The organism is Breznakibacter xylanolyticus (assembly GCF_003254275.1).
Lineage (GTDB): Bacteria > Bacteroidota > Bacteroidia > Bacteroidales > Marinilabiliaceae > Breznakibacter > Breznakibacter xylanolyticus.
In genome coordinates this window covers 115,344-214,371 of the sequence record NZ_QKZK01000004.1, presented here as the reverse complement: position 1 = coordinate 214,371, position 99,028 = coordinate 115,344, and the positions used below count along the sequence as shown (strand labels likewise).

71 protein-coding genes, 1 tRNA gene, 1 pseudogene and 1 riboswitch (1 of these 74 running past the window's edge) are annotated in these 99,028 nt (G+C 47.0%); of the genes and pseudogenes, 37 read left to right on the top strand and 36 right to left on the bottom strand.

Translation table 11 applies throughout. The annotated features are described in order from the left end of the window. The 6 genes from LX69_RS03930 to LX69_RS03905 form a co-directional block, all read right to left on the bottom strand. Positions 1-510 (bottom strand): transposase (locus LX69_RS03930; RefSeq protein ID WP_185741695.1); only part of this gene is annotated, 510 nt, incomplete at its 3' end. A gap of 315 nt (positions 511-825) precedes the next feature. Continuing rightward, complete coding sequence (locus LX69_RS03925) at positions 826-1,599, bottom strand: sulfite exporter TauE/SafE family protein (RefSeq protein ID WP_111444524.1); 774 nt, start codon at positions 1,597-1,599, stop codon at positions 826-828. 131 nt (positions 1,600-1,730) lie between these two features. Further along, positions 1,731-1,973: a membrane protein insertion efficiency factor YidD gene (yidD, locus tag LX69_RS03920; RefSeq protein ID WP_221621266.1), complete on the bottom strand. Its 243-nt coding sequence runs from the start codon at positions 1,971-1,973 to the stop codon at positions 1,731-1,733. Between the two features lie 402 nt (positions 1,974-2,375). After that, positions 2,376-2,780 carry a ribonuclease P protein component gene (locus tag LX69_RS03915; RefSeq protein WP_111444511.1) on the bottom strand — a complete coding sequence of 135 codons (405 nt, stop codon included), beginning with the start codon at positions 2,778-2,780 and terminating at the stop codon, positions 2,376-2,378. A gap of 291 nt (positions 2,781-3,071) precedes the next feature. Further along, a complete protein-coding gene (locus LX69_RS03910) occupies positions 3,072-3,824 on the bottom strand; it encodes a uroporphyrinogen-III synthase (RefSeq protein WP_111444510.1) in 753 nt (250 codons plus the stop codon). Between the two features lie 39 nt (positions 3,825-3,863). Further along, positions 3,864-4,943: a DUF4271 domain-containing protein gene (locus LX69_RS03905; protein ID WP_111444509.1), complete on the bottom strand. Its 1,080-nt coding sequence runs from the start codon at positions 4,941-4,943 to the stop codon at positions 3,864-3,866. 1,090 nt (positions 4,944-6,033) lie between these two features. Here LX69_RS03905 and LX69_RS03900 point away from each other — a divergent pair. Then, a complete protein-coding gene (locus tag LX69_RS03900) occupies positions 6,034-6,924 on the top strand; it encodes a hypothetical protein (protein ID WP_146260633.1) in 891 nt (296 codons plus the stop codon). A 204-nt stretch (positions 6,925-7,128) separates the two neighbouring features. After that, the gene (rbr, locus tag LX69_RS03895; protein ID WP_111444507.1) at positions 7,129-7,707 is read left to right on the top strand and encodes a rubrerythrin; all 579 of its coding nucleotides are present in this window, start codon (positions 7,129-7,131) and stop codon (positions 7,705-7,707) included. Between the two features lie 337 nt (positions 7,708-8,044). Here rbr and LX69_RS03890 read toward each other — a convergent pair whose 3' ends face one another. After that, entirely contained in the window at positions 8,045-10,357 is a 2,313-nt protein-coding gene (locus LX69_RS03890; RefSeq protein WP_111444506.1) for a glycoside hydrolase family 3 N-terminal domain-containing protein, read from the bottom strand. Positions 10,358-10,689: 332 nt separating this feature from the next. Between LX69_RS03890 and nadE the strand changes: the two genes are divergently transcribed. From nadE to LX69_RS03875, 3 genes are all read left to right on the top strand, one after another. After that, positions 10,690-12,552: an NAD(+) synthase gene (nadE, locus tag LX69_RS03885; protein WP_111444505.1), complete on the top strand. Its 1,863-nt coding sequence runs from the start codon at positions 10,690-10,692 to the stop codon at positions 12,550-12,552. Positions 12,553-13,131: 579 nt separating this feature from the next. Next, the gene (locus LX69_RS03880; RefSeq protein WP_146260632.1) at positions 13,132-14,037 is read left to right on the top strand and encodes a DUF6588 family protein; all 906 of its coding nucleotides are present in this window, start codon (positions 13,132-13,134) and stop codon (positions 14,035-14,037) included. A gap of 89 nt (positions 14,038-14,126) precedes the next feature. Further along, entirely contained in the window at positions 14,127-14,702 is a 576-nt protein-coding gene (locus LX69_RS03875; protein ID WP_111444503.1) for a hypothetical protein, read from the top strand. 178 nt (positions 14,703-14,880) lie between these two features. On the opposite strand, the pseudogene LX69_RS03870 reads toward LX69_RS03875, so the two are convergent. Next, positions 14,881-15,207, bottom strand: a pseudogene (locus tag LX69_RS03870) (type II toxin-antitoxin system PemK/MazF family toxin). Positions 15,208-15,843: 636 nt separating this feature from the next. Further along, a riboswitch (TPP riboswitch) is annotated at positions 15,844-15,938 on the top strand. A gap of 150 nt (positions 15,939-16,088) precedes the next feature. On the opposite strand from LX69_RS03870, the gene thiS reads away from it, so the two are divergent. The 8 genes from thiS (at position 16,089) to LX69_RS03825 (ending at position 23,269) form a co-directional block, all read left to right on the top strand. Further along, a complete protein-coding gene (gene thiS / locus LX69_RS03860) occupies positions 16,089-16,286 on the top strand; it encodes a sulfur carrier protein ThiS (protein ID WP_111444501.1) in 198 nt (65 codons plus the stop codon). Between the two features lie 46 nt (positions 16,287-16,332). Continuing rightward, entirely contained in the window at positions 16,333-18,033 is a 1,701-nt protein-coding gene (thiC, locus tag LX69_RS03855) for a phosphomethylpyrimidine synthase ThiC (RefSeq protein ID WP_111444500.1), read from the top strand. 103 nt (positions 18,034-18,136) lie between these two features. Continuing rightward, a complete protein-coding gene (locus LX69_RS03850) occupies positions 18,137-18,751 on the top strand; it encodes a thiamine phosphate synthase (protein ID WP_111444499.1) in 615 nt (204 codons plus the stop codon). Then, complete coding sequence (locus LX69_RS03845; protein ID WP_111444498.1) at positions 18,739-19,512, top strand: hydroxymethylpyrimidine/phosphomethylpyrimidine kinase; 774 nt, start codon at positions 18,739-18,741, stop codon at positions 19,510-19,512. The genes LX69_RS03850 and LX69_RS03845 overlap by 13 nt, the downstream gene beginning before the upstream one ends. Positions 19,513-19,895: 383 nt before the next feature. Beyond that, complete coding sequence (locus LX69_RS03840; protein ID WP_221621265.1) at positions 19,896-20,555, top strand: thiamine phosphate synthase; 660 nt, start codon at positions 19,896-19,898, stop codon at positions 20,553-20,555. 11 nt (positions 20,556-20,566) lie between these two features. Beyond that, entirely contained in the window at positions 20,567-21,334 is a 768-nt protein-coding gene (locus LX69_RS03835; RefSeq protein ID WP_111444497.1) for a thiazole synthase, read from the top strand. A gap of 63 nt (positions 21,335-21,397) precedes the next feature. Then, complete coding sequence (gene thiH / locus LX69_RS03830; protein ID WP_111444496.1) at positions 21,398-22,525, top strand: 2-iminoacetate synthase ThiH; 1,128 nt, start codon at positions 21,398-21,400, stop codon at positions 22,523-22,525. Between the two features lie 63 nt (positions 22,526-22,588). Next, complete coding sequence (locus tag LX69_RS03825; RefSeq protein WP_111444495.1) at positions 22,589-23,269, top strand: HesA/MoeB/ThiF family protein; 681 nt, start codon at positions 22,589-22,591, stop codon at positions 23,267-23,269. Positions 23,270-23,309: 40 nt separating this feature from the next. On the opposite strand, the gene ypfJ is transcribed toward LX69_RS03825, so the two are convergent. From ypfJ to recO, 4 genes are all read right to left on the bottom strand, one after another. After that, positions 23,310-24,167 (bottom strand): KPN_02809 family neutral zinc metallopeptidase, encoded by an 858-nt coding sequence (gene ypfJ / locus LX69_RS03820; RefSeq protein WP_111444494.1) that lies wholly within the window; start codon positions 24,165-24,167, stop codon positions 23,310-23,312. Between the two features lie 468 nt (positions 24,168-24,635). After that, positions 24,636-25,418, bottom strand: a complete 783-nt coding sequence (locus LX69_RS03815; RefSeq protein ID WP_111444521.1) for a tRNA pseudouridine synthase A — start codon at positions 25,416-25,418, stop codon at positions 24,636-24,638. Positions 25,419-25,533: 115 nt separating this feature from the next. Beyond that, entirely contained in the window at positions 25,534-26,673 is a 1,140-nt protein-coding gene (locus LX69_RS03810; RefSeq protein WP_111444493.1) for an aminotransferase class I/II-fold pyridoxal phosphate-dependent enzyme, read from the bottom strand. Between the two features lie 134 nt (positions 26,674-26,807). Further along, positions 26,808-27,524, bottom strand: coding sequence for a DNA repair protein RecO (gene recO, locus LX69_RS03805; protein ID WP_146260631.1), 717 nt, complete (start codon positions 27,522-27,524; stop codon positions 26,808-26,810). A gap of 192 nt (positions 27,525-27,716) precedes the next feature. Here recO and LX69_RS03800 point away from each other — a divergent pair, with 192 nt between their 5' ends. After that, on the top strand, positions 27,717-30,572 hold the full coding sequence (locus LX69_RS03800) for an insulinase family protein (protein ID WP_111444491.1): 2,856 nt from the start codon (positions 27,717-27,719) through the stop codon (positions 30,570-30,572). A gap of 645 nt (positions 30,573-31,217) precedes the next feature. On the opposite strand, the gene LX69_RS03795 is transcribed toward LX69_RS03800, so the two are convergent. Both LX69_RS03795 and LX69_RS03790 read right to left on the bottom strand, forming a co-directional pair. Continuing rightward, positions 31,218-32,156 (bottom strand): CPBP family intramembrane glutamic endopeptidase, encoded by a 939-nt coding sequence (locus LX69_RS03795; protein WP_170124225.1) that lies wholly within the window; start codon positions 32,154-32,156, stop codon positions 31,218-31,220. 69 nt (positions 32,157-32,225) lie between these two features. Beyond that, positions 32,226-35,054, bottom strand: a complete 2,829-nt coding sequence (locus LX69_RS03790) for a T9SS type B sorting domain-containing protein (protein ID WP_170124224.1) — start codon at positions 35,052-35,054, stop codon at positions 32,226-32,228. Positions 35,055-35,169: 115 nt separating this feature from the next. On the opposite strand from LX69_RS03790, the gene LX69_RS03785 reads away from it, so the two are divergent. Beyond that, positions 35,170-36,183, top strand: coding sequence for an aspartate-semialdehyde dehydrogenase (locus LX69_RS03785; RefSeq protein ID WP_111444488.1), 1,014 nt, complete (start codon positions 35,170-35,172; stop codon positions 36,181-36,183). A gap of 111 nt (positions 36,184-36,294) precedes the next feature. On the opposite strand, the gene LX69_RS03780 is transcribed toward LX69_RS03785, so the two are convergent. Continuing rightward, on the bottom strand, positions 36,295-37,104 hold the full coding sequence (locus LX69_RS03780) for a glycogen/starch synthase (RefSeq protein WP_111444487.1): 810 nt from the start codon (positions 37,102-37,104) through the stop codon (positions 36,295-36,297). Between the two features lie 204 nt (positions 37,105-37,308). Between LX69_RS03780 and panC the strand changes: the two genes are divergently transcribed. From panC to LX69_RS03765, 3 genes are all read left to right on the top strand, one after another. Then, on the top strand, positions 37,309-38,157 hold the full coding sequence (panC, locus tag LX69_RS03775) for a pantoate--beta-alanine ligase (protein ID WP_111444486.1): 849 nt from the start codon (positions 37,309-37,311) through the stop codon (positions 38,155-38,157). Between the two features lie 3 nt (positions 38,158-38,160). After that, positions 38,161-38,511 (top strand): aspartate 1-decarboxylase, encoded by a 351-nt coding sequence (gene panD / locus LX69_RS03770; protein ID WP_111444485.1) that lies wholly within the window; start codon positions 38,161-38,163, stop codon positions 38,509-38,511. 263 nt (positions 38,512-38,774) lie between these two features. After that, entirely contained in the window at positions 38,775-39,797 is a 1,023-nt protein-coding gene (locus tag LX69_RS03765) for a branched-chain amino acid aminotransferase (protein ID WP_111444484.1), read from the top strand. Between the two features lie 129 nt (positions 39,798-39,926). Here the strand turns inward: LX69_RS03765 and queA are convergent, their stop codons facing one another. From queA to LX69_RS03720, 9 genes are all read right to left on the bottom strand, one after another. Beyond that, on the bottom strand, positions 39,927-40,976 hold the full coding sequence (gene queA, locus LX69_RS03760; protein WP_111444483.1) for a tRNA preQ1(34) S-adenosylmethionine ribosyltransferase-isomerase QueA: 1,050 nt from the start codon (positions 40,974-40,976) through the stop codon (positions 39,927-39,929). Positions 40,977-41,049: 73 nt separating this feature from the next. Continuing rightward, positions 41,050-41,748 (bottom strand): tRNA pseudouridine(55) synthase TruB, encoded by a 699-nt coding sequence (truB, locus tag LX69_RS03755; RefSeq protein WP_221621264.1) that lies wholly within the window; start codon positions 41,746-41,748, stop codon positions 41,050-41,052. Between the two features lie 107 nt (positions 41,749-41,855). Next, complete coding sequence (locus LX69_RS03750) at positions 41,856-42,698, bottom strand: undecaprenyl-diphosphate phosphatase (RefSeq protein WP_111444482.1); 843 nt, start codon at positions 42,696-42,698, stop codon at positions 41,856-41,858. Between the two features lie 95 nt (positions 42,699-42,793). Then, positions 42,794-43,042, bottom strand: a complete 249-nt coding sequence (locus LX69_RS03745; RefSeq protein ID WP_111444481.1) for a DUF3098 domain-containing protein — start codon at positions 43,040-43,042, stop codon at positions 42,794-42,796. Between the two features lie 175 nt (positions 43,043-43,217). Continuing rightward, entirely contained in the window at positions 43,218-44,264 is a 1,047-nt protein-coding gene (locus LX69_RS03740) for a DUF4097 family beta strand repeat-containing protein (protein ID WP_111444480.1), read from the bottom strand. Positions 44,265-44,344: 80 nt separating this feature from the next. Continuing rightward, complete coding sequence (locus LX69_RS03735) at positions 44,345-45,502, bottom strand: sensor histidine kinase (RefSeq protein ID WP_111444479.1); 1,158 nt, start codon at positions 45,500-45,502, stop codon at positions 44,345-44,347. A gap of 47 nt (positions 45,503-45,549) precedes the next feature. Further along, a complete protein-coding gene (locus LX69_RS03730; protein ID WP_111444478.1) occupies positions 45,550-48,345 on the bottom strand; it encodes a response regulator in 2,796 nt (931 codons plus the stop codon). A gap of 35 nt (positions 48,346-48,380) precedes the next feature. Beyond that, on the bottom strand, positions 48,381-49,310 hold the full coding sequence (gene rsgA, locus LX69_RS03725; protein ID WP_111444477.1) for a ribosome small subunit-dependent GTPase A: 930 nt from the start codon (positions 49,308-49,310) through the stop codon (positions 48,381-48,383). A 311-nt stretch (positions 49,311-49,621) separates the two neighbouring features. Then, entirely contained in the window at positions 49,622-51,070 is a 1,449-nt protein-coding gene (locus LX69_RS03720; RefSeq protein ID WP_111444476.1) for a M20/M25/M40 family metallo-hydrolase, read from the bottom strand. 507 nt (positions 51,071-51,577) lie between these two features. Here LX69_RS03720 and LX69_RS03715 point away from each other — a divergent pair. The 4 genes from LX69_RS03715 (at position 51,578) to pbpC (ending at position 58,416) form a co-directional block, all read left to right on the top strand. Beyond that, positions 51,578-51,654 (top strand) — tRNA-Ala (locus LX69_RS03715). An 88-nt stretch (positions 51,655-51,742) separates the two neighbouring features. Then, positions 51,743-52,807, top strand: a complete 1,065-nt coding sequence (locus LX69_RS03710) for a lysylphosphatidylglycerol synthase transmembrane domain-containing protein (RefSeq protein ID WP_111444475.1) — start codon at positions 51,743-51,745, stop codon at positions 52,805-52,807. 90 nt (positions 52,808-52,897) lie between these two features. Next, positions 52,898-55,990: a PAS domain-containing hybrid sensor histidine kinase/response regulator gene (locus LX69_RS03705; RefSeq protein WP_111444474.1), complete on the top strand. Its 3,093-nt coding sequence runs from the start codon at positions 52,898-52,900 to the stop codon at positions 55,988-55,990. 110 nt (positions 55,991-56,100) lie between these two features. Then, positions 56,101-58,416: a penicillin-binding protein 1C gene (pbpC, locus tag LX69_RS03700; protein WP_170124223.1), complete on the top strand. Its 2,316-nt coding sequence runs from the start codon at positions 56,101-56,103 to the stop codon at positions 58,414-58,416. A gap of 8 nt (positions 58,417-58,424) precedes the next feature. On the opposite strand, the gene hflX is transcribed toward pbpC, so the two are convergent. From hflX to LX69_RS03685, 3 genes are all read right to left on the bottom strand, one after another. Then, the gene (gene hflX / locus LX69_RS03695) at positions 58,425-59,648 is read right to left on the bottom strand and encodes a GTPase HflX (RefSeq protein WP_111444519.1); all 1,224 of its coding nucleotides are present in this window, start codon (positions 59,646-59,648) and stop codon (positions 58,425-58,427) included. 67 nt (positions 59,649-59,715) lie between these two features. Next, entirely contained in the window at positions 59,716-60,396 is a 681-nt protein-coding gene (locus LX69_RS03690) for an energy transducer TonB (protein WP_111444472.1), read from the bottom strand. 309 nt (positions 60,397-60,705) lie between these two features. After that, the gene (locus LX69_RS03685; protein ID WP_111444471.1) at positions 60,706-61,386 is read right to left on the bottom strand and encodes an energy transducer TonB; all 681 of its coding nucleotides are present in this window, start codon (positions 61,384-61,386) and stop codon (positions 60,706-60,708) included. A gap of 1,006 nt (positions 61,387-62,392) precedes the next feature. Here LX69_RS03685 and LX69_RS03680 point away from each other — a divergent pair. The 7 genes from LX69_RS03680 to LX69_RS03650 all read left to right on the top strand — a co-directional run bounded on the left by LX69_RS03680 (position 62,393) and on the right by LX69_RS03650 (position 76,677). Continuing rightward, positions 62,393-65,302, top strand: coding sequence for an insulinase family protein (locus LX69_RS03680; RefSeq protein WP_170124222.1), 2,910 nt, complete (start codon positions 62,393-62,395; stop codon positions 65,300-65,302). Positions 65,303-66,129: 827 nt separating this feature from the next. Next, a complete protein-coding gene (locus tag LX69_RS03675; protein ID WP_111444469.1) occupies positions 66,130-67,020 on the top strand; it encodes a LytR/AlgR family response regulator transcription factor in 891 nt (296 codons plus the stop codon). A gap of 156 nt (positions 67,021-67,176) precedes the next feature. After that, entirely contained in the window at positions 67,177-72,717 is a 5,541-nt protein-coding gene (locus LX69_RS03670) for an alpha-2-macroglobulin family protein (RefSeq protein ID WP_111444468.1), read from the top strand. Positions 72,718-72,967: 250 nt separating this feature from the next. Beyond that, positions 72,968-73,666, top strand: coding sequence for a tRNA (adenosine(37)-N6)-threonylcarbamoyltransferase complex dimerization subunit type 1 TsaB (gene tsaB, locus LX69_RS03665; RefSeq protein ID WP_111444467.1), 699 nt, complete (start codon positions 72,968-72,970; stop codon positions 73,664-73,666). A gap of 155 nt (positions 73,667-73,821) precedes the next feature. Then, entirely contained in the window at positions 73,822-74,598 is a 777-nt protein-coding gene (locus LX69_RS03660) for a DUF3108 domain-containing protein (protein ID WP_111444466.1), read from the top strand. A gap of 141 nt (positions 74,599-74,739) precedes the next feature. After that, complete coding sequence (efp, locus tag LX69_RS03655; RefSeq protein WP_111444465.1) at positions 74,740-75,309, top strand: elongation factor P; 570 nt, start codon at positions 74,740-74,742, stop codon at positions 75,307-75,309. A 135-nt stretch (positions 75,310-75,444) separates the two neighbouring features. Then, the gene (locus LX69_RS03650; protein ID WP_111444464.1) at positions 75,445-76,677 is read left to right on the top strand and encodes a PP2C family protein-serine/threonine phosphatase; all 1,233 of its coding nucleotides are present in this window, start codon (positions 75,445-75,447) and stop codon (positions 76,675-76,677) included. A gap of 3 nt (positions 76,678-76,680) precedes the next feature. On the opposite strand, the gene LX69_RS03645 is transcribed toward LX69_RS03650, so the two are convergent. The 5 genes from LX69_RS03645 to LX69_RS03625 all read right to left on the bottom strand — a co-directional run bounded on the left by LX69_RS03645 (position 76,681) and on the right by LX69_RS03625 (position 81,767). Beyond that, positions 76,681-77,406, bottom strand: a complete 726-nt coding sequence (locus LX69_RS03645; RefSeq protein ID WP_111444463.1) for a M48 family metallopeptidase — start codon at positions 77,404-77,406, stop codon at positions 76,681-76,683. Positions 77,407-77,411: 5 nt separating this feature from the next. Beyond that, positions 77,412-78,701, bottom strand: coding sequence for a nucleotide sugar dehydrogenase (locus LX69_RS03640; protein WP_111444462.1), 1,290 nt, complete (start codon positions 78,699-78,701; stop codon positions 77,412-77,414). Positions 78,702-78,731: 30 nt separating this feature from the next. Next, positions 78,732-79,757 (bottom strand): Gfo/Idh/MocA family protein, encoded by a 1,026-nt coding sequence (locus LX69_RS03635; protein WP_111444461.1) that lies wholly within the window; start codon positions 79,755-79,757, stop codon positions 78,732-78,734. Between the two features lie 286 nt (positions 79,758-80,043). Further along, positions 80,044-80,625, bottom strand: coding sequence for an acyltransferase (locus LX69_RS03630; RefSeq protein ID WP_111444460.1), 582 nt, complete (start codon positions 80,623-80,625; stop codon positions 80,044-80,046). Then, on the bottom strand, positions 80,622-81,767 hold the full coding sequence (locus LX69_RS03625; RefSeq protein WP_245934934.1) for a DegT/DnrJ/EryC1/StrS family aminotransferase: 1,146 nt from the start codon (positions 81,765-81,767) through the stop codon (positions 80,622-80,624). Before LX69_RS03625 ends, LX69_RS03630 begins: the two co-directional genes overlap by 4 nt. A 259-nt stretch (positions 81,768-82,026) precedes the next feature. Between LX69_RS03625 and LX69_RS03620 the strand changes: the two genes are divergently transcribed. The 4 genes from LX69_RS03620 to LX69_RS03605 all read left to right on the top strand — a co-directional run bounded on the left by LX69_RS03620 (position 82,027) and on the right by LX69_RS03605 (position 87,698). Beyond that, positions 82,027-82,299: a SemiSWEET family sugar transporter gene (locus LX69_RS03620; protein WP_111444458.1), complete on the top strand. Its 273-nt coding sequence runs from the start codon at positions 82,027-82,029 to the stop codon at positions 82,297-82,299. A 246-nt stretch (positions 82,300-82,545) separates the two neighbouring features. Further along, entirely contained in the window at positions 82,546-85,008 is a 2,463-nt protein-coding gene (locus LX69_RS03615) for a DUF5686 and carboxypeptidase-like regulatory domain-containing protein (RefSeq protein WP_170124221.1), read from the top strand. 131 nt (positions 85,009-85,139) lie between these two features. After that, positions 85,140-86,693: a glycine--tRNA ligase gene (locus LX69_RS03610; protein WP_111444456.1), complete on the top strand. Its 1,554-nt coding sequence runs from the start codon at positions 85,140-85,142 to the stop codon at positions 86,691-86,693. Between the two features lie 69 nt (positions 86,694-86,762). After that, positions 86,763-87,698 carry an AraC family transcriptional regulator gene (locus LX69_RS03605; RefSeq protein WP_111444455.1) on the top strand — a complete coding sequence of 312 codons (936 nt, stop codon included), beginning with the start codon at positions 86,763-86,765 and terminating at the stop codon, positions 87,696-87,698. A 204-nt stretch (positions 87,699-87,902) separates the two neighbouring features. Here LX69_RS03605 and tyrS read toward each other — a convergent pair whose 3' ends face one another. After that, entirely contained in the window at positions 87,903-89,195 is a 1,293-nt protein-coding gene (tyrS, locus tag LX69_RS03600) for a tyrosine--tRNA ligase (RefSeq protein WP_111444454.1), read from the bottom strand. A gap of 291 nt (positions 89,196-89,486) precedes the next feature. Beyond that, positions 89,487-90,395, bottom strand: coding sequence for a glycosyltransferase (locus LX69_RS03595; protein ID WP_111444453.1), 909 nt, complete (start codon positions 90,393-90,395; stop codon positions 89,487-89,489). A 161-nt stretch (positions 90,396-90,556) separates the two neighbouring features. On the opposite strand from LX69_RS03595, the gene LX69_RS03590 reads away from it, so the two are divergent. After that, positions 90,557-91,438, top strand: a complete 882-nt coding sequence (locus LX69_RS03590; RefSeq protein WP_245934933.1) for a cell division protein FtsX — start codon at positions 90,557-90,559, stop codon at positions 91,436-91,438. A gap of 27 nt (positions 91,439-91,465) precedes the next feature. On the opposite strand, the gene LX69_RS03585 is transcribed toward LX69_RS03590, so the two are convergent. After that, the gene (locus LX69_RS03585; RefSeq protein ID WP_111444452.1) at positions 91,466-93,064 is read right to left on the bottom strand and encodes a L,D-transpeptidase family protein; all 1,599 of its coding nucleotides are present in this window, start codon (positions 93,062-93,064) and stop codon (positions 91,466-91,468) included. A 144-nt stretch (positions 93,065-93,208) separates the two neighbouring features. Between LX69_RS03585 and LX69_RS03580 the strand changes: the two genes are divergently transcribed. Then, on the top strand, positions 93,209-94,762 hold the full coding sequence (locus tag LX69_RS03580; RefSeq protein ID WP_111444451.1) for a bifunctional GNAT family N-acetyltransferase/carbon-nitrogen hydrolase family protein: 1,554 nt from the start codon (positions 93,209-93,211) through the stop codon (positions 94,760-94,762). Here LX69_RS03580 and dxs read toward each other — a convergent pair. Next, complete coding sequence (gene dxs / locus LX69_RS03575) at positions 94,741-96,678, bottom strand: 1-deoxy-D-xylulose-5-phosphate synthase (protein WP_111444450.1); 1,938 nt, start codon at positions 96,676-96,678, stop codon at positions 94,741-94,743. The genes LX69_RS03580 and dxs overlap by 22 nt on opposite strands. 331 nt (positions 96,679-97,009) lie before the next feature. Here dxs and LX69_RS03570 point away from each other — a divergent pair, with 331 nt between their 5' ends. Then, the gene (locus LX69_RS03570) at positions 97,010-98,014 is read left to right on the top strand and encodes an OmpA family protein (protein ID WP_111444449.1); all 1,005 of its coding nucleotides are present in this window, start codon (positions 97,010-97,012) and stop codon (positions 98,012-98,014) included. Further along, a protein-coding gene (locus tag LX69_RS03565; RefSeq protein WP_111444448.1) for a radical SAM protein crosses the window boundary here: on the top strand, positions 98,011-99,028 show its 5' portion. The gene runs 14 nt beyond the window's last position; the window shows 1,018 of its 1,032 coding nt (coding positions 1-1,018); the start codon lies at positions 98,011-98,013; the stop codon falls past the right edge of the window. Before LX69_RS03570 ends, LX69_RS03565 begins: the two co-directional genes overlap by 4 nt.

Genomic DNA, 99,028 nt, shown 5'->3' with positions numbered 1-99,028 from the left:
ATGGATTGCATCAAACCAAACAATCGAATAAACCGGTTCTAATGGACGTGCCTGCCACTGTTCCAGTTCCGGGATAATTTTATCGGTAATCTCGCTCATCTGGGCCGGAGATAAAGTCAATGCGTAAATCTCATACAGAAACGCTTTGATGTCGTTATAACTCATCCCCTTCCCATACATCGAGAGTACTTTTTCGCACAGGTCATCGTCAAGCACAACCTGACGCTTAGCCACAATTTCGGGCACAAACGTATTGTTTCTGTCTCGAGGGGTTGTTAATTCAAACTCTCCGGTAGAGCTTTTTACTGTTTTGGTCGTAAGCCCATTTCGTTTGTTTCCGCCCTCCTGTTTAAGGTGTTGTTCAAGCTCTAGGGCCAATGCCTTTTCTAAAAAATGCTTGATCAGAGGGGTGAAAACACCGTTCTCACCCATGAAATTCTTTTTCTCATAAAGTCCCTTGATCGCTTCCCGTTCAAAGTCTTCGTAACTGAAATCTGGTTTGTCTTTCATTGTCTGCAAAATTAATATTTATATATTGCAGACACAGTTCCATGAATAGTCTCGAAGACGAAGAAGACAGATCTAAATATCTTTCCTTATCTCATCATCTGTCTCACAATCTTGCGTCTTCTTCTCTTAACTTAACGACATTGACTCCAAATTCGTGTAATTCGTGGACAAAAAACTCAAAATAGAGCCCACACCTAAATTAATTACACATCAAACATTCATGACGGTCACATCCGAACCACGGGAGAAACAAAGACTGTCGTTTCCAATGATGAATCAAATTCGTTGTCTTGCATCTTGATACGCTCATCTGAACTAAATCAACCCGGCACCCAACGCCAGTGAAATGGCAATGAGCATCACAGCCACCATCAACTGAATCACACGCAGCGTCACCTTTTTAAGCAACTTACTGCCCACGTATGCCCCAACGATGGCCGACAACGTGGCCGATACCAGCAACGGAACATTTTCGAGCAGGTTGGCCTGCGAAAATCGCGATGCATAAACCGATAATCGCGTGAAATCGACCAGACACGCAATCACCACGCCCGTGGCAATATAAGCCTCCTTTGAGAGACCACTCTTTAGCAAAAAAGCACTGCGAATGGCGCCCTGCAAACCGGTGAGGCCCCCAAAAAATCCACTCAAAGCCCCTCCAATCATCAGCTTATCGCGCCCAAACTGAACCTTTTGCACAGCCGGAAGTATTTCGAGCACCGAAAAAACAATTAAAATTAACGCCACAATCAACTTCACGGGCGTGACCTCAAACAGTCGACTGCCCATTGAATAACTAAAAAGCGTGGGCATCTCGGTGATTTGCATCAACACCCAGGCACCCACAAAGGCAGCCAAAATGGCCGGTGCACCAAATCGCAGCAACACCCCTTTATTCATGTGCTTGCCAACCAGGGCTATTTTAAACAAATTGTTGGTAAAATGTACCACCCCGGTCAGGGCAATGGCCACATCGATGGGGAAAAAAATGGCAAACACAGGTGCCAGGATGGTTCCAAGGCCAAAGCCGGAGAAAAAAGTCAGGATAGCTGTCAAAAAAGCAGCCAGCGAAATGATGATGATATCCATGTCAATCATTTATAGTATGATACTACTTTTTAACAAACCTCACTTACAGATGTTCAACATCGCCTCATTTTTCTGAAAAACCCGGGCTGACGCAAAATTAAACGCTTCAACGCATCCACTGATACACCCCTTCAGGGAACCGGGTCATAACCATGCCCGCCCCAGGGATGACAGCTCAGGATGCGCTTCACCGAGAGCCAAAGCCCTTTAAGGGGACCATGTTTCTTGAGTGCCTCAACGGCATAGGCCGAACACGTGGGGGTATAACGACACGATGGTCCGCTCATTGGCGAAATCACCATCTGGTAAAACCGCACCGGAAGAATCAGAAGCCAAACCAATGCCTTACGCAAAATCGTTAGAAATAAATGCATAAATCAATCATAATGGTGAATTGAAAGCTCATTAACACATTTAAGTTGCCTTTCACACAAGGTTATATCGAAAACAGAATCACGCAGCAATGTGGCTTATCAGTTCTTAAAACAATACTTGTGTTTAGAAATTTCACTGAGTTACACAGAGTAAAAACAGAGTTACACGGAGGTTACTTCCCCTCACCGGTTCTCATCTTATCTCACTGCAACTCATCGTCAGTTCTTCGTTCGTTACACTGAGGAAGAAGAGGTAACACTGAGTCAGAATAAACGCAAAGGCGCGAAGGCGCGAGTAATTTTGTTACGCCATGCGTTTAATAACAACACACATAACTCAAAAGAGTTATATAGTAGGGACACAGAGATTATTTCCCTCACAGGTTCTTACCATATCTCACTTCAAACCCCGGTTGGGCTTAAAGCAGCCTTAATTTCGTCCATCAGCCGTTCCATATTTTTCTTCATTCCCTTCTCAATGTCGCTATAAGTCAACTCCTCCGAAGGAAGATAAATAATGGCACAGGCCACTCGCAAATGGTTCTCTTCTAAAAACAACTTCAACGGGGAGTTGTTCAATCGCCAGGCTTCCTTCATACGGCGACGCAGGAGATTCCGCTTGTTGGCGCGTTTGAACTTCTTTTTCGAAACGCTCATCATCACCTCCACCGGTGCCCCTTTGAGTTCGGTCAACAGCATCCACACCACACGAAACGGATACTTACCCCATCCACTGCCCTGCTCAAACAGTTGGGTGATGGTGGTGCGGCTGTGTAGTCGCTCGGCTTTACGGAAGGTATGGGGCATGGATTATGAGAATTAGAGAGAATACAGGTTAAAGATTACATAAAATAAACGCAAATCGTTACAAACGCACAACACAACTTCAAATACGCTGTGACACTGCGTTCATTAAAAAATACGATATAACTCTTTTGAGTTATCTGCTTTGTTATTTAAACGCAATGCGTTAAAAATTAACTAAGCCCCTTTGCGCCTCAGCGTTTATTTTGACTCCGTGTTCATTAAAAACTCTATTTAAAACAAAAAACCCTTCCGCCCGAAAGCACGAAGGGTTTTTCGTTATGTTTTAGGCCATTATTTAGAAGCCTTGTTGTGTGTTTTGATGAACTGCTCCAATGCCATGGTCATAGATGGTGCCTGGGGCATGGGTGCCTGAATGTCCAGACGCAAACCCGCATCAATCACCGCCTGTGCGGTGGCCGGACCAAACGAAGCAATTTTAATGTCTTTCTGTTGAAAGTCTGGGAAGTTCTGAAACAGCGATGTGATGCCCGATGGACTGAAAAACACCAAAATGTCATAATCAATCTCGTTGATGTCGCTCAAGTCGCTGCTCACCGTGCGATAGAAAATCGCATTGGTATGAACCAATTTATGCTTCACCATCAAATCAGGAATCTCCTGCTTGTGAATGTCCGACAGCGGCACCAGGAACTTCTCTTCCTTGTGCTTTTTGAGCACATCAACCAAGTCGGGGAAACGACCGGTAGAGTGGAAAATCTTACGCTTGCGGTACACGATATACTTTTGCAGATAGTGAGCCGTGGCTTCTGAAATGCAGAAATATTTCATCTCGTCGGGCACTGTCAGGCGCAACTCCTCGGTAATGCGAAAGAAATGATCGATGGCCGTGCGGCTGGTAAAAATAACCGCGGTGTGGTCAATGATGTTGACTTTTTGAGCACGGAAATCCTTTGCGCTCACCCCTTCGACCTGAATAAAGGGACGAAAATCGATCTTGATGTTGTTTTTCTCGGCCAGCTCAAAGTAAGGGTCTTTGGCTGCGGTGGGTTTTGGTTGTGAAACCAAAATTTTCTTAATCTTCAAAACGCAAATATTTTAATTCAACGGAACCAATACCACTCGTCATCGTGCCGATTGAAGCGTCACCACTTTCAGCAGGACAACAATGGGCAGGATTTCAAGGGCACAAAGATACAAAATCATATAAAAAAGCGAAAGGGGTTGACGCAAAATTATTTTCGCCCCCTGACCCAGTTGAACCAAATACATTGTCGCAAACAACACAAATCCAGCCCCTATCAATATCAATTCAAACTGAGGATGTACATACGGAATCACCACCAAAAAAGGCAACAACATGATGCCAAAAGCCTTGTTGAGCAGATTCACCTGAAACAAAAATTCGCCGGTCTCCTCGCGGGTATTGAATACCCAACCCAACAAACGATAAATGCCATTTTTGATCCAAAACAGCATCAACAAACTACCCGCAAGAATGCCCCATATCACTGCACCGTGCAATCCGCCGGGGCGTGCCTGAAAATGCACCATCACCTCGAAGACAAAAAGTGCAAGGTTGAGCACAAAAAGAAAATTGAGCCCTGCCGACCAAAAACTCTTGCGGAAATGGGTGATTTTATAAAGATTCTCGGCTGCCGTATGGTAAAAAACGGCCTGAAACATCTCGCGAAAAAACTTCCCCGAAGCAATGCGCAGCCATCCCGTCACGGCCACCAGTCCGATGAGCACGGGCAGCATCCACCCCAACTCGGCATTGAAATGCGATGGCAACAGCACCTTCGACTTCATGGACAAATGCGGTTCGCCCTTTTCGGAGCTCAACTTCACCGTATCGGCCACTTTGCCCTGCGCCTGAAGGCTGTCGACAGGCAATTGTACAAAGACAGAATCGGAAGCATTCGACACACCATCACTCGGGTGCAGCGACTGCGTGAGCACATTGGCACGGAAAATATCGTCGTGCGACGGAAAAACCGGCTTCAGGTTGAGACGAACCGAATCGTCGTGCGTGATGACAGCCTCAACAACCTTTTTGGGCACTCTCACACGACGAGGAACTGCAACAACCTGGGTATCCATCACCACATGGCGATCCACTTCAACCCCGGCGCCCTGAACACTCACCGACGGAGCCGGCGACTGGATGACAGCAGGTTGAATATTCGTTTGCGGGAATGCCATGACATTGATTTTTTTCAGCGTTTGCAAAAATAATAAAAAAGAAATTGGGACATGGCAATTCGCCCTCTGCCGTTCATCTTTATATGTGCCCACATCAAACGAGGTGTGAAAGAGAGTCTGAAGCTAACAGTCTCTTAAACCTGTAATAGATATATTTAACAGAATATTATAAAGATGCCTAGCGATGCCTTAGCAGTGATTTCATTGTGAAGTCACCCACTCGATACAAATAAAAACACGAAGTTAAACATCTGTCTAATGGCGTTTTAACGTCATTTGCATCAAACCAAACTTGACATTGATAGAACAATTATTAAAAAATGGTGTTTTGTGGTCTGATATTTGATTGTCGCACCTTGCTTGCCATTAAAAAAACAGACTCTATGTCGTATCCTGTGGGTAAACAAAATATGAAAGCACGAAATCAATCAAGGTAACTAAGCCGCCTTCGGAAAATGGCGTTAAAAAAATCATAGGCCTGAGCGTTAAAAAATATGCGCTGTTTGAGCTTGCGAGTTCGCAGATTTTAGCGAAGGCCTATGATTTTTAGCCATTTTACGTCAGCGGCGGCCTTTTTTGCTTACTTTTTGGGGCTGTAGCCAAAAAGTAAGAGCCCGCCCGGCTTGAGGGCACGAAATATTGGCCTAAGTGAATTGATACTTATGATTACCCATACAAATCAAAATAGAGCCAAAAAACATCTTCTCATCAAATGAAACAAACCATTCAAAACACATGACCAAATATTTTGAGGACAGAAAAACAGTACACAATAAAAAAGTGCAAAAAATCCACCTGCATAAATGACGAAACCACACCAAATTCTCCCTTTGGGGGATTGGGGGCTTAAACCACCCAAACGGGGGGGGCAATTTTGAAAAAAACGCCCTATGTTTGCATCGTGTGACGCAACCTTGGGGGACACAATGGCGTCATCAACGGGTGAAACGCTCAAATTGCTAAAGTTTATTAAAAACTCGAATTCATTTGCCGAAGAAATGTTTTGTCATACTTTTGCATCGTTCTTTTTGATAGGGATATTTTTTAATGTTATATCTTAATTACTAATTATTTATTAAATTTTCTGAACATGAAAAAACTGAATTACTTACTTATGGGCCTTTTCGTGGCCTCGGCGTTTACGTTTACGAGCTGCTCAAGCGATGATGAAAATGCAACTGGTCCATCTATGGTAATTAGCTTAAGTGAAGATGGAGGACGAAATTACAATCCGGTTACCACTTCAGAAGTCGCAGTAGAAAAGGGTTCTGAAATGAAATTTAAAGTAGATTTCATTATGGGCTCTGAAAAACTTGAAAAAGCAACAATCACATTCAAAGAAGGCACCGGTGCTGAAAAAACTGAAGCCATAGAAATCAAAGACAAAGAAGGATTTGCTTACATTCACGATACCAAAACAATGGGGTCTGCAATCATTGTTCTTACATTATCAATCGAAGACAAAGATGGCAACAAAGAAGCATTTACTATCACAATCAACCCCTTAAAAGGGATCAAAACTTCTGTTGCTCACTTAGTTGGTGCAGATAAAAACGCTACTTATGGTAGCTTTTATTCTCTTTCAGAAGATAAAGTTTATAAAGTAACTGAAGCAGGAACGGATTCACCCAAAATAGACTTAGTTTATTTTTATGGTACAACTAATAAAGCTACATTGGGGGCTCCTTCTGATTCAGATACTCAAACAATGTTTGATGGAGCAATCAAAAATTGGAAGACTAAAAATGCTACTAATCTTAAGAAACTTTCAGGGGTTATGTTCAGCACTATTACTAATGAAACAAAATTTAATGAGGCTTTCTTAATCGGAACTAGCGTTAAAGAAAACAATTTGGTAAAAGGAGATATTGTTGCAATGCAGACTTCTACTGGTGAAAAAGCTATTATCGAAATAAATGATATTTCTGCAGAAACAAATGAAGGTTATATTACTATCTTAATCAAAACCGTTGAAAAGTAATTAACTCAAAATTAACTCAAAAAAGGCATCCCCCGGGATGCTTTTTTTTTTGCCCCTGCCCCAGCATCCTTACTCAGACCAATTCCAAATACGCCTCCAAGTCACCATCTAATCGGTAATAAACACCTAAAATCCCTATTTTAGTGAGCCGAAAACGAGAAAAGAAAAAACCAATATAAATCACTCACAAAAACGAAACGTAACATGGAAAAAAGTATCAAAGGAACGCAGACCGAGCAGAACCTGCTGAAGGCCTTTGCCGGTGAATCACAGGCCCGCAACCGCTACGAGTTTTTTGCCAAAGTGGCCAAAGAAGAGGGCTACGAGCAAATTGCGGCCATCTTTCAAGAAACAGCCGACCAGGAGCGCCAGCACGCCAAACGTTTCTTCGAATTTTTGGAAGGGGGCATGACCGAAATCACCGCCTCGTACCCCGCCGGTAAAATCGGCACCACCCTCGAGAACCTGCAGGCAGCTGCCGATGGCGAACACGAAGAGTGGGCCGACCTGTACCCCCACTTTGCCGAAGTGGCCAAACAGGAAGGATTCACCAAGGTGGCCGTGGCCTTTACCCTCATTGCCAAAGTAGAAGCCGAGCACGAAAATCGCTACCGCAAGCTGCGCCAAAACATCGAAAACGACAGCGTGTTCCGCAAATCGGAAAAAGTACGTTGGAAGTGCCGCAAGTGCGGTTACATTCACGAAGGCGAAAAAGCCCTGGAAAACTGTCCCGCCTGTTTGCACCCCAAAGCGTATTTCGAGGTGGCTGAGGAAAATTATTGATGATGCAAGGTTGAGCACCAACGGCTTAAATCCAATTAAAAAACCCCGAGACTTCCGTCTCGGGGTTTTTATTTATCACAAATCAATGTCGTTAAGTTAAGCCCTAAAAGGGCGATAAGCAGTAGCGTTGGGCATCGCCCAACGATGAATGCAACCTCAATCTTAGAGCCCTGAAGGGGCATAAGCTTACGCCCCTTCAGGCCTTGAGCTCGTTTGCTACAAATCCCTGCGCTAATGCTGGTGCCCCATTGGGGCTTAACTAAACAACATTGTATCACAAATACTCAACAGAAAAAACTCTGCGCCTCTGCGTATTTGCGTTTAAAAACAAATGGAATTATTGAAACTCAAATTTCTCAACAAATCCACCCACCTGCACTTCAAACTCGCCGGGCTCGGTGTCGCGTTGCAATTTGGCGTTGATAAACGACAAGTCAGAAGCCTTGAGGGTGAACTGCACCTCTTTGGCCTCGTCGGGTTGCAGCGATACTTTTTGGAACCCTCGCAGGCGACGCACGTCGGGCGTGATGGAGGCATACATATCGGAGGTGTAAAGCTGCACCACTTCCATTCCCTCGCGATTGCCGGTGTTTTTTACCGTTACCGACACCACGATGGAGTCGTTGGCAGTCAACTGTTTTGACGACAACCGGAGGTCGCTGTAAGTGAAGGTAGTGTAGCTCAAGCCATGACCAAAAGGCCACTGCACGGCAAAATCCGACTCATAGTCGTACATACCCTGCATTTTTGCCTGATTTTCGGAAGGCTTGTGGTCGTAGGTCACTAACGTGTTCACAAACATGGGATATGTGTAAGGCAGCTTACCGCTGGGGTTGGCATCCCCATAAAGAATGTCGGCCAAAGCCAAACCACCATAGTTTCCGGGCAGATAAGTCTGCAACACCCCTTTACAACCGGGAACCAGCGTGCGCACAATGCGGGGACGCCCTTCGTTAAGAATCATGATCACAGGCTTGCCGGTGGCAATCAAGGCACGTGCCAGGGCTGTTTGGTTTTCGGACAATGAGAGATCGTGCAAGTCACCCGGTTTCTCGCAATAGCTGTTCTCGCCAATACACATCAGCACGTAATCAGCTTTGGCGGCAGCACGCACCACCGCCGGGATGTCCACCACCACATCTTCCCAATATTTTCCTGAATGGTTGTATTCAACACCGGGAACGTGCATCACGTGATCTTTACCCACTTTGCTCTCAAGCGCTTCGAGGATGGTTGAATAATCGGCCGCGAACTCTTCCACGCGGTCGCCCTGCCATGAGTAGCTCCAACCGCCGTTGAGCGTGCGCATGGAGTTGGCGTTGGGACCTGTCACCAATACTTTGGCATTCTTAGGAAGAGGCAATACGTTTTCCTCATTTTTCAACAATGTGATGGATTCCGTGGCCGCTTTGCGGGCAACTGCCGCGAATTTCTCGGAGCCAAAATCAGGATACTGATCGTAGTGTGTCACGGGACGCTCAAACAAGCCCAATTTGTGTTTCACATTAAGAATGCGGCGCACAGCATCGTCGATGCGTGCCATGGACACTTCTCCCTCGTTCACCAACTCGATCAGGTAATCACAAAAATCGAAATTGTAAGGAATCATCGACATGTCGATACCGGCATTGATACAGAGTTTCACAGCCTCTTTTTGCGAAGCGGCCACCCGGTCGCGGGTATGAATGTTCTCGATGTCTTTCCAGTCGGTCACCACCAACCCGGTGAAACCCAAATCGACCTTCAGCAATTTGGTGAGAATATCGTAGTTACAATGCACGGGTACACCATTGATTAAGCCCGAGTTGACCATCAGGGTTTGAGCACCCGAACGTATGGCCTGAGCAAAGGGAGGCACATGACGCTCGAGCAATTCAATTTCGGGAATCAAAGCCGGCGTGCGGTCTTTACCCGACTCGGGAACTGAGTATCCCAGGAAGTGCTTGATACACGATGCGATACGATTGGGATCATCGAGCTGATTGGCATCACCTTCGTAGCCTTTTACAATTTCATGAGCCATTTGTGACGAGAGATACACGTCCTCGCCAAACGACTCCCACATGCGAGGAAAACGGGCATCACGTCCCATGTCGAGCACCGGCGAAAAAGTCCAGGGGGTGCAGGAAGCACGGGTTTCGTATGCAGTGATGGCACCACCTTCGCGCACAATTTCACGGTTCCACGTGGCTGCCTGACCAATTTGTTGGGGAAAGAGTGTCGAACCCGCCGTATAGGTCACGCCGTGAATGGCATCTACCCCATAAAGCACCGGAATGCCCAGTCGGGTTTCCTTCATGGCCATCTCCTGAATTTGGTTGATGACGGTGAACCACTCCTCACGGGTGCGTGCCTTGGCGCCGGCAGTGTTAAGGATGGAGCCCAGTTTGTAATCGACCAATGCCTTACGCAACAATGCCGTGTCGAGACGCATGGGTTCTTCGGTATGAAAGGGGCCATTGCCAACCGTAACCACATCGAGGGTCACCTGAGCCATTTGACCTACTTTTTCTTCGAGGGTCATCTGCTTGAGCAGAGCCTCCACACGTGGGATGCGTTCCACCTTGTCGGAACCGTCGCTCTGACCCGACGTGCCGCATGCTGCCAACACCAAAGCCAGGCCGGCCGCTAAAATTGTTTGCTTTCTCATCTTGATATATAATTGTGGTTTAAAATTTTACACCGCCACTGCGCTTAGTGTCGCCTTACTCCTTTTTCGATTTTACGAAGATAGAAAATGTTCGTGTATGATGGACAATTATAAGTGAAAAAACCCCTATGGCATGAGAGAAAAAAGTGCAAGAGTTCATGAGTGGAAGAGTAAAAGAGTGGAAAAGTGGAGGAGTGGAGGAGTGGAGGAGTGGAGGAGTGGAGAAGTGGAGAAGTGGAGGAGTGGGCTCAACCTTCGAGGTTTTTGAAACATCGAAGGTTTGAACTAACGATTGGCATGACTACTTTTGCCATCACAATAAATCGTTGCTTATGAAAATTGCCGTTGCCCAGATAGATGTCGTTGCGGGTCGTCCCGACCTGAACGTGAAAAAAATCATTCACGAAATAGAGAAAGCCCGCCAGGCAGGCGACCAGGTAATTGTCTTTCCCGAAATGGCTGTGCCCGGCTACCTGCTGGGCGACGAATGGGAGAATGGTGCCTTTGTGGCCGACTGCCAGGCTTATAACCTCGACATCTGCGCTGCCACCACCGGCATCGTGGCCATTTGGGGCAACATTGCCCTGGATGATACCCGACGCAGCGAAGACGGGCGCATTCGCAAATATAATGCTGCCTTTGTGGCTCAAAATGGTCGCATGGTGTCGACTCCCGTCATCAAAACATTGATGCCAAAATACCGTGAGTTCGACGATGAACGTCATTTTTACGCCTCACGCAAATTGGCGCAAGATGCCGAAAAACCGGCCAATGACTTTATCAACCCCGTTGAGGTCACCATCAACGAAAAAGTGTTGCGCCTGGGCATCATCCTGTGTGAAGACATGTGGAGCGATGATTATACCATCAATCCCATTGAAATTCTTTTAGCGAAGGATGCCGATATTATCATCAACCTATCCTGTTCGCCATGGACGTGGCGCAAAAACCTCAAACGTCACTCGGTGGTGAAAGACCGCATCCGCCATCACCCCGTACACTTGATATACGCCAACAACGTGGGCATCCAAAACAACGGAAAAAACATCTTCCTCTTCGACGGGAACTCAACGGTGTACCACCCCGACGGCACCATCATGAAGGTAGCCGACGATTATACCGAGCAGACCATCCGCGTAGACATCATGAACGACAAACATGCAACCGTCAACGCGCCAACCGTGAGTGACCAAAAGGACATCGAAGAGTTATACAACGGCTTAGTGTATGGCATCCGCAAGTTCATGGCGCCCTTCCCATCGCGTAAAGTGGCCATCGGACTGAGCGGGGGCATCGACTCGGCGCTGAGCGTATCGCTGCTGACAGCCGCCCTGGGAGCTGAAAACATCTACGCCATCAACATGCCCTCGCGGTTCAACTCGCAAACCACCCGAAACGCGGCCCTACAACTGGCGCAAAACCTGGGCATCCACTACACCTCCATCCCTATTCAGCATGCTGTGGATCACACCATCGAGCAGATTGATGGTGCCGTATTTACCCGCATGAACGGTTCCGATGCCCGTGAACACGTGTCGCTCTCGCCCCTCAACAAAGAAAACATACAGGCCCGCGATCGCGGAAGCCGCATCCTGGCCGGCGTGGCATCGGCACTGGGCGCCGTATTTGTAAACAACGGCAACAAAACCGAAACAGCCCTGGGTTATGCCACCCTTTACGGCGACGTAAACGGAGCTCTGGCTCCCATTGCCGATCTTTACAAAACGGAGGTGTACGCTCTGGGGCGCTACATCAACCGCGAGCGAGAAATCATCCCGCAAACCATCTTCGACATCCCGGCATCGGCCGAACTGAGCGCCGACCAAAATGTGGACGAGGGCAAAGGTGACCCCATCCTCTACCCCTATCACGACAAACTGGTGCGGGCATTTGTAGAGTTCCGCCTCGACCCCGAGGACATCCTTCGCTACTACCACAATGGCACCCTTGCGCAAGTGATTCGCTGCGACCAGGCCATCATCGACCTTTATTTTAAAAACGCCACCGCATTCATCAACGACCTGGAACACAAATGGCGTCTCTACAAAATCAACATCTTCAAGCGCATACAGGCGCCACCCATCATCGCCGTGAGCAAAAGAGCCTTTGGATTCGATTTACGTGAATCGCAAAACGGCTTTCATTTCACCCGCAAATATTTGAAGCTCAAAGATGAATTGCTAAAACCGGTGTAACGTTATTAACTTCCAACAGACATTGACGTTAACGTTAATCCACCATATACCAAAGCATTTACTTTCGAGGCTAACGAGAAGTAAATTTAGTCAGTGATTTGCTATCATTTCAACCAATTCTCATGTCTCAAAACCATGTTGAAATTGACCTCTCGAGCTTTTTCTATGAAGCCTTTGGGCACCAAAGCCCGGTAGAAGAAGGTCAGCAAACCATCTTTCGCCCCGATAGGGGCGAGAGGTAAACGATCCCCTTATTGCTACCGATATTTGGCCCTATGGGGCCTATAATAGCATTGCTTGCGTAAAAATGAAATCACAGGGTATGAATTATTTTTTACATAGCATTTTTAGCTCTAACATATCGCACAAACAGTGATCGGTAAATTCCTTGACTGACCTAAAAGTCATCACAGATCCGTTCATCTGTTTAACTAAACGTCATTAAAACAACATCCTCTAAACGAGATCAGATCCAGCATCTTGATACTTCAACGATAATCAATCTCATCAAAAAAACTTGACCGGACCCCCATTCACGTCATACCTTAGGAACTGTGCATGACCTAATAATGTATGACCATGAAAATGAAAATACTCTTACTACCCATCATGATGATCGGGCTGATGGCAATGTCTCTCCGGTCATCTGCGCAGGATGTTGAAGAGCTGCTTTCGAAATATACCTCCGAAAACGGTTCAAACTACTTGCAACCTTTTGCAGATGCCTTCTCGGCCAACCTCAACAGCGGCCTCTTTCACAATGCCCGATTGAAAAAAATGGGCTTCCAAATCTACTTGGGTCTCGAAACACAAATGGCGCCCATCGGGTCGGACAAAAAAACCATGACTGCCTCTACCCAGGGTGATTTCTTCCCCTCAACCACAGTCAATGATGTGCCCACGGTGTTTGGCTCCACCGAAGGAAAAAAGGTCACAGACTCTCAATCGGGATTGACCTATGTGTTCCCCGGCGGTCTCGACCTGGACTGGGTTCCCCTGGCCACTCCTCAGCTCACCATCGGCTCGGTTTTTGGCACCGACCTGACGCTACGTTACTTCACTACCAGTCAGTTTGATGACGTGGGCGATATCGACCTGTTTGGCTGGGGTATTCGCCACAGCATTGACCAATATCTGCCTCTGCCAATCAACCTGACAGTGGGTTACTACCATCAAACCTTCAAAATTGGCGACTACATGGATGCCGCATCCAACCTCATCAGCCTGCAAACAAGCTATTCCATCCCATTCTTAACCTTCTACGGGGGGGTAGGTTACGAAAGCGGCAGCATGGACATTGCCTATGAATTTGAAGATGCAGCGGGCAAAACACAGGATATCCGGTTTGACCTCACACCATCGAACAGCGTGCGCATGACACTCGGTTTGGGTTTGAACCTGGGACCTGTAAAACTGCACGGCGATTACAACCTGGCCAGCCAAAGCACCTTTTCGGTGGGTATGGGGATAGGCATTGGGGAGTAAAGTAAGCGTGCGAGAGAGAAAAAGTGCCAAGATAAAAAAGTAAACCCTAAGTCCCCCATGGGGGATTTAGGGGGCTAAAACACAAACAAATGAAAAAAATATTAATCCCTTTGGTCGTCGCATGGATGATGATGCCATCGTGCGATTTGAAAGATGTGAAATTGTACCCATCAATGTCGGAATCGACAACCGAGTACATTCACCACCAGGGCAGTTATTCTGAAACAGGCATCTACAATGTGACCGAAATCAAAAATTCAATCAACGACCTGGATGCAGAGGGTCGCGTCACCGATGTAATGATTGAAGGTCTCTATTTAAATATTTTGCTCAACACGCAGATTGATTACCCGGTAACCACAGCTACCTCCACATCGGCCGACCTTATTTTGACCGATTGGGACGGCATTGACTTTAACCTTGCCGATGATGTAACCATTGAGCTAAATAAAACATCGCAAACAGTCAATTTGCACGAATATCTCGACAGCGAGGGGGTCAATCAGTTACGCGACATGCTTTTTGACGTAGCCACCAATGCGGTTCCGGCAGGTGCAACCGAAGTGCGCGTGGCACTCAACGGCGTGATGACGCCGGTCAACGGATTCGTCAATGCCCAGGTCGATATTGTGATTGATTTGTCCATTGAATTTACGCCGGAATAATTAAGACGTAAAGTGAGAACAAGCCTCTTTGCTTATACGGCAAAGGGGCTTTGATGTATGTGGTTCATAATGCCAATAAGGGTTGAATACCATATCAAGCCCTTCAGAAATTGATGTCAGCGACAACCCGTAACTACCGGCAAATATTAATAAAACGTGTCAAGCCGTTATGATTGATTTATTCTAAATCAAGGGTTATCAAAACATTTTCTTTCACTTTATCAATCAAAGCCGAAGGCAATTCACCAATCTTTTTAATCAGTCGTGTATTATCTATCGCCCGTAATTGGTCAATCATAACATCACAATCTTCATTTTAATTAGCCATCCCCTTTTTTAAATGAACTCTCAGAATATCAGCATCTTTTTCGACATTTGTGGTAATGGGACAAATAATCGTTGATGGGTGCGGTATTTTATTTAATAAATCAGTTTGCAAAACCAATACAGGTCGTGTTTTACCAGGTTCAGTCCCAATCTGAGGATTTAAATCTGCAATACATATTTCGTATTGCTTAATCGATATAATCTATCTTTTCAAAATCATGCAATACGTTGACAGATTCATTTTTAACCAAATCAGAATCGCATTTAAGTCGTTTTTCTAACAATTGTCTGCGCTGAAGCTTATTATAAGATTCAATAGCTTCGTTAATATATCGGTTTCTTGAAATCTTAATCCGGGATAGAATGTTCTCTGTCTCGACAAAAATTGAATCGTCAATTTTTAATGATACCGTTTTCATTACACTATCATTTTATACCTCAAAAGTATATCATTATATCATATCAGTCAAGAATATTTCTCACGATATAAAGTTTCTTCAATCGGCATGGCATTCTATTCTTGTTTACAGCATCCTCCACTCCTGCTTCGTACCATTCACACAACTTATTCGGGACTTCTTAAATTCAGAGTCGCCAAAAAAACGATATGGGTACGATTAAAAGTCAGATATGAGTCGGAGTTAACTCAGAGATGACTCAGAGCAGAGTCGAAGCAAACGCGAAGAAATAGCGAAGGAGAGTGCTTAAATAAAAGAGTGATGAGCCTGAATCACTTCAGATTGCCCATCCATGACAACAAAAACAATGTCATAAAAGACATTGTTTTTCATTTTTTTCTACTTTTGTCATCACAACATTTTGACAGGGGTGCCTTAAAACACGGGCTGAGATCATACCCTAAAACCTGATCCGGGTAATACCGGCGTAGGAAGTCTGGATTTTTTCTTCTCTTTCTTGTATCCCTGTTTTTTGTTGTCAACAAATGGTTTCGCTGCTTTTGAAGCACGTCGGGAAAAATGATGCCATTGCATGAATGGCTTCAATGATCTCCCAATGTCATTATAAGCGCCGAACAGATCACCCGTAACAATAAAAAACATGCGCCTGATCATCAATCAACAAGAAAGTCACACGCAAGTGGCCACGCTGGCCGAACTCATTGCCCAACGCAACATTCCCATGCAGGGCATTGCCGTGGCCGTGAATGCTCAAATAGTTCCTCGCCAGCAATGGGACAGCCATCTGCTGGCCGAAAACGACAACATCATGGTCATCTCGGCCACCCGGGGGGGCTAAGGGAAATCTGCACCCACTTATTTCATCCACAAAAAACCAATGACACATGCAATACAAAATTAAAGGCGAGCCCATTCGCGGGTCGCGCAAAGTTTATGTCGATGGCAGCCAGAACTCCATGCGAGTGGGCATGCGCGAAATCGTATTATCCACCGGCAGCTGCCCCGTCAACAATCCGGACACATTCACGGTTTATGACACGTCGGGGCCATTTGGTGACGAAAGCCAAACCGTCGATCTCACCCTGGGGCTGCCACGCATTCGCCAGCAATGGATTGACGATCGCAAGGACACTGCAACCCTTCCCGGCCTCAGTTCAGAATACGGACGCAAGCGTCTCAACGATGCCACGCTCGACGAGCTTCGTTTTGGTCACGTGTGCCGCACGCCGCGCAAGGCCAAAGATCATCCGGTCACGCAAATGTGGTACGCCCGCCAGGGTATCATCACTCCCGAAATGGAATATGTAGCCATCCGCGAGAACCAACGCATGGAACTCAATGGCGGCGAGAGCCTCATGGGCATCACCCCCGAAATGGTGCGTTGCGAAGTGGCAGCCGGGCGAGCCATCATTCCGGCAAACATCAACCACCCCGAGTGCGAACCCATGATCATCGGCCGGAAATTTTTGGTGAAAATCAACGCCAATATTGGCAACAGCCCAACCACATCCGACATTCACAGCGAAGTTGAAAAATCCATTTGGGCCATCCGATGGGGAGCCGATACCGTGATGGATTTAAGCACCGGCAGCAACATTCACGAAACCCGCGAATGGATTTTGCGCAACTCACCGGTGCCCATCGGCAGCGTGCCGCTTTATCAGGCTTTGGAAAAAGTCAACGGCAAAGTGGAAGCGTTGTCGTGGGACATTTATCGCGACACACTCATTGAACAGGCCGAACAGGGAGTCGATTATTTTACCATCCATGCAGGGCTGCTGCGCGAGCACATCCCCCACACGGTGAAACGCGTCACAGGCATTGTGTCGCGCGGTGGAGCCATCATGGCCAAATGGTGCACCGTGCACCAACAAGAGAACTTTCTGTTTACCCATTTCGATGAGATATGCGACATCCTGGCCGCTTACGACGTGGGCGTTTCGCTGGGCGATGGCCTGCGTCCCGGTTCACAGGCCGACGCCAACGATGCGGCCCAATTTGGCGAACTGAAAACACTTGGCTTATTGACGCAAAAAGCATGGGACAAACACGTTCAGGTGATGATTGAAGGCCCGGGTCACGTACCCATGCACCTGATTACCGAAAATATGGAGATGGAGCTCAAGCACTGCTTCGATGCGCCCTTTTACACCCTTGGCCCCCTGGTGACCGACATTGCCCCCGGCTACGACCACATCACCTCGGCCATTGGAGGCGCCATGATTGCCATGCAGGGTGCCTCGATGCTTTGTTATGTCACCCCGAAGGAACACTTGGGATTGCCCAATCGCGACGACGTGAAAACAGGCGTGGTGACTTTTAAAACAGCCGCCCACGCCGCTGACATTGCCAAGGGACACCCCGGTGCCATTTTGCGTGACCATGCCATGAGTAAGGCTCGTTTTGAGTTCAGATGGCGTGACCAGTTCCACCTGGCACTCGATCCGGACACAGCTTATGCATTTCACGACGCAACCCTGCCCGACGAGGACAACAAAACATCACACTTTTGCAGCATGTGTGGCGAACACTTTTGCAGCATGCGTGCCAACCGCGACGTGCGAAAAAGTATCAGTCAGTCATAGCGAAAAAACGCGATGACTTTCGAACACAGCGATTGAAAAACACTCCGAGTCCCATTAAATTATAGGCATTACGAACCCGATACACAAAAACGTATACCAACCCATGTCAACCCCACTGACCGTCATCATCACTCACCCTCATTGCATTGCGGGCGAAGCAGCAACCATCGAAGCATTGCTGGATGCCGGTGCCGATGTGGTTCACATCCGCAAGCCCGATTGGGACGCCGAAAAGGTGGCACAGCTGATCGGACAAGTGGACGGACAGTACCATCAACGGCTTTGTGTGCATTATCATCACCCATTGGGGCACCGGTTTGCATTGGGAGGGATGCATTACTCCTACCGTGACATGCCGGCCATCGTCTCCAATGAACATCGCGTGAGCGTGAGTTGTCACACAATGGTTGAAGCAACACACTGCATCGGCAAATGCAATTATCTGTTTTTGAGTCCTGTGTTCAACAGCATCTCCAAACAGGGTTATGAAGCAGCCTTCAACAACGATGAACTCAAACAATACCTGATGACAACCTCATCGACAACGCCAATTTTAGCACTGGGCGGGGTATCAGTGCAAACAGCACCAATGGCACGCCAATTGGGCTTTAAGGGCATGGCGTTACTGGGAAGTGCCTGGGTGATAACCGACCGGGGGCTGGATGCAGCAGCATCGGCCAACCAATTAAATCAAATTAAAGCGGCATGGAACCAATGAGACCTGTGGTGATATCGGTGGGAGGCTGGGATCCTTGCGCAGGCGCGGGATTGGCTGCCGACATTAAGACCTTCGAGATGGGCGGTACCACCGGCATGGGCATCTGCTCGGCCATGACCATCCAAACACATCATCGCTTTCACTCGCTGCAGTGGTGCGATGCAGCAATGATTTCTTCGCAACTGCGCCCCTTACTGGAAACATACCCTGTAAAAGCCCTCAAATTCGGCATCATGCCCGATATGGAAACGATGCTCGGGGTGATTAGCGAACTGCATTCGGCACACCCTAAGGCTTCGGTGATATGGGATCCGGTATTGAAGGCTTCTGCCGGATTTACCTTTCATCAACAAATAACCGAATCGCTGTTACACGAGTTGTTGAAGCAGGTCACCCTTGTAACACCCAACCTTCCGGAAGCGAAAATCCTGTTTGGCGACCAAAGCAGCAACACGGTTGCTTTGCAACAACAGATTCACAAACAGGGATGGGGTGCCATTCTGCTGAAAGGGGGTCACGCTGTGAATCATGCCAACGACCTGCTGGTGATGAGCAATGACATTGTTGAGCTCCCCGGCAAACGTTTTGAAACCAACACCGCCAAGCATGGAAGTGGATGCGTTCTGTCGGCTGCCATCACAGCAAATCTGGCAAAAGGGTTGTCGCTGACCGACTCATGCCGCATGGCCAAACAATATGTCGAGGGTTTCCTGCAATCTGCACCACAGATGCTGGGATATCACTCGCAAATCGAACTTTAGAAACTTCCATAATTCAGATTGAAGACACATAGGAATATGATTAGAGTGCAGTAGTACAAAAGTGCAACAGTGCAAGAGTACCACCATTTTTCTACTCAAACCGCCTAATTCGTGAATTGAAAATCAAAGTCAAAATAAACGCAGAGACTCAAAGGCGCTGAGTTAATTTTAACGCATTGCGTTTAAATAACAAAGCAGATAACTCAAAAAAGTTATATAGTAGAACCACAATTCGAGGATAAAAGATCCTACCGAATACTATAACCTGTGTTCAAATAAAAACACCGATAACTCAAACGAGTTATCGGATAAGCACAGTGAAAAGAATGACGAAACAAATCCAAAGTCCCTCGTTGGGGGATGAGGGGGCTAATTATAGACAGATGAAACGATATGAACCCTTGATGCTGATTACTGCACAAGGCAATGCAGAAGACATCATAACCACCACCAACGCATTTTTGCATGGAGGTGGCAGATGGGTGCAACTGCGTCTAAAAGAAGGAACTAATCAACAACGAGTAACCATTGGCTCACAACTGGTAAGCCTTTGCCGGAATGTTGATGCAGTGTGCATCATCAATGATTCGCCGGAAATTGCCATGGCATGCAACGCCCATGGGGTGCATCTGGGGAAAAACGATATGCCGGTGAGCCGGGCACGAGCCTTGATGGGCAACGATGCCATCATTGGCGGCACCGCCAACACGCTCAACGACATGATACACCTGGCCACCGAGGGTGCCGATTACATCGGTCTGGGGCCCTTTCGGTTCACCACCACCAAGCAAAACCTCAGCCCCGTGTTGGGACTGGACGGTTACGTGCGCCTGATGGCACAGTTCCGCCGCATGGGATATACGTTACCCGTCACAGCCATTGGGGGTATTGTTCCCGAAGATGTGACGGCATTAATGGGTACCGGGGTGACAGGCCTTGCGATATCGGGCATCATCGCATCACATGCCAACCCACAAGCCATCACAACCTACCTCATCCAACAAATCCATTCAACCAATCAAACAGCTCTTTGCGAGCAATAAAATATTGACGTATGAAACCACTTGTCATTGCAGGAAAAACCTTCCATTCACGCCTGTTTACAGGCACAGGAAAATTCAGCTCCAACGCCCTAATGGCCGATGCCATTGCCCATAGCGGCAGTGAACTGGTGACCGTTGCACTCAAACGGGTCGATTTGGACACCCCACACGACGATTTGCTGGATCATCTCAACCTGCCGGGCGTCAACTTGTTGCCCAACACGTCGGGCGTGCGCACAGCCAAAGAAGCCGTATTTGCCGCTCAAATGGCGCGTGAAGCGCTGCACACCAATTGGGTGAAACTGGAAATACACCCCGACGCCCGCTACCTGATGCCCGATCCCGTGGAGACCCTCAAAGCCACCGAAGAACTGGTGAAACAGGGTTTTGTGGTGATGCCATACATCCACGCCGACCCGGTGCTGTGCAAACGCCTCGAAGAAGCCGGGGCAGCCGTGGTGATGCCCCTGGGAGCCCCCATTGGCAGCAACAGTGGCCTCATCACACGCGAGTTTCTGCGCATCATCATTGAGCAATCCAACATCCCGGTGGTGGTGGATGCCGGCATCGGACGCCCCTCGCACGCTGCCGATGCCATGGAAATGGGTGCCGACGCTGTGCTGGTGAACACCGCCATCGCCGCCGCTGCAAACCCCGTGGCCATGGCCGAAGCCTTTAAAATGGCTGTCGAAAGCGGACGACGAGCCTACGAAGCCGGTCTCCCGGGCATCTCAAACAAGGCACATGCCACAAGCCCATTGACAGCTTTTTTAGATTAATTCATGCTTCAACGATCATCTTTGCTCTGTGCCTTTGTGCCTCTGCGTTAAATCATAAAAACAATGAGTTTCTATCACGAGATACAAAAAATCGATTGGCCATCAGTCACTGCGGCCATCTATGCCAAAACCTCTTTGGACGCGGAACGGGCGCTCAAAAAAACACATCGCGACAATGACGACTTCATGGCACTTCTCTCTCCTGCCGCCACGCCCCTGCTGGAAGAGATGGCACGGCAAAGTCATGCCATCACCCGACAACGATATGGCAACGTCATTCAGTTGTACATTCCCATGTACCTGTCGAACTACTGCCAAAACAGATGTGTTTACTGCGGCTTTAGCGGTGCCAACCACATCACGCGCAAGGCATTAACCATCGAGGAGATGCAAGCCGAAGCAGCCTTCATTCGTCAGGATCCATTCCGTCACATCTTGCTGGTGACCGGCGAAGCCCCTGCGAAAGCCGGGGTGGACTATTTTAAAACAGCCATCGAAACCATGAAGCCGTGGTTCAGCCAAATATCTTTGGAGGTACAACCGCTCGAAACAAACGAGTACGCCCAATTGGTAGAGCATGGCCTGCACGCTGTGTATGTGTATCAGGAAACCTATCGTGAAACAGCATATCCCAATTACCACCCCTTTGGAAAAAAAGCCGATTATCGTTTCCGCCTCGAAACACCCGACCGCTTGGGACAAGCCGGCGTGCGCAAAATAGGGCTGGGCAACCTCATCGGACTGGAAGACTGGCGCACCGAAGCCTATGCCACCGGTATGCATCTGCGCTACCTGCAACGACAATACTGGCAAACCAAGTATTCCATTGCCTTCCCTCGTTTGCGTCCTTTTGCCGGAGCCGGGTTTCAGCCCAACTTTACCACCACCGAGCGCGACCTCACCCAGCTGATATGCGCCTATCGCCTGTTCGATGCAGATGTGGAACTATCGCTCTCGACCCGTGAGAGTCCCCGTTACCGCGACAACGTATTCCCCCTGGGCATCACCGCCCTGAGCGCCGGCTCTAAGACCGGTCCCGGCGGTTACTCCGGCTCAAACGAGCTGGAACAGTTTGCCGTGCACGACGACCGATCACCCCGCCAAGTGGCCGACATGCTGCGTCAACGTGGTTTTGAACCCGTTTGGAAAGACTGGTCACTCTTCCTTCAGGAAGAAATGGTCAGAGAATAAATTTAAAATCATGTCAGAGGTCAAAAAAGTCGCAAGATACAGGACAAAGAAAATAAACAATCAATGAGATATTCGCGTCACCTCCTCGTAGATGAGTTTACCCAACATCACCAACAAAAACTGGCCGATGCTTCTGTCGTGGTAGTTGGCGCCGGAGGCCTTGGTTCTGCGTTGCTGATGTATCTGGCTGCAGCCGGCGTGGGACATTTGGGAATTATTGATTTTGATGTGGTGAGCGAAAGCAACCTCAACCGTCAGGTGCTTTACAACCATGATGACATTGACTTACCCAAGGCCGATCGTGCGACTGCCCGCATCCGCAAATTGAACCCCACATGCCGGTTATCCGTTTTTAACCTAAAAATATCGAACGATAACGCCACAGACATCCTGCGAAATTATGATGTGGTGGCCGATGCCACCGATAACTTTGCCACCCGGTATGCCCTTGACGATGCTTGTCGAAAATTGCATAAACCCTTTGTGTACGGCACAGCCGAGCAATGGACAGGCCAGGTGTCGGTATTTCATTACGGCAAAGCAGGCGGCTATCGCGACCTGTATCCCGATATGCCAACAGCCACTCAACAACCTCCCGGCGTGATGGGGCCTATGCCGGGAGTGGTGGGAACGCGGCAAGCTCTGGAAGTCATCAAAATCGTCACAGGATTAGGTGAACCACTGGCCGGAAAATTATGGATGATGGATACCTTGAATAACATGGACTGCCTAATCAACATTTAACGAATCGTCAACACGGTAAATGATGACAACGAGAAATCCTTTACAATGCCCTCCCGTTAAAAGTATTTCCTTGCGCAACGTCACCGGTTTCAATGCCCTTCAAGAGCCAATGCTTGCGTTGTGCTGATGTGCCATGCGTAAAGGAATCGGGCGTAATGTAACCCTGACTGTTCATCTGAATCTGATCGTCCCCAACAGCCACTGCGGCATTGAGAGCCTCATCCATGTCACCGGCTTCCATCATTTGTTTCATCTTTTGAGCATGATGCACCCAAACGCCGGCAAAAAAATCAGCTTGCAGCTCCAGTTTCACAGTGAGGGCATTCATCTCTTTCTCAGAGGCTTTTGAGCGTGAATGATTTAACTTATCCATTGTTCCTAAGAGGTTTTGAACATGATGCCCCACCTCATGAGCAATGATGTAGGCCACGGCAAAATCACCTTCGGCACCTAATTTTTTCTGCAACTTTTCGAGAAACTGCAAGTCGAGATACACTTTTTCATCACCCGAACAATAAAAGGGGCCCGTGGCGGCCTGTGCATAACCACATGCCGAGTTAACCGAACCACGAAACAAAACCAGCTTCGGTTCCCGATATGTCAACCCCTGATCGTTAAACAAGCGATGCCACACATCCTCGGTATCGGCAAGCACCACCGACACAAATTCGGTCATCTCACGCTCATGTTCGGAGAGTTCAACAGCTTCCGTTTGACCCGATGTCTCCCCACTATTCATGAGGTTAAGCACCTGCATGGGATTACCGCCCAAAAAATAAACGATGGCGGCAATGATCAGTGTGCCAATGATTCCTCCTTTAAAATTCAACAATCCGGATCCTTGCTTCCCGCGTTGATCTTCTACATTGCTGCTTTGACGGCGTCCTTTAAATTTCATATATTTATAATTTGTGATTCAATAGCCACATGTAACTCGCCAATAATCATGCTCCTAAATGATTAAGTCATTCACTTCGTCGATTTGGCGATTCCCATGGCTCGTTTCATCATTGTATTTTTTGGTAGATGATCTTTGATTCTTCAGCGTCGATAAGGTTGGCAACAAAACAGACGATAAACATCTCACTCTTCACATCAAAAGTCATTAACCTTTTGATTTAGATGCATAATTTAAGATGTTTTGACTGAAAATCAATCTATTTTTTGATGAAGGATGCTGATTGAGGAATGCTATATCAATGTCGTTTAATTAAGAGAAAAAGACATAAGACGATGAGACAGATGATGAGATGAAAACAGATGTTTAGATGCGTTCTCTTCGTCTCTTCAATCAAATCTATCTGTCTTTAGTCTAATCATCTTCTTGTCTCTTTTGTGAATCGCACTAACTAAACGATATTGAATGCTATTTCTCCAAAAAAGTCATGAATTGCGATCTGGTTGGGATATCCAGGTAGGGATAAGTCACTTTTGAAAGATGCAACCCTTGGGGAAGCGCCGACTTAATGGAGGACGGCGTTTTTTTATCCGCCAGAATGGTTTCAAACGCTTCCACGGTCAGTTTCTTCTGCCCTATCTCCAACAGCTTGTGAACGATGATTCGAATCATTCCTCCCAAAAAACGATTTGATGAAATATGAAATTGCATTCGTTCCCTTTTGTCATCCGTTAACAGCCAAGCCTCTGAAACGTTGCAAATGGTGTGATCGTTTTTATTGGGCTTTTTACAAAGCGCATAATAGTCGTTATATCGAGGTAGAATAGCCACCGCTTGTTGCATCAAGTCAACATCCAGTTCGGCTAAATTATATAAACTGCTAATGGGATGTAAATACGGATCTTTATAGCTGTGCATCAAATAATCGTACGAGCGACTGATGGCATCAAACCGGGCATGTGGCAAACCATGCATGGTAAATATGTCGTATATGGAAATATCGGGCGGCAGTCGCTTATTGAGACGATACATCAAGTCGAAGTCCCAAGGATCTGCCACGTCCATGTGAAAGAAATATTGCGAAGCGTTCACTTGCGCATCAGTGCGTCCACAACCCACAATTTCAATGGGTTGCTTAAGAATGGCGGTGAGTGCTTCTTCAATCACTTGTTGCACCGAAATAATGCCCGGCAAACGTTGCCAACCACGATATTGAAAACCGTTGAAACCGATGTGAAGGAAATATCTCAATGTCTTATGAATGGATCTCGTTGACTGAATGCATTTTTTGCAAATGTACGATTCCCATTCAAACAATTTTGTGCTGGTTTTGCGAATTTTTCAAGCATCACATCACATGCAGTGATCATATCCTCATCAGTCGCTTTGCCGCCTCGATCAGATAATCATCGCTTTGTGCAAGATTAAAACGCAGCATACGACTCTTGCTCTTTTCGTGCAAATAGAGACTCAACGGGCTTGCCGCAACACCATGGTCTTTGATGAGTTGCACGGCAAATTCGCGGTCGGGAATGTCGGCAATGGCTGAATAGTCGAGCATCTGAAACCAAGTGCCACTGCATGGCAACCGCTTAAACCGACTCCCCTCCAGATGTTTGGTGAAAAGGGTGTTTTTATGGTGAAACAGGTTTGACGTACCCGGGTTATAAGCCGGTGTTTCCATGTAATGGAGCAATGCGTTTTGCAAAACGGGATGGGTACTGCCCCCCATCATGGCAAATACACGCCGAATCTCTTTCATGATATCAGATGGCGCCATACAATACCCCATTTGCCAGCCTTGCGCCTGATACACTTCACCAAACGATCGCACCACCACACTTTGGTCGGCCAGTTTGGGAAACATACTCAGGCTCTGATGCGGTTGGCCGTCAAAAACAGTGTGTGCCATACTTTCGTCACAAAGCACCACTATTTTAGTCCCTGAAATAAGTTTCTGCAGCCGAATGATGTCGAGCTCGCCCAACACACGTCCGGTGGGGTTGTGTGGCGAGGCGATGATGATCATGCGCGTTTTGGTGCTAATGGCCTTGTGCACGTTTTCCCAGTCAATGGCAAAGTCGGGTTCCGAGAGACGGATGGTGGTGGGCTGACCGGCATTGAGTTCCACCACGGCACCATAATTTCCGGCAGTGGGCTCAAAAACAATTACCTGATCACCTTCGCGAACGATGGCCGAGATGGTTGCATACATGGCCTGTTCACGCGATCCGCAAATGGTGATTTCGGTTTGGGGGGCGTATTGATGCCCGGTTCTAAGGGCTGTGCCTTCAGCGATCTTTTCACGCAGACTCAGGTTGCCAAAAGGTTCCCCTGTGATGTGGCTCTCATCGAGCCAATGCCGTCGGATCATCTGATCAATATCATCAGGAACGGGCAACGACGGGTAATGACCGGCCAGGTTAATGGCTCCGTGCTGCTCGGCCATGGCCATAATGGCATCGTAGAACGACGGGTCATAATTCGAAATTTTTGAAGAGATCATGGAGGTTGTTTTAGTCGGGTATATAAGGAGACCTATTTCGCCCGGCAAATTGGGAGAGTCCGATTGGCGAAATTGGCTCACTCAATTTACACCTTTTACCCAAAATAGCCATCGAATAATTATCAACAACCTGTTCATAAATAGATTCCCTGCAAGATATCCAACGACTTAACGCGTCCAAAACCGGGAAGATGCAGCGCGTAAAAATCAATCATATATTCGGCCAAACGGTTTCGCTGCTCACTGTTGACAGGCACAGAGGGGTTGCTATCCGGTTCAAACACATTGACCCACAAACCACACAAATCTGATGGAACCGACTGGGGAGAAGGCGTCAAATGGCCCGAGAAAACGCCATTTTCCAAATCAAACCAATGGTCGGGCGAATAATGAGACAAATCGGGGTAAAAACCGAGATAGCGTGTGAGTCCGGCCAAAAAAGTGAGGTGATAATTCCCAGAACGGGGCATGGCATCAAGATCCCTGACTGATTGTTCGATGAAACCGAAAAGCGAGGGATTTGCTTCCTCCTCGCGCAACGAACGCCGCATCATTTCGGTAATGAAAAAAGCAATGGAACGTTTGGTTTGATCAAACGGGATAGAAACAAAAGGCAGTGCCACCTCAAACTCCTTGATGCGCTGAATCTCCTTGCCCTGCTTGTGGTACACCTGCATGGACAACAACGTGAGGGGTTGAAGCAACACGCTTTTTCCCTTGTTGCGGGTCGATCGCACCCCATTGACCATATACGACTGTTGACCAAAATGTTCGGTATAGATATGCACCACAGCACTGGTTTCGCCGTAACGCACATGATTGAGTACAATGCCGTTGGTTGCGTGAATCATGATAATTGAAGGTAACCCATTCTGCAAAGTAATGGATTTTTACAATGCTGTGGATGATTTAGATGTGGAAAGTGTCTGCGAATTCGTTCCCCAAAATGCCCAATCATTCCTCCTAATTGTTACAAAAAACCACCGGATGTATTTTCCAATTGATTACTATTGTAAAGTAATCTTTATACCAACTCATCATCCATGAAAAAATTCGTGAAGCTTTTTGTCCTGTTGCTACTTCTAAGCACAATTGTGACCCCTGTTCAGGCACAACTGTACCAACCCGATCAACCGGTACCCTTCGACCCCAACGTGGTACATGGCACCCTCGCCAATGGCATGCGTTACTACATTCGCTCGAACAAGAAACCCGAAAAACGTGCAGAATTCTACATCGTGCACAACGTGGGAGCCATCCTCGAAGAGGACAACCAAAACGGCCTGGCACACTTTACCGAGCACATGGCCTTTAACGGCACCAAGCATTTCCCCAAAAAGGCATTGCTTAATTACCTCGAAACCATTGGCTGCAAATTTGGTCAAAACGTCAATGCCTTTACCGGTCAGGATGTGACTTGCTACAATATTGGCAGCGTGCCCATCACCCGCGATGGCATCATCGACAGCTGTCTGCTCATTTTGCACGACTGGTCCAATTACATTGCGTTTGAGGCCGAAGAGATTGAATCGGAACGAGGGGTCATCCTCGAAGAATGGCGAACTCGCGGCAGTGCACAAGCTCGTATGAGCGACAAGCTGCGCCCAATCATCTATGCCGGATCAAAATATGGACAACGCAACGTGATTGGTGATACAGCCGTTATCAACCACTTTGATCATCAGGCGATTTTCGACTTCTACCATCAATGGTATCGCACAGACTTACAAGCCGTTATCGTAGTAGGTGATTTTGACGCCAAAATGATGGAACAAAAAATTATCGCGCGCTTTTCAGCCATCCCGGCCGTTGAAAACCCAGCCCCCAAACCCGTTTACGGCGTTCCCGACAACGACCAACCCATCATTGCCATGGCCACCGACCCCGAAGCCACAAACACCAATATCTCCTTCTATATCAAACACCCGGCCACGCCCGATTCGCTAAAAAACCAACAATACCTGCGTCACAACATCCTCACCAATTTTATTGGTCAAATGATGAACGTGCGCCTGAGCGACTTACTTAAAAAAGAGTCGGCGCCGGCCATCACGGCAAATGTTGGCATGGGTGGATTTTCGCCCACCACCAAAGTGCTGTATGCTTCGGGAACAGCCAAAACCAATCAAACGCTACCCACCTTCGAGATGCTGCTGACCGAATGCCGCCGCATGCAACACCACGGCTTTACGCAACCGGAACTGGAGCGTGCCAAAGCCAACTTTCTTCGCTCAATAGAGTCGCGCTTCATCGAACGTCAAAACCGTGAACACAACAGTTATGTGTGGGACTATTACTCTCACTTCACCCAAAACGCTCCCACATGCGACATCGCCTACTACCGGGACTTTGTCAAGGAAGTGGTACCCGGCATTTCGGTGAACGAAATCAACACACTGACCGCGTCATTTTTCACCGAAAAGAATGTCATCATCACCCTCACCGCCCCTGAAAAAGAGGACATTCAGGTACCGTCACAAAACGAACTGCTGGCGATGTACGAAGCTTCGAAACATCAAAAAGTCGATGCTTACGAAGAAAAACTTCTGGCACAATCGCTCATAGAAACGGTGCCGCAAAAAGGCACTGTGGTGAAAGACGAAAAACTGAAAAAATTCGACGTTCACCAATGGACACTGTCAAACGGCATCAAAGTGATGGTGAAAAAGACCAATTTCAAAGAAGATGAAATCCTGATGAATGGCCAAAGCGATGGCGGCATGAGCCAACTGGAAGATGACCTGTGGCTCTCGGCCGTACTTATGCCCACACTCGTTGGCGAAATGGGGATGGGCAACCACACCACGTCGGATCTTCGGAAGATGCTGGCCGGGAAACGCGTATCCACAGGCATCGCATTGGGCGACGACCGTGAAATCATCAGCGGAAACTGCTCGCCCGACGACATGGAACTGTTGCTCCAACAAGTACATCTTCGCTTTACCGCACCCCGTTTCGACCGCGAAGCCTTTGATGCCTACATGGCTCGTCTCAAGCCTTACCTCCAATACATGGCACTGAACCCCGATGCGGCCTTCCGCGACAGCGTGACGGCCTTGCTCACCAATCGCCATCCCCGCATCAAATCCATCTCTACAGAAGCATTGGAAGCAGTCACCTTCGAACGAGTGGAGCAGATATACCGCGACCGGTTTTCCGACCCTGCTGACTTTACGTTTGTGTTCGTAGGCAACATCGACATGGACAAACTCAAACCGCTGGTCGAAACCTACCTGGGATCGCTGCCTGCCGGAGCTCGCAAGGAAACGTACATCGACAGGGGCGTCAGAACGCCTGCGGATATGGTTCGTACCCGCTTCGACAAAACCATGCAGACACCCAAAACATCAGTGTTCGCATACTACAGTGGCCCGATAAAATACACCAACGATGATATGCTCCATATCTCGGCCATTAAAAACATACTCGACATCCGCTACGTTGCATCCATTCGCGAAAAAGAGGGCGGAACCTATGGCGTGAGTGTCAGCGGAAGCTGCGAAAAACAGCCCGAGAAAAAGGCCGAAATCACCCTCTCGTTCAATACCGACTCAGCCAAAGCTGAGCGAATGCTCTCGCTATTGCATGAGGAAATCAACAACCTCATGACCCAAGGGCCTTCGGCCGAAGACGTTCAAAAGACCAAAGAATTATTCCTGAAATCATTCACCGACCGGCAAATTGAAAATGGCTATTGGATGTCAAACATCCTCAACAACTACCTTGAGGGCATTGATCGACACACAGGTTACGAAAAAGGCGTGAAAAAAATGAGCCCCAAAACCCTCCAACAATTTATGGCCAAAACATTCTCGCCCAATCGAATGCTTGAGGTGGTGATGATGCCCGCTGCACAACCATCTTCCACTCCCGACAGCGAGACGTTAAGCAACAAATGATAAAATTTAATACAAAGACTGATTTACCTATAACGCATTAATAATCGTTACCTTACAGCATCTTAATGCCATTATAAACGATTTGAATATTGAGGAACTAAAAAACGCAAGACACCGACACCTTTGTCGGCCTTGCGTTTTTTTATTTCGTCATCATAAAATGTTCTCTCCCTCTAAACAAACTACTATATAATTCTTTTGAGTTATCTGCTTTTTAATTTGAACACAGGTATAATCAGTATCTCAAACGCACAACACAACTTAAAAATAACTCTGAGCCTACTATATAACTCTTTTACCGAGTGGCACTGAGGCTTCTTCTCCTCACTGGATCTCATCTTATCTCACTGCAAATCAGCGTTAGTTATTAGTTCGTTAAGTAGAGGACAATGATTAAATGCTGAGTTATCTGCTTTCATATTTAAACGCAATCTATTAATCAAACCAACTCAGCGCCTTCGCGCCTCAGCGTTTATTTTGACTCTGTGTTCATTGAAAACTCTATATGAGCAACAGCCCTAAGATCTCACACATCATTCATAGACAGAAAAAAGATGTCACAAGCAACGTTTGTATAAAACCGCAGTGTTTCCCTGTTCATTGAAAACACTGCGCTACAATCAAACACAGGGCAACTAAATTCTATTATTCAGACTTTAAACTCCGCTGCCTTATTTTTAACAGCAACAGCACAATGGTCACAAAACTCAACAACGCCATCCAGCCATTCGAAGGTGTTTCGGAAGTAATGGGATTAAAATCAGGACTCTTGGAGCGCTGATAATAAAAGGCACCCAATGCAAAAAAGTTATTGACAAAATGTGCTGCCATGGGTAACCAAAGCGACTTCCCCCAACGAAACAAATATCCCAACAACGCGCCCAACAACACACGGGGCAGAAATGTCTCAAACTGCAAATGAATGGCACTAAAGATAATGGCCGTCACCCAAATGGCCACATGCCCCCTGCCCCACCACTGGGTGAGCTTTTGCTGTATCACACCCCGAAAGAACAATTCTTCGAAGATGGCCGGCAACACAGCCATAATCACCACATTGAGTATCATTACACGCCAGTCGGTGGTGTTAAGAAACAAAAAAGTCAGGTCGGCAACCTCGCGTTCCTTGCTCACCATCCATTGACGTGTGTCGTCAAAAGGCAAATAAGTAAACATCTGTTGGTTGAAATGGGCACTCCACCCAATTAACGGCTGACTGATGCCAATGGCCACCATGGCCAAAATAAACAAACGCCCCTGTTGAGGTCCCTTAAAGGCTGAAAAATCATCTTCGTTACCAAACAGAGAATAAAAGGTGAGCACCGGAACAAACATCAAACCAAACACTTGTGCCACTTGTGCCATTCGCAAAAAATCAGGATTCCGCATCATCTCACCCGCCATCGCGGCAACATCCGAACCAAACATAGCTACCGCAGCGGCCGACGTCAACAAACTGGCTATCAGCGTACCGATGACAACAAAAACAATAAACCACACCAATTGAAGATAGGGATGGATGCTAGAGAAACGTGCGTTCATGAATGTAGGGGTTAATGGCGGCGATGCAAATACGGTCGCCATGCGATTATTTTTTATGAAAGGCCAAATATAATACAACACGTCCCCATCTACAAACAACATCACCTCGAGCTACCGTGCCGAAAGCCCGAGGTAGCAGGTCATCCGATGCTCCTCCGAACGGCCGTCGGCGTAGTCGATTCGTACCCATACCACATACACGCCGGGAACCATCCTTTGCCCCTGATCGCCGGTTCCGTCCCAACGAAAGCGCTCCCCATTACCCACCAACACGTGGTTGGCCAGTTGTTTCACCGGCAACCCTTCTTTTGAATAAATCCGCAGCGTTACATTGCCTCCTGCAGCATTCTCCGCAAGGTCGATGTATAAGTAGTCATCCGTCCCATCCATATCGGGAGTAAACAGTTGTGGCGTTAACGAGACATACGAATCTGCCGCAATCTCGCACGTTGACTGACTGTTATGGTCAGTGGGTGTAGAATAGCCCCGCAGCGAAGAAGCACTACTCCAGTTGCAAGAGCTTTGCGTCGCTCCAGAAACAGACATCCTCTCCAAGCTAACGCCCACTTTTGATGCCAAGGTGGGATGATGCCATGTCTCTAAGTAAGTAACGCGATCGATCTCACTCCCTGACCGATCCGTGATTGCCACATCGCCACCTTGGTCAGGCATCGATGGCAAACTCACGCTCATCACCCGCCAGGGATAGGCGCAATGATGATTTGACAACGTGGCATGCCGATTGGCCGAAAACACCCAGGGCTCTCCCGGCAACATGGGGATGGGATCAGTTGACAACGAAACAAGTTTTTCAGGCACATCATCCTTCATCGCAGTCAAATACAACTGATTCATCAACACAGCATGATTGGAGACGTTGATCACTTCAACAAAATCCACATCCTCCGCAGAGGGATTAAACATTAACTCATTGAACTTTACATCTCCTAACAAAGGAGGTTTCGCATTCATAAAACGGGATACAAATCCATGAGTGAGGCCATTACAGGCATAATCAGTCAACGTTCCATCAAACGAAAGTTCAAACAGTTGCCCAATGGTCGGAGGTGTGGCAAAGCGGATGGTCAACGATTTCCCGTAAATGCTGTCGGGTATCAAACTGCTTAAAAAACACGTTGGTTCAAAGGTTAAATCATCCATTTGCAAACGGATCAAATCCATCATGGGTTCAGAAAAACAAACCACCAGTGTGGTATCGTTGGGCAACAACAGCTTGTCGATGGCAGGCGCAACAACGTCGCGGTAAATGGCATCCACACTGTTGAGCAACCCGGGCGTGCCTCCGTTTGTCGAAACAGAATAGTGCCAATTGTCGGGCATACCACTCCGATTGTCGCAGTCAATAATCTCTAACGACCAACCGCCTTGAGTTTTAAAGGTACCATCCTGCCATTGTTCATCATAGCAAATGGCATCTAACACCAAATTTCCAGCATCCAGTAGCACTATTTCACCAGCTGTTTTGGGTAGCGTTGGCAAGCCCTTAACCTTCAAAACAGGACAAGGCCATTGAGTTGTATCATCCTTCACAAGCACCACAAAATCATGTGATGGAATATGAACCGAAGGCAAAACGTACCGCTTTTCATTGATAACAATGGCATAATCCTCACCTTCAAGGTCAAAATCACTGCGATTGTAAAGCTCAATGTACGACCGATCAGGCAAGTTAACCGGTGGGGCAGGATCTGTCATTAATTCCGTAATGACCAAATCATAACGCTCGGGAACAAAACAGGGCACAACCAACTCAGGCATATCAAAAGGGTCACCATGGGCATCATATAACCTCCCCAAACGAACCTGATACCGTGTCCGGTTGATTGGCGCTACAGTGAATGGAACAACTAACGTGGTGTTGTTTACCCACTTAGGTGTACCAGGCGTACTTAACAATGGCACTGCATCAATGCGAATACCCGCCACATTCGTTTCATCCATTGGTGTAGAAAAAACGACCACCAAACTCATGTTACGAAAAAAAGCCTTGGTCACTTTGGTTGCTACATAATTGATGAGAACAAGAGTGTCCTTCATCACATTCCCTTCCAAATCGGTAATGCCCGACAACCGCATCTGCCCACTGAACCCATCGGCCAATGGCGTTGCAACATGGCAAGTTGCTTTATTTGGTACAGAGGGATCAAATTGCAACATCACTTGCTCAGCGTCAATCAATAAAGCAGTTGCTGAGGTCAATAATACCGGCTCTGAAAAATGACATTCTATTAATTGTTGATTGCGAACCCTAAAATCAATCAATTGGGGCGGCACGCGATCCTTGAGCGGACTGCCTGATACCACCAGGTTGTCGAACCAAAACTTATTGCTGCGTGTGTTCGTGTACTTACAATAAATGCCACACCATCTTGGCGACTCAATGGGATGCGACAATGCACTGCCTTCATGAAACCATTGCCCATCAATAAAAGTCTCAAGATTCCAGCCACTTTGGTTCGAATAGGTTACTCGTACAGAAACATCAACATTGTTACGCGCCAGTCGATGGCTCTCGCCGTTAATAATACACTGAGACTGTCCATTGTCTATACGGCAAAGGCTGACGTTGTCATTGGCCTGACCAATGGCCACAAACCATCCGTTTTGCACAAGTGCAGGGTCAGGCGCATCGGCAGCAATATAAAACCTGCAAAAATTTTGCGACGAAGGGTCAAAACCCATTTTTACATCACATTGCCATTGTCCATCCTCGATGGCCGAACTCGGGAACATGACACAAGCATCCGACGTTTCACCGAGAGCATTGAGTTGTAACATGCCATCGGGAGTCAGTTGAAATTTTTCAGGAGTGCCACATCTCCCTGATGACGTGAGTTCATCAATGTTCGAAAACGTCAAACTCAACTGTGCATGTGCTTCGACGCCAAAAGCCAAAAAAAACATTAAAATCCACTTCATACACTGTTTCATGAATGATTAATCCCTATTTTTGCATTTTACCTCAAGGGCAGAGCTCCAACAATTTAAGGAATGGCCCGTTAACCGAAAAATATTTTTTAAACCAATAGAAAAAATGAAAGTAGCTGTTGTTGGTGTGAGTGGCGCAGTAGGGCAGGAATTCCTGCGCGTATTGGCCGAGCGTCAATTTCCTTTAGACGAACTGGTATTGTTTGGTTCGGCAAGAAGTGCCGGAACGGTTTATTCGTTCCGAGGCAAGGACATCGTGGTGAAAGAGTTACAACACAACGATGATTTCAAGGACATCGACATTGCCCTCACCTCTGCCGGTGCAGGCATCTCAAAGGAATATGCCGACACCATCACCAAATATGGCGCCATCATGATTGACAACTCCAGCGCTTTCCGCATGGAGAAGGATATCCCGTTGGTGGTTCCCGAAGTCAATCCCACCGATTGCGCCAATGCGCCCCGACGCATCATTGCCAACCCCAACTGTACCACCATTCAGATGGTTGTGGCCATCAACGCCATCGAGAAACTCTCGCACATCAAGCGCATCCACGTGTCGACCTACCAGGCTGCCAGTGGTGCCGGTGCAACAGCCATGGCCGAACTCGAAGAACAGTTCCGTCAGGTGGTAAAAGGCGAAGAGGTAACCGTGTCGAAATTCCCATATCAGTTGGCCATGAACATCATTCCCCAAGTGGACGTATTTACCGACAACGGTTACACCAAGGAAGAGATGAAAATGTATCACGAGACACGCAAAATCATGCACTCCGATGTGGAAGTGAGCGCGACTTGCGTGCGTATTCCCGTGATGCGGGCTCACTCGGAGTCAATTTGGCTTGAGACAGAGCAACCCGTTTCGATAGAAGATGCACGCAAAGCTTTTGCAGCGGCTCCGGGCGTAGTACTCATGGACAACCCGGCTGAAAAACAATACCCCATGCCATTGTTCCTTTCCGGCAAAGACCCGGTTTACGTGGGACGTGTGCGCAAGGACATCTCGAACTCCAATGGCCTCACCTTCTGGACTGTTTCGGATCAAATTAATAAAGGTGCTGCCCTTAATGCTGTGCAGATTGCCGAATACATGATTGAGGCAGGGTTGATAAAAAAATAACCTCTCAAGCATGACACACAAAAAAGGCTGTCCTTAAAGGGCAGCCTTTTTTATGATCAAAAATGAATTATTCGTTGATGTAAAATTTTGAATCTAAAAAGATTCAAATAATCACAATGCCAACACCTTATCGTAAAAGTCGTTAAAGGCTGGGATATAAGTCTCCTCGTCGTGATATTCTAAAAATGGTTTACCCGATTTTTTGGCATAGTGACTCAATTCAGGGTTAATCTCCTTGCTCCCCTGAATTACACCGTCAGACATATTGATAGCCAACTTCATCAGGTTCACGAAATTACATGGACGCAATACTTCCAAGTCCTTATCTTCTACCCCTTCGAGTTTCAGTTTTTCCTTAAAGGTATCCTCAAAAACCAACGTGAAATCATCATCATAAATGGAAACAATGATTTTGGCTTTGGCAAAATGAGGGTCATCGTACATGTTCTTCTTGATATACAAGGGCGCTAAAGCGGTGAACCAACCATGACAGTGAACGATATCGGGACACCAGCGCAACTTTTTAGTGGTCTCGAGCGAGCCGCGAGCAAAAAAGATGGCTCGTTCGTCGTTGTCCTCAAACTCGTTGCCCTTCGAGTCAGTGAGGGTATGACGGCGTTGAAAATAATCCTCGTTGTCGATAAAATAAATTTGCATTCGCGCCGCTTGAATGGAAGCCACCTTAATAATCAGCGGATGATCTGTTTCATCAATGATCAGGTTCATCCCCGAAAGACGAATAACCTCATGGAGTTGGTTGCGACGCTCATTAATACAGCCAAAGCGGGGCATAAAAGTGCGAATCTCTTTACCCAGATCCTGAATGCCTTGCGGCAAATAGCGGCCAATTTTGGACATTTCGGTTTCCGGAAGGTAGGGCGTAATTTCCTGTGAAATGAATAGAACTTTGGCTTTTTCCATTTGACTTGGTGTGACTTTTATGAAATAAAAAACAGCGCAAAAATACAAAAAAAAGCCCATTCTACAAAAGGCACACAAGACCGACATTATCAGACCAATGCACCTGCCGGGATGTTGAAAGGGACATCGGCAGAGGACAAAAAATGTTAACCCCCCGTTCGTTTATAAGATTTTTCCTTTCTTTGCGAAAAATTTTTTCACGCCATGATAGTTGTAAAAACAGTCGGGGAGTTGCAGAACGTTGTGAAAGAACATCGTCAAGGCGGCGCCCGGATTGGCTTTGTCCCCACCATGGGTGCCCTTCATGCCGGCCACCTGAGCCTGGTAGATGAAGCTGCCCGAAGCTGTGATTTAGTGGTGGTATCGATATTTGTGAATCCCACGCAATTTAATAACGCGGCCGACCTTGAGAACTATCCGCGCACGCTCGACCGCGATGTGGCGTTGCTCTCCGGCACAGCTTGTCGTTTGGTTTTTGCTCCCTCGGTCGCCGAAATGTACCCCGAACCCGACACACGGGTCTTCGACTTTGGTGAGCTGGACAAAGTGATGGAAGGCAAACATCGTCCGGGTCATTTCAATGGCGTGGCACAAGTCGTCAGCCGACTCTTCGACATGGTTCGCCCCGACATGGCCTTCTTCGGGCAAAAAGATTTTCAGCAACTGGCCATCATCGTTCAACTGGTGAAACAGTTGCAACTGCCGGTTCAAATTGTCCCCTGCCCCATCATTCGTGAAGCTGACGGCCTGGCCATGAGTTCGCGCAACACCCTTTTGACACCCGAACAAAGAAAAATCGTGCCTGTGATTGCCAAAACATTAATGGAATCATGTAACTTTGCCGGTCACCGTTCCGTTAAGGAGGTCAAAAATGAAGTAACAGCCACAGTGAACAAATCAACGGGTTTAGAGGTTGAATATTTTGATATCGTGGATGGTTTTTCGCTACAAAGCATTGACAACTGGGACAAATCCGATTATATTGTAGGTTGCATCGCGGTTTTCGCCGGCAACGTCAGACTGATAGATAATATCATATACAAAAAAAAGTAAATCATGCTTATTGAGGTTGTTAAATCGAAGATTCACAATGTGTCGGTCACCGAGGCAAACCTGAATTACGTGGGCAGCATCACCATCGACGAGGCTTTGATGGAAGCCTCCAACATTATTGAAAACGAAAAGGTACAGGTGGTCAACAACAACAATGGTGAACGTCTCGAAACTTACGTCATCAAAGGGGAACGAGGCAGTGGAGTGGTTTGCCTCAACGGCGCCGCAGCCCGTAAAGTAGCCGTTGGCGACGTCGTGATCATTATTTCATACGCCACCCTCGAGTTTGAAGAGGCTAAAAAATTCAAGCCCACCTTCATCTTTCCCGACACACAAACCAATCAGTTGATTTAATTCGATTGCGATCATAAAAAAAACCCGGCAGAACTATGTTTGCCGGGTTTTTTCATTTAAAAAGGTTCCCAAAAAACCACATCAAACACGACAAAAAACCGTTCAATGACCGAATCTAAATCAACAACGGGCAATTCACCCCGGAATTTGACACAAAAAACCACTTACAACGGTCAATATTTGACGATTCATCATCCTATCAATGGCCTAAAAGTGCTATTTTTAGCACCGAAGAATATGGTCAGAAAATAAAACACTTAGAGATGAGCGAAATTGATTGGAGCAACCTGAGTTTCAGCTACATGAAAGCTGATTACAATGTCCGTTGCTACTACCGGGACGGCAAATGGGGTGAACTGGAGATTCATTCCTCCGAGATGATTAGCATGCACATGGCAGCCACCTGCTTGCACTACGGTCAGGAAGCCTTTGAAGGTCTCAAAGCTTTTGAAGGGAAAGATGGCAAAGTGCGTGTATTCCGTATGGAAGAAAACGCGCAGCGCATGATAAACTCAGCCAACGGGTTGCTGATGGCTCCGGTTCCGGAGGAACTCTTTTGCAATGCCGTGCAAAAAGCCATCGAACTGAACAAACGCTTTGTCCCTCCATACGAATCAGGGGCTTCACTTTATATCCGTCCGCTGCTCATTGGAACCGGCGCCAAAGTAGGTGTGTCACCTGCCGACGAATACCTGTTCATCATTTTTGTGACCCCCGTTGGCCCTTATTTCAAGGCCGGTTTTAAACCCACTAACATGATGATTACGCGCCTTCACGACCGTGCTGCACCACTGGGTACAGGCAACATTAAAGCCGGAGGCAATTACGGGGCGAGTTTGGTTGCCGGCGAAGAAGCCCATCACAAAGGCTATTCCGCAGTGCTTTACCTGGACAGCCGCGAGAAAAAATTCATCGATGAATGCGGCCCAGCCAACTTTTTTGGCATTAAAAACAATACTTACATCACCCCCGAGTCAAAGTCCATATTGCCATCGGTCACCAACAAGAGTCTGTTTCAGTTGGCACAGGACATGGGCTTAAAAGCCGAACGCCGCCCCATTCCCCTCGAAGAACTTGAAACGTTTGAAGAAGCCGGAGCTTGTGGTACCGCTGCTGTCATCAGCCCCATTGGTAAAATTGATGACATTGACACCGGAAAAAGTTACATCTTCAGCAAAGATGGCAACCCGGGAAAAAATTGCGAAATGCTCTATAAAAAACTGCGCGCCATTCAATATGGTGACGAACCCGACCCTTATGGCTGGGTAACAGTCATCGAAATCTAAGCACGCTAATGTGACCATTTACGAACCGGCACACTTTCTCATTAGAGGGTGTGCCGGTTTTTTCATTACCATCAAAATGCAAAAAGCACGACCCAGGTCGTGCTTTTAAATATGTTACGAAAACTCATTTTACAGAATGAGCATGGCATCGCCATAGGTTCCAAAACGGTACTTTTCTTTCACCGCCTCTTTATAAGCATCCATCAACAAATCATAACCTGCAAAAGCACTGGTCATCATCATTAATGTGGACAATGGGAGATGAAAGTTGGTAATCATGCAGTTGGCCACATTGAAATCGTAAGGAGGGAAAATAAACTTATTGGTCCATCCCTCAAAAGGCTTCACGTGGCCGAAGGTCGAAACCGAGCTTTCAAGCGTGCGCATCACCGTGGTTCCCACGGCACACACTTTGCGACGGTCGTCCTTACCTTTGTTGATGATTTCGGTGGCCTCCTGGGTAATCATGATTTGCTCAGAATCCATCTTATGCTTGGTCAAATCCTCAACATCCACGGCACGGAAATTACCAAGACCGACGTGCAAGGTCACCTCTGCAAAATGCAAACCTTTAATCTCCAGTCGCTTGAGCAACTCCCGACTAAAGTGCATTCCCGCAGTTGGGGCAGCAACCGCACCTTCGTGCTTGGCAAAAATGGTTTGATAACGCTCGCGATCCTCAGGAACCACATCGCGCTTAATAAACTTGGGAAGAGGCGTTTCGCCCAGTCCATATAAAGTTTTCTTAAACTCCTCGTGACTGCCATCAAATAAAAAACGCAAGGTACGACCACGCGAGGTGGTGTTGTCAATCACCTCGGCCACCAAACTGTCGTCTTCACCAAAATAAAGTTTGTTACCAATGCGGATTTTTCGAGCCGGATCCACCAACACATCCCACAATCGCATCTCACTATTGAGCTCACGAAGCAGAAACACTTCAATTTCGGCTCCTGTTTTCTCTTTGTTGCCGTAAAGTCGTGCCGGAAACACTTTGGTGTTATTGAAAACCATCACGTCCTGATCATCAAAATAATCAATCAAGTCTTTAAAGATCTTGTGCTCAATGGTTTTCTTTTCTCTATCAACAACCATCATACGTGATTCATCACGGTTATCAACCGGGTGAAGGGCGATGAGTTCTTCGGGGAGCTTATACTTAAACTTTGACAGCTTCATACCAAAAACGTTATTTAAAAAAATAGTTATTAACAAGGCATCCGGCTAAGCCGGGATACCTTATACGGAGCAATTACTCATTTGTTTCAGCCAATTGCAAATTTCTCACAAAATTTTCAATTTTCTGAGCCCCATCCAAAGAAAATTCACCAATTCGTGTGCGAATCAACCCGGTAAGATGGGCACCCGATGAGAGCGCCTGTCCAATGTCGTGGGCTAACGACCGAATGTAGGTGCCCTTGGAACAATGAACCCGGACAACCAATCGAGGCATCTCAAAGTCAAGAATCTCTAAGGCGTGAATGGTAATGGGACGGGGCTTGAGCTCGACCTTGTCGCCACGACGGGCCAAATCGTATGCTTTTTCGCCCTTAATTTTGATGGCCGAATAAATGGGAGGCATCTGTTCAATATCGCCTTTAAACTGGCACAACACCGCTTCAATCACTTCGCGAGTGATGTGCTCCGTGGGAAATCGATTGTCAACGTTCGATTCCAAATCGTAAGTTGGCGTAGTGGCACCCAGTTCAATGGTTGCCACGTATTCTTTGTCGAGTCCGCTAAGCTGATCGATGCGTTTGGTGGCTTTACCGGTGCAGACAATCATGAGTCCGGTGGCCAACGGATCAAGCGTGCCGGCATGTCCCACCTTAATGTTCTTCTTGCGCAGGGTATGTTTGAGTTTAACCCTGATTTTATTCACCAAATCAAATGAAGTCCATTCGTATGGTTTGTCGAAAAGCAGCATTTCGCCCTCGAGGTAATCTATCATTGTATGTTGTTAATGGTTGTAATGCTCTGTGTTTGGATGTTATGAATATTTGCCACCAAGTTTACACCCAAACTATAAACGTTGAACGTGCAGCCTCACGAAAGGTTTTATCCGACCATGTTTAAATCGACCCCAAAAGCCAGGAGTAGCAAAATAATCACACCTACCGCGATGCGATAATAGCCAAACACTTTAAACCCATGTCGAGTGAGATACGAAATAAAACCTTTGATGGCCAAAAGCGCCACCACAAACGCCACAACGTTTCCAAGAATGAATATGGGCCAGTCGCCGGGCTGTATCAACTGCCATGTTTGAAGCAATTCGTAACCAGTAGCGGCTGCCATGGTGGGGACAGCCAAAAAGAAAGAAAATTCGGCAGCAGCCTTGCGCGACATTTTTTGCGTGAGCCCCCCAATAATGGTGGCAGCAGAACGACTGACACCCGGAATCATGGCAATCACCTGAAAGAGTCCAATTTTAAAAGCCTTTGGGTAAGTGGGTTCTTCGTCCGAATCGGGCTGATTGTTAAACCACTTATCGACAAACAACAATACCACGCCACCTGCCACCAACGAAATGGCAACAACCAGTACACTCTCGAGCATGGTATCAATCACCGATTTAAACACCAACCCAAAAAAAGCTGCCGGAACAAATGCCAACAATAATTTGAGGTAAAACCGAAACTTCACCTCCATGCGCACCAAAGACGGTGCATCTTGTGAAGCAGCATTCTGCGACAACGGAGCCAGAAACTTACGCCAGTAAAGCATCACCACCGACAAAATGGCTCCCAATTGGATACCAACCGTAAAAAGTCGCACAAAATCAGTACTCTGAACACCCAACAACTTTTGGGCAATAATCATGTGCCCGGTCGATGATACGGGTAAAAACTCTGTCAACCCCTCAACAATTGCAATAACAATGGCTTCAAGCGTGTTCATAAAAAACAAAATAATCCCCCTGCAAACGAAATAACTCGCCTTGCAGCAGGAACGTTAAAAAATGAATGACTGAAAATGAGAAAAAGCAAGAAGAATTACTCGCCTTTCGGCTTCTTCATGATGGCATAAATCTCGAACAAAAAGCCAATCAACACAATCACAGGAGCCAACGTAATACGACGCCAACCATAAACCTCATCGGCATTGAACACATTGAGATCGGATGACCGCCCCCCCACCATAAGGATGAAACCCAATATAATGATGCCAAAACCAATGGCCATTAGCACGTAATTTTCTTTGCTCAAAGCAAAATTCGGCTTGTTGTCATCTTTCTTTACCATAGATGCTTTTTTGAAATGTTTTGCAAAATAAGCAACTTAATTGCAAAAAACGGATTTATGAAGGTGATTTTTTGAAACACAACACCTTTGCACTTCAACATCGGGAATGCTCATCCGGAAAATAAAAAACCCCGTCGCATGAACCGACGGGGTTTTATGATAAAATCAATGGCAATCAATTAAATACCTGACCGCCGGTGTTAGATTCGGATGTCACCACAATAGATCCTTTACCCGAATTAAGCTTCTTTTTCTTTGACACGCCACGTGCTTGAATAAAGGCAGTGCCCGACTTGCAATTAAAGGTCAACTCTTCGGTCGCATTGAGCATGGTCATGCGGATACGTCCTTCGGTGGTTTTGTAATTTGACGAACCGGTCAGGGTTATTCGTGAACCCACTTGCTCTCCGGTGGTAGAATTCAGATTCATCGTGCCTTTAAAGTTATGAAAGTTAATGGCTCCGGCAAAAGTCACCACAGCGGCTTCTCCTTCCGACTCAGAAACCTTCACGTTCCCGTTAACAGCCTTTCCGCGAATAGCCCCCTTAATTTGCAACAGAGTTTGGTTGCCCGAGGTGGACTCAGTCCGAACCTGTCCGGTCACGTTGGTTAAACGCAACTCTCCTTCGGTAGATGCAACCGACACATCGCCGGTCACATCCTGAAGGTGCTGCGCACCATTCTTTGAATTGAGAGAAACAGTTCCCTTCACGTTGTTCACACGGGTAGTGCCCGTTGCAGTCATTGTTTTCAAATTTCCGACCACATTACTTACTTCAATGCCACCGCTGCGAGTGGTTACTTTTACCTCGTTGTTTTTTAATTCAGAAACATTTACAGTCCCTGAAGTGGTAATTACCTCCAGGATAATTCCTTCAGGCAACAGGATGGATAATTCCCCGGAATGAGTCGTCCAACCCTGTGCAGGATAACGAACACTGATGGATATTACCCCATCAACCACATCAGATACCACCTGATAGTTGTCATCCTTGAGATCGGACATTAATTTCCCATTGACCTTCAATTCACTGCCGGAGTCGCCAGTCACATCTTCTTTGCTGAATTGTGCATCTATTTTTACGCTTTTTACACCTGAAAAGGATTCTTGATGCTCGCGGACAATTTGGGTATTCGAAACTGTTCGAATTTGGGCATGTCCAAGAACACCAAACAATAGCAGAACTACTGAAAGCATGGATTGTGTAAAAAAATGTCTCATCGTCAAGGATTTTAGTATAAAATAGCTGTTATAAAAAATGATTGATACGCATCCCAAGATAAATGGTTTCAGCTCAATTATCAACCTTTTCGCAAAAGAATACGAAAAGTGGATCCTTCACCCGGTTGAGAGCTCGCCACAAATATCTTACCCTTATGATATTGCTCAACAATGCGCTTCACCAATGTCAAACCCAATCCCCAACCCCGTTTTTTTGTCGTATAACCGGGTTGAAACACCGTTTTGAAACGATGCCGGGGGATGCCTTTCCCGGTGTCTTTCACGTCAATGCACACGAATTGTTTGTGATCAGAAAGCGAGATGGTAATATCACCCTTCCCACCCATGGCATCAAGGGCATTTTTGCAAAGATTTTCGATAACCCACTCAAAAAGAACCGGATTAATGAACGCTTGATAACATGCATCACCCTCATTGAGGTGAAAATGAACCTGAGAAGAAGTTCGCTTTTTCAGATAGTCCAACGTTGCTCCAATGGTTTGGCTTAACACAAGCATTTGCATATCACCCTGAGTGCCGATTTTTGAAAACCGATCGGTGATGATGCGCAAACGCTCCACATCCTTGGCCATCTCTCCCACCAAATCGGGCTCTACCTGCTTCATTTTCAACAAATCGACCCAAGCCAGTAACGAAGAAGTAGGGGTACCCAACTGATGAGCCGTTTCTTTAGCCATACCCACCCATACCTGATCCTGCTCAGCCTTGCGCGTACCACTGAATACCATATAGGCTACAATAATAAACACGGCCACGACCAGCATCTGCACCATCGGAAACCATTTTAACTGCTGAAGCAGCACCGAATCGCGATAATACAAATATTGTATTTCCCCTTCGCCCAAATCAATAAAGATATGATCACCATGATGTTTCATGGCCTCAAGCTCTTTCATCAGATACTGCACATCGTTTTCACGTCCGGCATCCAGGTTGTTGTACGAGAGAACTTGGCCTGCATGGTCAATCAGAATCACCGGAATGGTGCGATTCTCAGCAATCACCTTGTTAATCAAGTTCATCATTGGGGCGCTCTCACTTCCGTCCGACACCGTGAGAACACGAATGGCTTCAGCCCAAATCTCCATCTTTCGGTGCTCATCCTGCTTAATAATCTCGACCAACCCATTGGTGTACCATAGGGTAAACCCACCAATAAAAAGAGCCGTCAACAACAAAAAATATTTCCACCGTTTTTTTCGGGAATAAAAACTCATGATTGAAAAAGTCTATACAAATATGTTGACAAAGGGTGATACACTCATTAAGCTTGAGAAACCCGACTGCACCACTTAACCAACATTCGCTGAATGTCGTCGAGGCGAGCCGGTTTACTGATGAAGTCATCCATGCCGGCATCAAGGGCACGACGACGTTCTCCCACATCGTTACTTGCGGTCATGGCAACAATGGTTCCCCGATAGTGGTGTTTCTTTAACTTCAGCGAAGCTTCAATGCCATCCATGACAGGCATATACACATCCATAAAAACAATGTCGTGCTGCTTATCAAGAACCAAATCAACGGCCTCTTGCCCGTTTGTAGCCACATCAATATCAAAACCCAACTTCTGAAACAGATTGTGAATCACTTTCTGGTTCAATAAATTATCTTCAGCCACCAAAATTCTCAGGGCATGATGCGACCATTCAGCGGCATCTACTTTCACCCGATTCTCGATATGAGGAAAATGTTTTAAAAGAAAATCCCGAAACACCACCAATTTAACCGGCTTACGAAGATAGGCATCGGCACCCAAACGACGAGCAACGCCCGTATTGGTGTTTTGCTGATCGTTGCTCTGAAACAGTATGATGTAATTGCGATGCAAATGATGATTATACAGTTCCTGAAGGAAAACCAGGCCGTCAAAATCGGGGCGATTGTCAATGACCAACAAATGAAAACGACGGCTGGTACGAAGCATGTCGATGGTTTCCTGCGTGGGCGACATAATCCGGCAATCGATATGAAGGGCACTGGCATTACTGTGCATAATCTGTACCTGCATGACATCATCGGTCACAATCACGCACCGCAGATGTCGAAAATCGGTGATAGTGTCTACCGGAATATTTTTCAAATGACGCATGGTACGTATGGGCAACGTAAAACAAAATTCACTCCCTGGGTATTCACAGGTCATCTCCCACTTGACGGGACTATTCACCCAAATTTCGCCCCCCATCAAATGAACCAACTCCTTGGCAATGGTGGTTCCCAACCCGGTACCGCCATACTTTCGGGTGGTACTCTCGTCGGCCTGTTGAAACGACTTAAAGATGTCGCGTTGCTTTTCCTTTGCAATGCCAATACCGCTATCTTTCACCGAAAAGAGCAATCCCGGGTTACCATTGAGCATCCGGGTGGGTTCTACACTCACGTGCACCTGCCCACGTGGTGTAAACTTCAGGGCATTGGACAACAAATTATTTAAAACCTGACGCAAACGGATGGGGTCTCCCACAAAATCTTCGGGCAATGCCCCCTCGACATGCCAGGTCAATGCAAGCCCGCGTTCCTGAGCCCTGGGTTCAAATGAACGGATGGTTTCGATGAATTCGGAACTAAGGTCAAAAGGGATGGCCTCAATTTCAAACTTTCCGGACTGAATTTTTGAAAAGTCAAGAATGTCATTAATCAGGCTTAATAATGTATCACTCGATCGTTTAAGCAAAGTCAATATCTCAGCGTCACCGGTATCGGCACGACTTTGCGAAAGCAGGTCAATCATGCCAATGATGCCATTAAGAGGCGTGCGCAGTTCATGACTAATGTTGGCCACGAAAATGTTTTGAGCACTTCGGTTCACAACGGGTGCCGATTCTTCGGAAAGCATCATATAACTATCCACCCAACATTTCTCGAACTGAACGTACATTGGGATTTTTTCATTCAAAATCACCACTTCACGACCATCAGATTTGCGAATAACATATTTAGATGAGACATCACTGTAGTGAACAGCATCAACAATGGTGACACGACTAAATACCAGCTCAGGGGTGACCTGTTGGCTGATAAAAAAATCTTCGTCTTCAATCTCAACCAATTGCAACAACCATCGGTTTACCTGAAGAATTTTCTTTTTATGATCGAGCATGATAACCCCTAAAGGGAGGTAATAAATAACCTTTCGCACACCTTCGAGGGAGATGCGGGCACGAGCCCGATGTTGCACCATCCGATAAAAATGCACCATAAAGCCGGTAATGACCATCACCGCCATAAAAATTGAAATCCCAATTATCCACAAGGTGTTTTCGTTGACCATCTCCATCACCACCTGGCGTGGAACCGATAATACGGCCACACATCCGGGTCCTATGCCCGCGATGGGACGTCGGAGTGCATAGTAGCTTTGCGTCTGCGTCGCGCGTTGAACTGTAATTTCATGCAACGCTCCGCAACCATCAGAAATTAAGGGCACACGGTTCTCCGAAATTTTCCCATGACCAAAGTTCTCCGATGAAAATATCACCTGCCCGTCCTCACTTTCAACCCACAACAATTGGTGGTCATGCAGTTGTTGCGTTGCCCGTTTAAAGAAAACATCCAAAGGGTAACTCACTTCAATGAAACCCTGATTTGGAAGACTTTCAACCATCGGGAAACGCCACTCTACCTTCTGAATTTCAACATCTACATAAACACCAAATGGTTTATGACTTTCTGAATATTGCTGTTCAACGGAATGAACAGGCAGGGCACTGGAAGATGATCGGGTTAGGGTATAACAAACATCCTTCGCAGAAATAAAACGAAGTTGTTTGATATATAAGCCACGTGTTCGGAAATAAATATCTAACCGATCGCGCACCAATTCAGCATGATTGGGCTGATGGATCAATATATCCAGTTCAGCCGGAGTTATCATGAAACTGCCATCCCTCTGTAGTGCGACTTCTCCCATCAAGGCAGATAGGACCTGATCGAGATCCGCTTGAAGCTCCTGTTCTACGATCTCACATTGCCGATGAAACATACGCTGATAAAACACAACATTCAGTACAAACAACAACGACAATGTTACCAGGGCAACAGGGATAATTTTCTTCATAAGCAACAAAGGGGCTAGGGTTATGCAAGATCAGGCTATCGGTATTTTTCGTCTTTATTTAAAAAAATGTTCACATAATTGTTGTAACGACTCGCAGCAATGGCACCCTCAGCTACCAAGCGCTTCACGGCACATCCGGGCTCCTGCACGTGCGTACAATTGTTGTATTGACAAGCAGATGAAGCTGCAAAAATTTCTCTGAAATAATGGTGCAACTCGTTTTCCGCCATGTCATACAATCCAAAACCTCTGATACCCGGCGTATCAATGATATACCCCCCCTGACGCAAAGGGTGCATCTCGGCAAAAGTTGTGGTGTGCTTGCCACTGTGATGAGCATCAGATATTTCGGAAGTTTTAAGGTTTAAACCGGGTTCAATACGATTGATAAGTGTCGATTTACCAACCCCACTATGACCCGCAATTACACTCACCTTGTTGGTCAACAAATCGGAAAACTCGGTGATATCTTCCTGTTTTTTGGCCGATAACAGAATTGTTTCGTAACCAATTTCGGTGTAGATACTCCGAATCGCCTCCAACTCCTTCATGTGTTTGTGGTCAAAACGGTCAATCTTATTAAACACAATCACAACCGGAATGCGATAAGCCTCAGCCGAAGCTAAAAATCGGTCGATGAAAATGCTCGTCGTTACGGGATAATTGATGGTCACCATCAGGATGGCTTGATCAATGTTAGCCGCAATGATGTGCGACTGTTTTGACAAGTTCGTGGCTCTCCGGATGATGTAATTCTTCCTTTGGCGAATTTCTGCAATCACGCCATTGCCCTCTTCTTCGGGTTCCCACTCCACCAAGTCACCCACGGCAACAGGGTTTGTGCTCTTAATATCATCCATCCGCATTTTTCCCTTGATGCGGCAATTAATCACCGAGCCATCGGCCTGTTTCACCAAATACCAGCTGCCGGTTGACTTTATGACGATTCCTTCTGCTCTGCTCATATATTGACCTGAATGTGTTACCAACCCCAAAGAGCTCATACCTGAAAAAACACAGATTTCACAGCTTGAGCTCTATCGGATAAAAATAACAAATAAACGGGTGAATGAACAGTAATGAGATGCATTGACGTGAAAAATTCAACATTCTACACCCATGATTGAATATGCAAACGATAATGTGTTGATATTTATAACATTGGCCAAACAACAATATGCAAGACAACCATTAGCACAAGCAATATGGATGACATGATACTTTTCTTTAAAACCAATGAAGGAACACATCATTCAATCACAAACCATGATCTATATCAATGACTGCTCAAATCGGGCTGCACAGCCATTTGATAAACAGTTCCCAAAACCAGCCTGATGCGTTTGGCCATCAATTCCAAATCAAGCTTATCCATGGTATCGCGGGGCGTGTGGTAGTCGCCATGCAGGCCACTGAAAAAAGCAATGACCGGGATGTCCTGACGGTAAAAATGAAAATGGTCAGAACGGTTCATCAGGCTCGAAGAACCGGTTTCGTGGGCATAATGACCGTCAAGCACAAGATTTACTGTCTGTTCGTTGATGGAACGATGCAGCGAATCGAGCCAGGGTGTTTTATCGGCTCCCAGAATGTACACGTAATTGTCGTGCCCCAGCGTATCCTGCCGGCCAATCATATCGATGTTCACATTGGCTAAAAAACGCTCCACCGGAGGATGATTGGTAAAGTACGCCGACCCTATCAACCCAATTTCTTCACCACTGAAGGCCACAACCATGATGTCGTGATAAGGTTGCTTGCCCTTTCGGGTCATGACATCGGCCACTTGCAAAATAGCGGCTACGCCACTGGCATTGTCATCGGCACCACGGCAGATTTCACCATTTTGGTCGCGTCCCACATGATCGTAATGTGCAGTCAGGGCGATGGTTTGTTTATCGACACCCTTGCCGGGGATCACCCCAATGATGTTCCATGCCGGCACCGGTTCCACGCTCATGGCTGTTTGCAATTGAACAGGAACAGCGAATGAATCCGGCAATTCCTCACGCCCCTCACAAGATGTCAATTGCAAAGAAGACCAACCAGTTAAAAGCATCACAGCTTCATTGGATAGTATGTAAAAACGAGAACCCGAGGTGGCTGTTTCAGGACGAACAGAGGAGGCATTGAGCGCATTCAGATATTTAAGATAATTGGTGCGTATTTGCATATACTGCGAAGGTGACGACGGGTTAAAAGCAAAAATACCCCAAGCACCCGCAGCTTCCAGTTTCGACTTAAGACGATACGAGACCTTCATGTCCGACATGGCCACCAGGGCAATCTTGTCAGTGAGATCGATGCCCGACAACAAAGAATCACCGGCATCGCCCACATACACCAAATCCCTGTTTATCATGTCATTTTGAGGCACGCGTCCCAAATAGGTAATGAGCGAGTCGGCAATAATCTGACCGCGAACCGACAAACGAACAGGTTGCCAACTTGTTTTCCACAAATCGAAACGTTGCCGATACGATTGCCCATCATAGGGTTTCAAGCCCATTTTTTGGTAACGCGACTCAATGTATCGTGCAGCTTTCTCGGCGCCCGGTTCTCGGGTATTTCGCCCCTCCAGACTATCGGAGGTCAGCACGGCCAAATCGCGAGTCATCGATTCAATTTGCACGCCTTTCAGCAATTGACGTGGCAGCTTTTGACCAACCAATGTCGTCGATATGGCTAACATCAACAAAATGTGGATAGTGTGTAGGTTTTTCATGTGTTTAAAAAAGTATTAATTCGAATAAAGGGTTCGTCTACTCCGTGAAACTCTGCGATTCTCCATTGTGTAACTCAGTGAAACAATGTTTTATTACACGGAGTAAGCACCAAGTAACACTGAATTAAATAATATGCCGCTTCATACCATTTTTTAGATGTGTCACATTTAATATGTCAGCAATTCAATTGTTTGGTTTACCCATTTCAGACGTGTTTCTATTCTGTCACAATTAAATCAATCGTACAACAATGGATAAATTCGATGAGCAATAGAGATCCTCACGCATAACCAATTCCAATTTGATTAACAAGTAAATGTAGTCAAATTTATTTCTCATTCGAACGATGACAGACAAAAACCTCATCAACGCAACCCCAAACGCCCAACACCAAATAGCTGATTATAAAGACATCGCCCCATGGAGCGTAAAAAAAACACCATTTTTTTGAGGCCCGATGTTGGAGGAAAGGAAAAAGATATATCTTTGCATCGCAAACGCAAAAAGGGGGCATAGCTCAGTTGGCTAGAGCGCTTGCATGGCATGCAAGAGGTCAGGGGTTCGACTCCCCTTGTCTCCACCAAAACCGGGTCAAGTAATTGATCCGGTTTTTTGTTTTTTAGTTTCGGCCGATTCAATTACCTTAGTCTCCCATCAGCAAACACATCTCAATGGTCGATAACTCAGGGAAAATCCTCAATAAAGTCAAGCCGGGTCGCATCATTTGGCCTCTGCTCATTGGAGCCGGCATTACCGTGTACTTATTTCGTGACATCGATTTCAAAGCCTTTTCCCTGCTCGAAATTACGATGGCTTCATCGGTGTTTCTGTTCCTTGCCTTTTTATTGATGGTGATACGTGACTTTGGTTACATCTGGCGCCTACGATTGCTTTCGAATGGGGAACTGAGCTGGCAGAAATGCCTGAGTATTGTGATGCTATGGGAATTTACCTCGGCCATCACTCCCTCGGCGGTGGGAGGAACCAGTGTGGCCATCTTTTTTGTTAACAAAGAGGGGGTAACACTGGGACGCAGTTCGGCCATCGTGCTGATGACTTCTCTACTCGACGAACTATATTTCGTCATTACTTTTCCATTAATCATCCTTCTGATTGGAGGCACGGGACTTTTCTCGTTTGGTGATAGTGATGCTGACATCTGGTACAAGAGCCATTTTTTCATCATCGCCCTCACAGGATACAGCCTGAAACTCATTTATTCGCTCATCGTTTTTTATGGTCTTTTTGTCAATCCCAGAGGGCTCAAGTGGCTGTTGCTAATGATATTCAAGCTGCCCATTATTCGCAAATGGCGCCCGCAGGCGCGAGAATCGGGCGATGACCTGATAAAAGCCTCGCTGGAATTCCGAACCTGGCCGTTCAAAAATTGGCTCAAGGCATTTTTAGCCACGGCCATTAGTTGGACCGCTCGTTATTGGGTCGTCAATGCACTGATTTTGTTTCTTTTCGGATACAGTTATCTCAACAGTACTTCACACATCATGGTGTTTGGGAAACAATTCATCATGTGGATTATGATGCTCATCACCCCAACCCCCGGCGGAAGTGGCTTTGCCGAAGTGATATTTAAAGAATTCCTCAACGGCAACCTCCCCCAAGGGCTCGAAACGGTGGTGGCGCTCTTATGGCGCATGGTAAGCTACTATCCTTACCTTATCATTGGTGCCATTGTAATTCCGCGATGGATCAAGCGCCATTTTGTTCATCTTCAATAAATCCATACCAAGTCCCCAAAAACCCGATTCAAATAACCTTCTATTTTTGTATATTCGTCATCTCGACCCTCTTTAACCCTTCCGGAATCAATGAGCACCACCGAAAAAGCATCATTCATCAATGAACCCATCATCCAGAAACTGTTGTTACTGGTAGGGGTGTATGTTTTTTCAATCATCGCAGTGCTGTTTGTGGAAAGTTATTTCAACAAACGCTATGTGGTGCAAATACAGGAGAAAATTCAAAACCAGGAACAAAAACAAAAAATCGATGGTTTTTTGAGGGAGAACATTCTGCACCTGCAGCTCAATTTCAACCGTTATGCGTCCGTTGTAGATCCCAACGACCTGTCGGCTATTCAAAAAAACATTAACGACCTCATTTCGCGCAGTCACACCTATCTCGACATCCTTGAGAAAGGTGGTATTGTGTCGGTCGTGCGCAATGTAAACTTACCCAATCAGGATGAGATAACCGAAATCATTGAGTACCAACCCGACCCAAGCGAGGAACTCATCCCCCAGGTGTCTGAATTGAAACCAAAACTCAATGAGCTCAAAGCCCTGTCGAACAAAAACGCGGCACACCTCACCAACCTGCTCTACCTGACCCAAACTGACAAAACAGCGTTAGCCAAACTGGCAAACGACTATGCCGCACAATCGACCGAGATGTTTAAGCACATCATGCAGTTGGAACACATCATTTCTTTTAGTATCAACAAGCAAGTGGTGTACCTCAACAACTCGAACATTAACATGGTGCGGCAATACAACCGATACAAATACGGGAGTCTGGCCTTCTTTTTCCTGGTCATCATGGCCATCACAGCCTGGCTTATTCGTCAGGTGCACCACCTCATTGAAAAGAGAAAACAAGCCGAGGCCAACAGCCGGAAACTGTTGCTGGCCGTGGAACAGAGCCCGGTGGCCATCATCATTGCTGACACACAGGGCAATTTGGAATATGTGAACCGAGGCTTCGAGAACAGCTCGGGTTACTCTAAAGAAGAAGCCATGGCCATCAACCGGCCATTCTTTTTGTCGCCCGAAGTTGACAACCGCTTTCTAGACCATGTGTGGCAAACACTTCAGGAAGGGCGCAACTGGACGGGGCAACTCTCGAACCATCGCAAAGACGGCACCTTGTTTTGGGAGAAAGTGATGATTTCACCTGTATTCAACGATAACTATGCCATCTCCAATTACATTGCCATCAAGGAAGATGTCACCGAGGTGAAAACGTTGACCGAATCGCTGCGCACATCCAACGAAACCATGCGCACCATCACCGAGAACCTCCCCGTAGGTGTGCTGATTGTGAACACCGATGGTGAAATCATTCAGTTCAACAAGTCGGCCATCAAACAAATGGGCTTCACCTCGATGGATGAGGCTCGTCCCATGTTGCAGGGACAACCCGCTGAACGATTTTTCGTAACCACGCGCCAGGACGATTACACCGACCCGGTGAGCGGCGTGGTGGTGATTACCAAAGAAGAACAGCTGACGGTAAAAGAAAACAACATTTATCGCGAAGTGCTAAAAAACACCATTCCGGTGAAACTCAACAACACCAACGTGTTTTTGGAAGCCTTCATGGACATCACGGCTCAAAAGGAAATTCAAAAGAAGGAAGCCGAATCGAATAAAGCCAAATCAGAATTCCTGGCCAACATGAGCCACGAAATCCAAACCCCCATGAACGGCATCATCGGAGCCACCGACTTGCTGACCCAAACCCGCCTTTCACGCGAGCAGCAAAACATCATCAGCATCATCAACAAATCGGGACAAAACCTGCTCAACATCATCAACGACATCCTCGACTTCTCCAAAATTGAAGCCGGTAAGATGAAAATTGAATCGTATCCCTTTAACATTCTGTCGACCATCAACTACCTCATTGAACAAATGAGCTTTAAGTCCGACCAAAAAGGCATTCATCTGATTTCGGCTGTGTCGGAAACCATTCCTCCCATAGTGGTGGGCGACGAAAGCCGACTTATCCAAATACTGGTGAACCTGGTAGGCAATTCGGTGAAATTCACGGCTCAAGGCGAAGTGGTGATTCGGGCAGAAGTGATTCAACAGATGGGCAACCACATCACGCTTCATTTTGCCATCGAGGATTCGGGCATTGGCATCCCGCAAGATAAAATCGAAAAAATATTTGAGTCATTCACGCAAGCCGATGGTTCAACAACCCGGAAATACGGTGGCACCGGCTTGGGCACCAGCATCTCGAAAATGTTGGTGGAACTCATGGGTGGGAAAATTTGGTGCGAAAGCCCCAACCCCAACTTTTCATGGTCGAAGGATTCACCCGGCTCGGTATTCCACTTCAACCTTCCCTTTACCATCGAAAAATACGATGCCGAATGGGAACAACGCTCCGAGCGATTCAAAGACGTGATGGCGCTGTTGGTGGACAACCACAAAACCAACCTGCTTTTGGGCAAGAAGATACTCAACAACTGGGGCGTGAGGACCTGCGAGGCCAACGACGAAAAGACAGCCCTTGAAATCCTGCAACAATACCCAGACATCAACCTTTTGATGGTTGATACCATTTTGCTCGAAAAAAAGGACTTCAGCTTGTTGATCGAAATTGGTCAACGCTTCCCGAAACTCAAGTTCATCATCATTTCGTCAGACAGCAAAGTGAGCACCTCCGGCTCTATTGCCAATGATCACTATGTGCTGCAAAGACCGCTCAAACAAAACACCCTTTTTAATGCGCTCGACAAACTGTTTGCACGTGAAGTCAACAAACAGATGGAGATGGACGAAGAACTTTTTTTGAAGAACATTCAGGGCAAACGCATCTTGCTGGCCGAGGACAATGTCATCAACCAAAAGATCGCCGAAAAAATGCTGTCGCGGCTGGGACTCACCACCATCATCGCCCATAACGGGCAGGAAGCCATTGACCGCATCGTGCATCAGGGCGAACTATACGATCTCATTTTCATGGACATTCAGATGCCGGTGCTCAACGGACTGGACGCGACTCGCCAATTGCGCTCGTTGGGCGTGGGATTGCCCATTGTGGCCATGACAGCCAATGCCCTGCAAGGTGACCGAGACATTTGCATCAATGCCGGCATGGACGATTACGTGGGCAAACCGGTAAAAATGAGCGATCTGACTGCCGTGCTCATGAAATGGCTGCGTGCTTAACTCTATTTTTGAAACATTTCATGCGACAAAGTTGGCTGTTCTCCGTTGTACACAAATTGTTACACCTCTTCAATTGGTTATTGAGTACACCCGCATATATTAGGTACGCTTTGGTTTTGCTTCTCACGGCCTTTTATTTTTGCCTGCCTTCCCCCCTGTTTGATGTCCCTTACAGCACCGTGGTCACCGACCGCGACAATCATTTACTGGGAGCCCACATTGCCGATGATGGTCAATGGCGGTTTCCGGTAGCCGACTCGGTGCCTAAGCGCTACATACAGTGTCTGCTGGCCTTTGAAGACGAATCGTTTTATGTCCATCCGGGCGTAAATCCATTGGCCATGTTGCGAGCTGCTTACCAAAATATTCGCTCAGGGAAAATTATCAGTGGTGGAAGCACCATCACCATGCAGACCATCCGTTTGGCACGTCCGGCCAAACGCAACCTATGGAACAAAGTCATTGAAATGGTGAGGGCAATAAGGCTGGAACTACACTTGAGCAAAAGTGAAATTCTCACCCTTTATGCAGCCCATGCCCCTTATGGCGCTAACGTGGTGGGACTCGAAGCTGCTTCGTGGCGTTATTTTGCCTGTCCGGCCTCGGAACTCTCATGGGCTGAATCAGCCACACTGGCTGTTTTGCCCAATGCTCCCGGACTGGTACACCCCGGACGAAACCGTAACACCCTCAAAACGAAACGCGACCGTTTACTGAACCGATTGTTGGAAAAAAAGGTCATCGATACCCTCGACTACCAACTATCAATTGACGAACCCATTGTTGAGCATCCCGCCACACTTCCCCGTCTGGCGCCTCATGTACTGGCATCAACCCTAAAAAAAACGCCCGGAACCATCTTCCAATCTTCCCTGACAGAAAAAACACAACAGCAAGCCATCGCGGTGGTGGAACGACATGCCCGAACACTCAGACTCAATCAGGTGCACAATGCAGCCGCCATCATCATAGACAACCAAACAGCCAAAGTGCTGGCTTACGTGGGCAACACGTTACCCGATAAAAACAATGCCGATCATGGCAACCAGGTCGACGTCATTCAGTCCTCACGCAGCTCAGGCAGCATCCTCAAGCCACTGCTTTACGCTGCGTCGCTGAACGACGGCCTCATTTGGCCGCGCCAACTTATAAAAGATGTCCCCACATACTACAGTGATTTTTCGCCCCAGAATTACAATCGTAGTTACGATGGAGCCGTTCGAGCCGACGAAGCACTGGCTCGTTCGCTCAACATCCCCTTTGTTCTGATGCAGGACAACTTTGGCACAGAACGATTTTTACAGTTCCTACGAAAGACCGGTTTTACATCATTTCCAAAACCGGCCAATCATTACGGACTCTCATTAATCTTGGGCGGCGGGGAAACGAAATTATGGGAACTGGCAGGGGTGTACTCTTCCATTGCCCGCATTGTGCAAGGTTATGTGCCCCGACAAAGTCGTTACGATGCAGCCGACCTTTCAATGCCATTGCTAAACAAACACGACACCCTCACCATCGGTAAAAACCTTTCAACGGTACCCACATGGCTGACGGCAGGCGCATTGTGGTTCACTCTCGATGCCATGACACGACTTAATCGGCCGGAAGAAGAATCGGGATGGGAGGCATTTGCCTCATCACAAAAAATTGCGTGGAAAACAGGCACCAGCTTTGGCTTCCGCGATGCCTGGGCTATTGGAGTCACTCCCGAATACACTGTGGCCGTGTGGGTTGGCAACGCCGATGGCGAAGGGCGACCTGGCATTACCGGAGGGTCAGCTGCGGCTCCAATCATGTTCGACTTATTTCGGTTGTTACCTTCAACATCGTGGTTTCAAACACCTCTCGACGATCTCAACGAGGTGGCCGTATGCCGCCACTCGGGAATGCCTGCAGGCCCCAATTGCGAAGTGGCCGACACCATGCTGGTGCCTCATTGTGAAACCCGCCCAAAACCTTGCCCCTACCACCACTTGGTACACCTGGATCAATCGGGGAGATATCGCGTTACATCCGACTGTTACTCACCATCGCACATGCTCACCCGAAAATGGTTTGTATTGCCTCCGCTGACGGAATGGTATTTCCGACACAAATCGCCCCTTTACAATACACTACCGCCGATGCTCAACGGCTGCATCGATGAGACACTGAGCCCCATGGAGTTCATTTACCCAACGCAAAACGTGGCTGTATATATCCCCAAAAATATTCAGGGAGACAATGAACAAGTGGTGGTGAAAATAGCACACCGAAATCCGACAAGCAAAGTTTATTGGTATGCCAACAACATTTATCTGGGGGAGACCAGCCAATATCATCAAATGGGAATGCAACTCACGACAGGTACGCACACCATTACCTGCACCGACGAAGCAGGAAATCGCATCATGAGGCGAATCAAATGCCTCAACAAGGAATAACAAAAAAGTTACTCAACGTCGTTCTCGGCATCGTAGCTATCGTCGTAAAGAAAGTCATTGAAGGGGAAACGCGTCACATGAATTTTCTTCACTTCCTGATACAGCAAGTTTCGGAATTCCACAAAGTTCACCTTGTTAATGGCCGAGATGAAAATGGTTGAAGGATTCTTCCCCATCCAAGTCTGTTTTAAGTCATCAAGCGAGAGATTCTCCCGCGTCAGGGGCGTGAGATCGTCGGCCTGCTTGGGCTTGAACGAATATGCATCAATCTTATTGAACACCATAATGGTGGGCTTGTCGGAGTCATCAATCTCGCGCAATGTTTGGGTCACCACTTCCACCTGCTGCTCAAAGCCGGGGTGTGAAATATCCACCACATGCACTAACAAATCGGCTTCGCGTACTTCATCGAGGGTGGATTTGAACGATTCCACCAGGTGATGAGGCAACTTACGGATAAAACCTACGGTATCGGCCAGCAAAAAGGGCAAATTATCGATGACAACCTTTCGCACGGTGGTATCGAGGGTTGCAAACAACTTGTTCTCGGCAAATACCTCCGACTTGCTCAAAACATTCATCAGGGTCGATTTACCCACATTGGTGTAACCCACCAGCGCCACACGCACCATTTTGCCACGGTTTTGACGTTGGGTGCTTTTTTGGCGGTCGATAAGCTCCATCTCTTCTTTAAGTCGGGCAATTTTTTCGCGAATGATACGACGGTCGGTTTCAATTTCCTTTTCACCGGGACCACGCATTCCAATCCCGCCACGCTGACGCTCCAAGTGAGTCCACATGCGGGTCAAACGGGGTAGTAAATATTGATATTGAGCCAGTTCAACCTGAGTTTTCGAATGAGCCGTACGAGCACGTCGCGCAAAAATATCAAGAATGAGATTGGTGCGATCCAACACACGACACTGCATGTCACGCTCGAGATTTCGTAACTGAGATGGGGATAGTTCATCGTCAAAAATCACGGTATTAATCTCGTGAATTTTCAAATAGTCGATGATCTGCTCCAATTTACCGGATCCCACATAAGTGCGTTTATCGGGTTGCTGAAGGTTCTGAACGAATCGTTTTTCGGGCACGGCACCGGCCGTTTCGGTCAAAAAGGCCAACTCGTCGAGATATTCCTGGACTTGCGCTTCTGATACATCGGGCGTTTTAACGGCAATGAGCACTACGCGTTCGAGCTCGTTTTGGATTGCTTTTTTATCGATCATGAAAAAGGAAATAAAAAACCCGGCCATGAAAACATGACCGGGTGCAAATTTAAATAAGTTTTCGAGCTTATTGCAACACAAAGTTAATGGGCACGGTGTAAGAAACTTTCACCTTTTTACCGCGCTGTTCACCGGGCGTCCAGGTTGGCATGGCCATAACCACGCGGATGGCCTCTTTATCGAGGTTGGCATCAACCCCGCGGGCAATTTTCACGTCCACCACTTGTCCTTTGGCATTTACCACGAACGATACAAAAACACGTCCCTGGATACCATTCTCCTGTGCAATCACAGGATATTTGATGGACTGAGCAATGTAACGTTGCAATGCTTCATTACCACCGGGAAACTCAGGCATTTTTTCCACGATAAAGAATACAGGGGCATCGGCCTCTTCTTCTTCTTGGGGTGCAACCATATTGGTGAAGACAACCTCTTCTTTTTCTTCGAACTCTCTCAGGTCAAGCTCTTCATCCAATTTCACGTCATCTTCCACAATGGTCAATACATCACTGACGCGCGGCGGTGGAGGCGGTGGAGGGGGTTTCATTTCTTCCTGCCGCGTGATGGGGATAATCTCCTCTTCAACCGCTGCTTCCTGGATACTGTCGAACTCAGACTTTTTAGCATCAGAGCTGGTCCATTCAAATGCAATCAGAATAACTGATAATGCAACAACCATCCCCACCTGCATAAACAATGTCTTTTTGTTCTCCAGATCAACCTTGGGCGACTTTTTTACTTCCATAAGTTCATTATTACAGTTGATTCTAAAGCTTTTAAAAAACATACCGTTGGTTGAACCATCGTCAAAAACAGAATGGCCAACCCTTTGGAAATGCGACCCTAAAATTAGAACAATAATTTTAAAACTATCACATCTTTACATGGTTTTTCAAAGAAAAAATCATTTCTAAAGAATTGTTCAAATCTTGACAGGGTCAGGCGATGCAGCGAGACGAACATGTTTAAAGTGTCTGTGTAAGCACATTGTACTTTGAAACATGGTGTTTGAAGAACAACATTGAAATGCCCGCTTCGCTTGCCAATCGATTCTCTATCGAAGTACAAAATTGATAGGCACGGTGTACGACACATTCACTTTCTTGTCGAGCTGCTCACCGGGCGTCCAATTGGGCATCGACTGCACCACACGGAGCGCTTCGCGATCAAGGCTGGGATGCACACCACGGGCTACAGTCACGTTCACAACTTCACCTTTTTTATTGACAACAAACGACACATAAACACGTCCACTGATCCCGGTCTCACGAGCCGAAACGGGGTATACCACCGACTCAGCCAAATAACGTTTTAAGGCTTGGTCACCTCCTGGATATTGCGGCATCTTTTCAACAACGATAAAAATGGAAGTGTCATCTACATCTTCGTCGGGGACTTTCACATGAATGAAATCCACCATGGCTTGGTCTCCACCTTCGCTCGTGAAATCAAAATCCGCGTCATCCACCGGGATATCATCCGTGACAATATCAATAACGTCGACCAACTGCGGGGCTGGCGGGGGTGGCGGGGTGACTTCCATGGGGCGTGTAATGGGCGGCAGCACCATATCGTCAAAAGAGCCATCGTCAGATACAAGAGTCGAAGCTGACACATCAGCCGTACTCCAATCAAAAGCAATTAAAACGGCCGAAATGGCCACCACAAAACCTATTTGTAAAAACATGGATTTTTTACGTTCAAGATCAGCTTGGGGTGATTTTTTTACTTCCATCACTCATTTTTTAAAAAGTCGTTCATCTACGTTTTAAAATCCGAATGCAAAGCATCCGCTGTGAGAAGTGTCAGTTGTTTTTACCCGGGATGTTACTCTGGCATGGGTCGAGGGAATGAAATAAATCTGGTGCTATTCACTATAAAGACCTTTCGTATGATCTTTTTATAAAACACCCTGTAAGAATTCAGCCTTTGGCCGCTGGGGCATCCATTCATTGATTTATATTAAAGTTAACCAAATGTTCGTGCAACAAACCGGAAGATGTGTGAATAAACGTGAAATTATGATTGTTTAACAATTGAATTCACCCTAAAAGGTATCTGACAAGCGAACCATTTCATCAAGTTGTAAGAATTCCGAGCCTTTTAGATGAATCTTTTATAAATTTGTAAACCTGATGACAAAAAATACTGATTGTCAGAGTAAAAACAAATGATTGAAAAATGTTTGTGAATTAAGATGAATGGAAGTCGGTTAGTTGTATTTATTTAAACGCCAAACAACCTAAACCTCCCCATAAAATGGTTAGGAACCATCACAAGGGAAGTATGATTTACGACACACAGGAACATGGTAATTGGAAGAAGTGCACAAGTAGTACATCAGTCCCATCATCATTAAGTTTCGATCAAAACTCCATGATTCATGTAATTCGACACAGTCGCTTTATTTGCTTTGCAAAACGCCAGGGGCTATAACCAAGTGAAAAATTCGTGAAATTTTTTGCTTCGCAAAGCGCAGATCGATCTCGTGGACAAAAGACAGAAAACACCCACATACAAAATTTCAAACACATAATACAATCATGACGATCACCAAGCGACACACAGAAAGATGATTAAAAACCCTCATCGTCTTGCATCTTGATACTTTTTTTATACATATGAAAACATCCAGATTGAAAATGCCAAAAAAACCATCCCCTGATAAACAAACATGGTGGATAGGAATCGTAATTTTGCTCCCCCTTCTTTGGATGGGGTGCCACACAAACAAAACATATATGACCGGAAAGAGTTACCATGGCTTTAAGCTGATTGAAAAACGATTTGTACAAGAGGTGAATGCCGAATGCCTCTATTTTAAACACGAAAAAAGCGGAGCCCGCCTGTTTAAAATCATGTCCGATGACGCCAACAAGACTTTTGGCATCGCATTTAAAACCGTTCCCGAAGATGATTGTGGCACACCTCACATCATTGAACACTCGGTATTAAACGGCTCTAAAAACTTTCCGGTCAAGAGTCCATTCGATCGACTGCTACAGGGGTCACTAAACACCTTTCTCAACGCCATGACTGGTTCCGACATGACGGTGTATCCGGTCGCCAGCATGAACGATAAAGACTACTTTAACCTGATGCATGTGTACCTCGATGCGGTGTTTAACCCATTGATATACACTGACGAGCGAATCTTCATGCAGGAAGGTTGGCATCACGAAATGCAAGACACCTCATCCGTAGTTGAATACAAAGGAGTGGTTTACAACGAGATGAAAGGCGTTTATTCAAACCCCCTCAGCGAACTCGAATATCAAAAGCAACGCATCCTGTTTCCCGATAACGCCTATGGTCATGAATCAGGGGGACATCCTGCTGCCATTCCTCAACTGACGTATGAAAAGTTTCTTGATTTTCATCGTAAATATTACCATCCCTCCAACAGCTATATATTATTATATGGCAATGCCGATTTGGATAAGGAGCTACAATTCATCGATGAGGCTTACCTTTCGGAATATACCCAAAGCCCCACTGAAGTCACCATTCCTATGCAAGCTCCGTTTGCCCAAATGAAACGCGAAGTAAAACCCTATCCGCTTGCAGATGACGAAACGCCTGAAAACAAAACCTTCCTGAGTTTAAGTTTTGTTACAGGACAAAACACCGATCTGGCTCTGGTCAAAGCGCTTGATGTGTTATCCGAAGCACTCGTCAACCAAGAGTCGGCACCACTACGTCGCGCATTACTCGATGCCGGAATCGGACAAGAAGTGAGCGCGGCAATGTCGGAAATGCAGCAAAACGTTTTTGAAATCCGCGTGTTAAATGCCAATCCCAATGATGCCGACAAATTCTACGACATCGTAATGGCCGAGCTCAAGAAAGTCGCCGAAAATGGCCTTGACAGCGCCATGTTGCAAGGTATCATTAACCGGATGGAATTCAATTTGCGAGAAGGCGACACGCCCCACAAAGGGCTGATGTACTTTTTTATGAACATGAGCAACTGGATGTTTGCTCAAAACCCATACGTAGGGTTAGAGTACGAAGCTTATTTGAAAAACCTGAAAGAGGGCATCGAAAGTGGTTATTTGCAAACGGTCATCAAACAATACTTTCTCAACAACCCCCATTCGCTCCTATTGACCCTCAACCCGCAAAAAGGGCTGCAATCAGAACTCAACCGTCAGGTAACAGACGAATTAACAACTTACACAAGTACCCTGACCCAAGAACAAAAAGATTCACTGGTAAAAAGAACCACGGAGCTCATCGAATATCAACAACGCGAAGATGACTCAACCGCATTGGCCTCAATCCCAATGCTGGAACTATCGGATATTGGCAAAACCGGCGAATGGCACGGCGCCATTGAAAAAGAAGAAGAAGGTGTGAAAATCATTCATTGCAACGAGTTCACCAACGGAATCATATACACCAGCCTATTCTTCGATGCCACCGTTATCGACAAAGAAGATATTCCGTACATTCGCCTTCTTTCAGAATTATTGGGCAAACTGCCTACGCGCAAATACACGTATGGAGATTTGGACAACACGCTGAACCGAGAAACCGGCGGTTTCAACACCACCCTCACCGGTTTTATGAAGGATCGCTCCGACGACCAATTGCAGCCTAAATTTGAAGTCTCGGCCAAAATATTGCATAACAACTCCCCTGCCCTTTTCGACCTGATTGAAGAAATTTTATTGCATTCAAAATTCGATGACCATGTACGAATGAAAGAATTGCTATCGCGCCATCAGTCTCAACTGGATTTGCGGATGAAGCAAAATGGCATGAACGTGGCTCTCACCCGTTTATACTCGTATCACTCCAATCAGGGAATGTTCGCCGAACTGCGCGGTGGCTTGGAATATTACCGCTTTTTAAACGACCTGACAGCCAAGTTCGATCAACAAAAAAACGAGGTGACATTAAAGCTGCAAGAACTTGTAAATAAATTATTTAATCGCACTCATCTAACTGTAGGATTCACATGTACTGCAGATGATTACACCAAAATGGTGGTTCCCGCACTGAACCATTTTACGGCCATATTACCCGTTGCAGCCAACAAGCCCCAGCAATGGATTTTTGAACCACTTGCAAAAAATGAGGGTATCATGACCCCTTCCAAAGTGCAATTTGTGCTGCAAGGAGCCAATTTTAAGAAACTGGGTTACGAGTGGAACGGAAAAATCAGAGTTCTTGACCAACTGCTATCGACAGACTATTTGCAAACCAAAATACGAGTTATTGGTGGCGCCTATGGCGGATTCAGCCGTTTCGATCCTTCGGGAAATGCATATTTTGCATCATATCGCGATCCCAACTTGAAAGAGACCCTCGATAACTATGCCGGCATCGATGCTTACCTCGACTCACTGAGTCTCGACAGCACAGCCATGACCCGATTCATCATCGGAACCATTTCGCGCATCGACAGACCAAAAACACCTTCAGAAAAAGGAGATGAAGCATTTTACAACCATTTCACGAGAGTTTCCAGCGAAATGGTTCAAAATGAACGAACAGAAATTCTGAATACTACACCTAATGACTTAAAGCAATTGAGCAAGATGGTGAAAGACATCCTCGATCAAAAGACTTGGTGTGTGTATGGTAACGATGAAAAAATTAAAGAAACTGAATCACTGTTTAAAATCTGCATTAGCTTACAGTAAAAGTTTAATACTAAATAAAAAAGTCCTACCATCTCATGACGGGGCTTTTTTATTTTGATATTCGATTCAATGTCGTTAAGTTAAGAGAAGAAGACGCAAGACTATGAGACAGATGATGAGATAAGGAAAGATATTTAGATCTGTTTTCTTCGTCTTCACAGTCTAATCTATCTGTCTGATGTCTAAAATTCTCCTTGTCTTTTATTCGATTGTCACTAACTAAACGACATTGATATACGATTGCAAAATGAAAAGTCTGTCACATGGCGATTACAATGAATCCGAACCACAAATACTTCAGTTAAGAATTAGACAAAATCATTCATGAGATACTGAAACGATGTCGTTAAGTTAAGCCATGAAAGGGCGATAAGCAGGAGCGTTGGGCATAACTAAACGACATTGGATGCTGAATTCAAAACACCACTTCACAAGTGACTTCAAACATAAAGGCATAAAAAAAGGGGCCGTTGCCCCTTACTGAAGAATATGAACAATCACTTAGGTATTAAGTCTGTTGAAGTTATCTGCAATCAATTAATCAAACATTTTAATTAAAAACTTTGAAAAATGACGCTGATCACGATGAACAATCATCACATAAAAAAAGATGCGTGATTGAAAACACAATTCAAAGAAAAGAAACCGCGACCTTAATACCAAATTATTGGGATTGACACCTGCTATCTGGGGTAATAGAACGTATTTAGGGGCAAAAACTGACATTTTGGGGTGAAATCGCCGACTCACAATTTCACAAACAAGGGCTTTGATGCGACTTTTTATTTGTTAATTTTACAATCCATTTTAAAAAACCAACATCGCGAATGGATTTAAGCCAGAAATTGCCCTCGTATCTAACCGAAAAAAAGAACATCACCCGATTGATTCTTTTCACGGCTGCTTTCGCGTTGGTATTTGTCAATATTTACGCACCATTTGGCATCCGCACCTTTTTGAGAATCAACCCCAACTGGGAAAAACTGGGACTGATGGGGTTCTTATCGGGAAACAAAGAACGTGAATTGATTTTTATGTCGAGTGCCATCATTCTCACGGGCGTTCTCGTGGTGGTTATCAGTCGGATGATTATGTACAGTAAGGTTAAGAAAGGGGCTCAACTCAGCACACTTCATTACATTCAATGGGTCGGAGTTGAAATATTGAGCATGGCACTTTTTTACACGTTCTACGAATATTTTTTTGTCCCCGAACCACGCCCGGTTTTATTGGCTTTCCGCAAATCGTTGCTCAACACCACCCTGGTTCTCATCATCCCCTATGGCCTGATGTGGCTCTATTTGTCGTGGCGAGATAAAGACAAACAACTTCAAGCACTCACCCAACAACCCGACCCAACGACGACCAACCTAATGGTTCCTTTTAAAGACGACAAAGGGACTTTACGCATTTCTCTCAAAACAAACGACTTACTATACCTGCAAGGGAGCGACAATTATGTAACCATCTATTATCATACCCCTAACAAGCCATCAAAATTTCTTTTACGCAACACACTTAAGAAGCTGGAGGATGAATTTTCTGAGAAATCCATCGTTCGGTGTCATCGCTCCTACATGGTCAACATTGACAAGGTAAAACTGGTCCGTAAAGACAAAGACGGCCTCATTCTGGAACTGGACACCACCCCGCCCATTGAAATACCTGTTTCAAAAACTTATATGCAGGATATCATGCAGGCATTCGGCCATTTATAATGGGGATGTTATGTCATTGGCTTCATCCGATACGATTGAGAAAACTTAACAAAGAAGTCAATCAATATTTTTTTCAACAAAAAAGCTCTCAATTGCAGAATGTTGTATAAATTGTCATTCTGTTTTTTATAAACCCAACTTTTAAGACATTATTTTATGATTAAACACTTCACCATCCTCCTGATGGCGATTGCAGCCATGTTGGCCACGCCCTCGTGCAGTTGCCGTCAACAAAAAAGCGACAACGTAGTGGCTTACCACGAAAAAATTGTGGCCTTTACATCCGGTACCGTCAGCAACCAAACGGCCATCCGGGTGATATTCGAACAGAGTGTCCCCGAAGCCGAGCCGGGCAAAGAAGCCTCCCCTTCGTTAATGAGCATTTCGCCATCGGTAAACGGGAAAATGTATTGGGAAGACAACCAAACGCTGGTTCTGCAACCCGAAAAAAAACTCCCCTCCGGACAACATTTTGAGGTCTCGCTCAAAATGGCCAAAATTTTCCCCGATGAAGAGGGCACCTTTGATTTTACGTTTGATGTAATGCCGCAAAACTTCAAATTTGAGGCCGTCAATTTGCGCCCCGAAGTGCTAACCGACTTAAAATTAAACCTCTTTACCGGCAAACTGATTTTCGCCGATCATGAAGATGCCACTCAAATTGAGAAAATTGTCACGGTCACACAAAACGGTCAAACACTTGACCTGACCTGGGAACATCAATCCATAGAACAACAGCACTATTTTACGGCACATGGCATTAGCCGGCAAGACGCAGCCGGAAGCATCACCATTGAATGGGATGGTAGCCCCATTGATGTCGACATCAAAGGAAGCGAAGAAATTGAAGTGCCAGCCTTGGGCGACTTTAAAATTATGAACGTCACGGTAGAACAACAGCCTACACAAAAGGTCATTGTGCAATTCTCCGACCCGTTGCTCTCGTCACAAAGCCTCGATGGATTGCTGGACATTGAAAACCAGGAGAACCTTCGATACGAAATTGATGCCAACCTGGTGACAATATATCTCAACAGCCGCATTCAGGGACACGCTCAACTCATTGCGTCGCCGGGCATCAAGAATATTTTGACTTACGAAATGAAAAACCGACAAGCTTTCGACTTGGCATTTGAGGCACTCATGCCACAAATGGAGTTCATCGGTAAAGGAACCATCCTTCCCAATTCGCAAGGTCTCATCTTACCATTCCGCACGGTGAGTCTGCGAGCCATTGAAGTGAACATCATCAAGATATTCGAAAACAATGTGGCGTCGTTTCTACAAATCAACACCATGGACGGAGAAGACCAACTGCGCAGAGCAGGACGACTGGTGCTGAAGAAAATCATCCTGTTAGATCAGGACAAAACCATCGATCCCACACGTTGGAATACTTTTTCACTCGATTTGGCCAACCTGATTCAGCCGGAACCCGGAGCCATCTACCGCGTGGTGCTGAACATGAAAAAAGAATTTGCCATTTACCCATGCGAAGGTGAAGAAAATGAGCCCGCTGCCGAAATCAAAGACGAAGGCATTACCGAAGGTGACATCGCCTATTGGGACACACCATCGGCTTACTCATATAGCAACTGGGATTATACCGAAGATGGTGATTACAACGACTATGATAGCTGGGAAGACCGCGACAACCCATGTAAGTCGATGTATTACAGAAACAAGTCCGTAAGCCGTAACATCCTGGCTTCAAACATCGGGTTGGTGGCAAAGGGCGGTACCAACAAGGAAATCATGGTGGCCGTTTCGGACATTCGCAGCACCGAGCCAATGGCCAATGTTGAATTAGAAATCCTTGATTACCAAAACCAAATTATCGGCAAAGCACAAAGTGGGTCCGACGGTCTGGCTCGCATAGATGTGTCACGCAAACCTTATCTGCTCATCGCTAAAAAAGAAAAAGAACGAGGCTATCTGCGCCTCGATGATGGTTCTGCCCTCTCACTGAGCCGTTTCGACATATCAGGACAAACCATTGATAAAGGCCTCAAAGGTTTCATATACGGCGAACGGGGTGTGTGGCGACCTGGCGACACTCTATTTTTGGGATTCATCCTTGAAGACAAACTCAAAAAAATCCCCGCCGGTCATCCATTGGTGTTTGAATTACTAAATCCCCACGGTCAAATGGTTTCGCGGCAAGTGGCACAAATCAACGAACACAACCACTACCGCTTTATTGCCACCACCACCGAAACAGCTCCCACGGGAACGTGGACCTGCAGGGTGTTAGTGGGCGGCACGTCGTTTGAGCAACCGCTGCGCGTAGAAACCGTCAAACCCAACCGCCTTAAAATAGAGCTCGATTTCGGGAAAGAGATGATCAAAAAAGGAGAATCCCTCTCTTCAACCCTGACTTCGAAGTGGCTTCACGGAGCCATTGCCCAAAACCTCAATGCCAATGTTTTGGTGACCCTCAATAGCACCAAAACCAGCTTTAAGGCTTACCCCGATTATCATTTTGATGACCCTACCCGCAGTTTTCAACCCGAAGAAATCAATATTTTCGATGGCCGATTAAACGACCTGGGACAAGCAAATATTACGGGCAACCTTCAGACGTCAGAGCAAGCACCCGGCATGCTTAACGCAGCCTTCCTCACGCGCGTGTACGAAGAGGGCGGCGACTTTAGTGTGGATCGTTTTAACATTAAATACGCTCCATACAAAAGCTTCGTAGGCTTGCGAGTTCCCAAAGGCGACCGTCGCGGCATGCTACTCACCGACACCACCCACACCTGCCATGTCGTCACGGTTGATGCCGATGGTAACGCGGTTAGCCGTCGCAATGTGAAATATTTTGTTTATAAAATAGAGTGGCGATGGTGGTGGGAATCATCAGAAAACGACCTGACACGTTACTCAGGCAGCGAATATCAAAACCTCATCACATCAGGATCGTTCAACACCACCAATGGGAATGGGAAATTCAATTTCTCCATAAAATACCCCGATTGGGGCAGATACCTCATTCGCGTCATCGACACCGAAGGAGGACACGCTTGCGCCAAAACCGTTTACGTTGACTGGCCGGGATGGGCTTTGAAGCCATCGGCCAATCCACAGGATGCTGCCATGCTCACGTTCAACGCCGATAAGGACAAGTATGCCACGGGCGAAAATGTGACCCTCACATTCCCATCGCCCGGTGTGGGTCGTGCCTTGGTAAGCATCGAATCGGGTTCACGCGTATTGAAGGCCTGGTGGGTAGAAACCCAAAAAGGAGTGACCAACGTCACCTTCGAAGCCACACCCGACATGGCGCCCAACGTGTATGCACACATCACACTGCTGCAACCACATCTACAAACCGTCAACAACCTGCCCATCCGTCTTTATGGTGTGATCCCCATCATGGTGGAAGACCCCAAAACCCGATTAGAACCGGTCATTGACATGGCCGACGAATTACAACCCGGCAAAACCACCACCATCCGCGTCAAAGAATCAACGGATCAAAAAATGGTGTACACAGTGGCCGTGGTCGATGAAGGATTGCTTGACCTGACCCGATTTACCACGCCCGACCCCTGGAACCTCTTCTATGCCCGCGAAGCACTGGGCGTGCGCACTTGGGATCTCTACGACCTGGTCACAGGAGCCTACGGCGGGCGCATCGAAAAAGCCTTCAGCATTGGCGGGGGCGACGATTTGGATGGCCGTAAGGGTGGCGACAAAACCAATCGCTTTAAACCCATGGTCAAATTCATGGGACCCTTTGTGCTTGAAAAAGGCAAAACAGGTGTTCATACGTTTACCATGCCCCAATACGTGGGCTCGGTACGAACCATGGTTGTAGCCTCTCATCAAGGAAGTTACGGAAAAGCAGAAAAGGCCACCCCGGTTCGAAAACCGGTCATGGTGCTGGCCACGTTACCCAGGGTGCTTGGCCCGGGCGAAACGGTAGCCCTGCCCGTCACCGTATTTGCCATGAAAGACAACGTCAAAAATGTAAATGTCAAATTAGAGATTTCGGGTCCCCTTGAAATTATTGGCGAATCATCCACCAAAGTGGCCTTTGACCGCCCTGGAGACAAAGTGGTTACATTCAACCTGAAAGTTAAAGAACAAATTGGTGCGGCAAAAGTAACCATCAAGGCATCGGCAGCCGGTGACGACGCTGTTGATGTCATCGACATAGCGATACGCAATCCAAACCCGCCTGTGTACACCTTTGTGGAAAAAACCATCCCCGCCGGCGCATCAGTCACCCTCGACTACACACTCCCGGGGATGGCAGGCACCAACCATGGGGTGCTCGAAGTATCGGGCATCCCGCCTGTCGACTTTGGTCGACGCCTGAAATACCTTCTGGCATATCCACACGGCTGTGTAGAACAAACCACCTCGGGCGTCTTTCCTCAATTGTTTCTGAGTGACGTAATGGAGCTGACACCCGAAACGGCCAAACGTGCCGAACAAAACATTCGCGCCGGCATCAACCGCCTCAAACAATTCATCAACAGCGATGGCGGTTTTGGCTACTGGCCGAGTAACAACAGTAGCGATGACTGGGGTACTTCATATGCCGGCCACTTTTACCTCGAAGCCGAAAAGAAAGGCTACCTGCTACCCAATGGTTGGAAAAAAGAGTGGGTGAAATTCCAGAAGAAAATGGCACGTCAGGCATCGGGCAGCAATCATATGAGTCATTTCAGCCAGGCATATCGTCTTTACACGCTGGCTTTGGCGGGAGAATCGGATTTGAGCTCAATGAACAGATTACGCAATGAAAAAAACCTGTCAATTAACGCCAAATGGCGACTGGCAGCTGCGTATGCACTGGCCGGTCAGCAGGATGCCGCATCAAAAATGATTGAAAACATCAGTACCGACCATGAATCGACTAAAGCAGTATCGGATTACACCTACGGCTCACCCGACCGTAACGATGCCATGATTATTGAAACGCTGACATTGCTCAACCATCACGAAAAAGCCATGCCTTTGGTGGTAAAACTATCAAAAGCCATGAGCTCACAAAACTGGATGAGTACACAAACCACTGCATACGGACTTATCGCTCTAAGCCGTTTTGCAGGTAAAACATCGGGCAACGAACCATTAAAGTTTGAATGGAGCCATAACGGAAAAAAACAAGGGTCATTTACAGTCCAAAAATCGGTTCGTCAAGACTCATTGGTCATTGGCAAAGCACTCAACGGCCAAGTAACGGTCACCAACCCGTCTAAAAAAGTCATTTATGCCCGCGTGACCATGCATGGGGTGCCGGCCATAGGTGAAGAAACGGCTTCGGAATCGAATCTACGCATGAGCGTGTCGTACACCGACATGGATGGCGATGCCATTGAAATAGATCAAATACAACAAGGTACCGACTTCAAGGCCATTGTCAGGATATCGAACCCCGGGTTATTGGGAGCATATCAAAACCTTGCACTCACGCAAATTTTCCCTTCCGGATGGGAAATCCGCAACACACGACTGGAAAACATCCAATCGGCGCACGAAGGCAATCTGCCTACCTATCGTGACTATCGCGACGACAGGGTTTACACCTATTTCGATCTGGATAACAACCGAACAAGCACCTACGTGGTACTCCTTAATGCAACCTACAAAGGACGGTTTTACCTGCCTGCCGCCAACTGCGAGGCCATGTACGACCATACCGTCAATGCCCGCAACACCGGGCAATGGGTAGAAGTGAAATAACAGGGCATCAACCAAACACAAAGGGTTGTCGGAATAACACGACAACCCTTTGTGTTTCATTAAGATCCTAATCCACCCAGGATGCCTTGTGAATGAGCCGTGATGCAGATATAACGAGAAGCTTTTGTATCAAATGCACTTGTAGAAGGACAAACAGAGTGACACATGTCAAATCACACACGATGTGCCAGCAGAAGACATCGATACATCATCGGGATAAAATGTTATTTTTGCCACAAAAGAAACAGCCATGGCACTCATTTTAAGCATCGAAACCTCCACCCAAATGTGCTCGGTGGCATTGTCGGAAAACGGAACCACCCGCTTTGCCAAGCAACACCATGACAGTTATTCACACGCATCGCACCTCACAGTCCTCATTGAAAGCCTCATGCAGGAATCGGGAATGGTGTTTTCGGAGGTCGATGCCATTGCCGTCAGTTCAGGGCCGGGATCATACACAGGGCTGAGAATTGGCATCTCTACCGCAAAAGGTATTTGCTACGCCATGCACAAACCCCTGATTGCGATTAACTCATTGGAAATTCTTGCTTGGCAAATCCGACAGAGCGAGTTGGCAAACCAAACGCCCCATGCCCTGTTATGTCCGATGATTGATGCCCGACGCATGGAAGTTTACACCACACTGTACAACACTGCCATGCAACAGCTAACACCCATCACTGCCGAAATCATCGACAACCAATCACTTGCCACTCAATTAAATGAACAACCCATCATTTTTGCCGGCAATGGAGCAGATAAATGCCATGAAGTAATTACCCACCCCAACGCCCTTTTCATTGATCAATGTATGCCACTGGCTCACCACATGGCAATACCAGCTCAACTGGCTTTTCATGAAAACCGTTTTGAAGATGTGGCCTACATGGAACCGTTATATTTGAAAGACTTTGTAGCAACAACGCCCAAAAACAAAGTTTTTTGAAAAGATTACTCACTCACTTACTGATACTTACAACACCCCATCCATCACACATTGAAATTGGTCTGAGAATTGCATAGATTTTGTAACTTCAATAGCGAACTCAAACGTATGAATTGATAACCAATTGAAGGAAACGCAACCAAAGGTATCAAGCTATGAAAACAATCTTACGCACATGGGCAATTCTTGCCATCTTCGCTATGTTGACCGGATTCGACACGCCGGTGAAAAAAAATACGTCATACGGTCCCGGTGAATTTTTAGAATATTCGCTCAACTATGGCTTTATCAAAGGAGGGAAAGGCATACTTTCGGTAAAAGACACACTGATGAACGGCGTAAAACTGAATCACGTTGTCGCCCGCGGAGAAACAGTTGGCGTTGCCGACATGCTCTTCAGCGTACGCGACCGGTACGAGAGCTTTATCAATCCCACCAATGACTTGCCGATGAAATCGGTTCGTAGCATTAAAGAAGGACGCTATAAATATTATGACGAAGTAACCTACAACCACGACTCCCTTTATGTTGTGAGCAAACTAAAAGGAACACAACCGGTTCCTTCGCGCATCCAGGATATTCTTTCGGCCTTTTACTATGCACGCAACTTCAAATTTAACGACAGCCTCAAGAAGGACGAAATCATTGAAATCATGACCTACTTCTCCAACGAACTGTTTCCCTTACGCATCCGGTACCGGGGCATCGAAACCGTGAGCACCAAATTTGGGGACGTGCAATGCTACCGTTTTAGCCCGGTGACCGAAAAAGGGCGCGCCTTTGCCACCGAAGACGACATGCACGTGTGGATTTCGCGCGATGCCAACCGAATCCCTGTGCGCATTCAATTCGACCTGACGGTAGGGTCATTCAACTGCGTACTCGACAACTACAAAAACCTGAAAAATCCCTTTACAAGCCTCAAAAAATGAAGCCAATCAGCACGCATTTTGGATGATAACGAACCCAATACGTGCCATTTTTCAGATAAAACCATTACTTTTGGGCGTGTTTTTTTTAAAAAAATCACGCCCATTTTTTCGTTTTAATCTTTCAAAAAATAAATATTTCAAATGGCAACTACTGCAGACTTCCGAAACGGCATGTGCATCGAATACAACGGCCAGCTTTGTTTCATCGTCCAATTTCAACACGTTAAACCAGGCAAAGGTCCCGCTTTTGTCCGCACCAAATTGCGCAACGTCACCACCGGCAAAATTCTGGAAAACACCTTTTCGGCCGGCGTAAAAATTAACGAGCAGCGCGTAGAAATGCGTCCCCATCAATACCTTTACAACGATGAAATGGGTTTCCACTTCATGAACATGGAAAGTTTTGAGCAAATCACCGTCGATAAAGATTTGGTTGAAAACTACGACCTGTTGAAAGAAGGCACCCAGGTAGATGTGGTTTACCACGCCGACACCGAAACGCCATTGCTGGTCAACCTTCCTGCATTCATCAACTTCGAAATCACATATACCGAGCCAGGTGTTCGAGGTGATACTTCGTCCACTTCGTCACTCAAACAGGCCACCATCGAAACCGGTGCCATCATTATGGTTCCCCTGTTTGTAAACCAAAACGACAAAATTAAAGTTGACACACGCGATCGTTCATACGTGGAACGCGTTAAAGAATAACACCCCAAAGCATCAAGCACTGCCAATGCGAAGCATGACTTCGCATGGCGTGCTTTTTTTATAAACGCGAATTGCTTGCATTTTCTGTAATTTTCAGTAAATTACATCACCGTAGATTCATTCCACCTCCATTCAATGCTCACCGAGTCAAGCAAGAAAAGGCTACATATATACAAAGACCGACTGAACATCATTCTCGATGTGGCTCAAACCATTAACCAGGACCACACCATCGAAGATTTGCTGGCCGGCTTTAAAATCCTCCTCAAAGAAGAACTTGAGGTTGGTAAGGTTTTGGTGTACACCTATTCTAACAACTCATGGAAAAACCTGCTCTCGATGGGCGTGTCGGACAACGAGCGGGAGCAAATAGACGTGGAACAGGACTTGATTCAATACAAAACCATCGAGAACATCACCCTGTCGCATCCCCCACAACTCAAAGGATTCGACGCAGTGATTCCGCTGTTTCACCGTTACAAAGAAATTGGTTACGTACTCATTGGCGACGTCGAAGAGGAACAAACAGGCATCAGCCCCACCATCAAGCACCTGAAACTCATTCAAATCATCTCCAACCTCATCATCGTGTTCATCGAGAACAAGCGTATGCAAAACGCGCTGCTCGAGCAGGAAGCGTTAAAACGCGAGATGCAGTTGGCCGCCAGAATACAGAATCAACTCATTCCCAACGACAAAAAACTGCCTGTTTACGCCAACCTCGAATTAAAAGCTTTTTATCAACCACACTTTGGGATTGGAGGGGATTATTACGACATCATTAAACTATCACCCTATAAAATAGGATTTTGCATTGCCGATGTGTCGGGCAAAGGCGTCGGAGCCGCCATTCTGATGTCGAACTTTCAGGCCATTATCCGCTCCCTTTTCACCGCCACCATCGACCTGCCGTCACTGGTGCACAAGCTCAACGAACGGGTAAACGACAGTGCCAACAACGAAAAGTTCATCACCCTGTTTATCGGTCGATACAACACACTCACCCGCCGGCTCACCTACATCAACGCCGGTCACCTGCCACCGATCTTCTTCGATGGCAAAAAGAACCAAATTATTCATTTAGAAAAAGGATGCATCGGTCTGGGAATGCTCGATTTCATCCCACACATTGATGTGGGAAGAATGACTGTGCCACGCAAATCAAAACTCATGGCCTTTACCGATGGCCTGGTTGAGCTAGAACGCAATCAAATGGTAGAAACCGATGTGCTGGAACTGGAACACATCATCAACCAACGTCACCCCATCGCCGACGACATGGCCGAAATAAAAACCAGAGTGGCCGAATTGGTACGCGAAGGGTCGGTATTTGACGATATTGCCCTCATTGCCATGGGATTTCTGTGACACTCAATAAACCACTGTGCGTTGATTTTTCATTTCCGCTTCTAACCGCACTCGCTGTCCCACGGTCACTTTATCGAGCAAAGCTTTGAACCGGGGGCCATGGTTCATTTCAACGGTATGGCACAACTCGTGCAATAACACATAATCAATTAAATGATCGGGAAGGCGCATCAAATGAAGGTTGAGGTTGATGTTCTTTTTTCCGGAACAACTCCCCCACCGACTCTTCAAATTCTTGACCGTAATGGTGTTAAATGCAAAACCATGCTGTTGTGCCAATTCAAAAGTTCGTTTGGGTAAAAATGATTTGGCCTCGTAGCGCAACGCCTGTTCAATACCTCCACGTATCACCTCCTGAATGGATGACGTTGCCACTGACATGTGTGAAGGGTAGCGTACGTGCAAAAGCCCGTTTTTAAATGTTAACTGCACATTATGACGCACATCGGGTTCAATTTTCAATGCAAAAAAACGGGTTTTAAAAACAGTTGACTCATCAAAAATTGTCTGTTTGTGCTCATGTTGTTTCACCTTTTGAATGGCATCAAGCATCCATTGGCGATGGTTTTCGATAAAAGCAGAAAGTTGCCTGGGGGATGTCCCAAAAGGAAAAACCACCTCGATACCCTTAAAAGGCTTCACACGAATAGAAAGGCGCGAAGCCCGTTGACTGCACACCAGCATCACAGGCCCCACGCCATCAATATTCACCAAATCTTTCGTTAACATTCTTTCTATAAACTCCAGTATTTCATTTTATGAATCTTCCCACGATAAATCCCCTTCACATCCACAAACAGAGCATCGGGAATAGCGTGCGACAAAAAGAAAGATTCGTCAAGCCCAACAAACTCACGATGATTTACGGCCACAATCACAGCATTGTATTTCTGTGTGATATCAGGAATAATGGGGTAACCATATTCGTGCATCACCTCATCAGAGTTGGCATGCGGGTCATAAACATCCACAGCCACACTAAATGATTTGAGCTCATTGACAATGTCGGCCACTTTGCTGTTGCGAATATCGGTAACATTTTCTTTAAAAGTTGCCCCAAGAACCAAAATCTTAGACCCATTGATCTTATGACCAATTGAAATTAATTTCTTCACCACCTGCTTAGCGATGTATGCCCCCATGGAGTCGTTGATGAAGCGTCCACCGGTAATGATTTTGGTATGATAACCCAATTCATTGGCCTTATAAGTGAGATAATAAGGATCAACACCAATGCAATGGCCTCCCACCAACCCGGGCGAAAATTTCAGGAAGTTCCATTTGGTGCCGGCAGCTTCAAGCACTTCGTAGGTGTTGATGCCCATGCGCTGAAAAATGAGCGATAACTCGTTCATCAAGGCAATATTGACATCGCGCTGTGTGTTTTCAATGATTTTAGCCGCTTCGGCCACTTTAATACTGCTTGCCTTGTGAATTCCGGCCTTGACGATGGATGCATAAACATCGGCAATGATTTGGAGCGATTCGGCATCGCTGCCCGACACAATCTTCAGAATTTTAGTTAACGTATGTTCCTTGTCTCCCGGGTTGATGCGCTCAGGTGAATAGCCCACCTTGAAATCAACATTGAACTTCAGTCCGGATTCCTGCTCCAGAATGGGTACGCAATCCTCTTCGGTACATCCGGGATAAACGGTCGATTCAAAAACCACAATATCCCCTTTTTTCAGAGCACGTCCCACCGTACGGGCAGCACCCAACAAAGGGGTCAGGTCGGGCAGGTTGTGTTTGTTGATGGGGGTAGGAACTGCCACAATGTGAAAACAAGCCTGCCTGAGATCATCGGGGTTGGCCGTAAAACGAATGTCGCACCCATTAAAAGCCTCTGCTTCGAGTTCGTTGCTGGGGTCGATGCCCCTGTTCATCAAATCGACACGTTCCTGTTTGATGTCGAACCCAATCACGGACATCTTTCGGGCAAATTCTAAAGCAATGGGGAGCCCAACATACCCCAGCCCGGTTACGGAGAGTCGGGCTTGCTTATTCAGCAAAAGGTCAAGCATAAGATAGGTATTTATGTTTAGTTAAAGTCATTAAGTCGGATTTGGTTTGAGGCTATAAATGCGTTCGATGATGTCGACCACTTTGAGACCTTCGAGGGCATTGGTACTGATGGCCGTCCGATGATGCAGAGTATCAACCACGTTTTCAATCACATAATGATGGTTCGCGGCCGACCCTTTATACGCACCATAATCGTTGGGAGGGTTCACAGGTGCCAACACCGGCATGTCGTAATCCTTGACGTGGCAATAAACCACATCATTCATGTATTGCCCTGCCACCTTCACGCTGCCGCGTTCGGCAACAATGGAGATGCTGCTTTCAAGGTTTTTATCCCACACAGCAGTGGAATAATTGATGCACCCCATACCACCATTCACAAAGTCGAACATTACTGTGCCTGAGTCTTCAAAATCGGTGGAATGACGATGCGCAAAGTCACCAAAAGCAGCCTTAATGTTGGTGATGTCACCAAAAAGCCAATACAAGGTATCAATAAAATGTGAGAATTGCGTAAATAAAGTTCCACCGTCCAATTGCGCAGTTCCATGCCAGTTCCCCGGCTTGTAATAACGGTCGTCACGGTTCCAGTAACAATTTAGCTGAACCATATAAATATCACCCAAAACGCCTTCGGCAATCAGCTGTTTGAGCCAAGCCGAAGGAGGCGAATAACGGTTTTGCATCACGGCAAACACTTGCCGCGACATTTGCAGGGCTTTAAAAATAACAGCCTCAGCATCGGCTTTGGTCAAGGCCATTGGTTTTTCAATGACCACGTGCTTACGCGCTTCGAGGGCTAGTATGGCTTGACGGGCATGCAACCCATTGGGCGTGCAGATGTTAACCACATCAACCTCTAGGTCTGAAACCAGCAACGCTTCGATGGAATTGAACCACGGCACATCAGCGTCAGCGATACCGGCCTGTTGTGCCGGAACAATGTCGCACATGGCCACCAAGCGGGCTTGTGGATGACGGCGAATCATTTCGGCGTGGCGTTTCCCAATATGCCCCATGCCCACAACCGCGAATTTTATGATGGAAGAATTCATGTATCTATAAAAGTATTAAGACTTAAGTATCAAGACACCAGACGATGATAATCTATAATCATCTTCCTGTGCGTCGCTTGGTAACCATCATGATGGTTTCATGTACTTTTCATTTGTTTGTCAATTGCCAGATGGAACTCACACATAATCATTGGCTTTACCAATTACCGAGTGTCACGAAGAAACACCATATCAGAATGAAAATCATGCATTTGAAAGCTTCTGTGATAACGTTCTGCATTGGAATTGGGTCACGATGCACCTCCGGTAAATCATCAAACAATCATTAACTAATACGGCTCACCTCATTATTATCAATTCGATACATCTGCCCGGTTTCGGGACAAACAGCGCGATGGTCATTGGCAAACTTGAGCTTGTGACCGTTTTCACTCACCCATCCCGTTTGACGTCCGGGATTTCCGGTGATGAGCGCGTATGGCTTTACCGACCTGGTAACGACTGCGCCGGCCCCTATCATGGCATAAGCCCCAATCTCGATGCCACACAACACAGTGGCATTGGCACCGATAGAAGCCCCACGACGAACCACTGTTGACAAATACTTATCACGACGCACAACCGCACTCCGGGGATTCAACACATTGGTAAACACCACCGAAGGCCCCAGGAAAACATCATCCTCGCACGTCACCCCCGTGTAAACAGACACATTGTTTTGCACCTTCACATTGGTGCCCAGCACCACACCCGGCGCAATCACTACATTTTGACCTATGTTGCAACGAGGGCCAATGGAGCATCCGGTCATGATGTGGGAAAAATGCCAGATATTGGTTCCATCTCCAATGGCACATCCCTCATCGATGACAGATGAAGGATGCGAAAAATATGCAGACTCACTCATTTATAGAAGTTTTTAATAACAGACGTGATAAAATCCAGATGTTCAGATTCAAGTTCAGTGTGCATGGGCAAGGATAGCACCTGTTTAGAAAGCATGTCGGATACAGGGAAGTGCACATCAGGGCTAATCCATTGCTCAAACGCCTTTTGCCGATGAATGGGCAAAGGGTAATACACCATAGAGGGGATGCCGGATGCCTGCAATACAGCCCGTAATTCATCACGACTGCCATCCTTCACCCGAACGGTATACTGATGGTAAATATGAGATGTATCAGAGGCAACAAAAGGAATCTGCACTTGAGGGATCGCGGCCAGGCGACTGTTATATATGGCAGCAGCCATCGCCCTGCGCTGATTGAAATCGTCGAGATGCTTCAACTTGACGCTCAACACAGCCGCCTGGATCGTGTCGAGCCGAGAGTTGACGCCTATGCGATCGTGCACATACTTGATTTTGGAACCATGATTGACAATGCTACGCAAAACAGCAGCCAGGTTGTCATCATTGGTAAAACAAGCACCCCCATCGCCAAAACACCCCAGGTTTTTAGATGGGAAGAACGAAGTACAACCAATGTCTCCAATGGTTCCCAGGCGTGACGATATGGTTCTGTTATGATGATAAAATGCCCCTGTCGCCTGCGCAGCATCCTCAACAACATAAATTTGATGACGTCGGGCAATATCCATGATTTCATTCATGTGCGCTCCCTGACCAAATAAGTGCACAGGAATAATGACTCTCGTGCGGGGAGTTATGGCTTTGGCCAGAGCATCCACATCCATATTAAAAGTATCGGGGCACACATCGACCAAAACGGGCTTAAGCCCCAACAAAGCGATGACCTCGACCGTTGCAATGAACGTGAAATTAGAAGTAATCACTTCATCGCCGGGCTGCAACCCAAGCGCCATGAGCGACACCTGCAAAGCATCGGTACCATTGGCACAAGTAATCACATGCCTGACACCCAAATAATCGGCCAACTCTTCCTGAAAAGATTGTACTTCATCCCCATTAATAAAATTTGCTCTATCGAGGACCTGATGTATCGATCGGTCGATATCGGTTTTAAGACGCGAATATTGAGTGGCAATATCGACCATCTGAATGGGTCGCATGGAATGAATGGAATTCAATTGACTGGATATTGGTGAGCACAAAAAGGTTAAAAATCATCCCAACGGATTCACACAGGCGCCATGCAATCACCAACAAAAGAAAGCGTTAAGCACAACACATTAAAGGCCGGTGAAAACTCATTCGGACAGGGTAAAAACGCCTGAAAAGTTAAAAAATTTTACTGCAACCCCACACAATTTTATTATGAAGGATAAAGCACGGTAAAAAAATGGTGTTATTTAACTATTTTGGCAACCCACAATCAAATAATACCCCATGACCCCAACCCACTTCATCGACATCACAGGCACCTCAGCAGCAATATTAACCACCGTGGCCATGTTTCCACAGGCATTTCGCATCATCAAAACGCGCGACGTAAAAAGCATCTCCATGTGGATGTATCTTACCAACAGCTTGGGGATAGTGATGTGGGGCACTTACGGTTTGTTGCTCAATCAAAAACCCATCATCTATGCCAATCTGGTAGCGATTGTGCCGGCATTAACCATTTTGATATTAAAAATCAGGCTGAACCAGAAACAATAAATCCGTCGTCAAAACAAACAGGCCATTGCTCAAAAAAAGTAACATCGCATCATCAACCTTTTGTTTAATCAAAGATTTTCAACCATTTTTGCAACCTGTTTCAACCATTTACCCAATCCGGCCCTAGAAGAACCGGAACTTAATGTCTTGTCTGTGCATCGACCCATGTTATTCAACATCAGCCATGCGACTCCGGCGTTCACCAAAGTCCGGCATTTGTGGTGTATTGTTACCTTATTTATACTGATGAATCACCCAATGGTGATGGGTCAGGGCATCACCTCAGTTCAGGGGAAAGTCGTGGACAGTGAAAATGGGCAACCCGTTCCGTTTGTCAATATCATTTTTAAGAACACCTCCATTGGCACCATCAGTGACACTACGGGATGCTTCAAATTGCAGGGAAAAATAATGAGCGACACCATCCTGCTGAGCACCATTGGATACCGCAGCAGTCGCCATGCCATCAAACGGGGACAGAAAAACAATGTCACCGTGAAGTTAACACCTGATATGGTGGCTCTCAAAGAGGTGAAAGTTGCGCCCGACGACGGCCCCATGCGGCGCCTGTTCAACCAAATCATAAAACAGAAACCCGTTAACAACCCGGAACGGCACACCCGTTACGCCTTTGAAAAATATAGCCGATGGGAATACAAAATTAACAACACCGGAAAAAAAGAGCTGCAGTGCGACTCGGTGAACTTGCGTGATAAAGCCATGTCGGCCATGGCCTTGGACACCATGCAGGACATCCCACTGTTTTTTTCGGAGCAAATATTCTACAACGAATATCAACGCACGCCGGCGCGGCAAAAATGCACCATTCTGGCCAACTCCAAATCGGGCTTGGGGATGCTTGAGGACACTGAAATATCGGGATTTACCAGCGGCCTGGATATGGGCGTGAATTTTTACGACAATCAAATCAAAATCCTCTCGCAAAACTTCATCAGCCCGCTGGCCGACAACGGTTGGTTTTACTACAAGTATTATTTATCCGATTCGACCCAAATCAACGGCATCAAACACTACAACGTACGATTCGTGCCACGTCGATGGGGAGACAACGTTTTCACGGGCAACTTTATTGCCGAAACTCACCACTATTCAGTGGTGGACATACAAGCCAAGCTGACCAACACCAGCCATCTGAACTTTGTACGAAGACTTGAATTTACAGCCTCGTACCAGTTTGTGAACGACACCATTCCGTTCTTCAAAACCACAACCATTGATGCGGCAGTGGATTACATGCCTGTCAGCTTTGGCAAAAACGACAAACGTATAGAATTGAATGTGAAGCACCTTTCGTCCATCGACAAGGTGACCCTCAACCCTCCGGGAGAAGTGAAACTCAGCTCGAGCAAACTGTCGTACGAAACGCTTAAAGTTCGTGGAGCTGACACCCGTGACACCGCCTATTGGAAGACGGTGCGCCATGTCGGATTGAGCGCATCAGATGAGCTCACCCGTAGCCGCATCGACTCGCTCAACCAAAAACCTTTTGTGAAATTTCTCGACAAGTTGAGCTACATGCTCTTTACGGGTTATTGGGACTTGGGTAAATGGGAAGTCGGCCCCTACGACTACGTCTTCAACAAAAACGCTGTAGAAGGCACCCACCTATACATCGGCGGACGCACCAGTACCGAGATATGGGAAAACGGCCAAATTTGGGGCGGCGTGGGTTATGCCACTCGCAAAAAAGAGATGATATGGCGATTGGGCGGCGGATACATATTAGACTCACCGACCCGACAAATCATTCGAGGCTCGTTGACCGACGATTACATTCGCATTGGCGAAAACGAAAAGATACTCAACATATACGAAAACAAGCAAAACACGTCGGAGAGCAACCTCATCGCGCACATCTTTAAACGCGACCGATTGGATGAACTCTACCGTCAACAAAAAGCGACGTTTGAATATGAACATGAGTGGCGCTCGGGCTTTTCGACCCGCTTGAAGGCATCGTACAGTAAGCAATTCTCGCCAGACTTTTACCCCTTTATGTGCCAGGGGAATCCGGTGGGTTCCGTTCGTGTTGCCGACATGGGCATCAATTTACGTTGGTCGTGGAAAGAAAAATATATTGACAAAGGATTTCGCCGACTTTACACCGGCACCCGCTACCCCATTGTGAATTTGAACTTAGGCGGAGGTCAATCGTTTGTCAATGGGATGAACGAGTTTTACGCCCGAATCCATGCCACCTATAAGCACATGTTTTTTTGGGGACAGACACAAATGTTATACGTTGGCGAAGCAGGCGCCGTGGCCGGAAAAGCGCCTTACACGATTCTTGACATCCCGCGCGGCAACGAAACTTACGGCTTCATCATGTACAACTACAACCTGATGAATAACCTGGAATACGTGCACGACACCTACGTGCACCTGTTTCTCGACTACCATCTCAACGGCATGTTCTTTAAGCGATTTCCGCTCATCAAACATCTCGGATTGCGCGAAGTCATCACCTTCAAAGGGTTGTATGGCACACTACGCAACGGGCATACACAGATGCTCGATTTGCCCCTGTCCATCTCGCCCAACAACCACATTCCGTATGCCGAAGTGGGTTGGGGCGTTGAAAACGTGTTCCGCTTTTTCCGCATCGATGCCATTTACCGAATATCGGAAGTGACCTATCCCGGTGCTCCTAAATTTGGGATCCGGGGACGATTTGAGGTGAAGTTTTAATCGTTCAATTCCATCAGGGCATCAACAGGGGAAAAAGATTCACCTGCTGCTGACCCATCAATGCAAAAATCGCTTATTTTTGTGCCTTTCTCTGAATCAATTAACACAAAATATTTAACAGCACAGACCAAATGGCACAGGAAGATGTTTTTAAGAAGCTCGTTGCGCATTGCAAAGAGTATGGATTTGTATTTCAATCGAGTGAAATATACGACGGGTTGGGCGCCGTGTACGACTACGGTCAAATGGGCGTGGAACTGAAAAACAATATCAAAAAATATTGGTGGGACAGCATGGTGCTGTTGCACGAAAACGTGGTGGGCATTGACTCGGCCATCTTTATGCACCCCACCATTTGGAAAGCTTCGGGTCACGTGGACGCGTTCAACGACCCGTTGATTGACAACAAAGACAGCAAAAAACGCTATCGTGCCGACGTACTGATTGAAGAGCTTTTGGCCAAGTACGAAGACAAAATGAACAAAGAAGTTGAGAAGGCGGCCAAGAAATTCGGCGATTCGTTTGACGAAGCCAAATTCCGCGAGACCAACGTCCGCGTGCTCGAAAACCAGGCCAAATGGGACGAAATTCACAACCGTTTCACCAAGGCTCTCAACGATAGCGACCTCGAGGAACTTCGCCAAATCATTGTCGATTACGAAGTGGTGTGCCCCATCTCGGGAACCCGCAACTGGACCGACGTGCGCCAATTCAACCTCATGTTTGCCACCGAAATGGGCTCAACTGCCGACGGGGCATTGAAAGTATATCTGCGCCCCGAAACGGCTCAGGGTATTTTCGTGAACTTCCTCAACGTGCAGAAAACCGGCCGCATGAAAATTCCTTTTGGAATTGCACAAATTGGGAAAGCATTCCGCAACGAAATCGTGGCTCGTCAGTTCATCTTCCGCATGCGCGAATTTGAGCAAATGGAGATGCAATTCTTTGTACAACCCGGCACCGAACTCGAGTGGTTTGCCAAATGGAAAGAAACACGCCTCAAGTGGCACAAAGCCTTGGGCTTAGGCGACCACAAATACCGTTACCACGATCACGAGAAACTGGCTCACTATGCCAACGCAGCCACCGACATTGAGTTCCAAATGCCATTTGGATTCAAAGAAGTCGAAGGCATCCACTCACGCACAGATTTTGACTTGTCGTCGCACCAACAATATTCGGGTAAAAAAATGCAGTATTTCGACCCCGAGAAAGGCGAAAACTACATTCCCTACGTGATTGAAACCTCTATTGGTGTTGACCGCATGTTCCTGAGTGTACTTGCTGCATCATATTGCGAAGAAGAAGTAGACGGCAAAGACGGCGCCAAAGAAAGCCGCGTGGTGTTGCGCATCCCGCCGGCATTGGCGCCCGTAAAAATGGCTGTATTGCCGCTGGTGAAAAAAGACGGATTGCCCGAGCTGGCACGTCAAATCATCGACGACCTCAAGTTTGACTTTAACTGCCAATACGACGAAAAAGATTCCATCGGGAAACGCTATCGTCGTCAGGATGCTATTGGAACACCCTTCTGTGTGACCATCGACCACCAGTCGACCGAAGATGGCACTGTTACCATTCGCTACCGCGACACCATGGAGCAGGATCGGGTGAAAATTGCCGATTTGCAAAGCATCATCACCAAAAAAGTAAGCATGAAGGAATTGTTTAAGAAACTGGTTTAAACCCCTCATCCATCAATAAAAATAAAGCCTGTAAATACAACATTTACAGGCTTTTTTAAATTACAAACCATGACCACCCCACTTGAAAACGAATACCGTCATCGCATCAACCGGGCACTCGACTACATCGAGCAACATCTGGAACAACCGATGACGCTTGACGAAATTTCACAAGAAGCCAACTTTTCAAAGTACCATTTCAGCCGTATATTTCATGGCATGACGGGCGAAACCCCCTTTCAGTTCATCAACCGCCTTCGCCTCGAAAAAGCCGCATCGAGCATCACCACTCACCCAAACATTCCCCTGAATGAAGCCGGCATCAAATGCGGATTCCCCGACCCCAGCACCTTTTCGCGAAATTTTAAATCCCATTTTGGCGTTTCCCCCACCCGATACCGGAGTGAGAAAAACGAGAAAAGCAATATTCATCAAGTCGAAAGCAACGAGCAACAAGACCACGGAGAAACCTTCATGTACATTTGTTCCAGATCACAAACCATTAAATGGAGGACAAACATGAAACTTAATCAAAGCGTGGAAGTCACCAAGCTTCCCAAAATGACGCTGGCGTATGTGCGCCACATTGGCTCTTACAAGGGAAACAGCCAACTGTTTGAAAAACTGTGGCAACAACTCATGGGATGGGCTGGGCCAAGAGGGTTGATTGGCGGACCGGATTTTAAATCGCTCATCATCTACCACGACGATCCGGATGTGACCAACGAAGAAAAACTGCGCACCAGTGTGTGCATCACGGTTCCCCCCGACACCAAAACCGAGGGTGCCATCGGCAAAATGGAACTGGAAGACGGGCAATATGCCATAGCCCGATTTGTCATTGGGGTGGATGAATTTCAACAGGCCTGGGACTGGGTGTGCGGTCAATGGCTGCCATCGAGCGGTTATGTCCCTGACGACAAACCCTGTTTTGAAATGTATCCCGAAGAACCCAAAGACGGCAAATTTACGGTTGACATCTGCATCCCGGTACGCCCCATGTAACCCATTCACAAGTCTGCCCATCGAAATAACACAAGTTCGATGGACAGACTTCTTTAAAAAGCAATTTGATCAAATGCAAGCCCATTTTCGGCCTTGCATTTCACGATTTTTGAAAGGAACAGCAAAGGCCCTTCTTTTTACTCCTTTAACGCACAAAGGCACCGGTATCCCGATGCCTTTGTGCATTTTAAATGTTGTGATTTCTCAAATCACAATGACCAAATAATAGTTCTTTTTCCCCTTTTGAATCAACAAGTATTTATCGTTGAGCAAATCGGTCAGAGTCACCATTTCATCGGGAGTTGCCACTTTGTTTTTATTGATGCTCAAACCACCAGCCTGAATGGTTTTGCGGCACTCGCCTTTAGAAGGGAAAACGGCGACCTTTTCACCCAGCAAATCGACTGCTTTGATGCCTTCACCGATTTCAGCTCGAGTGGTTTCGAAGGTTGGCACGCCATCAAAAATATCAAGCAATGTGGCTTCGTCCATCTTACGAAGGGTATCGGTAGTACCTTTTCCAAACAGGATTTCAGAAGCTTCAACCGCATTTTGGTAGGCTTCTTCGCCATGCACCATTATCGTCACCAACTCGGCCAGTTTCTTTTGCAGGGGACGAAGATGAGGAGCTGCAGTCTGCTCAGCCACCAATACTTCGACCTCATCACGCGTCAGCATGGTAAATATCTTGATGTATTTTTCGGCGTCGGCATCGCTGGTGTTGAGCCAAAACTGGAAAAACTGGTAAGGAGATGTTTTTTCGGCATCGAGCCACACGTTGCCACTTTCGGTTTTTCCAAACTTGCCCCCATCGGCCTTGGTAATGAGCGGACAAGTGAGCGCGTATGCTTCGCCACCGGCCACACGACGAATCAATTCAGTACCAGTGGTGATATTACCCCACTGGTCAGAACCACCCATTTGAAGGCGACAATTCTTCTCACGATAAAGGTGCAAAAAGTCATAGCCCTGCACCAACTGATAGGTGAATTCGGTAAACGACAATCCGTCGCGGGTATCGCCACTGAGACGTTTCTTTACCGAATCTTTGGCCATCATATAGTTAACGGTGATGTGCTTGCCCACGTCGCGAATAAAATCAAGAAACGAGAACTCCTTCATCCAGTCGTAGTTGTTCACCATCTCGGCGCAGTTTGCAGCAGAGGTGTTAAAATCGAGGAAACGAGACAACTGATTTTTCAGACACTCCTGATTGTGGCGCAGCGCAGTCTCATCAAGAAGATTACGCTCAAGCGACTTACCAGACGGATCACCAATCATACCTGTGGCACCGCCTACCAACACAATGGGTTTATGCCCGGCGGCCTGAAAATGCTTCAGCATCATCACACTCACCAGGTGGCCAATGTGCAACGAATCGGCAGTGGGGTCAATGCCCACATAGGCCGCTGTCATCTCTTTGTTGAGTTGTTCTTCGGTTGCGGGCATCATGTCGTGAATCATGCCACGCCAGGTCAATTCTTCTACAAAATTCATCTATATCTGAAATTTATTATTCACAACAATCAAGCTCTATCAACAAAACATGTTGAGGGGCTCAAAGATAAAAAATTCAGGCTTTTGAATATAGGAATGTGATTGAATGAAAGAGATTATGAACAATCGTATTTGTGAGCTTATTTTCAATGAGATATGAACAAAACCTCAGTCTGAGTATCAATGTCATAAGTTAGAAAATTAATCAAATGATTATTCACGACCGTTTATCCCCAAAATTTTCAATTTGCAAATCGTGAAGATTGACACGAACCAATCACTTTACTTAAATCATCTATTCAAATAAATATATCTATTCACTTTAAACCAATTAATCACCTTACGAAACAATGAAGTATTGTAAAACTTGCGAAATGACTCAACAATTCGCATATCACAATAACCGGGAGGACAAAACCTGTCGACATCAATAAAATCGGTCATTGACGAAACGTACTTTTGAGATTTTTTCATGTGCGTACCGCTGCCATCAACACCATGATTGGCAATCAACGATTTGACAGGATAAACGGTGTCTAAACCCGAAATAAACCCCCAATAAGCAAAACGAACAGCCCACGAGCGAATAATCCCCTGCTGCTGTTTGAGCAACATCACCGACAAATCGTTTCCGGAACTATTGAAAAGACAACGACGATGCTTGTCGGTGATAAATTCCTCAAAACTCGGCACCCCCCAATCAACACGCTCCCAAACATCACGCCAAGTACCCCACCCCCACGAACCAATGCGACGAGTCAGATAAGTGGAGTAAGAATAATCATCAGGGATTGAAATAGGCGGTGTATATGCACACACTGACAACACACTATGATTACAATACGAATCGAGGGCTGCATTCATATATCGCAAAAACCCACTTTGAACTTGCAAATCATCCTCCAGCACAATCACACGACCATGTTCACGCACAACTTGAGTTACTCCGTCAATAATATTGGCAGCCAACCCCATATTCGAAGATCTCTCGTTGACTATAACCTGCTTGAAACCGGACAAATGATGACAGATGTGCCTTACTTCATCAATTAGCACTTCAGACTCACCAGATTTTGGCCCATCGGAAAAAACATACAAAATCGTGTCGTTAGCACCCTCAGACTGTTGCAAGGCCTCGATGGTACGACTCACATGCTGAGGTCTATTGTAAACAAACAGTGCTACCGGCGCATAAATCATGACACATAAACTAAAGGTTAACCATATAAAATGAAATCCACCCCACCGCCATGGGTCGTGTGAACGAATAATCAAACAAAGTAAACAAAAGCCAATGGCATAATCGCCCCAATTTATATAAATTTGCCACAATCAACACAAAAACCTCATCCGAGAACACCATGACCGAACAGCACAGCGAAACCCAAATGGCACGCCGCCAACTGCGCAGCTCCTACATTACCACCACCATCAGCATTGCCCTGTTGCTGTTTCTCATTGGCATCATTGGCCTGATATTGCTCAATGCGCAACGATTGTCAAACCACGTGAAAGAAAACCTGGGCTTCACGGTGTTAATTCGCGACAACGTACGCGATGCAGAAGTGAAAAAACTGGAAAAACAACTGGCAGCATCTAACTACGTAAAATCGGCCACCTACATCAGCAAGGAACAAGCCGCTGAAATGATGCAAAAAGAACTGGGAGAAGACTTTGTTGAATTCCTAGGATACAACCCTTTATTAGCCTCAATTGATGTGAGACTTTACGCCGAGTATACCACCCCCGAATCCATAGCAAAAATCGAAAAAGAGCTGCTCAGCACCCCCGAAGTCAAAGACATTCATTATCAAAAGGATCTCCTTTACGTCATCAACAAAAACGTGAGACGGATTTCACTCATCCTGGGCATCTTTAGTGCACTGATGCTATTTATAGCCATGGCCCTCATCAACAACACCATTCGATTATCCATCTACTCAAAACGTTTCATTATCCGCACCATGCAACTGGTGGGTGCCACTTCGGGGCACATCCGAAAACCGTTCCTGACAAAAAGTATATTCTACGGATTTATCGGCTCCCTCATCGCCATCCTGTTGCTTTCGGCATTGATTTATTTTAGCAGTAAAGAACTCAAAGGATTTATCGGTTTCGAAGTCATCGACCTCATTGGACTGCTATTCCTCATTGTGATAGGGCTTGGCATCTTCATTTCATGGATATCGACCTTCTTTGCAGTGAGCAAATTCCTGTTTATCAAAACAGATAAGCTATACTGACTAAAGAAGAGATTCACATACCAACAATCATTCACTGGCACTTAAAAACGCTTGCAACTCATGATCATCGCGATGATAAATATCGGGAATAAGAATCAGAGCACCGTTATCATCGACACGACAAGTAAGATAGCGTAAGTAAATGCCTACGGTATCCTTCACCCTGATGTAACCGCTTCGTTTGGCGGCCAACTGCTTATACATGATCGACTCAGAATCTCTGTCCAGCAAATACTCAGCCAGGCGATGCGGCTCGTTCACCCGTATGCACCCATGCGATAAAGCCCTGTAATTCCTTTCAAACAAGCGCCTTGAGTTGGTATCGTGCAAATAAACGGTTTTGTCATTGTCGAACATAAATTTCAACACACCCAAAGCATTGTCGCTCCCCGGTGGCTGCATGATGTTATAAGGATGGTTGTTGAGCGAATAGGAATAAATTGAAACAGATTCGGGTTGAAGCTGTTCGCCACGCCAATTGGTAATGACATATCCTTTCTTTTGAAGATACAGCGGGTCGCGTCGCATGTCGGGCAACACCTCACCCACCACGATGCTCGGTGGAATGTTCCACTGCGGATAAGTGAGCACATGACTCATGGAACTGGATAAGACGGGCGTGGGTGTTTTGGGCTGACCTACAATCACTTTCCACTGCTCAACCAACCGATTGCTTCGACATGCATAGAGCTTAAACTCGGGGATATTGACCCAAAGATAATCGCGCGTGTGGGGCGGTTGTTGACGTATACGCTCCATATTGAGCGATACTTTCATAAAATTCTGCATCGCTAACTCCCACAACACTTTGCGGCTCAAAAAGTCGAGCTCACCCGATGGCAACATACGGTTCTCCTTTTGCCACGAGGCGAGCATCATCGCAAACAAAGCATCATCGCCCATTATATCACTCCTATAAAACCCTGAGGTTTGCAACGTCCGCCACACGGCATTTCGTTCCAATTCGGTCACATCGTGATCACAAACCAAAAAATGATCGAAAAAGACATCAAACAGAGGCAGCGCAGATTTCATCTGAAGATAAAAAGGGGATTGAGGCTCCAATTTCTTCACAATGTCAATGGGATGATTCGATTGAGCCAGGGAAAGGAGTTCGGGAACAATCAATGAATCGATGTCGCCCCAATGCGCAAAATGCCCCGACTGGACACCCTTTGAAACATGCAAAAGAAAACGCATCATGTGCAACGACATCAACACATCATCAAGTACCTGTGCCTGAAAGCTCATCTCCGAGAATATTGAATCAGCTCCCGCAAACCGTTCAGGCACATGATACCACCATGGAGGCAATCCATAATGCCAGCTCCGGCGAAGCAACTGAGCCGATTTGAGGGAAGCAGCCGTGGGATGCCCGGCTCTCACCCACAACAAATTATCATGACGGGCATACACATCGGCCAAAACAGTCACCATCAACGAATCAAGCGCCGAACCATTGGGCACATCGGCCAATGCCTGAGTCACACAATCCTCAAACAAAACAGAAGAATCAACCGTTGACATGGGAAGCGGATGCGACAATCCCACATCACAACCGGTCATTGAAATGGCACACATCAAAGCCCAACCTCCTACTTTTGCTATGCATCCTCTCCCCTTCATAACGCCTCCTCTACTCGCTGATTATAAAATTACCGTAAAAACGACCCGCTGTCAAACAATTTTCCTGATGCCCCCAAGAGCGCAATTCTCCTTTCCAATAAAATGTAAAAACCTTAAATTGATGGGATCTAAAATTCCGATACCATGGGAAAAATCGAAACCATCGAATTGGCGCTGTTGAAAATAGATGAATACGACGAATTAAAAGCGGCCATGATTGAGTCGTATGCCCATATGCCCAACGCCTACTGGCAAAAGCAACACATCGAAACACTGCTCAACAAGTTTCCGGAAGGTCAGGTGGTGGTGTGGGTCAACAACGAGTTTGCCGGATGCGCGCTGTCGATTATTGTGAATTACGGCCGCTTTGAAAACCAGCACACCTACCGCGAAATCACAGGCAACCTGACCTTTAACACCCATCAGGCCGATGGCGATACCCTGTATGGCATCGACGTGTTTATTCGCCCCAAATTCCGGGGGCTTCGCCTGGGACGACGGCTTTACGACTACCGCAAAGACTTGTGCGAACGGCTCAACCTCAAGGGCATCGCCTTTGGCGGACGCATTCCCAACTACCACAAGTATGCCGAGCGGATGACCCCGAAAGAATACATCGAGCAGGTAAAACACAAAGAAATACACGATCCGGTGCTCGACTTTCAACTCTCAAACGACTTTCACCCCTACAAAATTTTGCAGGGCTATCTGGAGGGCGACAAAGAGTCGAAAGAATACGCCGTGTTATTGAAGTGGGACAACATCTACTACGAAAAGCCCGGCCAGCCCACCATCGCCACCAAACGCATCGTTCGACTGGGGCTGATACAATGGCAAATGCGCCCCTATCGCAATACGGAAGAACTGATGCAACAGGCCGAATTTTTCATTGATGCCGTATCGGGCTACCGGGCCGACTTTGCCCTGTTTCCCGAATTTTTTAACGCCCCTCTCATGGCCGAAAACAACCACCTGTCGGAGCCCGAAGCCATCCGTGAGTTGGCCAGACACACCGACCGGCTGCTCCAGACCTTTTCGGAACTGGCCGTTTCGTACAACATCAACATCATTACCGGAAGCATGCCGCAGCTTCAAGACCATCAACTGCACAACGTGGGTTATCTGTGCCGCAGAGATGGCACACGCGACTCGTTCGAGAAAATTCACGTCACGCCCGACGAAGCGCGCATTTGGGGCTTGCAGGGCGGCAACCAGATTAAAACCTTCGATACCGACTGCGGCAAAATCGGCATCCTGATATGCTACGATGTCGAATTCCCGGAACTGGGGCGCATTCTGGCCGACCAAGGGATGGAAATCCTATTTGTTCCCTTTCTGACCGACACGCAAAATGCTTTTTCGCGCGTGCGTCACTGCGCACAGTCACGAGCCATCGAAAACGAGTGCTATGTGGCCATTGCCGGCAGCGTGGGCAACCTGCCCAAGGTGCACAACATGGACATTCAATACGCCCAATCGATGGTGTTCACGCCCTGCGACTTCGCTTTCCCGTCCAATGGCGTCAAAGCCGAAACCACCCCAAACACCGAAATGATTCTTTTGGTGGATGTCGATTTGGACATGCTCAGGGAATTGCATCAACACGGCAGCGTGCGCAACCTCAAAAACCGACGCAGCGACTTGTTTGAAATAAAAATGAAAAAAAAAACCGGAAATCAGAGCGCAACCACCGCATGAGGCAAGGGCTTGCCCAATAACGCCGACACAGCATTCAAGATGCCCTCCTTATCGTACCCGCATTCGTGGTAAAGTTCCAACTGCGTGCCATGCTCTACAAAACGATCGGGAATGCCCAGACGTTTCACGGTGGCGCTGTAACCGTTTTCGACCATAAATTCGATGACAGCACTGCCCATGCCGCCAACAATGGTTCCGTCTTCAACGGTAATGACCTTGTTGTGACGTCGAAAAACGTCGTGCAACAACGCCTCATCAATGGGCTTGACAAAACGTAAATCGACATGCGTGCATGTAATGCCCGACGCTTTGAGAGTATCGACCACCTGAGCCACCTTGTTGCCCACATGCCCGATGGTGATAAAGGCCAAGTCGTATCCCTGCGACAGCAAACGGCCTTTCCCCACGGGAATCTCCTCGAAGGGCATCTGCCAGTCGAGCCACACCCCGTTGCCACGCGGGTAGCGAATGCTGAAAGCGCCTTTGCCCCCCGGCAATTGTGCCGTGTACATCAGGTTGCGCAACTCACGCTCATCCATGGGAGCCGACACAATGATGTTGGGGATGGCACGAAAATAAGCCAAATCGTATGCGCCGTGATGAGTGGCACCATCGGCCCCCACGAGCCCACCCCGGTCGAGACAAAAAACCACGCGAAGGTTCTGCAGCGCCACGTCGTGAATCACCTGATCGTAGGCGCGCTGCATAAATGTAGAATAGATGTTGCAAAAGGGCACATAACCCGAAATTGCCATGCCGGCCGAAAAGGTAACGGCGTGCTGCTCGGCAATGCCCACATCATAAGCCCGATCGGGCATGGCGGCCATCATAATGTTAAGGCTGCATCCCGAAGGCATGGCGGGGGTCACGCCCACAATGCGATCGTTGGCACGCGCCAGCTCTACCATGGTGTGCCCAAACACATCCTGATAACGAAGCGGCTTGGGACGTTCCGAAACCACTTCCACTTTCTCGCCGGTGAGCTTGTCGAACTTTACGCCGGTGGCATGCCAGGCGGTTTGGTTCTCCTCGGCCAGCTTAAACCCTTTTCCTTTTTTGGTGATGACGTGCAACACTTTGGGTCCGGGAATATTCTTCAAATCGGACAGAACTTTGGTCAAATGCAACACATCATGGCCATCGACCGGCCCGAAATAACGCACGTTAAGCCCTTCGAAGATGTTGGTTTGACGGGTCAACAGGCTCTTGATGGTGTTATTAAACTTCCCGATCATCTCGCGCGAGCGGGGTCCGGCCAGCTTCATCTTTTCGAGTCCCCGTATAAAATCGTCGCGCAAACGGTTGTAAGTACGAGAGGTGGCAATGTCCACCAGATATTCGCTCAGGCCACCCACGCTGGGGTCGATGGCCATGTTGTTATCGTTAAGAATCACCAGCATGTTGCTTTTAGAAATGCCCATGTTGTTGAGCGCTTCAAAAGCCATCCCGGCGGTCATAGAGCCATCGCCAATCACAGCCACCACCTGACGGCTGCTGTTGCCATCGAGCTTATTGGCCATGGCCATTCCCAATCCTGCCGAAATGGAGGTCGAAGAGTGCCCTACGGTAAAGGCATCGTACTCACTCTCAAAGATATTGGGAAAACCACTCAGCCCGTTGTATTTGCGGTTGGAATGAAACTGTTCGCGTCGTCCGGTGAGGATTTTATGGCCGTAGGCCTGATGCCCCACGTCCCAAATGAGCTTGTCGTCGGGGGTGTTGAACACATAATGCAGAGCCACGGTGAGCTCCACCACCCCCAGGCTGGCCCCGAAGTGAGCCGGGTTGCAGGCCACGGCATCGATGATAAAATCGCGCAACTCGTCGCACACCTGTGGCAAATCGCTCTCGGACAATTTTTTCAAATCCGAGGGGTAGCTGATATGGTCGAGCAACGGGTGTTTGGCCTGATTCATCGGGGTAGCTTAAGAGTTGGCAAAGATACAATGTTTTGATTATTTATTTTGGGAGGTTCGGGAATTGCAAATTATATTTACACGTTTTTCGCAAAAACAAATTGCCTACACAAGAGGTTCAAAAGCACATCAGAGTCAAAATAAACGCTGAGACGCTAATCGACGCAGTCGCTTGGCTATGCCAAGAAAGGCGCTGAGTTGGTTTGGGTAATAATATCAATGCAGATAACTCAAAAGAATTGATAGCAGAGCACATCCGATAACTGATACGACATAAAAATCCGCCCCTCTGACATCCCCACTTGGAGATGAGGGGCTAAACAAATAAAACATGAAACGACACCTGATAGCGATTTCGATACTGGCATTGTTCACTGCCTGTGTGCCCCTGAAACAATTCCGCGACATGGAGTCGCGCAAAAACGCTGCCGAAGCCGAGCTTCAGCAAAAGAGTGTCGATTTGGACGATTGCCAGGCACGCGCCCGCGAATGCGAAGGCAACCTCAAACGCAGCCGCGCCAAAGTCGATCAACTGGTGGCCGACTCCCTGCGGCTTTACGAGGCGATGACCGGCGAGCAGCAACGCATACGCGAACTGGAAGAGGCCGGCCGCCTGCTCAACCAGCAGCTCCGCAAACAAAACGAAGATCAAACCGCGTTGTTGATGGCCGATCTTCAGAAACTGCAATACGACCTCAACAAACGTGAAGATGCCCTGCGCAAGGCCGAGAAAGATGGCAACCTGAAAAAAGCCGAACTGCAAAAGGCCATCGCCGAGCTGGAACGCGCCCGTGCCGAAATGACGGCGCAAAACCAGCGTCTGCTGCAACTCGAGTCGGCCCTATCGCGCAAAGACAGTGCCATGAACGCCCTCCGCCAGAGCATTGCCGGCGCCCTGACCGGCTTCAGCTCCGATGAGCTGAATGTGCACATCAAAAATGGCAAGGTGTATGTGTCGATGGAAGAAAAGCTGCTGTTTGCCTCGGGCAGTTACGAGGTGAATGCCCAGGGCGCATCGGCCTTGCAAAAACTGGCCGTGGCGCTGGAGTCGAAATCCGACATTCAAATTGTGGTGGAAGGACATACCGATGACGTTCCCTATAAAAGCGGTGTGCTGATTGACAACTGGGACTTGAGCGTGAAACGCGCCACCGCCGTGGCTCGCATCATCATGCAAAACAAAAAAATAGCGCCCTCACGGGTGATGGCGGCCGGACGTGCCGACTCACAACCGGCACTGGCAGGCACCACGCCAGCCGCCCGTCAAAAAAACCGTCGCACCGAAATCATCCTCACCCCCGACATGGACAAACTGTTTGACATCATCGGTCAATGATGAGCATCGTCGCCAAACGCATTATCGTCGCCCACAGGCAGGCATGGCAATATGTGAGCATCCTCACGCCGGGGCGAATGGTCAATCTCCTTAAAGTCATGGCCGGCTATACCCATAGCCGGCTTTTTAGTACCGTCACGAGTTGGGGCAACCCCTACGCCGTGTCTATCGAACCGGGCACGGCCTGCAATCTGCGCTGTCCCGAGTGCCCCACCGGAAACGGCTCCCTGGGGCGAAACGGGGGCACCATGCCGCTCCACACCTTTCAACACATCCTTGAGCATCTGCCCAACGACGTTTTTCACCTCAACCTTTACCTTCAGGGCGAACCCCTGCTGCACCCCCAACTTGCAAAAATGGTGACCCTTGCCCGTGAACGTAAGATGGTCACCACAATATCGACCAATGCCCAACTGATGACGCCCCTGCTGGCCGAAGCCCTGGTGCGGTCGGGGCTGAGCCACCTGATTGTTTCGCTCGACGGGCTCACGCAAGCCACCTACGAGACCTATCGTGTGGGCGGCTCCCTCAACAAGGTGATGCAGGCCATCGAACACATCCAACGAGCAAAAAAACAACTGGGGCAAAAGCGCCCCATCGTGGAAGTGCAGTTCATCGTCTTTGCCCACAACGAACACGAGGTTGAAGGGGCCAAAAAACTCATCACCCATCCCGGCATCGACCGCGTGAGCATCAAAACGGCACAACTGTACGACACCCCATCGGGCATCACCCATCCCACCCAACCCCGCCTGAGCCGATATGTAACCATTGATGGCCGACGGGTGATGCAAGGCCGGCATCAAAACCGATGTTTCAAAATATGGCATTCGATGGTCATCGCCTGGAACGGCACCGCTCTGCCCTGTTGTTACGATAAGAATGGCGACTTCCCCCTGGGAAATGTGAACCACAATGGGGCTAGGGAAATATGGCAGTCAAAAAAGTTAACCGCCTTCCGACATAAAGTGGTGAGTGGAAAAGGGCTTCCCGACATGTGTCACAACTGTCCCG

What these genes read in the sequence shown, in the direction of transcription:
- LX69_RS03585 (WP_111444452.1), bottom strand. Translation starts at nt 93,064, where the DNA reads ATGAAGGGGAGAGGATGCATAGCAAAAGTAGGAGGTTGGGCTTTGATG.
- dxs (WP_111444450.1), bottom strand. Translation starts at nt 96,678, where the DNA reads ATGAATCAGGCCAAACACCCGTTGCTCGACCATATCAGCTACCCCTCG.
- efp (WP_111444465.1), top strand. Translation starts at nt 74,740, where the DNA reads ATGGCAACTACTGCAGACTTCCGAAACGGCATGTGCATCGAATACAAC.
- LX69_RS03645 (WP_111444463.1), bottom strand. Translation starts at nt 77,406, where the DNA reads ATGTTAACGAAAGATTTGGTGAATATTGATGGCGTGGGGCCTGTGATG.
- hflX (WP_111444519.1), bottom strand. Translation starts at nt 59,648, where the DNA reads ATGATCGATAAAAAAGCAATCCAAAACGAGCTCGAACGCGTAGTGCTC.
- LX69_RS03620 (WP_111444458.1), top strand. Translation starts at nt 82,027, where the DNA reads ATGACCCCAACCCACTTCATCGACATCACAGGCACCTCAGCAGCAATA.
- LX69_RS03570 (WP_111444449.1), top strand. Translation starts at nt 97,010, where the DNA reads ATGAAACGACACCTGATAGCGATTTCGATACTGGCATTGTTCACTGCC.
- LX69_RS03610 (WP_111444456.1), top strand. Translation starts at nt 85,140, where the DNA reads ATGGCACAGGAAGATGTTTTTAAGAAGCTCGTTGCGCATTGCAAAGAG.
- recO (WP_146260631.1), bottom strand. Translation starts at nt 27,524, where the DNA reads ATGATTCACGCAACCAACGGCATTGTACTCAATCATGTGCGTTACGGC.
- tyrS (WP_111444454.1), bottom strand. Translation starts at nt 89,195, where the DNA reads ATGAATTTTGTAGAAGAATTGACCTGGCGTGGCATGATTCACGACATG.
- LX69_RS03905 (WP_111444509.1), bottom strand. Translation starts at nt 4,943, where the DNA reads ATGGCATTCCCGCAAACGAATATTCAACCTGCTGTCATCCAGTCGCCG.
- yidD (WP_221621266.1), bottom strand. Translation starts at nt 1,973, where the DNA reads ATGCATTTATTTCTAACGATTTTGCGTAAGGCATTGGTTTGGCTTCTG.
- rbr (WP_111444507.1), top strand. Translation starts at nt 7,129, where the DNA reads ATGGAAAAAAGTATCAAAGGAACGCAGACCGAGCAGAACCTGCTGAAG.
- LX69_RS03795 (WP_170124225.1), bottom strand. Translation starts at nt 32,156, where the DNA reads ATGGCGACCGTATTTGCATCGCCGCCATTAACCCCTACATTCATGAAC.
- LX69_RS03660 (WP_111444466.1), top strand. Translation starts at nt 73,822, where the DNA reads ATGAAAACAATCTTACGCACATGGGCAATTCTTGCCATCTTCGCTATG.
- rsgA (WP_111444477.1), bottom strand. Translation starts at nt 49,310, where the DNA reads ATGAGCAGAGCAGAAGGAATCGTCATAAAGTCAACCGGCAGCTGGTAT.
- LX69_RS03640 (WP_111444462.1), bottom strand. Translation starts at nt 78,701, where the DNA reads ATGCTTGACCTTTTGCTGAATAAGCAAGCCCGACTCTCCGTAACCGGG.
- LX69_RS03790 (WP_170124224.1), bottom strand. Translation starts at nt 35,054, where the DNA reads ATGAAGTGGATTTTAATGTTTTTTTTGGCTTTTGGCGTCGAAGCACAT.
- LX69_RS03590 (WP_245934933.1), top strand. Translation starts at nt 90,557, where the DNA reads ATGACCGAACAGCACAGCGAAACCCAAATGGCACGCCGCCAACTGCGC.
- LX69_RS03890 (WP_111444506.1), bottom strand. Translation starts at nt 10,357, where the DNA reads ATGAGAAAGCAAACAATTTTAGCGGCCGGCCTGGCTTTGGTGTTGGCA.
- LX69_RS03915 (WP_111444511.1), bottom strand. Translation starts at nt 2,780, where the DNA reads ATGCCCCATACCTTCCGTAAAGCCGAGCGACTACACAGCCGCACCACC.
- LX69_RS03800 (WP_111444491.1), top strand. Translation starts at nt 27,717, where the DNA reads ATGAAAAAATTCGTGAAGCTTTTTGTCCTGTTGCTACTTCTAAGCACA.
- LX69_RS03650 (WP_111444464.1), top strand. Translation starts at nt 75,445, where the DNA reads ATGCTCACCGAGTCAAGCAAGAAAAGGCTACATATATACAAAGACCGA.
- LX69_RS03835 (WP_111444497.1), top strand. Translation starts at nt 20,567, where the DNA reads ATGAAACCACTTGTCATTGCAGGAAAAACCTTCCATTCACGCCTGTTT.
- LX69_RS03595 (WP_111444453.1), bottom strand. Translation starts at nt 90,395, where the DNA reads ATGATTTATGCGCCGGTAGCACTGTTTGTTTACAATAGACCTCAGCAT.
- panD (WP_111444485.1), top strand. Translation starts at nt 38,161, where the DNA reads ATGCTTATTGAGGTTGTTAAATCGAAGATTCACAATGTGTCGGTCACC.
- LX69_RS03825 (WP_111444495.1), top strand. Translation starts at nt 22,589, where the DNA reads ATGAGATATTCGCGTCACCTCCTCGTAGATGAGTTTACCCAACATCAC.
- LX69_RS03630 (WP_111444460.1), bottom strand. Translation starts at nt 80,625, where the DNA reads ATGAGTGAGTCTGCATATTTTTCGCATCCTTCATCTGTCATCGATGAG.
- LX69_RS03850 (WP_111444499.1), top strand. Translation starts at nt 18,137, where the DNA reads ATGTCAACCCCACTGACCGTCATCATCACTCACCCTCATTGCATTGCG.
- queA (WP_111444483.1), bottom strand. Translation starts at nt 40,976, where the DNA reads ATGAAGCTGTCAAAGTTTAAGTATAAGCTCCCCGAAGAACTCATCGCC.
- LX69_RS03785 (WP_111444488.1), top strand. Translation starts at nt 35,170, where the DNA reads ATGAAAGTAGCTGTTGTTGGTGTGAGTGGCGCAGTAGGGCAGGAATTC.
- LX69_RS03705 (WP_111444474.1), top strand. Translation starts at nt 52,898, where the DNA reads ATGAGCACCACCGAAAAAGCATCATTCATCAATGAACCCATCATCCAG.
- thiS (WP_111444501.1), top strand. Translation starts at nt 16,089, where the DNA reads ATGCGCCTGATCATCAATCAACAAGAAAGTCACACGCAAGTGGCCACG.
- LX69_RS03875 (WP_111444503.1), top strand. Translation starts at nt 14,127, where the DNA reads ATGAAAAAAATATTAATCCCTTTGGTCGTCGCATGGATGATGATGCCA.
- LX69_RS03845 (WP_111444498.1), top strand. Translation starts at nt 18,739, where the DNA reads ATGGAACCAATGAGACCTGTGGTGATATCGGTGGGAGGCTGGGATCCT.
- LX69_RS03675 (WP_111444469.1), top strand. Translation starts at nt 66,130, where the DNA reads ATGGATTTAAGCCAGAAATTGCCCTCGTATCTAACCGAAAAAAAGAAC.
- thiC (WP_111444500.1), top strand. Translation starts at nt 16,333, where the DNA reads ATGCAATACAAAATTAAAGGCGAGCCCATTCGCGGGTCGCGCAAAGTT.
- LX69_RS03880 (WP_146260632.1), top strand. Translation starts at nt 13,132, where the DNA reads ATGAAAATGAAAATACTCTTACTACCCATCATGATGATCGGGCTGATG.
- LX69_RS03670 (WP_111444468.1), top strand. Translation starts at nt 67,177, where the DNA reads ATGATTAAACACTTCACCATCCTCCTGATGGCGATTGCAGCCATGTTG.
- LX69_RS03925 (WP_111444524.1), bottom strand. Translation starts at nt 1,599, where the DNA reads ATGGATATCATCATCATTTCGCTGGCTGCTTTTTTGACAGCTATCCTG.
- LX69_RS03745 (WP_111444481.1), bottom strand. Translation starts at nt 43,042, where the DNA reads ATGGTAAAGAAAGATGACAACAAGCCGAATTTTGCTTTGAGCAAAGAA.
- truB (WP_221621264.1), bottom strand. Translation starts at nt 41,748, where the DNA reads ATGATAGATTACCTCGAGGGCGAAATGCTGCTTTTCGACAAACCATAC.
- LX69_RS03685 (WP_111444471.1), bottom strand. Translation starts at nt 61,386, where the DNA reads ATGGAAGTAAAAAAATCACCCCAAGCTGATCTTGAACGTAAAAAATCC.
- LX69_RS03635 (WP_111444461.1), bottom strand. Translation starts at nt 79,757, where the DNA reads ATGAATTCTTCCATCATAAAATTCGCGGTTGTGGGCATGGGGCATATT.
- LX69_RS03690 (WP_111444472.1), bottom strand. Translation starts at nt 60,396, where the DNA reads ATGGAAGTAAAAAAGTCGCCCAAGGTTGATCTGGAGAACAAAAAGACA.
- LX69_RS03735 (WP_111444479.1), bottom strand. Translation starts at nt 45,502, where the DNA reads ATGAGTTTTTATTCCCGAAAAAAACGGTGGAAATATTTTTTGTTGTTG.
- LX69_RS03680 (WP_170124222.1), top strand. Translation starts at nt 62,393, where the DNA reads ATGACCGGAAAGAGTTACCATGGCTTTAAGCTGATTGAAAAACGATTT.
- LX69_RS03740 (WP_111444480.1), bottom strand. Translation starts at nt 44,264, where the DNA reads ATGAGACATTTTTTTACACAATCCATGCTTTCAGTAGTTCTGCTATTG.
- thiH (WP_111444496.1), top strand. Translation starts at nt 21,398, where the DNA reads ATGAGTTTCTATCACGAGATACAAAAAATCGATTGGCCATCAGTCACT.
- LX69_RS03780 (WP_111444487.1), bottom strand. Translation starts at nt 37,104, where the DNA reads ATGGAAAAAGCCAAAGTTCTATTCATTTCACAGGAAATTACGCCCTAC.
- LX69_RS03730 (WP_111444478.1), bottom strand. Translation starts at nt 48,345, where the DNA reads ATGAAGAAAATTATCCCTGTTGCCCTGGTAACATTGTCGTTGTTGTTT.
- ypfJ (WP_111444494.1), bottom strand. Translation starts at nt 24,167, where the DNA reads ATGAAATTTAAAGGACGCCGTCAAAGCAGCAATGTAGAAGATCAACGC.
- panC (WP_111444486.1), top strand. Translation starts at nt 37,309, where the DNA reads ATGATAGTTGTAAAAACAGTCGGGGAGTTGCAGAACGTTGTGAAAGAA.
- LX69_RS03605 (WP_111444455.1), top strand. Translation starts at nt 86,763, where the DNA reads ATGACCACCCCACTTGAAAACGAATACCGTCATCGCATCAACCGGGCA.
- LX69_RS03765 (WP_111444484.1), top strand. Translation starts at nt 38,775, where the DNA reads ATGAGCGAAATTGATTGGAGCAACCTGAGTTTCAGCTACATGAAAGCT.
- LX69_RS03750 (WP_111444482.1), bottom strand. Translation starts at nt 42,698, where the DNA reads ATGAACACGCTTGAAGCCATTGTTATTGCAATTGTTGAGGGGTTGACA.
- LX69_RS03840 (WP_221621265.1), top strand. Translation starts at nt 19,896, where the DNA reads ATGAAACGATATGAACCCTTGATGCTGATTACTGCACAAGGCAATGCA.
- LX69_RS03615 (WP_170124221.1), top strand. Translation starts at nt 82,546, where the DNA reads ATGAATCACCCAATGGTGATGGGTCAGGGCATCACCTCAGTTCAGGGG.
- tsaB (WP_111444467.1), top strand. Translation starts at nt 72,968, where the DNA reads ATGGCACTCATTTTAAGCATCGAAACCTCCACCCAAATGTGCTCGGTG.
- LX69_RS03710 (WP_111444475.1), top strand. Translation starts at nt 51,743, where the DNA reads ATGGTCGATAACTCAGGGAAAATCCTCAATAAAGTCAAGCCGGGTCGC.
- nadE (WP_111444505.1), top strand. Translation starts at nt 10,690, where the DNA reads ATGAAAATTGCCGTTGCCCAGATAGATGTCGTTGCGGGTCGTCCCGAC.
- LX69_RS03580 (WP_111444451.1), top strand. Translation starts at nt 93,209, where the DNA reads ATGGGAAAAATCGAAACCATCGAATTGGCGCTGTTGAAAATAGATGAA.
- LX69_RS03720 (WP_111444476.1), bottom strand. Translation starts at nt 51,070, where the DNA reads ATGAAAAACCTACACACTATCCACATTTTGTTGATGTTAGCCATATCG.
- LX69_RS03900 (WP_146260633.1), top strand. Translation starts at nt 6,034, where the DNA reads ATGAAAAAACTGAATTACTTACTTATGGGCCTTTTCGTGGCCTCGGCG.
- LX69_RS03810 (WP_111444493.1), bottom strand. Translation starts at nt 26,673, where the DNA reads ATGATCTCTTCAAAAATTTCGAATTATGACCCGTCGTTCTACGATGCC.